Genomic DNA, 112378 nt, shown 5'->3' with positions numbered 1-112378 from the left:
GCGGACCGCCGGCGATCAGCTCGGCGCCGCCCCCACCGGCACCGGCCGCCCCGCCGCGCCGGCGGCCGCCGCGGGAACTGCCGTCGCCCGGACTGTGAGTTTGCTGACAACCCAGGCCCGCGCCCTGTTGCGCCCCGGCCAGACGCCGTCGGCCGCGCCGACAAGGTCGACTACTTCTGCCTCGGCTACTTCTGCGGCGGCTTCTGCAGCCCCGGTCGACGCCGCCGGGCTCGCCGCGGACCTCGCAAAGAGCGGACGGCGGCGGCTCAGCGATGCAGCCGCGGCCGACGGCGGAATGGCCCGGCTGCTGGCTGCCGTCGGGACCGCTCAGCTGCTTCAGTCCTCCGCCCTCGCCGCCGCGGCCGGCGCCCCCGACCCTGCGGCATCGGTGCCCGCGGCGGGGCCGGCCGCACCGGACGCCGCCCCTGCCGGATCCTGCCCCGCTGCCACGGCGTCGCCCTCGGCCGCTCCCGCCAGCAGCAGCCCCGGGGCCGCAGCCGGGAACGCCGAACTGCCGGGCGCCCTGGCGGCCCTGATCAGCACCGAGTTGGAGACCGTTTACGGCTACCAGGTGGCACTGACCCGCCTGGACGGCGCAGCGGCCAGGTCGGCCGCCGGGCAGCTCGCGCGGCACGAAGCGCTGGTCTCCGGGGCGGAATCCCTGAGCCGGTCGCAGTGCGCCCCAATCCCGCCACGGCAACCCGGCTACGCCCTGGACCCCTCATTCCTGGCTTCCCCAGGGCCCGGACTGGCCGCGCTGGAGGCCGCCACGCTGCCCGCCTACGGGGACCTCGTGGCCCTCAGCGACGGCGAGACCCGGAAGTGGGCCATCTCGGGGCTGCTGGGCGCCGCGCGCCGCGCCGCCCTCTGGGGCGCGAACCCGGGACCGGTGCCCGGGCTGGCCGCAGATCCGGCGTCGTTCCCCACCCTCCCCGCGGGCTGACTGCGGCTGACGGCCTGTCCGTGCCCAAGTGTCACCGGGCCGAGTCTCCCCCCGATGACCAAGGTCCGGCTTACCTTGCTTAGCCTTCCAATACTGGCCTGCCGCGCCCGCTGATGATTTGCTGTAGGCATGGAAACCAGCGGCGCAGCAGCCCTTCATGACAACGAGCCCCACCACAACGACATCGCGCACCGCCTCAACTGGCTCCGCGCCGGCGTTCTGGGCGCCAACGACGGCATCGTCTCGGTCGCCGCGATCGTGGTGGGCGTCGCCGGTGTGACCACGGATTCCGGGCCGATCCTCATCGCCGGCGCCGCGGGCGTCGTGGGCGGCGCCATCTCCATGGCCCTGGGCGAATACGTCTCGGTCAGCAGCCAGAAGGACAGCCAGCAGGCGCTGATCGAGAAGGAACGCCGCGAACTGGCCGAACAGCCCGAGGAGGAACTGGCCGAACTCGCCGCCATCTACCAGGGCAAGGGGCTCAGTCCGGAAACCGCCCATACGGTGGCCACTGAACTGACCGCGCACGATGCCCTCGGTGCGCACCTGTCCGCCGAACTGCACATTGACGAGACGGACATCGTCAGCCCCTGGCACGCGGCCTTCGCCTCCGCCACCGCCTTCCTGATCGGCGCCATCCTGCCGATGCTGGCCATCCTGCTGCCGCCGGAAAACATCCGCGTCCCGCTGACCTTCGCGGCCGTACTCGTGGCCCTCGCGGCGACCGGAGCCATCGGAGCCTGGATCGGCGGAGGCTCGAAGCTGAAAGCAGCCGTCCGGGTGGTCATCGGCGGCGCCGCGGCACTGGTGGCGACCTTCCTGATCGGCAGCTGGCTGGGCGCCAGCGGCATTACTACCTAAGCGCCAGCAACTACGCTGGAGGCGATGAGAACGCCAGCAGCCGTCCCGATCCCGCCTGGGCTCACCCGCCGCTACGGCAACAATGCCGAGGGCCGTGCCTGGCTGGCGTCACTCCCCCGGCTGATCGCACGCTGCCTGGAACAATGGCAGCTCGAGCCTGACCTTGCCCCCGGCGCGCTGCCCTGGCACGGCCACGGCGCCGTCGTGATCCCGGTGCACCGCCGCCTTAGCAACAACCGGATGGGACTCCAGCGGCACGGCACAGCTGCGGCCCTGAAGCTTGCCTATCCGCACCAGGAAGCACTGGTCGAACGCCACGCCCTGTCGCTGTGGGGCGGCCACGGCGCCGTCCTGGCCCTTGAATCCGACCCCGACGCAGGCGCGCTGCTACTTGAGCGGCTCGACGCCGAACGCTCGCTGCAGGACGTTCCCCTTGATGCCGCCGCGGACGTCTGGGGCGGCATCGTCCACCAGCTGAGCCTCCCGCCGGACGGCCGGCCGGAGTGGCGCGAGTTCGACCACGTGGCGGCCCGCGCCGAGCAATGGAGCGACGAACTCCCGGAGAGCTGGGAACGGCTGGGCCGGCCCTTCCCGCGCTGGCTGTTGGAGGCCGCCCTGGAGGTCTGCCAGACCCGCGGCGCCGTCGGCCGGCGGTCCGGCACGGATGTGCTGGTGCACACGGATCTGCACTTCCTGAACATCCTCGCCCGAACGGGTGCCCTGGCGGTGCCCGGGGACTTCAAACCCGGGGACTTCAAGGCGATCGACCCGCAGCCCATGATCGGCGAAGCGGAGTTCGCGGTGGCCCCGCTGCTCTGGAACCGCCTGGTCGAGCTGCCCCGGTCCGGCGCCGGCGAAGCCTTGCTGCAGCGTTGCCTGGACTTCAGCTCCGCCGCGGGCCTCGACGGCGAGACCGCCCGGCAATGGGCCCTGGCCCGCGAGGTGGACAACGCCTTGTGGTACGCAGCCAAACGCAACCACGACGGCGACCTGACCCGCTCGCTTTGGGTGGCCAGCACCCTCGCCGGGAACACCCTCGACGGCCTGCCGGGTCCGCAGGAGCTGCCGGCGCCCGGGGACCCCACCCACCAGCCGGGCCAGCCCTAGCGCTGCCCCCGGACCGCCGCCACAGCGTCCCGCACGGCGTCGACGGCGGCTGCCACGTCGTCCTCGTCCGTGCTCCAGTTGCTCACTGAAATCCGCAGGATGTCCCGGTCGTGCCAGCGTGAACCGGACATCCAGACCCGTCCCTCCGCAATGATCCGGGCCGTCACGGCGCGCGTGGTCGCGTCGTCGCCGAAGGCCAGCGAGACCTGGGTGTAGTCCACGTCGTTGAGCACCTCGACGCCGTCCAGCCCGGCGAGCCGCTCCGCCAGTTGGCGGGCATGGCCGACCAGCCCCCGCACCTGGGCGGCGACGCCGTTCCGGCCCAGCGATTTCAGCGCCGCCCAGACCGGCACCCCACGCGCACGGCGGGACAGCTCCGGCACCATTTCGAAGGGATCCGCCGCGCCGTCGGCGTCCTGGATCAGATAGCTAGTGTGCACGCCCATGGCCGCGCGGAGCGCCGCGGCATCCCGAACCACCGCGATGCCGCAGTCGTAGGGGACGTTGAGCGTCTTGTGCGCATCGGTACCCCAAGAATCGGCGTCCTGCAGGCCGTCGGTGAGGGCGGCCAGTTCGGGGACGGCGGCGGCCCACAGTCCGAAGGCTCCGTCCACGTGGACCCAGGCGCCGTGCGCTTTGGCAACGGCGATGGCCTCACGGAACGGGTCGAAGGCGCCCGAATGCAGGTTGCCGGCCTGCAGGCAGACCAGCAGCGGAACCGGCTGCGTGCCGTCCGCCGCGGCGCGGTCCAGGGCGCGGCCGAGTTCCGCCGGGTCGATGCGGCCCTGCCGGTCGGCGGGCACCACCGTGGGCCGACCCAGGCCCAGGTAGCGGAGTCCGAGGTCGATGGTGTCGTGCCGTTCCTGTCCAACGAAGCAGCGGATCCTGGGTGCGCCGGAGAGGCCGTCAGCGTCCAGATCCCAGCCGGCGTCGGCCATCAACCGCCACCGCGCCGCGGCCAGGCCGGTGAAATTGGCCATGGTGGCGCCGGTGGCGAAGCCGACGTCGGAGCCGGCCGGAAGGCCAAGCAGCTCCAGCAACCAGGCACCAGCGGCTTCCTCGATGGCCGCCGTCGCGGGGGTGGCGAAGCGGAGTCCGGCGTTCTGGTCCCAGGCGCTGACCAGCCAGTCCGCGGCCAGCGCGGCGGGCAGTGTCCCGCCGATGACCCAGCCGAAGAAGCGGCCTGAGGGCATCGCCATCAGCCCGGGTTCGGCTTTCGCAGCGAGGTAGTCCACCACCTCTGCGGCCGGTGTGCCGTCCCGGGGCAACGGGCCGCCAAAGTCAGCGGCGAGTCCAGCCGCCGTCGTCCTAGGGCCGACTGGCCGGGTGTCCTGGCTCTCCAGCCACGCGCGGGCATGCCGGGCGGCGGCCGCCAGGGCGTCGCGATAACGCTCTTCGGGTGCTGACATAGCTGCATGCTACGCCCGTGCCCGGGCCCGCGGCAGTCCTGCGCGCCGTTCGGCGCCGGGCCGTCCGGGGCCGGCCGGCCCTACCCGAAGGCGTCCTGCCAGACGTCGGAGCCGAGCTTGAGGATCAGCGCGCCCACGACCACGAGGAAGACGATCCGGATGAACTTGCTACCCCGACTGACGGCGGTCCGGGCGCCGAGGTAGCCGCCGGCCATGTTCGCGGCGCCCAGTACCAGCCCGAGGCCCCACAGCAGCGAACCGTGCGGCAGGAAGAACATCAGCGCACCGGCGTTGGTGGCCATGTTGACGATCTTGGCCTTGGCGCTGGCCTCCAGGAAGGCGTAGCCCATCGCGGACACCAGCGCGATGATCAGGAAGGAACCGGTGCCCGGGCCGATCATGCCGTCGTAGAAGCCGATCACGGCGCCGATCAGGCAGGCCACGACATAGTGCCGGTGGCCGTCGTGCCGCAGCTTGGTCAGCTCCCCCACGTTGGGACGGAACGCGGTGAACAGCGCGACGGCCACCAGCGCCGCCACGATGATCGGCTTGAAGACACTCGCCGGCAGGGTCGCCGCCAGCACCGCCCCGCCGAAGCTGCCGGCCAGGGCGATCACCGCCATCGGCACCGCGGTGCGCAGGTCCGGGCCGACGCGCCGGTAGAAGGTGACCGCGCTCGTAGTGGTGCCGAAGATGGAACCCATCTTGTTCGTCGCCAGTGCCTGCACCGGGCTGATCCCGGGGACCAGCAGCATGACCGGGAGCTGGATCAGCCCGCCGCCGCCCACCACCGCATCGACCCAGCCGGCGGCGAAACCGGCCACCACCACCAGGATGAGCGTGGCGAGCTGGATCGACTCAAGGCCGGAAACCATTCCCTGCAACGCCGGGGCGGGTCAGTTGCTGCGGACGGCGTTGACCACGTAATCAACGGCCTTGTCCACGGCCACGTTCTCGGCGTTGCCGCTGCGGCGGTCCTTGATCTCCACGACGCCGTCCACCAGTCCGCGCCCGACGGCCAGGATGGTCGGGACGCCGACGAGTTCGGCGTCGCCGAACTTGACGCCCGGGGACACCTTGGGCCGGTCGTCGTAGATGACCTCGAGGCCGGCGGCCTCCAGATCGAGGGACAGCTGCTCGGCAGCCGCGAAGATCTCCTCACCGCGGCCCACAGCGACGACGTGGACGTCCGCCGGGGCGACGGCGCGCGGCCAGACCAGGCCCTTGTCATCGTGATTGGACTCGGCCAGCGCGGCCACCGCACGCGTGACGCCGACGCCGTAGGAGCCCATGGTCACGACGACCTGCTTGCCGTTCTGGTCCAGGACCTTCAGGTCCAGCGCCTCGGCGTACTTGCGGCCCAGCTGGAAGATGTGTCCCATCTCGATGCCGCGGGCGGTTTCCAGCGGGCCGGAACCGTCCGGAGCCTCGTCGCCGGCACGCACCTCGGTGCACTCGATCACGCCGTCCCAGCCGAAGTCGCGGCCGGCGACCAGGCCGAAAACATGCTTGCCGGCCTCGTTGGCGCCGGTGACCCAGGCGGTCCCGCGGACCACGCGGGGATCGACGAGATAGAGCAGCTTCGAGGCGGCCTCGGCACCGAGCAGCGGCGCGTCCAGGGACAGGCCGGGGCCGATGTAGCCCTTGACCAGGAGGGCCTGCTTCTTGAGGTCTTCCTCGTTGGCTGCCTCGAGCGTGATCTCGCCGCCGATGGGCAGGAAGGCGCCGATGTTCGCTTCGACGCGCTTGAGGTCCACGCCACGGTCGCCCGGCACGCCGATGACGACGAGCTGGCGCTCACCGGTGGGCAGGGTCACGGCGAGGACCACGTTCTTGAGCGTGTCCGCGGCGGTCCAGGCGCCGCCGTCGGCCTCGCTGCGGGGAGCCAGGGCGTTGGCGGCGTCGACGAGCGTTTCGATCGTCGGCGTGTCCGGAGTGTCGCGGACCTCCGCGGCCGGGGCGTTGCTGAAGTCGATGTCCGCGGGGACCACCGTGGTGACGGCTTCGACATTGGCCGCGTAGCCGCCGGCCGAGCGCACGAAGGTGTCCTCGCCGATCTCGGTGGGGTGCAGGAATTCCTCGCTCTTGGATCCGCCCATGGCGCCGGCCGTGGCCGTGACCGGGACGACCTCCAGGCCGAGGCGCTTGAAGATCTTCAGGTAGGCGCCGCGGTGCGCGGCGTAGCTGGCGTCCAGGCCGGCGTCGTCGACGTCGAAGGAGTAGGAGTCTTTCATGATGAACTCGCGGCCGCGCAGCAGGCCGGCCCGGGGACGGGCCTCGTCGCGGTACTTGTTCTGGATCTGGTAGATGCTCAGCGGCAGGTCCTTGTACGAGGAGTACAGGTCCTTGACCAGCAGGGTGAACATTTCCTCGTGCGTGGGAGCCAGCAGGTAGTCGTTGCCCTTGCGGTCCTTGAGCCGGAAGATGCCCTCGCCGTACTCGGTCCAGCGGTTCGTCGCCTCGTAGGGCTCCTTGGGCAGCAGCGCGGGGAAATGGACTTCCTGGGCGCCGATGGCCGTCATTTCCTCACGGATGATCTGCTCCACCCGGCGCAGCACGCTCAGCCCCAGCGGCAGCCAGGTGTAGATGCCCGGTGCCGCGCGGCGGATGTAGCCGGCCCGGACCAGCAGCCGGTGGCTGGCCACTTCGGCGTCGGCGGGGTCTTCACGCAGGGTGCGCAGGAACAGCTTTGAGAGTCGAAGGACCACTGGGAGGTATCCGTTTCTGAGGAAGTGCGGGGCGGACTGGGTAGGTACGAAAAATGTCCAGAGACTAATCTACCGCCAAGCCGAGGCCCGGGTTCCCTTCCGGAAAGGGAAGAGCCACGCCATGACACGGAAGCCCCTGGCCGTTTCCGGCTGGTCATCCTGTGATGGCGTGGCCCCTGCGACCCCAGTGCCGCTAAGTCCAAGGCTGCCGGGTTGACTGATGCTCCCCTGCCGGGTGGCACCCGCAGCCCATGGTTGGTTTTCCCCTGAGACCGCACGCGCCTGCACGGCGCGGCTAGCTAGAACCTATGTGATCCAAGTCGCTAAAACAAGAGTCTCCAACCAGATTTCTGTCAAAAATGGCTGTCAAGAACGTGTCTAGAAGAGCACGGTCGCAAAAGTTCCCACCTGGTGGAAACCCACCCGCTCATAGCTGGCGCGGGCCCGGGTGTTGAAGTCGTTGACGTACAGGCTTGTGACGGGCGCCAGGGTCTGGGCGAGGACCACGACGGCGGCCATGTAGCCGGCGCTCAGGCCCAGCCCGCGGAATGCCGGATTCATCCAGACGCCCTGCACCTGTGTGACCTCCGGTGTCACCGCACCGAGTTCGGCCTTGAACACCACGTCGCCGTCCGGACCCAGATGGACCAGCGAGTGGCCGGCCCGGATCAGGCCCTTGACCCGGCGGCTGTAGTATTCGCGGCCGCCCAGGTAAGGCGAATAGCCCACTTCCTCCTCGAACATGGCCGCGCAGGCGGGCAGGATCCGGTCGAAGTCGGCGAGGTGGCCGAAGCCAAGCGCAGGGTTGGGCTCGACCACGGGCGGCCCGGCGATGGTCAGGAGTGGCTGCTCGCTGCGGATTTCCTGGGCGGAATGGCCCAACTGTTCCAACCCGGAGTACAGCGCCAGGACCGCCTCGGCCGGGCCGAAGATGGAGGCGTAGCGGCGGCCTGTCCGGTGCGCCACGGCTGCCACCGCACCGGCAAGCTCCGGATCCAGCTGCACCGGCACCAGGTTGGCGCCGGCCCAGCAGGCGCCGACCAGGACGCCGCCGTCGAACACACCGAAGATGCTGGCGCCGCCGGCGGTGGGCGACGCCGTCCCGGCGGTCTCGAGATGGGACAGGATAAAGACGTTGGCGACGGCGTCCTGCCGGGCCAGGTCCAGCAGGGCACGGGTGTCCGCACCCGCCAGGACCCTGACGGTGAGACCGGCAGCGGCGCCGGTTGCGGCGCCGTCCCTACGAGACGCTAACCACGGGGCTACCCTGGACAGCATCTTCGCCATCGGACTCCCCCATCTCTTCAGCGAGACGCATGGCCTCTTCGATCAGTGTCTCAACGATCTGGTCTTCGGGAACAGTCTTGATGACCTCGCCCTTCACGAAGATCTGGCCCTTGCCGTTGCCGGACGCGACGCCGAGGTCCGCCTCCCGGGCCTCGCCGGGACCGTTCACCACGCAGCCCATGACGGCGACGCGCAGCGGGACTTCCATGCCTTCCAGTCCGGCCGTGACCTGCTCGGCCAGCGTGTAGACGTCCACCTGGGCGCGGCCGCAGGAGGGGCAGGAAACAATCTCGAGCTTGCGCGGGCGCAGGTTCAGGGACTGCAGGATCTGGTTGCCCACCTTGATTTCCTCCACCGGCGGCGCGGAGAGGGAAACCCGGATGGTGTCGCCGATGCCGCGGGAGAGCAGCGCGCCGAAGGCCGTGGCGGACTTGATGGTGCCCTGGAACGCCGGACCCGCCTCGGTCACGCCGAGGTGCAGCGGCCAGTCGCCCTTTTCCGCCAGCATTTCGTAGGCGGCCACCATGATCACGGGGTCATTGTGCTTGACCGAGATCTTGAAGTCGTGGAAGCCGTGCTCTTCGAACAGCGAGGCTTCCCAGACGGCGGATTCGACGAGGGCTTCGGGGGTGGCCTTGCCGTACTTCTTCAGGATGCCCGGCTCCAGCGACCCGGCGTTGACGCCGATCCGGATCGAGGTGCCGTGGTCCTTGGCCGCGCGGGCAATTTCCTTGACCTGGTCGTCGAACTTGCGGATGTTGCCCGGGTTCACGCGGACGGCCGCGCAGCCGGCCTCAATCGCGGCGAACACGTACTTCGGTTGGAAGTGGATGTCCGCGATCACCGGAATCTGTGACTTCCTGGCAATGATCGGCAGGGCCTCGGCGTCGTCCGCGGACGGGCAGGCCACCCGGACAATGTCACAGCCGGAGGCCGTGAGTTCGGCGATCTGCTGCAGGGTGGCGTTGATGTCCGTGGTCGGAGTCGTCGTCATCGACTGCACGCTAATCGGCGAGTCGGAGCCGACGCCGACCGAGCCCACCTTGATCTGGCGGGTCTTCCGGCGCGGGGCAAGAACGGGGGGCGGTGCCGACGGCATTCCCAGGCTGACCGAGGTCACGTGGACTCCTCTGTGAATCGAATTCTAGGTCGATGGATCGATGGCGGGTTTGGCGCTGCGGGCTAGGCCGCGTGGCCGGCCAGCTGGCCGGTCACCGGAGCCCAGACCATCGTGCGGGTGCCGGAGATTGCACTGGCACCGGCGAAGGGGTCCTGCTTGAGGAGCTCGTTCAGTGCCTGTTCGTCCGCCGCCTTGAAGATGAGCAGGGCGCCGGCACCGTCCGAGTAGGGGCCGCTGGCGAGGATGATGCCCTCCTGCGCGAGTGCGGCGGTCCATTCGCGGTGCGCGGGACGGGCAGCGTCCCGGGCTTCGGCGGATTCAGCATCGTAAACGTACTCAACAGCAAAAACAGTCATACAGATACCCTAGCGCCCTGCCCGCCCGGTTCCCATCCGCCCGGGCCCCTTCCGCTTGAAGAGGATGCGCGACGGCGGCCCGGCTTCCGCTCGCATCGTCGGGCGCCGTTTCCGTCGGGACGGGCGTGTCAGCCGAGGAAAAGCACCTTGGCGAGGGCCGCGACTCCGGCCGCCCACAGCAGCGAGGTGAGGGTGCCGATGATGAACCGCTCGGCGGCCACCGGCGTTTCCTTCAGCTCCGCGAAGCGTCCGAGGCCCTTGATCGCGACGACGTAGGCGATCGCGACGGGCTGGCCGGTCAGGATGGCCAGGCAGACCGCTAACCGTTCGAGCACGCCGATGATCGCGCCGCCGCGCAGGATGCGGGTGCCGGCTCCCGGAACCGCTGGAGCCCCTCCGGTGCTGTCCGCAGCAGCCTCAGTGGCCGCGCCGCCCTCCACGGGCTGGGCGGGCGCCGCCGCAGGCCGGGTGATCTCGCCGTCGACCGTCCCGTCCGCGTCGGGGCCGTCTGCGGCGCGGGGACCGCCGGCGGCGTCGGCCCGGCTGTCCGAACGGTCATCGATGGTCCGGGCGAGCCGGAACACCAGGGCGGTGACCGGCCAGCCGGCGAACCCGGCAACCAGCAGGGCCAGCGTGATCCAGAGGGTGTTCACCGGTCTCCTTCGCTAGGGGCTTGGCGGGCGGCGTTCTGCCTGGCGGAGTTCTGCCTGGCGGCGTTGTCCGGCCCGGCGGTCAGGCCGTTGCCCAGGGCCAGCAGCATTTCCGCCGCAGGCCTCGCCGCCCATTCTTCCTGCCAGCCGGAGCGAAGCAGCGCGCGGCTCACCGATTGTTCCGTGATTCCGAGTTGCCGGGCAGCGATCTTCTGCGTCCCGTGGGCGCCTGCGTGTCCTTGCCGGATGCCACGCAGCACGTCGACCACCTTCCACTGCGCGGCGGTGCGGTCCTGGACAAGGCGCCCGATCAGCCGGAGCACGGCCTCCGCGTTGGCGCACTCAGGGGCGCCCGGCGAATCTTCCGCTGGGCGGGCGGCACTCCCCAGCCGTCGGCCGCCGGAGACGACGGCGAGCGGGACGTGGGAGGAGGCGGACTTGGCCCGCTCCACCGCGAGGCGGGCCGCGACGAAGGCCGGCCCCGAGCCTTCCCGCGGGCTCGCAGGCAGCGGGAGGTCCACGGGCCCGACGCCGATGCCCACGTACCAGCGCCCGCTGCGGAGCGCGTGCAGGGCGATCTCCACGACCTGGCCGGGGCGTTCCAGCACGCCCTGGACCTCGTCGCCGACGGAGCGCTCGAAGCGTGCGGCGGGGGAAAGCTGCGCAAGTTCGGCCAAGAGCCCCGGGACGCGGTCGACGTCGGTGCTGCTGCCGCGCTGATCGATGGTCATCACGTACATAGCCCAACCCTAGGCGGCTGATGCCAATGAATCAACCATTTAGAACTGATTATTCAGAATCAGCCGAAATAAGCTGACGGAAGATAAACAGTCTGTGACGGTTAACTGGTGATCGGTTCCGGCGTCGTCCTCGTGGGGGCGCGTGACCACAGGCGACGCTCCCACCGTCCCCGGCCGGCAGGGCGTGGCTGGCCTAGCCGAAGAGGTTGACCGGCTTGACGATGTCCGCGTAGATCAGCAGCGCGCCCATGCCCATCAGTAGCGCGGCCACGACGTACGTCACCGGCAGCAGCTTGGCGATGTCGAACGCACCGGGGTCCGGCCGGCCCAGCAGCCGGGCAATCTGGCGGCGGGCCCCCTCGTACAGCGCCCCGGCCACATGGCCGCCGTCGAGCGGCAGCAGCGGGACAAGGTTGAACACGGCCAGCGCGAAGTTGAGCCCGGCGAGCAGCCCCACCAGGGCGGCCAGCCGGCTCTGCAGCGGGACCTGTTCCATGGCGGCGACCTCGCCCGCCACACGGCCCACCCCGACGACGCTGATGGGACCGTTGGGGTCGCGCGGCTCCTCGCTGAACGCGGCCTGCGCCACGCCTGCTACGCGGGCCGGGAGGTTCACGACGACGCCGGCGATCTGCTTGATGTTCTCGCCGGCCAGCGGCAGCACGGCCGACGCCGGCTGCTGCATGAGCGCGGTCTGGGCGCCGATGCCCAGGAAGCCGACGTCCTGGTAGCGGAGCTTGCCGTCGGCGTCCTTGGCTTGCCGGCCGTCCTCGCCGACGACCGGACGCGAGGACAGCACCGGGGTGACAGTGGTGGCGACCGGGGCGCCGTCGCGCTCCACCGTGATGCTGACCTGCTTGCCCGCCGAAGCGCGGATCCAGCCGGTGAGCTCCTCCCAGTTGGTGACCGCCTTGCCGTCGAAGGACGTGATGCGGTCGCCCGGCTTGAGGCCCGCGGCGGCGGCGGGAGTGGGCTTGCAGTCGGCCGAGTTGGGATCCACGGTCTCGCCGGCCTTGACCTGGCATTTGGAGACGTCGGCGATGGTGGTGGTGGACGCGGACACGCCGAAGCCCATCAGCAGGACGGCGGTCAGCGCCACGCCGATTAGCAGGTTCATCGCGGGGCCGCCGAGCATGATGATGATCTTTTTCCAGACCGGCAGCCGGTAAAAGACCCGGTTCCCGTCGTCCGGGCCGATTTCCTCGTGCGCCAGGGACCGGGCGTCGGCGGCGAGGGACTGGAACATGCCGGTACTGGAGGGTCGGACGCTGCCGTCGGTCTTGTTCGGCGGGTACATGCCGATCATGGAGACAAAGCCGCCCAGCGGGATCGCCTTGAAGCCGTACTCGGTTTCGCCCCGGCGCCTGGACCAGATGGTGGGTCCGAAGCCGATCATGTACTTCGTGACCCGCACCTTGAAGAGCTTGGCCGGGACCAGGTGCCCCACCTCATGCAGGGCGATGGACACGGCGATGCCGATCACGACGAAGACGACGCCAAGGATAAAGAGGACAACGGGGCTCATGCTGGGCTTTGCTACTTCCTGGGCACTGGTCGGCTACTTCTTAGGCACTTCCCACGGACAAACGCTCAAGCGTCCGCGCGCGTGCCCACTGTTCAGCATCCAGCACGGATTCGACCGTCAGCCCGGAGGATCCTGAATGCTCACTGAGGACGGCTTCGATGGTATCGACAATATCGGTGAAGCGGATCCGGCCCGCGTGGAAGGCCGTCACGGCTTCCTCGTTGGCGGCGTTGAAGACCGCCGGGAAGGTGCTCCCCCGCCGGGCAGCGTCCTTGGCCAGGCCGACGGCGGGGAACGCCCCGGTGTCCAGCGGCTCGAAGGTCCAGCTGGTGGCCTTGCTCCAGTCGCAGGGCTGAGCGGCCCCGGCCACCCGGTCCGGCCAGCCCAGGCCCAGGGCGATGGGCAGCCGCATGTCCGGCGGCGAGGCCTGGGCAATGGTGGAGCCGTCCACGAACTGGACCATCGAGTGCACCACCGACTGCGGGTGGACCACGACGTCGATCCGCTCCAGCGGGATGTCGAAGAGCAGGTGGGCCTCGATGACTTCCAGGCCCTTATTGACCAGGCTCGCGGAGTTGGTGGTGACCATCAGGCCCATGTCCCAGGTGGGGTGCGCCAGGGCATCCCGGGGGGTGACGTCCTGCAGCTGTTCCCGCGTCATGCCGCGGAACGGGCCGCCGGAGGCCGTCAGCACCAGCCGGTCCACCTCTGCCGCCGCGCCGGACCGCAGGCACTGGGCAATGGCGGAGTGCTCGGAGTCGACCGGGACGATCTGGCCCTCGCGGGCGGCCGCCTTGACCAGGGCTCCGCCCACGATCAGGGATTCCTTGTTCGCCAGCGCCAGCGTGGCGCCGGACTTGAGCGCGGCCAGGGTGGGGGCGAGCCCGATCGAGCCGGTGATGCCGTTGAGCACGACGTCGGCGGGGATTTCCGCGATCCGGGTGGAGGCGTCGGGGCCGGTGATGATCTCCGGACGGTAGCCGGTGACGCCGGCCGCGCGGGCGGCGTCGTCGATCAGCTGTTGAAGCGCCGCGGCGTCCCCACTGGCGATTCCGACGGCCCTGGCCCGGGTATGCACGGCCTGCCGGGCGAGGAGGTCGGGGTTGCCGCCGCCGGCGCTGAGGGCCACGATCTCGAAGAGGTGCGGGGCGCCGTCGACGACGTCGATGGCCTGGGTGCCGATGGACCCCGTGGATCCGAGGAGGACGATTGTGCGCGGCTGCATGGCTTAAGTATCCCGTACCGGTTCGGTAGCCCGGGTCCACCCGGGCGATTACACGGACACTGGCGTCAGTTACGCCGGCTTCAGCTCGTAGCGGCGTTCGGGACGGCCCGCGCCGTACTTGAGGCGGACGCCCACCCTGGCCTCATCGTGCAGGTACTCCAGGTAGCGGCGGGCGCTGACGCGGGACGTGCCCAGCAGGTCCGCGACTTCGGCCGCTGACAGATCCGCCTCGGCCGCCTGGAGCACGTCGACTACCCGTCGGAGGGTCTCGGCGCTGCACCCTTTGGGGAGGCGGATTTCCGTCCGCTCCGTGTGCCCGGTGCGTTCCAGCCCGAAAACCCGGTTCACGTCCGCTTGTTCGGCCACGTCCTTGGCCTGGTCCAGTCCCTGGTAGGCGTTGCGATAGTGCTCCAGCCGCTCCTGCAGGTCCGACTGCGAAAACGGCTTGATCAGGTAATGCACGATTCCGCCCCGCAGTGCCCGGCGGACGGTCTCGACCTCGCGGGCCGCGCTGATCACCAGCACGTCCAGTTCCGGCGCCGTCTCCCGCAGCCTGGCCATCAGGTCCAGCCCATTGATGTCGGGGAGGTGAATGTCGAGAAGGACGAGGTCAGGCTGCAGCCGGGCGGTTTCCGCGAGCGCCTGGGCTCCGTTGTGCGCCAGGCCGACGACGGCGAAGCCCGGTGTGCGCTGAATAAATCCGGAATGGACTTTTGCCACCATGAAGTCATCGTCAACGATGAGGACATTGATCACGGCCTGCCCACCTTTCCTTTCCCCGGCGCCCGCTTGGCGGGCGTCCTTTTCAGCCGGGCCGTAAAGACCGCCCCGCCGTCGTTTGCCACTGCGAGGGTCCCGCCGCTGCGCCGGCAGACCACGCGCGAGAGTGCCAGGCCAAAGCCCCGGCTGCCGTCGGGCCCGGGTTGCTTGGTGCTGAACCCCTGGCGGAAGATCTCATCGGCCGCCGCGCCGTCGATGCCCGGGCCGGTGTCCCTTACGGTCACGATAATTTCCCCGTGACTGTCCTCGACAAGGACCCGGACAGAAGCCTCCGCTGCCCCTGTAACGGCGTCGAGTGCGTTGTCCACGAGGTTTCCGACGACGGTGGTCAGGTCCCGGGAAAGCTCGTCCCCCACCTGCGACAGTGACGACGCGGGGTCCAGTTGCAGCAGCACTCCGCGCTCCACGGCAAGGCTCGACTTGGCGATGAGCAAAGCGGCGAGCGCCGGGTCCTGGATGCGGCTGGTCACGTCGTCGCTGAGCCGCGTCCGGTCCACGGAAACGCCGTTGACGAACTGCACCACGGAGTCGTACTCGCCAATCTGGATCAGTCCCGAAATGACGTGCAGCTGGTTTGCGAACTCGTGGGCCTGCGCCCTGAGGGTGTCCGTGGCCGTTCGCGTTGCACCGAGCTCGCGTTCCAGTGACGAGAGCTCAGTCCGGTCACGCAAGGTAGCGACGGAACCCATAACGCGGCCCTTCGAACGAATCGGCACCCGGTTCAGCACCACCAGGCGCTCCCCCACCAAAACCATCTGGTCCTGCCCTGGTTGTTCGCCCGTCATCACTTCCTTGAGCGCCGGTTCAACCGGGAGCCCGGCCAGGTCCTTTCCCACGCAATCCGCCGGCAGGCCCAGCAGCGCCCGGGCACTGTTGTTCGCCACGGTAATCCGTCCGCGGAGGTCCAGCGCCACCACTCCCTCCTTGAGCCCGTAAAGCATCGCCTCGCGGTTCTCCACCAGGCCGGAGATTTCGCTCGGCTCCATGCCGAGGGTCTGCCGCTTCACCCTGCGGGACAGCAACAAGGAGCCGGCAACGCCGAGCACGCTGGCGACACCCAGGTAGGTCAGCAGGTTAGGGATGGCGTCGCCCAGCCGTTCCCACGCTGAAGGGTAGTTCCGGCCGATCGAGGCAATGCCGATCATGGTGCCGGAATCGTCCAGGACGGGAACGTGGGCCGAGAGCAGGGCGGTCCCCGGTCCTCCCACCACACCGGTCCAGGCCCGTCCCTCCATGACGCGGCTCTCCCCTAGTTGCAGCGAGCGGCCCAGCAAGGACGGGTCTGAGGAGGCCACAACCGTGCGGTCCAGCTTGGCGAGCGCGACCTGCGATGACCCGGAAACCGTTCGGACGGATTCCGCCACCGATGGCAGGGCCGAGCCTTTTGCCGGCTCTGCCGTGGGAAGCAACGCCCGGACGGCGGGGTTGCTGCCCAGCGCTTCGGCGGCTGACAACGCCCGGCGACCCTCGATCCGCTCGAAGGCGGCAGCAGACTGCGCCAGCGAAATGGCCACGACGCCCACCAACACGGCCATGACAATAAGCAACTGCAGAACCAGATACTGTCCTGCCAGGGACATTCCTCTTCGTCGAGTCACGAACTGTCTTTCCTCAGGGTGCTTGCCACGTCGCGGGAGCGGGGGAACGGCGCGTCTGTGCATCACAATCCGCGGCGGTGCCGTGAACTATACCCCACCCAACGGTGCCGCTTCCCTCCAGTGCGGGCCGTGTGAAGTGCCGGAAACGTGAACGAAATGAACTTAACTTTCTCTGCGTACACAAGAGTGGCCCCCGTCACATCGGCCCCTAACATCAAACCACTGGCCAGTCCGCTGGCCGATTATTGACTACCTAAATTTGAGAAGAGGAAACATGCGCCAAATCCGCGCATTGCGAATTGCCGCCGTCGCTGCCGGCATCGCCCTGATGGCCACCGGCTGCGGTGCCACCGGCAAGAGCTCCACCGGTACGGCTAGCTCCGGAGCCGCGGCGGGGCCCATCACGGGACTGCAGATTCTGGTGCCCAACACCCCGGGCGGAGGGTACGACACCACGGCCCGCGCCGCCGCGAAGGTCCTCGACGACGAGAAGATCGCCAGCAACACGGAGGTCTTCAACCTCGCCGGCGCCGGCGGTACGGTGGGCCTGGCCCGCGTGGTCAACGAGAAGGGCAACGGCGACCTCGCCATGCTGATGGGCCTCGGCGTCGTCGGCGCGAGCTACACCAACAAGTCAGGGTCGAAGCTGACGGACACCACTCCGCTGGCCCGGCTCATCGAAGAGCCCGGCGCGATCATGGTCGCCAAGGACTCCCCGTACAAAACCATCAAAGACCTGGTGGCGGCGTGGAAGGCCAATCCCGGATCGATCAGCGTAGGCGGCGGCTCCTCCCCCGGCGGACCCGACCACCTTCTCCCCATGCAGCTGGCCGGTGCAGTCGGCATCGACGCGACGAAGGTCAACTTCGTTTCCTACGACGGCGGCGGCGATCTCCTTCCGGCCATCCTCGGCAACAAGCTCGGCTTCGCCGCCTCCGGCGCCGGTGAGTACCTGAAGCAGATCGAATCCGGCGAAGTCCGGGTGCTGGCAACCAGCGGGGACAAGCGCCTCGAAGGCGTCGACGCCCCCACGCTCAAGGAATCCGGCATCGATTTGGTCTTCAGCAACTGGCGCGGTGTTGTTGCCCCTCCCGGCATCAGCGACGCGGACAAGGCTTCCCTGATCGCCGCCCTGGAGAAAATGCACGGCACCGCTTCGTGGAAAGAGGCCCTCAAGTCGCACAGCTGGTCCGACGCTTTCCTCACCGGTGACGAATTCAAGTCCTTCCTGACCGAGCAGGACAAGCGCGTGGCCGACGTCTTGACGAAGCTTGGACTGGCGTGACGTCCTTGACTTCCAGGCTCAAAGGCCGCTCCGAGCTGGGGGTAGCCCTCCTGCTCGGGGCGGCCGGCGGGCTGGTCCTCTGGGACGCCGTCGGCCTGGTGACCCCGTACTCCAAATCGGACCCGGTCGGCCCGAAGACGGTTCCCTACATCGTGGCCGGCCTGCTGCTTGTGTGCGCGGTGATGCTGGCCATCAACGTGCTGCGGGGCGGACACGGCGAGACTGAAGGCGGCGAGGACGTCGATTTGTCCCATCCCGCCGACTGGAAGACCGTGCTTCCCCTCGCGGGCGCGTTCATTGCCAACGTCCTGATTATTGATTGGGCGGGCTGGGTCATTTCCGGAACCGTTCTCTTCTGGGGCAGCGTCTGGGCCCTGGGCAGCCGGCACTACGTCCGCGACGGGCTGATCTCCGTTTCCCTGTCCCTGCTCACCTTCTATGGCTTCTACCTCGGCCTTGGTATTTCGCTGCCCGCCGGGCTGCTGGAAGGGATCCTCTAAATGGACGTCTTTAGTTCACTGATGGACGGCTTCGCCACCGCCCTGACCCCCATGAATTTCCTCTACGCCGTGATCGGAGTGGTCTTAGGCACCGCCGTCGGCGTCCTGCCGGGACTGGGCCCGGCGATGACCGTGGCGCTGCTGCTCCCCGTCACGTACGTGCTGGAACCCACCAGCGCCTTCATCATGTTCGCTGGCATCTACTACGGCGGCATGTACGGAGGATCCACCACCTCGATCCTGCTGAACACCCCCGGCGAGTCGTCGTCCGTGGTCACGGCCATTGAAGGCAACAAGATGGCCAAGGCCGGGCGGGCCGCGCAGGCGCTGGCCACCGCTGCCATCGGTTCCTTCGTGGCCGGGACAATCGGCACCGCCCTCCTCGCGGTCTGCGCACCCATTGTGGTCAAGTTCGCCGTCAGCCTTGGATCGCCGAGCTACTTCGCCATCATGGTCCTCGCGCTCCTGGCCGTCACCGCAGTGCTCGGTTCCTCCCGCCTCCGCGGTTTCGCCTCGCTGGGCCTGGGCCTGGCGATTGGGTTGGTCGGCATGGACTCGGTCACAGGGCAGGCGCGCCTCACGTTCGGCCAGCCGCTGCTCAGTGACGGGCTCGACATCGTGGTGGTAGCGGTGGCCATCTTCGCCGTGGGTGAAGCCCTGTGGGTGGCCGCCCACCTTCGCCGGACCCCGCTCCACATCATCCCGGTGGGGCAGCCCTGGATGGGCAAAGAGGACTGGAAGCGGTCCTGGAAGCCGTGGCTGCGTGGAACCGTGCTCGGCTTCCCGTTTGGTGCGCTGCCCGCCGGGGGCGCGGAAATCCCGACCTTCCTGTCCTACGTCACGGAAAAGCGGCTCACCAAGCACCCCGAGGAGTTCGGCAAGGGCGCCATCGAGGGTGTCGCCGGACCGGAAGCCGCCAACAACGCGGCGGCGGCCGGCACCTTGACCCCGATGCTGGCGCTGGGGCTGCCAACCAACGCCACCGCCGCCGTGATGCTGGCGGCCTTCACCTCGTACGGCATCCAGCCGGGGCCGCAGCTGTTCGAGAGCGAGGGACCGCTGGTGTGGGCCCTCATTGCCAGCCTTTTCATCGGAAACTTCCTGCTGTTGGTCATCAACCTGCCGCTGGCACCGCTCTGGGCAAAACTCCTGCAACTGCCGCGACCCTACCTCTACGCCGGGATCCTGTTCTTCGCCACCTTGGGCGCCTACTCCGTGAATCTGCAGGCGTTCGACCTGGTGATCCTGCTGGTCCTTGGCGCGCTCGGGTTCATGATGCGGCGGTTCGGCCTGCCGGTCCTGCCGCTCATCCTCGGCGTGATCCTGGGCCCGCGGGTCGAGGGCCAACTGCGCAAGACACTGCAGCTCAGCGCCGGGGACCCGGCCGGCCTGTGGAGTGAGCCGATCGCCGTCGGCATCTACGTCATCGTGGCGATCATCCTGGCCTGGCCGTTGCTGCTGAAGGCCTGGCGCAGGTCGCGGCCCCAGGCGGAGCCGGCGTTTGCCGGCATGCCCGCCACGTCGGAGGCTGACCCTGACCGGACAGACGCCGGTGGCGCGAACCCCCACCCCTTCGATGACCGCGACCTGGACACCACCAGGAACACAGCAGCAGGACGACAGGAGCGACCATGAGCATTATCGTTGGCTACCTTCCCTCTCCGGAGGGGACGGCGGCACTCGAAGCAGCCATCACCCAGGCCCGCAAGGACGCGAAACTCCTGGTGGTGATCAATTCCTCCCGTGGCGACGCCCTCGTGGACAAGCGCTACGCCGAGAATGAGGAAATCGCCGGGATCGAAGAGCGGCTGAAGAAGGAGGGCATCGAGCACCTCGTCCAGCAGCCGGTCCGTGGAAACGACGCAGCCAGCGAGGTCTTGCAGGCAGCGGAACAGCACCGGGCGGACCTGATCGTCATCGGCCTTCGGAGGCGCACCCCGGTGGGGAAACTCATCATGGGGAGCACGGCCCAGCAGATCCTCCTCGAGGCAGGCTGCCCGGTGCTTGCCGTAAAGGCTGCTCACCAGTCCTAACCGGACCCTAAGCGATGGGAGCCTACGGGCGCCGTCGGCATAAAGAAGCCGAAAACAAGAAGCACGGGCCGGGAGTCCTCAGACCCCCGGCCCGTGCTTTTGTGTCCAACAGGTACCTGTGGCGCCGCTAAGCCCGAGATGACAGTTCGCGGCAGTGCCAGGGTGCAACATTGCCGCGAAGTGTCATCTCGCGAAGTCCAGCGTCAGGGGCGTCCGGCCCGGCGGAGCGTGGCCTCGGCGTGCTTGAGGATGGGCCCGTCGATCATCTTGCCCTGGTACTGGAACACGCCCGTTCCGGCGGCAGCGGCGGCGTCGAGCAGTTCCGTGGCCGCGGCGACGTCGGACTCGGACGGGGCGTAGGCTTCCCGGACCACGGCCACCTGGTTCGGGTGGATGCAGGCTTTGGAGCCGAAGCCGGACGCGACGGCGTCGCGGGCCTCGGCGGCGAGACCGTCCAGGTCGGGGATGTTGACGTAGACGGAGTCGATCGCTTCCTTACCGGCGGCGCGGGCGGCCAGCAGGACAGTGGAGCGGGCGTGCACGGCCACGGCGCGGTAGCCGCCGTCGTCGGTCCGGCTGGAGGTGCCGCCGAGTGAGGCGAGCAGGTCCTCGGCGCCCCACATCAGGCCCACCACGTTGGGTTCCGCGGCGATAGCGGCGGCGTTGACGATGCCGGCCGCCGTTTCGCACAAGGCGATCACGCTGTAGCCGTCGAGCTCCTTGAGCTGGGCGGCGCTTTCGGCCTTGGCAAGCATCACGTGCCGGTAGGGAGTGTGCTTGAGGCAGTGCAGGTCTTTTTCGAACTCCTCCGTGCCGGCCGGGTTGATCCGAACGATTGTGCGGCTGGGGTCCAGTTCGGGGACGTCCCCGGCAGAGCCGAGCTGGGCGAGAATCGCGCCGCGGGCGCGCTGCTTATCCGCCGGCGCGACGGCGTCCTCAAGGTCCACAATCACGGCATCCGAGCGCTCGGCAGCCTTCTGGTAGCGCTCGGGTCGGTCGGCAGGGCAAAACAGCAGGGCGGGGCCCATCAGGAAGCTCATGCTTCGATTGTCCCCTTTTCCACCGGTTCCTGCTGCGAGGCATGCGCGTCCCGCGTCCACATCAGGCAACTGCGGGTCGCCAGCGCCACCACGACGCCGTCCTGGTTCCGGCCGGTGTGCTGCATGGTCACGATCCCCTGTCCTGGCCGGGAGGAGGAGAGCCGTTTGCCGGTGATCGCGGTCTCCGTGTAGAGCGTGTCCCCGTGATAGAGCGGGTGCGGGAAGGACACATCGGTCAGTCCCAGTTGCGCGATGATGGTGCCCTGGGTCAGCTGCGCCACGGACTGGCCCACCAGGGTGGCGAGGGTGAACATGGAGTTCATCAGCCGCTGGCCGAACGGCTGTCCGGCGCTCCAGGCCGCGTCGAGGTGCAGCGCCTGGGTGTTCATGGTCATGGTGGTGAACAGGACGTTGTCCGTCTCCGTCACGGTCCGGCCGGGCCGGTGCGCGTAGAGCACGCCTTCGTCGAGTTCGTCGAAGTAGAGGCCGCGCTGTTCGATCACCCGGCGGCCGGTTCCGGGCCCGGGCACTGCATTCGTTGTCATACGGTCAGTTCCTGGTCTTCCTCGAAAAGTTCGGCGCCGGTGGCCGCGGCAACGTCCTCGGCCGTGACGTCGGGCGCCAGCTCGCGCAGCACCAGCCGGGATTTGCCCCCTTCGCTCACGACGTCGATCACGGCAAGATCGGTGATGATCCGGTCGACGCAGCCCTTGCCGGTCAACGGCAGCGTGCACCGTTCCACGATTTTCGGGTTGCCGTTGCGGTCAACGTGCTCCATCATCACGATGACCTTCTTGGCACCGAAGACCAGGTCCATCGCCCCGCCCATGCCCTTGACCATCTTGCCGGGGATCATCCAGTTGGCGAGGTCACCGTTCTGCGCCACTTCCATGGCGCCGAGCACCGCCACGTCGACGTGGCCGCCGCGGATCATGCCGAAGGAGGCGGCGGAGTCGAAGAACGCAGCGCCCTTGTTGACGGTGACGGTTTCCTTGCCGGCGTTGATCAGGTCCGGATCCACTTGGTCCTCGGCGGGGTACGGCCCGACGCCGAGGATCCCGTTCTCCGAGTGCAGCACCACCTCGACGCCGGCCGGAATGTAGTTGGGGATCAGCGTGGGCATCCCGATGCCGAGGTTGACGTACTGGCCGTTGTGCAGCTCCTGGGCCACCCGGGCGGCCAGCTCGTTGCGGGTCCAGCCCTTGCCTTGCACACCGCCGGCGTGTTCCACAGTGGAGCGCCGGTATTCGTGGCGGACCGCTTCGGGCCTGGGCGGCGCGCCCTGCGCGTTGTTCGTCTGCACGGCTAGGCTCCTGACTGCTCTGTAGTGCTGGAGGTGGTGCTGGAGGTGGTGCGCTTTTCGATCCGTTTCTCCGCCTGCGGCGCGAGGACCACCCGCTGCACGAAGATCCCGGGGACGTGGACGTGCTCCGGGTCCAGCTCCCCCGGCTCCACGAGTTCCTCCACCTCGGCGATGGTGATCCGGCCGGCCATGGCGCAGAGCGGATTGAAGTTCATCGCGGTGGCGTGGAAGACGAGGTTCCCGTGCCGGTCGCCCTTCCAGGCATGGACCAGGCCGAAGTCCGGGGTCAGGGCCTCCTCCAGCACGTAGTCGGCGCCGTGGAAGCTGCGGACCTCCTTGGCCGCGGAGGCGACCGCGACGTTCCCGTCGGCGTCGTACTTCTGCGGCAGGCCGCCGTCGGAGACCTGGGTGCCGACGCCGGCTGGCGTGTAGAAGGCGGGAATGCCGGCCCCGCCGGCCCGCAGCTTCTCGGCCAGCGTGCCCTGCGGGGTCAGGACCACTTCGAGTTCCCCGGCCAGGTATTGCCGGGCGAACTCCTTGTTCTCCCCCACGTACGAGCTGATAGTGCGGCGGATCCGACCGTCCTTGAGCAGGATGCCGAGCCCCCAGTCGTCCACGCCGCAGTTGTTGCTCACAGTTTCCAGGTCCGTCGCGCCGCTCTCATGCAGGGCGTCGATCAGCGCCACCGGGATGCCGCACAGCCCGAAACCGCCGACGGCGAGGGAGGCGCCGTCGTGGATGTCCGCGACGGCCTCGGCGGCGCTGGCAACAACTTTGTTGATCATCAGTGACCCTTCCGGCCGGCTACAGTCCCAGTTCGCGGGCGATCAGCATCAGCTGGACCTCCGTGGTGCCTTCGCCGACTTCAAGGATCTTGGAGTCGCGGTAGTGGCGCGCCACGGTGAATTCGTTGATGAAGCCATAGCCGCCGAACACCTGGGTGGCGTCCCGCGCGTTGTCCATGGCTGCCTCGCCTGCGACCATCTTAGCGATGGCCGCCTGCGTCTTGAACGGCTTGCCGGCGAGCATCCGGGCGGCCGCGTCGTAGTAGGCCAGGCGGGCGGTGTGGGCGCGGGCTTCCATCCGGGCGATCTTGAACGCGATGGCCTGGTACTTGCCGATGTTCTGGCCGAAGGCGCTGCGCTCCTTGGCGTATTTCACCGACTGGTCCACGCAGCCCTGGGCGGCGCCGACGGCCAGCGCGGCGATCGCGATCCGGCCCTCGTCGAGGATTGAGAGGAAATTCGCGTAGCCGCGGCCCCGGGTGCCGAGCAGGTTTTGCTCGGGGACGCGGACGTTGTCGAGGGTAAGCGGGTGCGTGTCCGAGGCGTTCCAGCCGACCTTGTTGTAGGCCTTCTCCGCCGTGAACCCGGGCGTGCCGGCGGGCACCAGGATCGTGGAGATTTCCTTCTTGATGCTGCCGTCCGGGCGTTCCTCCTGGCCGGTCACCGCGGTGACGGTGACGAGCCTGGTGATGTCGGTGCCGGAGTTGGTGATGAACTCCTTGTTCCCGTTGATGACCCACTCCCCGCCCTCGAGGCGCGCGGTGGTCTTGGTGCCGCCCGCGTCGGAGCCGGCCTCGGGCTCGGTCAGGCCGAAGCCTGCGAGCGCCTTGCCGGAGGCCAGCAGCGGCAGCCATTCCTGCTTCTGCGCGTCGGTGCCGAAGCGGTGGATCGGCATGGCGCCGAGCGAGACGCCAGCCTCCAGGGTAATCGCGACGGACTGGTCCACGCGGCCGAGCTGCTCGAGGGCCAGGGCCAGGGCGAAGTAGTCCCCGCCCATGCCGCCGAACTCTTCCGGGAACGGCAGGCCGAACAGGCCCATGTCCGCCATCTGCGAGACGACCTCGTAGGGGAAGCTGTGCTCTTCGTCGTGCTTGGCGGAAACCGGCGCCACCACCTGGTCGGCGAATTCGCGGACGGTGTTGCTGAGGTCCTGGTAGTCCTCGCTGAGTTCAAAATCTGGCATGGGGGTGACTCCTGTGTCTGGTGTGGCTGTGGTGTGGTGCTGAAGCTGTGGCTTGCTAGTCCGCCGCGCCCATCGCGATGACGGCTTCTTCGATGGTGTCTTCGGCTGCGGAAGGTTCAGCTGGGGCGGGGTGGATGGTGGCCAGCACCTGGTCGGCCTTGACGAGGTCTCCGGTGCCGGCGCTGAGGTGGACGGTGCCGTCCAGCGGCGCCACGAGCTGGTGCTCCATCTTCATGGCCTCCACCGAGAGCAGGACCTGGCCGGCTGTCACGGTATCGCCGTTGCTGACCGAGACGGACACCACCGTGCCGGGCATCGGCGAGCGCACCGCCGGGTCGGCGGCGCCTTCCTCGCGTTCGACGGCGGCCAGCACCCGGGCGAGCCGCGCCTCGCGGCTGAGCACCTCAAGGCGGCAGGACCAGCCCCCGTTGCCGAGGAATATCTCGGTGGGCGCCGGGCTGTCCGGACCCGGGTGGTGGGGTCCCGTGGACACCTGTGCGAGTGAGAACCGTCGGGCTTCTCCGCCGAGGGTCACCTCTGCCTGGTGGCGCCGGGCGAAACCCAACGATGCTGTGCGTTGCGTGCCGCCATTGACGCTGACCGTCGCCGTCCCCCGCCCTACCGAGCCGGACACCTCAACGGTGGCGATTCCGCCGTCGGGCGTTCCGAGACTGATCCGGCGCGGGGCAGCTGCACCGAGCCTCCAGCCGTCACGGCGATGCCAAGGGCCTTCCCCGGCGTCAACTGAACCGGGTTCCTGCATCGCCGCGGCGAAGACTGCGGCAGCGGCCACCTCGAAGTCGCCCGCATGCCGGAACGTGAACTCGGGCATCCTGCGTTCGATCAAGCCGGTGTCGAGCCGTCCGGCGCGGACATCGGCGTCATTGATCAGCAGCCGCAGGTACTCCACGTTGGTGTCGATGCCCAGGGCGGTGTACCCGGCGAGCGCCCGGTCCAGGGTGTCCAGGGCCTTCGCTCGGTCCTCGCCCCACGCGATGACCTTGGAAATCATCGGGTCGTAGCTGCTAGAGATTTGGAGGCCCTCCAGCAGGGCCGAGTCGACACGGACGCGGCCCGCTGCGGCATCCGGTTCTTCGTCCAGCAGCACGACGCGTCCGATCGACGGCAGGAAGTTCTTCTCCGGTACCTCGGCGTACACCCGCGCCTCCACCGAGTGTCCGGTGAGCACGACGTCGTCCTGGCGGATGGTGAGTTCTTCGCCGGCGGCGATGCGGACCTGCCATTCGACCAGGTCCACGCCGGTGACCATCTCGGTGACGGGGTGTTCGACCTGCAGCCGGGTGTTCATCTCCATGAAGAAGAACTCGTCCGGGGCGTTGTCCGAGACCAGGAATTCCACGGTGCCGGCGCCGGAGTAGTTGACGCTGCGCGCGGCCTGGCAGGCGGCCTCGCCGATCCGGGCCCGGATCTCCGCGCCGTCGGGCAGGGATTCCAGCAGCGGGGAGGGTGCCTCCTCGATGACCTTCTGGTGGCGGCGCTGCAGCGAGCACTCACGCTCGCCGAGGTGGATGACGTTGCCGTGGTTGTCCGCGAGGACCTGGACCTCGATGTGCCGTGGCGTGGTGACGAGCCGTTCCAGGAACAGGGTGTCGTCGCCGAAGGCACTCGCCGCGACCCGGCGGGCGGTGGCCAGGGTGGCTTCCAGGTCCTCGGGCCGTTCGACGACGTGCATACCCTTCCCGCCGCCGCCGGCGGAGGGCTTGATCAGCAGCGGGAAGCCGACGCCGGCCGCTGCCTCGATCAGCTGCGCGTCGCTCATGCCGGGCTCCGCGATGCCCGGGACCACCGGGACGCCGTAGCCGGTGACGTGGTTCTTGGAGCGGATCTTGTCTCCCATGACGTTCAGGGATTCGACGCCGGGGCCAATGAACGTGATCCCGGCCTTTTCCAGGGCGCGGGCGAAGTCGACGTTCTCGCTCAGGAAGCCGTAGCCGGGGTGTACGGCGTCGGCGCCGGTGTCGCGGCAGGCCTGGATGATCGCCTCGATCTTGAGGTAGCTCTCGGTCGCTGCCGCGGGGCCGATCCGGACGGCGAGGTCCGCCTCGCGCACATGGCGGGCGTCGGCGTCGGCGTCGGAATAGACCGCCACCGAACGGATCCCGAGGGCGCGCAGGGTGCGGATCACGCGGCAGGCGATCTCGCCGCGGTTGGCGACGAGGACGGTGCCGAAGAGCGGTGTCGTGGGTGCGGAGGTATCAGTCATGGCTGGCTCACATCCGGAACAGGCCGAAGGAGGTCTCCGGCAGCGGGGTGCGGGAGACGACGTCGAGCGCCAGTCCCAGGACGGTGCGGGTGTCCGCCGGGTCGATCACGCCGTCGTCCCAGAGGCGTGCGGTGGAGTAGTAGGGGCTGCCCTGGTCCTCGTACTGGGCCTTGATCGGGGCCTTGAAGGCTTCCTCTTCCGCGGCGGACCATTCCTCGCCGCGGGCCTCGTACTGGTCCCGCTTGACGGTGGCGAGCACGCTGGAGGCCTGGTTGCCGCCCATCACCGAGATCCGCGAGGCCGGCCACATCCAGAGGAAGCGCGGCGAGTAGGCGCGGCCGCACATCGAGTAGTTGCCGGCGCCGAAGGAGCCGCCAATCACCACGGTCAGTTTCGGCACGCGGGCGGTGGCGACGGCGGTGACCATCTTGGCGCCGTTCTTGGCGATGCCGCCCTGCTCGTAGTCCTTGCCGACCATGAAGCCGGAGAGGTTCTGCAGGAAGATCAGCGGGATGCCGCGCTGGTCGCAGAGTTCGATGAAGTGCGCGCCCTTGAGCGAGGACTCGCTGAAGAGCACGCCGTTGTTCGCCACGATGCCCACCGGGTGGCCGTGCAGCTTCGCGAAGCCGGTGACCAGGGTGGTGCCGTAGTTCTTCTTGAATTCGTGGAAGCGGCTGCCGTCCACCAGCCGGGCGATGACCTCGCGGACGTCGTACTGCGCGTTGACATCGGTGGGCACCGCGCCGTACAGCTCGTCCGGGTCGGCAACGGGTTCGACGACGGTGTCCACGTCCCAGAGGGGGGCCGCCGGCTTCGGCAGGGTGGAGACGATGTCCCGGACAATCTGCAGGGCGTGTTCATCGTTCTCGGCGAGGTGGTCGGTAACGCCGGAGATCTTCGAGTGCACGTCGCCGCCGCCGAGTTCCTCGGCCGTGACGATCTCGCCGATCGCGGCCTTCACCAGCGGCGGGCCGCCCAGGAAGATGGTGCCCTGGTTGCGGACGATCACGGTCTCGTCGCTCATCGCGGGAACGTAGGCGCCGCCGGCGGTGCAGGACCCCATCACCGAGGCAATCTGCGGGATCTTGGCTGCGGACATCTTGGCCTGGTTGAAGAAGATCCGGCCGAAGTGCTCCTTGTCCGGGAAGACCTCGTCCTGCTTTGGCAGGAAGGCGCCGCCGGAGTCCACGAGGTAGATGCAGGGCAGCCGGTTCTCCAGCGCGATTTCCTGCGCCCGGAGGTGCTTCTTCACCGTCATCGGATAGTAGGTGCCGCCCTTGACGGTGGCGTCGTTGGAGATGACCAGGACCTGGCGGCCGTGGACCAGGCCGATCCCGGCAATCACCCCGGCGCCCGGCGAGTCGCCGTCGTACATGCCCTCGGCCGCCAGCGGGGCGATCTCCAGGAAGGGGCTGCCGTCGTCGAGCAGCCGGTCGATCCGTTCCCGCGGGAGCAGCTTGCCGCGTGCCACGTGCCGTTCCCGGGACTTCTCCGGCCCGCCCAGCGCGGCGGCGGCGAGGCGGTCCTTCAGCTCCCGGGCCAGGCCGAGCTGCGCCTCGCGGTTCGCGGCGTAGCCCGGGCTGCCCGCGTCCAGCTGGCTGGCGATTGTCTCCATTGACTGCTTTCCGTCCTCGGCCGTGCGTTGCCCGCCCCCGTGGGGCGTCGCGGCCATTTCGGTTAGTAACGCATAACTGAGATTTAGGTTAGTCTCTATTAACTGTGATGTCCAACACAGGACAGTTTCACGCAGGACAGTCGAGAAGGGGACGCGCCGGTGACCGAGTCCAGCCAGACCACCCAGCGGAGCCAGGCCAAGGAGAACCGCCGGAAGGCCCTGCTCACCGCAGCGGCCGCCCTCTTCGCCGCCGACGGCTTCAACCGCGTCTCGCTGGAGGACCTTGGCGCCGCGGCGGGGGTCAGCGGACCCGCCGTCTACCGCCACTTCGCCGGCAAGCAGGCGGTCCTCGGGGCCCTGCTGCTCAGCGTCAGCCAGGACCTGCTGGACGGCGGCCGCAGCGTGGTGGCAGGGTCCGACGGCGCCGCAGCGGCACTTGCCGGCCTGGTCGAGTTCCATGTGGACTTCGCCCTCAGCAACCCGGACGTCATCCGCGTCCAGGACCAGGACTTCAGCAACCTCGACGACGACGACGAGGCCGAGGTCCGCACCCTGCAACGCAACTACGTCGAGCTCTGGGTGGAGGTCCTGGCCGGGCTGCTTCCGGACACCGATCCGGCCGAGCTCCGGATGCGCGCGCACGCCACCTTCGGCCTAATCAACTCAACGCCGCACTCGGTGCGGAACCACGGACGCCGGATGGCCCTCAAACGGGCCAGGCCGCTGCTGGAAAGCATGGCCCTGGCCGCCCTGACGGCACCGGCCACGCCGCGCCCCCTCGGCTGACGGCCCCGGACAGCAAAAGGCCGGGCACCCATGACGTGGATGCCCGGCCCCGGAGTGCCTAGACCATCGCCAGGGCCATTCCGGGATCGGCCAGGATGGCGCCCAGGTCCTGCAGGAACCGGGAGCCCTGCTCGCCGTCGACAAGCCGGTGGTCAAAGGACAGGCTCAGCGTCATGACCTGGCGCAGCGCCACCTCATCCTGGTACTCCCACGGCATCTTCCGCACCGCGCCGAGCGCCAGGATGGCGGCCTCGCCCGGGTTGAGGATGGGCGTGCCGGCGTCGATGCCGAAGACGCCGATGTTCGTGATGGAGATGGTCCCGCCGGAGAGGTCCGCCGGGGCGGTCTTCCCCGCCCGCGCCGTATCCGTCAGCTCAGTCAGCGCGGTCGAAAGCTCCAGCAGGGACATCCGGTCCGCGTCCTTGATGTTCGGAACGGTCAGGCCCCGCGGGGTCGCGGCCGCGATGCCAAGGTTGACGTAGTTGAACTGGACGATCTCCTGGTTCGCTTCGTCCCACCGGGCGTTGAGCGTCGGGTGGTTGCGCAGCGCGATCAACACGGCCTTGGACACCAAGGTCAGCGGAGTCAGCTTGTAGCCCGCGAACGCACGGCTGGCCTTCAGCCGGCCCAGCAGTTCCATGGTGGGCGTGACGTCGAGGGTCAGGAACTCGGTGACGTGCGGTGCCGTGAAGGCGCTGGACACCATGGCCGCGGCGGTGAATTTACGCACGCCCTTGATCGGGGTCCGGGTTTCCCGCCCGCCCTGAACCGGCGACGGCGCAACGACCTCGCCGCCGGCGAGTTCCTGGGGCGCAACCGGAAGGTCGCCGCCGCCAACGAAGTTCCGGACGTCATCGCGGGTGATGAGCCCGCGCTCCCCCGTACCGGTGATAGCTGCGAGGTCGACGCCGAGATCCTTGGCCAGCTTGCGCACCGGCGGCGTGGAGCGCGGACGCTCTGCCGGAGTGGTGTCGGCGGCATGGGTGTCGGCTGCCACCGGCGCGGGCTCGGCAACCGTCTCCACGGCTGCCACGACCGGCGCGGCCGCCGGCGCGGCCACCGGGGTTTCAGCCGGGGTAACCACAGGAGCCGCCGGGGCTGCCTGGGCCGCCGCGGCGGCGAAGCTGCGGGCGCGGCGCGCCGGACGGCCGGAGCCTTCCAGCACGGCGCCGTAGCCGACCAGGTTCGGTTCACGCTTGGCGGGAGCTTCCCCGGCGTCACCGCCGCCGTCGTCGCCCTCGATCTCGAAGGAAACGATCGGCTTGCCGACCTCGACCACGGTGCCGGGCTGCTCATGCAGCGCCGTCACGACGCCGGCGAACGGCGAGGGCAGCTCGACGACGGCCTTGGCGGTTTCCACCTCGGCGATGATCTGGTTGAGCGTGACGGTGTCCCCGACGCCGACCTTCCACGCGACGATTTCTGATTCCGTCAGGCCTTCGCCGAGGTCCGGAAGCCGGAATTCCTTGATCATGGTGGCGGTCATCCTTCCAGCCCGCTAAGGGAGTTGGGGCGGCCCAGGGCCCGGTCGACGCCGTCGAGGATCCTGTCCAGGCCCGGCAGGTGGTGCATTTCAAGCTTTGAATACGGGTACGGGACATCGAAGCCGGTCACCCGGACGGGCGCCGCTTCGAGGTGGTAGAAGCAGCGTTCCGTGATGCTGGCGGCCACTTCCGCGCCGAGGCCGCCGGACTGGCTGGCCTCGTGCGTGATGACGAGACGTCCGGTCTTCCGGACCGAGGCCTCCAGGGTCGCGAAGTCCAGCGGGGCCAGCGAGCGCAGGTCGATGACCTCGATGGAGACGCCTTCATCCGCGGCAGCGAGCGCGGCGTCGCGGGCGGTCTTCACGAGCGGACCGTACGCGACCAGCGTCACGTCGGTGCCCTCGGTGACCACGCGTGCTTTCTCCATGGACAGGGCGGCGGCGAGGTCGAGCGACTCATCCACCTCACCCTTGTCGTGGTAGCGGCGCTTGGGTTCGAAGTAGAGCACCGGATCGTCCGAGGCGATGGCCTGCTGGATCATGGTGTGGGCGTCCTGCGGGTTGGAGACGCTGACCACGCGCAGGCCCGAGGTGTGGGTGAAGTAGGCCTCGGGCGATTCGGAGTGGTGTTCCGGTGAGCCGATGCCGCCGCCGAAAGGCACGCGGATGGTGATCGGCATCTTGACCGCGCCCTGGGTGCGGTAGTGCATCTTGGCGACCTGGCTGACAATCTGGTCGAACGCCGGGTAGATGAAGCCGTCGAACTGGATCTCCACCACCGGGCGGTAGCCGCGGTAGGCGAGGCCGACGGCGGTGCCGAGGATGCCGGATTCGGCCAGCGGCGTGTCCACCACGCGGTGCTTTCCGAAGTCTTTCTGCAGGCCGTCGGTGACGCGGAAGACACCGCCGAGGGTGCCGATGTCCTCGCCCATGAGGATCACCTTGGGATCGTTTTCGAGGGACTTGCGCAGGCCCGAATTAATGGCTCGGGCAAAGGTCATCTGCGTCATCAGCGTGCACCTTCTTCGGAAGCGGCCTCTGCGGGATCGCCGAAGGAAGCCAGGTAACGGGTGTAGTGGTCCTGCTGGCGCTCCAGCGAGGAGTTGGGCGTGCTGTACACGTGCTTGAAGATGTCCAGCGGCTCCGGTTCCGGCATGTTGATGGTGCCGGAGCGCAGTTCCTTGGCGACGGCGTCGGCCTTGGCGGCGACGGCGGTTTCCAGCTCTGCGGTCAGCAGGCCCTTGCGGTCGAGCAAGGTCTTAAGCCTGGCGATCGGGTCCTTCGCAGCCCAGTCCTCGAGCTCGTTGGCGTCCCGGTAGCGGGTGGGGTCATCCGCCGTCGTGTGCGGTCCCATCCGGTACGTGACGGCCTCAATGAAGGTGGGTCCCCCGCCGCGGCGGGCACGGTCGATGGCGATCCTCGTGGCGGCCATGACGGCCAGCACGTCGTTGCCGTCCACGCGCATGCTCGGGATGCCGAAGCCGGAGGCGCGGTCCGCGATCTGGATGTGGGACTGCAGCATCACGGGCTCGGAGATGGCCCAGTGGTTGTTCTGGCAGAAGAACACCACGGGGGCCTGGAAGCTCGCCGCGAAGACCATGGCCTCGTTGACGTCGCCTTCGCTGGTGGCGCCGTCGCCGAAGTAGGCCACGGCCACCGAATCGGCTCCGTCGTTCTGGATTCCCATGGCGTACCCGGTGGCGTGCAGCGACTGGGCGCCGATGATGATTTGCTGCGTCGCCACGTTCACCGTGTAGGGATCCCAGCCGGCCAGGGCGTTGCCGCGCCAAGCTTTCACGATGTCCGCCGGCTGCACCCCGCGGACGTAGGCGACGCCGTTGTCCCGGTAGCTGGGGAAGACGAAGTCGTCGTCGCGGAGCGCACGTGCCGAGCCGATCTGGGACGCCTCCTGGCCCAGCAGCGGGGGCCACAGGGCGAGCTCGCCCTGGCGCTGCAGGGCGGTGGCCTCGGCGTCGATCCGGCGGATGGCGACCATGTCCTCGTAGAGGGAGGCGAGCTGTTCGTCGCTGACGTCCTGGACCCAGGAGTCGAACTCCGGATGGCTTACGCGTTCACCCCCCGGGGTGATGAGCTGGACGAGATCGCCGCCCGAGCGCCTGTTTGATTCTGCACTGTTCCCGGGGCCGCCGGCGGCAATGCCGCCCTTGCCCGCGTCGTCGGTAAACACAGTTTGTCCGCAACCTTCTGACGTCGTCTGACCCTGCCCGCGGGACTCGTGATCCCTACGCGCGACGGCCACCCGGGCGCCGTTGCCCCGGATAATTGTGACCCTACTCACAACTGCCATTGGGTACAACCACCTTTGAATAAATTGAGCATTCTGCCCTGTCTGGCCGTTCAGGACCGTGCTAACCTTGCGCATTATGCAAGCTTTGGATGGCACCGACACCCGTCTGCTTTCGGCCATGGCGAGGGATCCCCGGCGCACCGTGGTGGCACTGGCGCAGAAGCTGGGGTTGTCGCGCAATACGGTGCAGGCCCGGATGGCCCAGCTGGAGAAAAAACACGTCTTCCTCTCCTTCGAACGCCGGATCAACCCGGCCGCCCTGGGCTATCCCCTGATGGCGTTTATCTCCGTCCACGTCCAGCAGCAGAAGCTGGGCCAACTGGCGGTGGAACTGGCCTGCATCCCGGAAATCCTGGAAGGCTATGGCCTCACCGGTTCGGCCGACCTGCTGCTCCGGGTGGTAGCTCTGGACGCCGAGGACCTCTTCCGGATCAACGGCAAGATCCTCGCCTGCGAAGGCGTGGACCGCACCGACACTGCCCTGGCCATGGGTGAACTGATTCCTTTCCGGATCCAGCCGCTGCTGGAGCGCGGCTCCGCGGAGGCCTGAGCGGCGCTCACCTAACTGCCGGGCAACCCCAACTAATGCGAAGGGGAGCCCCCGTGCAACTGCACGGGGGCTCCCCTTGATTGGTGTTGCCTGCCGAGGCCGACTGATTGTGGTTCGCGGCCCGGCCGGGCGGTTAGTGGTTGGTGGCCTTTTCGGCGCCCACCCCGGTCAGGGAGCGGACCTCCATTTCGGCCTGCTTCGTGGTGTCTTCGAGCTTCTTGTCCAGCACCGTGCCCAGCCAGCCCAGCAGGAACGCGAGCGGGATGGAGACGATGCCGGGGTTGCTCAGCGGGAAGATCGCGAAGTTGGCCCCCGGGATCATCGACGTTTTGGCACCGGAGACAACCGGGGAGAGCGCGATCAGGATGATGGCCGAGCCGAGACCGCCGTACATGCTCCAGATGGCGCCCTGGGTGGTGAACCGGCGCCAGAACAGCGAGTACACGATCGTGGGCAGGTTGGCCGAGGCCGCCACCGCGAAGGCGAGCGCTACGAGGAACGCGACGTTCTGGCCGTTGGCGAAAATTCCGCCGACGATGGCGAGCAACCCGATCACGACGACCGTGCGACGGGCGACCTTGACCTCGGTATTGGCGTCGGCCTTGCCCTTGGCGATGACGCTGGCATAGATGTCATGCGCGAAGGACGCTGCCGCGGTGATCGTGAGGCCGGCGACCACGGCCAGGATCGTGGCGAACGCCACCGCGGAGATGAAGCCGAGCAGCAGCGGTCCGCCCAGGTGGAAGGCCAGCAGCGGCGCTGCCGAGTTGACGCCGCCCGGCGCGCCCTTGATCGTGTCGGCACCCACCAGCGCGGCTGCGCCGTAGCCCAGGACCAGGGTGAACAGGTAGAAGATACCGATCAGCCAGATGGACCACACCACGGACTTGCGGGCTTCCTTGGCGGTCGGAACCGTGTAGAAGCGCATCAGCACGTGCGGCAGGGCCGCCGTGCCGAGGACGAGCGCCAGGCCAAGGGACATGAAATCAAGCTTGGAGGTCTCGGTCTTGCCGTACTGCAGGCCCGGGTTCAGAATGCTCGGGTTCTTCGAGGTTTCCACCGCGCCGCCGAGCAGGTCGGAGAGGTTGAAGCCGTAGATGGCCAGGACCCAGAAGGTCATGACGGCCGCGCCGGCAATGAGCAGCATGGCCTTGATGATCTGGACCCAGGTGGTGCCCTTCATGCCGCCGATCAGCACATACATGATCATCAAGGCGCCGACGACGATGATCACGAGCGCCTGCCCGCCCCAGTCGCTGATCCCCAGCAGCAGCGAGATCAGGCTGCCGGCTCCCGCCATCTGGGCCAGGAGGTAGAAGAAGCAAACGGCCAGAGTCGAGATGGCCGCGGCGATGCGGACCGGGCGCTGCTTGAGCCGGAACGAAAGGACGTCGGCCATGGTGAACTTGCCGGTGTTGCGCAGCAGTTCGGCCACCAGGAGCAGCGCGACGAGCCACGCCACGAGGAAGCCGATGGAGTACATGAAGCCGTCATAGCCGTTGATGGCGATAGCGCCGGTGATACCGAGGAACGAAGCCGCGGAGAGGTAGTCGCCGGCAATCGCGGTGCCGTTTTGCGGGCCCGTGAAGGAGCGGCCGGCAGCATAGTAGTCCGCCGCGGTCTTATTGTTTCGGCTGGCCCTGATGACGATGACCATGGTGATCGCGACGAACAGGGCGAAGATGCCCATGTTCAGCGCGGTGGTGTCCTTGAGATCCGCAACGTTGACCGCGGGAACCATAAACGTCATTTTGCTTCTCCGCTCACTCGGTTGCCGTGCTTGTCGAACTCGTGGCCTTCGATTTCGTGGCGGATCTCGGCGGCGATCGGGTCCAGTTTCCGGTTCGAGTAGCTGACGTACCAGCCGGTGATGGCGAACGTGGAGACGAACTGCAGCAGGCCCAGGATCAGGCCGATGTTGATGTTGCCCCAGACCTTGGTGGACATGAAGCCCACCGCGTAGTCGGCCAGCAGGACGTAGGCGAAGTACCACAGCAGGAATGCGATGGCCATCGGAAAGACAAAGCTGCGGTGCCGTTTGCGCAGTTCCTGGAACTGCTCCGTCGATTGGACTTCCTTGAAGTCCACGAACGCCGGTGCGTCCGTTTCTTGGGCTTCGTGACCCATCGTTCCTCCTCATTGAGACTGGCGAGCCACCCCCGGGTGCCCCGGGCTCCGGGAAACAGACTTCCGGCCTTGTGTGACTGCAATCACTGTGCCCCGTGATGCGTATTACATTCCAGCACCGCCGTGTTTCCTGTCGCTCAACGGTCGCGATGCTGCGCCCAACGGCGCCCTTCGACCGTTCCTCCGGTGCTCGCCCCCGGCCTGCGGGCCGCCGCGCTACGCTGGCAGCATGCCGGACTCTCCCCTCTTCACCGCCGCGGCGATCGCCGTGATCGCCCTGGCGATCGCCGTCGTCGTGGCCGTCGGACTCAAGGTCCTGCGCTCCTTCCGCGAGCTGGGTACCGACGCGGAACGCGCCACCTACAAGACGCTGCACGCGGCTTCCCGCGCAGGCCAGCACCTACGCACCGGACTGAACCCGGCCGGCGCCGCCAAGGCGAGCCGCCAGCTGCGCAGCCTGCTGGGCTGCGATGCCCTGGCGATCACCGACACGACCGGAGTGCTGGCCTGGGACGGTGCCGCCGAAGAGCTCAAGCCAGCCTTGATGGGCCTCGCCGCCAAGGTACTGGAGGGCGGCCACACCGCCGTGATCCCGGCGGGCGAACTGCAGCTGCTCGCCAACGGCAAGGCCGCCGCGCCGCTGGCCCCCGGGGTGGAACGCGCCGTCGTGATCGCCCCGATCAAGGCCGGCACCCGGGTGGTGGGCGTGGTGGCGGCGTTCGCCCCGGCAGCCGGCGCGGGGCTGGTGCGCGCCACCAGTGAGGTGGCCGACTGGGTGGCGACGCAGGTGGAACTGGCCGAGCTGGACGCGTCCCGGACGCTGCTGATGGAGGCCGAGGTCCGTGCGCTCCGGGCCCAGATCAGCCCGCACTTCATCTACAACTCGCTGAACGCGATCGCGTCCTTCATCAACACCGACCCGGTCCGCGCCCGCGAGCTGGTGGTGGAGTTCGCGGATTTCACCCGGTATTCCTTCCGCCGGCACGGCGACTTCACCACGCTGGCCGAGGAGCTGCGCTGCATTGACCGGTACCTGCTCCTGGAGCGCGCGCGCTTCGGCGACCGGGTGCAGGTGAGCCTGCGGATCGCGCCCGAGGTGCTCAGCACGGTCATCCCGTTCCTGAGCCTGCAGCCGCTGGTGGAGAACGCGGTCCGGCACGGGCTGGAGGCCAAGGAGGGCCCGGGCCACATCACCATCACGGCCAACGATTCCGGCGCCTTCGCCGAGGTGACCATCGAGGACGACGGCGTCGGCATGGATCCGGAGAAACTGCGTGCCGTCCTGGCCGGGCACAGCGACGGCGAACACGTCGGCCTGCACAACGTCGATGCCCGGCTGCGGCAGGTGTACGGCGAGGACAACGGCCTCGTGATCGAGACGGCGCCGGGCGAGGGCACCCTGATCACCATGCGGGTGCCCAAATCCCAGCCGCGGCACGACGCCTGAGCCCGGCGCGGTGCCCGGCGCCGTGCCCGTCGCCGATGATTCCGGCCACGGCAGTACCCTAGAACCATGATTAACGTCCTCGTCGCCGATGACGAGCTGCCCGCTGTCGAGGAGTTGGCCTTCCTGCTGGGCCGGGACGAGCGGATCGGGGCGATCCACCGTGCCTCCTCCGGCGCCGAGGCGCTGCGCGCCCTCGAGTCCCAGGAGGTCGACGCCGTGTTCCTGGACATCCATATGCCGGCCCTCTCCGGCCTGGACATTGCCCGTGTCATCGCCCGCAGCGCCAAGCCGCCCGCCGTCGTCTTCGTCACCGCCGACGAGGACTGCGCGCTGGAGGCGTTCGAGCTGGCCGCCGTCGACTACCTGCTCAAGCCGGTCCGCGCCGAGCGGCTGGCCAGGTCGATCGGCCGCATCAGTGAGCTGATCCGTGAGGGTGCACCGGCGCCGGAGATGATCACGGTGGATCTGGGCGGCACCACCAAGATGATCCGGCGCGAGGACGTCACCTACGTCCAGGCGCAGGGCGACTACGCCCGGCTGCACACCGCGGACGCCAGCTACCTCATCCGGGTGCCGCTGGCAGACCTCGAGCAGCAGTGGGCCGATGCCGGATTCCTGCGTATCCACCGCTCGTACCTGATCGCCCTGAACCACGTCGGGCACATGAAACTGGCCGCGGCCCGTCCCAGCGTGACCGTCGCCGGGGCCGAACTGCCGATCAGCCGCCGGCACCTGCCGCCGGTCCGGGAGAAACTCGAGGCGACCCGGATCCGGCCGCAGGCATGACCCGGGTCCGCGTCACCGCTCCGCGCAGCTTCACGGTGGGCAGCGCCGCGTCGGGCAGCATCGCCGCCGGGCGCTCGGCCGCCGACACGCGCGAGGCCGCCGAGGAATCCGACGCCGGGCAGGTGTTCGTCCGCTCACTGATCCGTTCCCAGCTCCGGCTCGGCGTGGTGGTGGCCGCCGGCTTCCTGCTCATCCTGCTCGCCTTCGCGCTGATGCTGGGGCTGGTGCCGGGCCTGGCCGAACTGCGGATCGCGGGGCTGCCCTTCGACTGGGTCCTGCTGGGCGCCGGGATCTACCCGGTGATCGGGCTCAGCGCCTGGCTGTACGTCCGCACGGCCGCGCGGAACGAGTCCCGCTACCGCGACCTGACCGGGGACAAGTGAGGCACGGGTGAACCCGGTCGTCGGCATCGCGGCCTTCGCCGCCGTCTCGCTGGCCACCGCCGTCATTGGTTTCTACGGCCTCCGGGTCTCGCGCACCACCGGGGACTTCTACGTCGCCTCCCGCACGGTGCGGCCCTGGTGGAACGCCTCGGCGATCGGCGGCGAGTACCTGTCCGCCGCCAGTTTCCTCGGCGTCGCCGGACTCATCCTGCTCTCCGGCACCGACGCCTTGTGGTACCCGGTCGGGTACACGGCCGGCTATCTGATGCTCCTGCTGTTCGTGGCCGCCCCGCTCCGCCGGTCCGGCGCGTACACGATTCCCGATTTCACCGAGGCCCGGCTGGATTCCCGGGCGGTCCGCCGGGTCACGAGCTTCGTGGTGGTGGTGGTCGGCTGGCTCTACATCGTCCCGCAACTCCACGGCGCGGCGCTGGCCATCAGGATCACCACCGGGCTGCCGGCCTGGGTGGGGCAGGTGGCCGTGGTCGCCGTCGTGTGCGTGACGGTGGTGTCCGGCGGGATGCGCTCCATCACCTTCGTCCAGGCGTTCCAGTACTGGCTGAAGCTGACTGCGCTGGCCGTCCCTGCGCTGTTCATCCTGCTGGTGCTGGCCGGCAACGGCTCCCGCGCGGTCGCCGAGGCGTCGGTGAACCCCACCGCGATGGCCCCGGCCGGACCGTACCAGAACATCTCGCTGCTGGTGGCGCTGCTGTTCGGGACCTTGGGGCTGCCGCACGTGCTGGTGCGCTTCTACACCAACCCGGACGGCCAGTCGGCGCGCCGGACCACCCTGATTGTGCTCGGCCTGCTCTCCGTCTTCTACCTGTTCCCGACGGCGTACGGCCTGATCGGGCGGACGTTCGCCCCGGGGCTGGCCAAGAGCGGCCAGGCCGATGCCCTGGTGCTGCTGCTCCCGGGGCGGATGATCGGCGGAACGGCAGGCGACCTGCTCTCAGCGCTGGTGGTGGCGGGCGCCTTCGCCGCCTTCCTATCCACCACCTCGGGGCTGGTGGTGTCGCTGGCGGGCGTCATCAGCCAGGACATCCTGGGCGGCAGCGTGCGCGGGTTCCGGCTCGCCGCCCTGATCTCGGCAGTGGTTCCGCTGGCGATCGCGACCATGACGGACTCCACAGCGCTGGCCGGGAGCGTGGGGCTGGTCTTTGCCTTCACGGCCTCGACCATCTGCCCGGTGCTGTTGCTGGGCATCTGGTGGCGCGGGCTGACAGACGCCGGCGCGATCGCCGGAATGCTGACCGGGGCGGTGTCCTGCGGCGGCTCCATGCTGGCCGGCGCCATGCTGGGCTCCGCCGGCACGCCGCCGTGGCTCGCGCAGCCGGCCGCGTGGACGGTCCCGGCTGCCTTCACGGTAATGGTCCTCGTCTCGCGCTCCACCCAGGGCCGGGTTCCGCGGACCATCACCCGGCTGATGACACGGCTGCACACCCCGGAACGGCCGCTCGCCACCGAACGGTGACCATTTGCTGGTGACGCGTCAGCCGGTGGCGTCAGTCGTTGACGTCAGTCGATCGCGGCCATGAGTTCGACGACGCGGTCCAGGAACGCGTCCACCTGGCTTTCCTCGTAGCCTTCGCGTCCGACGGCGGGGCGGAAGACGGCGCGGCGGATGTTGTCCACGCTGAGCGGCTGGTCTTCCTCGAGGTAGCCGATCAGCTCGTGGCAAAGGTCGTCGACGTCGGTGGTGTTGTAGCTGCGCACCTTGGCCTTGGCCGGGCGCCGGAAGCGCTGGCCGTCGGGGCGGTGCAGGCGGCCGCGGAGCAGGCCCGCGAGCCGGCCGATTTCACGCAGCCAGGCTTCCTCGCCGCGCTCCCCGATCAGTTCGTCGCGTTCCCGGCGGGCCAGGGCGTCCTCGAGGCGGTCCAGGGCAGCGTCCACCCCGGCGGCGGAGTAGCCGCCCTTGACCGGGTCGAAGGAGACGGCCCGGACGTCGGCGCTCTTGACCGCCCGTCCCGCGGCGTGGGGTGTTTCAAATGAGACCCGCGCGCGCTGCAGGAACTGGTCCACCTGCTTGGCGTTGTAGCCGTACTGGTTCCGCTGCACGCGGTCAAAGGAGGCCGGAATCTGCCGTTGAATGTCCACTGTAACTATGTTTCCTTCGATGCCGTTCGGCTCTGGTTGCGCCAACTTCAGGCGTGTTTGCCCGGCACCATTCTAGGCACCGGGAGGAGGCGGGATGCCGCCTTAGCCGCCGGCGCCGGCGGAGAAGATCATGAATGCCACCGGGGAGGCGAAAACGATGGAGTCGAGGCGGTCCATGACTCCCCCGTGGCCAGGCAGGATGCTGCTCATGTCCTTGATGCCGAGTTCACGTTTGACCATGGATTCGGCCAGGTCGCCGGCGGTCGCCGCGGCGACCATGCCCACGGCGAGGGCGGCGCCGAACCACCAGGGTTCGCCCAGCACGAACACGCTGGCGAGGATGCCGACCAGCACAGCGCCCGCGATCGACCCGCCGAAGCCCTCCCAGGACTTCTTCGGACTGATCTTCGGGGCCATCGGGTGCTTGCCCAGAGAGGCGCCGACGAGGTAGCCGAAGGTGTCGTTGGAGACCACCAGAAGCAGCAGGGTGCCGATCTGCCAGGCACCGATCGGCACCACGCCGCCGGGCCAGGGCCCGATCGGGGTGACGCCGCCGGAGGCATGCAGCGGCAGCACAGCAAAGCTGATCAGGAACGGCACCCACGTCATCGTGAAGACGCCGGCGAAGATGCTGCGCGCGGACCCGGCCGCCCCCTCGAGGGAGCGCCACAGGAGCACCGCGACGCTGCTCAGCAGCAGCGCGAACAGCAGGCTTTCGGGGCCGCCGAAGTAGGCTGCGAGCGGCATCGCCACGGTGCCCGTCATCGCCGGGATGATGGGCAGCCGGGTGCCGGAGGCCTCCAGCGCACGGAACACCTCCCAGACGCCGAAGACGGCGAAGGCGGTGACGATCAGCACGAAGGCCAGGGGCAGGAACAGCAGGCCGCCCAGCACGGCGAAGAGCATGGCAAGGCCAACCGCCGTGGCGGCAGGAAGGTTCCTGCCGGCCTTCGGCGTCGGATTCTTCCGCTCTTTCCCCCGCACCCGGACGCGCGGTCCGGGTGCCTGCTGTTCGTCCCCCATCAGACCTCGAGCAGCTCGGCTTCCTTGCGCTTGAGCAGCTCGTCGATGCCGTCGACGTGGGCCTTGGTCAGGGCGTCGAGTTCCTTCTCGCCACGGGTTCCCTCGTCCTCGCCGGCTTCGCCATCCTTGACCAGCTTGTCCAGGGTTTCCTTGGCCTTGCGGCGGATGTTGCGGATGGACACCTTGGCGTCCTCGCCCTTGGACTTGACGATCTTGACGTATTCCTTGCGGCGTTCCTTGGTCAGCTCCGGGATGGTGATCCGGATGACGTTGCCGTCGTTGGAGGGGTTGGCGCCCACCTCGGAGTCGCTCAGGGCCCGCTCGATGTCCCGCAGGGCGGTCTTGTCGAACGGGGTGATGAGGATGGTGCGGGCGTCCGGGACAGCGAAGGAGGCCAGCTGCTGCAGCGGCGTCGGCGAACCGTAGTAGTCCACCAGGACCTTGTTGTACAGGCCCGGGGTGGCACGTCCGGTGCGGATCGAGGCGAAGTCTTCCTTGGCTACCTCAACCGCCTTGTCCATCTTGTCCCCGGCTTCGAGCAAGGTTTCTTCGATCACGTTCTCTCCTCAGAAATTGGTGCGCACCCCTTTGCCCGGGGAGCGGAGCTGTCCTAAAAACATCCTAGCCGCAGCTAGGGGGTGACTACGGTGCCCAGGTCCTCGCCGCGGATGGCCCGGGTGACGTTGCCTTCGCCCTCCATGCCGAACACCACCATGGTCAGGTTGTTGTCCTTGCACATGGTCATCGCCGTCTGGTCCATGACCCGGATATCGCGGCGCAGGGCCTCGTCGTAGCTGAGCCGGTGCAGCTTCTCGGCAGAGGGGTCCTTCTTAGGATCGGCGGTGTAGACGCCGTCGACCCCGCTCTTGGCCATCAGGACGACGTCGGCGTGCACCTCCATGGCGCGCTGCGCGGCGACGGTGTCGGTGGAGAAGTACGGCAGGCCGGCGCCGGCACCGAAGATCACGACCCGGCCCTTCTCCATGTGGCGGATGGCGCGGCGCGGGATATAGGCCTCGGCCACCTGGCCCATGGTGATGGCGCTCTGCACGCGGGTCTCCACGCCGGCCTGTTCCAGGAAGTCCTGGAGGGCGAGGCAGTTCATCACGGTGCCGAGCATGCCCATGTAGTCGGCGCGGGAGCGGTCCATGCCGCTCTGCGAGAGTTCGGCGCCGCGGAAGAAGTTCCCGCCGCCGACGACGATAGCGACCTCGACGTCCGGGACAGCGGCCGCGATCTGCTTGGCGACTCCGCGGACGGTGTCCGGGTCAACGCCCAGTTTCCCGCCGCCGAAGACCTCGCCGGAAAGCTTCAGGAGCACGCGGCGCCTGGTCTTCTTCGGCTGGGCTGAATTGTTGACGGTATCCATGGTGCCTTCCCGTTGGTGAGCTCTGAAAAAGGTTATCGTGCCGGGGGCCAAAGGCTGCATTCCGCCCCGGGCCAGCGTTCGCGGGTGCATGCAAAAGGGGTGGCCACCGCAGTGACCACCCCCTCAGCGAGACTTACTTAGGAACCGACGCGGAAGCGCGTGAAAGCGGTTGCCTTGACGCCGGCCTCTTCGAGGACCTGCGCGACGGACTTCTTGGCATCCTTGGCGAATGCCTGGTCAATGAGGACCTCGCCCTTGTAGAAGCCGGTAACGCGGCCTTCCACAATCTTGGTCATGGCAGCCTCGGGCTTGCCCTCGGCCTTGGCGGTTTCCTCGGCGATGCGGCGCTCGGACTCGACCAGCTCGGACGGGACGTCCTCGCGGGTCAGGTAGTTCGGGGCCATCGCGGCGATGTGCACGGCGACGTCGTGGGCGGCGGTGGCAGCAGCGTCGCCTTCGCCGTCAACGGCGAACAGCACGCCGACCTGGGCCGGGAGGTCCTTGGAGGTCTTGTGCAGGTACGCGTCGACCGTCGGGGCCTCGATGCGGGCAATGCGGCGGACGACGACCTTCTCGCCCAGGATGGCGCCTTCTTCGACGACAACCTCGGAGAGCGGCTTGCCGTCGACGTCGGTGGCCAGCAGGGTGTCGAGGTCGGCAGCGCCGGACTCAACAGCAACAGCGAGCACCTTGTCGGCGAGCTGGATGAACTTGTCAGCCTTGGCGACGAAGTCGGTCTCGCAGTTGACCTCGATCATCACGCCGACGCCGCCGTCGACCTTGGCAGCAACCAGGCCTTCTGCGGTGGAGCGGCCTTCGCGCTTGGTAGCGCCCTTGAGGCCCTTGATGCGGATGATTTCGATGGCCTTCTCGGCGTCACCGTTGGCTTCGTCAAGAGCCTTCTTGACATCCATCATGCCGGCGCCGGTGCGCTCGCGCAGAGCCTTGATATCAGCGGCAGTGTAGTTCGCCATGTGAACCCCTCTGTCTAGAAATTTGTGTGGTGTACGGACTGACAGGACGGCTGCTCACCGAGTGAGCGGCCATCCTGTCAGTACCCCTTACGCAACAGGCAGCTGCATGCTGCGGTCGGGGAGATCCAGATTTACTTGTCTGACTACTTGGCTTCGTCGGCAGCCGGAGCAGCCTCGGCAGCGTCAGCGGCCGGAGCCTCTTCGGCGGCGGGAGCCTCGGCGGCTTCCGGAGCAGCAGCTTCAGCGGCGGCCGGAGCGGCAGCCTCTTCGGCCTTGCTGCCTTCGAGGAGCTCGCGCTCCCACTCGGCCAGCGGCTCTTCCGGAGCTTCCGTGGTGCCAGTGGCGCGCTGGTTGCGGGCGATCAGGCCCTCAGCAACGGCGTCGGCAACAACGCGGGTCAGCAGATTGACGGAGCGGATGGCGTCGTCGTTGCCCGGGATCGGGAAGTCTACTTCGTCCGGATCGCAGTTGGTGTCCAGGATGGCCACAACCGGGATGTTCAGCTTCTTGGCCTCGTCAACGGCGAGGTGTTCCTTCTTGGTGTCGACAACCCAGAGGAGCGAAGGCGCCTTGGTCAGGTTGCGGATACCGCCGAGGTTAGTCTCCAGCTTGGTCAGCTCGCGACGAAGGAGCAGCAGTTCCTTCTTGGTGTAAGCGGAACCGGCGACGTCGTCGAAGTCGATCTCTTCGAGTTCCTTCATGCGCTGGATGCGCTTGGAAACCGTCTGGAAGTTGGTCAGCATACCGCCGAGCCAACGCTGGTTCACGTACGGCTGGCCAACGCGCGTGGCCTGCTCGGCGATGGCTTCCTGCGCCTGCTTCTTGGTACCGACGAAGAGAACGGTGCCGCCGTGTGCAACGGTGGCCTTCACGAACTCGTAGGCACGGTCGATGTAGGACAGCGACTGCTGCAGGTCAATGATGTAGATGCCGTTGCGCTCCGTGAAGATGAAACGCTTCATCTTCGGGTTCCAACGACGGGTCTGGTGTCCAAAGTGGACGCCGCTGTCAAGCAGCTGGCGCATAGTTACGACGGGCATGCCGACGCTCCTTCCGGCAGGTCATTCATGAGAAAGCCCTGGGCTCTCTTACCCTGCCAATAGTTGACGGTTGTTTAGCAACACCCAGGCGGGTGTTCCTCCTGGCATCCACCGCACCCCTCATCCGGACCCTGGGGCCGGACCGTAAGAGGCGCAGTCCTCCGCACCCGGAAGCCGGGCTTCGGACAGGGAGGGCTGGATACGCGTAGTCAGCCACTGCTCCCGCACTCCTGAATGAGATGTGCTGCCGGTCCAAATAGCTGGAACAAAAAACGGAACCAACCAAATTGAACGAGGCATGAGGGCACAGCAAACTGCTCCACCAAGTGTACTACAGCAGACCTGCCCGGATGGACCGTTTCGGGGTGCTTGGGGAGCGGGCTCCGAGTGTGGCTCCGGCGGGAATCCACATAGCCCCCGATGGGACTTTCCGGGCCCGGGCCGTCCGCTGCAGGCTGGCGGCATGAAGGCTTCTCTCTTGATGGCGGCTGTGCTGCTCGTCCCGGCCCCGGCAGTGGGGCCGCCGGCGTCCCCGGCCGGTGGCTGGAGCTGGCCGCTCTCCCCCAGGCCCGCCGTGCTGCGCGTCTTCGACCCGCCGGCCCGGCCCTGGCTCAGCGGTCACCGCGGCGTGGACCTGGAGGCTGCGTACGACGGCGCTCCGGTGATCTCACCAGCGTCGGGCACGGTCGGCTTTGTGGGCTTCGTGGTGGACCGGCCCGTGGTCACCATCGACCACGGCAACGGCCTGCGGAGCAGTTTCGAACCCGTCGAAAGCACGCTGCGGCCCGGCGACGCCGTCGCCGAGGGGTCGGTGCTGGGACGGGCGCTGCCTGGCCACTGCGGCGGAACCGTGTGCATCCACTGGGGCGTGCGGCGCGGCGACGAGTACCTCAACCCGCTGGCATTCGTGATGGATCTGCGGCCCTCCATCCTGCTTCCGCCCATGAATCCCGGTTCGGGACAGGGCGGCTCCGGATGAAGGGCCGCGAGGGTGTTGCGCGGGACGGGCGGGCGTGCGGGGCCGGCCGGCGTGCAGGGCCGGACCGGCCGCGGAGCGACTAGACGATGGCCGAGATCCCCGTGATTGCCCGGCCGGTGACGAGGGTGTTGATCTCGTGGGTGCCCTCGTAGGAGTAGATCGCTTCGGCATCAGAGAAGACCTTGGCCATCTCGTAGTCCGTGACGATGCCGTTGCCGCCCAGGAGGCTGCGGCCCATGGCGACACTTTCGCGCATCCGCGCCGTGGTGAATGCCTTGGCCAGGGCCGACTGCTCGTCCTTGGCCTCGCCGGCATCCTCAAGCTGGGACAGGCGGACCATCATGCCCATCGAGCTGACGACGTTGCCGAGAATCTGCACGAGCTGGTGCTGGACCAGCTGGAAGGAGGCGATCGGGCGGCCGAACTGGCTGCGCTCGACGGCGTAGCGGCGGGCGACGTCGAACGCGGCGAGCTGCTGGCCGACGGCCTGCCAGGCGACGGAGAGGCGGGTGACCTTCAGGACCTTGTTGGTGTCCCGGAAGCTGTTGGCGTTGGCGAGCTTGAAGAAGTCCGGCACCACGACGTTCTCGAGGGTGATGTCGGCGTTCTGGACGGTGCGCAGCGAAATCTTGTTCTCGATCTTGGTGGCACTGTATCCCTCGGTCTTGGTGTCCACGAGGAAGCCCTTGACCTGGTTGTCGGCGAGGTCGCGGGCGTAGATGACCACCCAGTCGGAGAAGGTGGCGTTGCCGATCCAGCGCTTGGCGCCGTTGAGGATCCAGCTGTCGCCCTCGCGCCGGGCGGTGGTGCGCGTGCCGCCGGCGACGTCGGAGCCGCCCAGCGGCTCGGTCAGGCCGAAGGCACCGATTTTCTTCAGGGAGTAGATGTCCGGCAGCCAGGCGTCCTGCTGCTCCTGCGAGGCGAGCGCCTCGATCGAGCCGGTGAAGAGCCCGTCGTGCACGCCCATGAAGGTGGCGATCGAGGTGTCCGCGCGAGTTGCCTCGGCGTGCAGGATCCCGGCGAAGAGGTTCGAGTAGCCCTGGCGCTTGACCGGGCTGACCAGGTCGATCTCGGCCAGCTTCGGGATCAGGTCCATCGGGAACTCGCCGCGGTTCCAGCAGTCCACGGCGATCGGCTTCACCTCACGGGCCAGGAACTCGCGCACCTCCGCCAGCCGGTCCTTCTCCTTGCCGCTGAGCAGCTGCTCGAAAGCGAAGAAGTCGCCGTCGGCGTAGGGGAGGTTGTTGATGTCGATTGCAGCTTTGGACATGTTGTTCCTTCACTTGTGATCAGCAGCGATCAAAAGGGCGCGGGCGTCGCGCCGCGGGATGTTACTCGTGAGTAACATATCCCAGCTTTTGCTCGGGTGGCAAGTGACGGGGCACACGCCGGGCCTTGGATTCTCCCGGGCAGGGGCGTGGCGGCGGTCGGATACCGGGTCACAGCGAGACTGGCTGCAGGATGGCAGGCGGACGGCTGCGAGGTCGCTGCGCCGCGATGCAAAAGGGCCGCCGCTGACGAAAGACGCGCTGGACCGTCAGCGGTGGCTCACCAGGCGGGACCTACGGCTGGCAATCACGACCTGGATAGAACGGACCTCCCACCGCCGGCGAAGGCAAAGACGGCTGGGAAAACTCACGCCCGTCGGATACGAAACAATCAACTGGACCGCGCTCACGGCGGTCTAGGGCCCCAAGTCAACAAAAGCAGGGGCATTCCCAATGATCATCTTCATAATTGGGATCCGTCGTCGGGCTAGACCTGAGGCGGTTGCTCCAAACTTATGCAAGAAGCTTTCGAAGCCGACGCTGTTGCCAAGAGAGATGTGAAGCCGCACCTAGTTCTTGGCTGGCTCTGACTGCGCCCGTCTTCCACTCGTCTCGAAGGAATGGCCGGAGAAGTCAACGGGCCAAGGCGTTGGCCGCCCAGCATGTTGTCCTCCGACGCCCACGGAAGTCTCTAAGGACTCCTCCACTTCAGTCCTAGACAGAGCGGCATTGTTACGTCTGGCGCATCAGGACTACTATGACCTCATCCACCGTCCTTATGGATGACGATTAGCGGGCATCGTTCCCGTCGAAACGCGCTCAATTCTCTCGTCTGAGAGCAACAGACACCTGTGAGGGGCAGGCATCAGCCTAACCGGCTCCTGCAACGGTCCATCCGCAAATATTGGGGGACGCCTCTCCTGACCCGTTCACTGATTGATGCGCCAGTGCAAGTAGTCCTTGCGCACATTCCTGCAACGGCATGCAACTCGGACAGGTTGTATCAGGAGAGACGTGTGACTGAAGGCATTGTCCGAGCGAAACTCAGTGTTCTTGATCGTACGGGGACCTCACAAGCCCAAGAGTGATTCCCGCAGCATTGATATCGTTCCGCTCGGTCTATGGCCAGCCATCCGATGTAGCGCCGCAGGGGTTCGCCCCGCCGCGTCGACAGCAACGAAAGATGTGCCCAGTGGGATACAAAATCATGACAACACTGCTCTCCACAGTGACGCTCGTTTTAGGAACGGTCGCTTTGGCCTCGCCTGCACAGGCGTCCTCCGGAGGCACGTTTTGTTTCCGGCAGCAGAATGACGAACCCTTCATTAACAAACCCGTTTCCCTTGAGCTGAGTGCCGATGGAAACGACTGGTACAACGTGCTCACTCTCCAGACTGATGAGAACGGATGCGGCTGGTACGCCCTGACGGGCGACTACACGCAGTACTACGTCCGCGTAACAGCATACTGGTGGTGGAAGGGCACCAACGGGGAACTTCGTCAACACTGGACCGGGTTCACAATCGCCGGTTCTCCGGGAACTCAGTACGACTCGCTGGGGAGCAACGTTGTCATCTGCGCGAGCGTGGATAACGCATCCCAATGCTAATAACTGATGCCCTGGGTCGAGGAAGATAGGTCAGTGCCTCGGGAATGGACGGTGGATGCCAAGGCTTTCAGCCCCCGTTACTGAGTCGGGTCCGCAACCGGCTGCCAAGCAAGAAAGAAGGCATCATGTTCCGCAAAATCACTACGGCACTCGCAGCGATGGCATTGGTTCTTTTAGGGTCACTCGCCATCGTTCCGCCTGCAAACGCTTCAGCGGGCGGTACCTACTGTTTCCACTTTGAGGACCACACTCCTTATGACAAGAAGCCCGTCTACATTGATGTGAGCTATGACGGAAAATTCTGGTACGGCATCCTCCCCACGACCAGTAACGAGAAGGGCTGCGGCTACTTCGTACTTGGTTACGAATACAGAGGAATGTACGTCCGTGCGCTGGCGCAATGGGACTTGCTCAGTCCTGACGGACAAATATTGCAGCGCAATCGTGGACTGTCGCCAGTTGTCGGGCTTCCCGGACAATCCCTCGTCCATCTCGGTTCAGGACTTGTCCTTTGCGCAAGCTGGGTCAGATACGCGCCCTGCCGTTAGAGAGTCAGGTCGGCACCAGAAATCAATCCTCGATGAGAGAAGATCATCATGCTTCGCAAGATCACTACCGCGCTCTCCGCCCTGGCTTTAGTCATGGTTGGTTCAGTTGCTGTCGCCCCGTCAGCTAACGCGCTGTCCGGAGGCACTTATTGCTTCAAGTACGCCAAGATGGGGACCGCCTATGCGAGCCAACCTGTACTCATCCAGTTGAGTGATGACAACGCCAACTGGGTGAACGCCATGACAGCGGAAACCGATCCTAATGGATGCGGCGGGTTCACCCTCTGGGGGACTTGGACCCAAAAGTACGTCCGTGCAGTCGCGGAACGAAAAGTTGTTGGTCCGCTCAAGACCGGCATTGTGGCGGTCTGGAGCGGCACAACCCCCCTCGTCGGCAGTCCGGGAAGCTGGACCGCTGATCTTGGGACTGGCGGCGTCTACTGCACAACCAAGACGGTTTACGCCTGCGTGGGCTTCTAGCCTGGCAAGGTGTGGACGGGAGCTGCTGGGCAGTGCAGGTAAGCGGGCCCTAAGGCTTTTGCTCTTGTCCGAAGCCGCACGCCCACCTCCCTGCCTTCCCCAATAGGGACCCACGGTGCGCCCACCGCACGAGGCCCTCACGTTGGAGCCGGGGTTCGGGCAACCTCTGCCCCTGCCAGTGAGGCGACCTCGTCTGCAGCCATGGAGCCTCCACGGTTGATGACTGTTGCGGTACCCGGAGCAGCGAAGGAACAAGCGGAGGAATCGCTCTGATGCACCGAGTTCGCCAGCAGAAACACCCCGATGCCTAAATGATTCCGGGGTGTTCTGCGTTGAGCACTTTCCCTTCGTGGTGCCAGTGCTCCGCTCAATCATCTCCGTACGGAACGACATGGCGCGCTCCCTCAGCGCTGACAGATATGACGCCGACTCGGATACGATCCATCTCGTCAGCATGCACAACGGTGTTCAGACGCGAAAATCTTACCGGGCGCCCCACCTGCAATGGCTGCTGTACGGGCAGGCTCATCTCGTCGAGCAGGAACTGCGAGCACTCTATTGGGCGATCGCTCCCCTAACGGAGGAATGGCACGAGCACTAGGAAGCAGAAAGCACCCGCCGTGACGATGAGGCCACGACGAGTGCTTTGCCTGTGGATAACTAAACGTAATGCCAAGATAGTGCCACGGGCTTCTGCAGGAACCTTTCGGAACAGACAGACACCCGCAGAATCATCAGGTAGGGCTACTCGGACTTGAACCGAGGACCTTAGGATTATGAGTCCCGCGCTCTAACCAGCTGAGCTATAGCCCCGTGGGCCCGAACGGTCACGCCCTGACGGGCCGGACCGTTCCGGGCAAAAAACACTCTAGCAATAGTAGTCGCCCCGGCTCGGGCAACGACCGCCGACGGCGCTCCGGGCCGCCTAGACGACCAGGTCGTCGTAGCTGGCGCCGCGGTAGATGTCCTCGAAGGTCTGCAGCGTGCGTTCGATGCTGTGGCTTTCCACCATGCTTCGGCTCGCCTTGCCCATGGCCGCACGCTCATGCGCCGGCAATGACAGCACCCGTTCGATCTTGGCCGCCAGGTCGTTGCTGTCATTCGGGGTAAACAGATAGCCGTTCTCGCCGTCGTGCACCAGATGAGGCAACGCCATGGCGTCGGCCAGCACCACCGGGGTGGACGCGGACATCGCCTCCAGGGTAACGAGGGACTGCAGCTCGGCGGTGCCGGGCATGCAGAACAGGTCCGCGCTCAGGTAGGCCCGGCGCAACTCCTCGTCGCTGGCCAGGCCAAGAAACTTCACACGGTCCTGCAGGCCCAGCCGTTCGACCTGCGCCTCGAGCGCGGGCCGGACCTCGCCGCCGCCGACGACCTCCAGGTGGACGTCGAGCGCGGCGGGCGTCTTGGATACGGCGTCGATCAGCACGTCGATGTGCTTTTCCTCGGCGAGGCGGCCGACGAACAGCACGGTGGGGCTGGCGTGCGGCGTTGCCTCCTCGCCTGGCTTCAGTTCGTAGGCTGCGGCATCGATGCCGTTGGACAGCGGCAGTACCTTCCGCAGGAAGGCGTGCTGGTGCATGGCCTTGGCGGCGAGCGGCGTCGGCGTCGTGACGACGTCGGCCTGACCCATGACCTTGCCCATGTCGCGCCACGACACGCGGCCCACGATGTCCTTGAACCACTGCGGGAAGGGCAGGAATGGGTTCAGGTTCTCGGGCATGAAGTGGTTGGTCGCGACGATCCTGATGCCGCGCTTGACCGCCTCGTAGAGGACGTGCTCGCCGATCATGTAATGGCTTTGGATGTGCACGACGTCGGGCTGGATCCGGTCGAACAGCAGGCCGATTTCCTTCTTGATCTCCCACGGGAAGGTGATCCGGAAGTACTCGTGGGTCGGCACCGAGTGCGAGCGGAGCCGGTGCACGGTGGCCTCGTCGCGGAACTCGCTGAAGCTCTTGCCCTTGCTGGGCCGGCACGCGAGGACATGGACGTCGTGCCCCCGGCCGGTCATGCCCTTGGCCAGGCGGTAGCCGAACTGTGCGGCACCGTTGACATCCGGCGGGTAGGTGTCCGCCGCAATCAGGATGGTCAGCTTTTTGGCGGATTGGTCATTCTCGGGCATGGTCACGGGGATAGCTCCTGGTGGTCACGGTGCGGTCAGCGGGGCTGTAGGTGGCCGGCTGGCCGTCGGCGCAGGCGGCGGGCCTGCGCCAGAAGTCTGTGGCGCCGCCCTAGGACAGCCGTCCCGCGGCTTTCCGCGCGTCCTTCTTGCGCTTGGTGACCTCGGGGTGGTGCCGTGAAAGGGCGATCACTCCCACGATAGCAAGGAGTGCGGCCGCGCCCATGGCAATCGCCGTCACGGCGTGGACGTCGGGCCGCAGCTCCCCCAGGATCACGATGCCGATCGCGATGCCGATAATCGGGTCGATGACGGTCAGTCCGGCGATCACCAGGTCGGGCGGACCCCCGGAGTAGGCACTCTGCACAAACCAGGAGCCCAGCCCGCCGGCGGCAAGGATGGCCACCAGCGTGTACCACTGGACATTGAGCAGGAACAGCCCGTTCGGGTCGACCAGGTGCTTGCCGATAATGCGGGTCAGGACCGCTACGAAGCCGAACAACATGCCTGCGCCAAGGATGTACACGAACGCGCTCATCCGGTGCTTGAAGAGCAGCGCCAAGGTTCCGAAGAGGCTCACGACCAGGGCCAGCAGCAGCACGATGGTCAGCTCGTCCGAACCGCTGACGTGGTGGTTTTCCTGCGTGACGTTCACCGCGAGCACCACAAACAGGGCCGAGCCGGTGACGCAGGAGCTGATGGCCACGACGGTGGCCCGGTTCATGCTGAGCCCCTGGTCCTTGGCGTTGATGATGGTGGTGATGACGAGGGCGATCGCCCCGATCGGCTGGACCACGGTCAGCGGCGCCGAGACCAAGGCGACGGCATTCATCGCCGTCCCAATGCAGAGCAGCACCAGCCCCAGGACCCAGCGCGGGTTGCGGATCAGGCGGAGCAGCCCGTGGGAGCTGAGCGCCAGCCCTCCGGTGTCCGCCTTGACCGCACTCCCCTGCCGTTGGGCGCCGAAGGCCAGGAAGAAGGCGCCAAGTACCGCCAGCACAACTGCCAACCACACCATCAGCGGAGGCCGCCGTCGTCGATGTCGCCCTCGCTGGCGTGCTGTCCGCGGGGGTCCCCGGCGGCGTTGCCGGCTTTGAGGTCCCGGCCCTTGCGGATGATGGCCCAGAAGTAGTTGTAGGCCGCGATCCAGTGCCCGACGAGGCCCAGCCCCAGGAAGATCCAGGCTGACACAAAGTAGGCGCCGGTCCCGGGGATGGGGAGCTTGGAGAGCACCAGCAGCGGCGTGCCGACGAGCAGCAAGGCGGTGCGGATCTTGCCGATCCGGCTCACGGGCAGGTCCGGGTGGCTGTGGAAGTAGAACAGCGAGATGGAGAGCAACACGAGGTCCGGGACGAGCAGTGCGGTCAGGTACCACCACTCGACGACGCCGGCGATCACGAGGGTGACGGCCACCGCAATGAGGGCGAGCCGGTCCGCGATGGGATCCATGATGCGGCCCAGATTCGACATCTGGTTGAAGCGGCGGGCAATGTAGCCGTCCACCCAGTCGGTGCTGCCCATGACCGCCAGCACGAGGGCGGCGGTGCCGTATTCCTGCTTGGCCAGGACCAACCAGATGAAGAGCGGGACGCCGAGGAACCGGACCACGGTCAGCAGGTTGGGAACGGTGAAGACCAAGTCGTGATGGATCTGGGGCTGCCCGGGGCGTGTACCAGCGCCGATGAACTTCATCCGTTCCCCCTTTCCACAGCCGGCAACGAGTTAGTGTCGGAGTTCAGGGCGGAGCCTAGCCCTTGAGCAGTCGGCGCAGCAGGAACACGAGGGCCGTCGTCGAGGCGGCAAGGGCGGCCAGCGGCTTCCAGCGCTTGCCGAGCTCGGCAGCGGCTCCGGACTTGTTGGCGGTGGCACCGGGGGTGGCGGAGGCCTTGGCCTGGCTGCGGAACCCGGCGATCTTGTCGTCCACGAGCTCCTTGCCTTCCTCCAGTTTGTGCTGGGTGGCGGCGAGGAGGGCCTGGGCCTGGGTCTTGACGTCGAGTTCCTGCCCGAGCTCGTCGCGCACGCCGGTGAGGTGCCGGCGGCGCGTCTCGAGGCGGCGGCGCAGCTCGGCCTCGGTCGGGGCGGGGCCAAGATCGGGCTGTTCGGCGGCCTTCTTGGCTTCCTTCTCGGCCTTCGCCTTCGCGGCAGCCTCTTCCTTGGCGGCCTTGGCTGCCTTGGCCTGCGGGGAGTTGGGGTCAAGGACGGCGGCATCGAAGGAAGAGCCTTCCTTCGCGATGCCCAGGTCGTACTTGAGGCCGCGGATGGTCTCCTCCGGGAGCAGCGGCATGGCCTTCTTGAACCGGCCGTAGCCGATCAGGCCCACGATCAGGGCAATTACCAGGAAGGCGGCGCAGACCAGCAGGGCCGCGAGCCACGCCGGCATGACGGTGGCCAGGCCCATGATGGCCGCCACGATGAGCCCGATCACGAGGAAGGCGACAAAGACGAGGGCGACGCCGAAGAAAGCCGCAGCGACGCCGAGCTGGATGCCCTTGCGCTTGAGCTCGGCCTTGGCGAAGGCAATCTCGTCATTGAGCTGCCGGGGTGCCAGCTTGAAGATCAGCCTCAGGGTCTTGGGCAGCGCGGAAAGGCGCAGCCCCCCGTTTGTCCTGCCGGTGTGCCGTCCGCTCATCGGTTCCGCCTAACTGGTTCCATCTGTGATTCCGCTTCCGCTGGATTGCCGGGTCTGCGCGGCTTCACGCACTCCCAGGTGTCAAAACTACCATTCAGGGTCCGGCCGGCGTCCCGCCGGCCCCTGTGCGGACGGGCGTGGCGGGCTGCGCCGGCTTCCGGCGGCTTACGACGGCGTCCGACGAGCGCCGCGTCGGCGTCGTCGGGCTTCCTGGTGCGGGCGGCGTCGGGCTGGGCAGTGCGGACGACGACGTGCGGGGGCGCGGACTACGCCAAGCAGGCGCGGCGGGCTACGCCGAGCGGGCCTAGGATTGACCTCTGTGCATACACACAGCAATCCCGGGGACTCCCTGACCCGCCGTCGGAAGCTCCTCTACATCCTGATGCTCGGCGCCTTGACGGCCCTTGGGCCGTTCACGGTGGACCTCTACCTTCCGGCGTTTCCTGCCCTGGAGGCGAGCCTCGGTGTCACCGAGGCCGCGGTGCAGCTGACCCTGACCGGCACGACGGTAGGTTTCGCCCTGGGCCAGCTGGTGGTGGGGCCGCTGAGTGACAAGTTCGGACGGCGTCTTCCGCTGATCCTGGCCACCGGGGTGCATATCGGAGCCTCGCTCGGGGCCGCCCTTTCCACCGACATCGGCACGCTGGGCCTCTTCCGGGTCCTCATGGGCATCGGTGCCGCCGGCGGAGGCGTTGTCGCGATGGCGATGGTGCGGGACCTTTTCAGCGGCTACGCGATGGTCCGGATGTTCTCCAGGATGGCGCTCGTCAACGGCCTGGCCCCGATCCTGGCACCGGTCATCGGATCGCAACTGTTGCTGCTGATGCCGTGGCCGGGCATCTTCTTCTTCCTTGCCGGCTACGGGAGCTGCGTGATCATCGCGGCCGTGTTCGTGGTGCGCGAGACCCTGCCGCGTGAGCTGCGCGGCACCACAGGCCTGACGGTGCGCCAGCGCTATGGCGTCCTTTTCGCCGACCGGATCTTCGTGGGCCTGCTGCTGCTGGGCGGCATGAACTTTGGCGGGCTCTTCACGTACCTCTCGGCCTCGCCGTTCCTGTTCCAGGACGTTTACGGCTTCTCACCGCAGCAGTACGGCCTGCTGTTCGGCATCAACTCGCTGGGGATCGTCGCGGGGGTCCAGACCAGCTCCAGGCTCATCAAACGCGTCCCGCCGCAGTGGATCCTCGCCTGCTCGACGGCGTGGATGTTCCTCATGGCGGTGCTGATCGTGGTCTTCGACCAGCTGGGCTTTGGCCTGTGGGGCGTCATGGTGCCGCTCTGGTTCTACATCCTGGGCGCTGGATTCACCTTCCCCTGCGTCCAGGTGCTGGCCCTGGCCAAGCACGGCGCGCAGGCCGGAACCGCGGCCTCCCTGCTCGGTGCTGCGACCTTCCTGATGGCCGGCATCATCTCCCCCGTGGTCGGCTGGCTGGGCCTCGGCTCGGCGACGCCGATGGGCGCGGTCCAAGCCGGCTGCATCCTGCTGGCAGCCGCGTCCCTCTGGCTCGTGGTCCGGCCGCGGACTGTGCCTTCCATCCACTAGCACCGGCCGCCTTCCGGGACATGCCCAACGCACGGCAGGTGCGGTGGACATGTCCCCGGTGGACATGTTCAGTCCTTACAGCCAGGACTGGACAGAACAGGCATATGCCCACGCCCGGGCGCACCCGAGGGGCATGTCCCGTGGCTCGCACACGCATTGGACATGCTCTCCGGTGGACATGTCCAGTCCTTGCAGCCAGGACTGGACAGAACAGGCATATGCCCACTCCCGGGCGCACCCGAGGGGCATGTCCCGTGCTGCGTGGCAGCTGTGAGCATGTCCAGCGGCAGGGGTGCGGGCTGGGGCCATGCTGCCCTGTTCGCGGCCTGCGGCTGGCGATAAAGTTGTTGTGTGCCTGACTGGCAGGACCCTCCTCCCCTACCGGCCACGTGGCAGCGGTGCGACGACGGTATTCTGCCTCTGTGGTGGGATCGGCTGTGCTCGCAGACCAGCCCCCAGTCGGCGGCCCTTTATGCGGCCGGTCTGTTCACCGAGGACCGGCGCCGGCCGATCGCGCAGTGGTACAACCCCGCCTACGACTCAGCCCTGCTGGTAGCCCCCGAAACCTCTCCCGAATGGCCGGTGCAGCGCTTCGGCATCTTCTACGCGCCCCCGCGTGGCGGCTTCACCCGCGTCCATTCCTCAGCCCACGAGTGGCATCCGCGGGAGCCGCGGCAGTCCCCCACCGAGGATCAAGCCTTCCAGGCCGCCGTGGCCGAGGCGGAGCGCTTCCTGCAGGTCGAGATGTTCTTCGTCTGAGGTCTCGTACAGCGAAACCCGGAGTCTCACCGACGGCCCGCGCCCGCACCGGTGACCTGAACCGGACAGGAAACCAACGCAGGGTACCCAGGCAAGAAAAAAAGGCCCCGCAGCCGGTTATTCACCGGCCGCGGGACCTGTCCGCTCCTCCTGCTGGACTTGAACCAGCAACCCTTCGATTAACAGTCGAATGCTCTGCCAATTGAGCTAAGGAGGAATGAAGCAGGTATGACATTAGCAAAGGTTTTACCGCTAGGGAAATCGGCGGCGCGGGAGACGGAAGGCGCGCGCTCCACCCCGGCCGCATACCCCCACCGGGTATACAAAAGTCCCCGTCCCGGTGACCCGGAACGGGGACTGTGCGCTCCTCCTGCTGGACTTGAACCAGCAACCCTTCGATTAACAGTCGAATGCTCTGCCAATTGAGCTAAGGAGGAATGAAGCGGATATAAGCCTAGCAAACACCGTGCCGGGAAGCGAAATTGGCCCCCGGTAGGGCTCCAGCCAGGACATCCTGCGCGGACAATCAGGAGTCCATGCGGAGCGAGCGCCGCTGCATCTCCAGCTCCATGAGTTCACGGTTCAGCCGCTGGAATGCCTCCGGGTCCGCCGTGGCATCGAGGCGCTGCAGCTGACCCATCTTGTCGGCCTTGACCCGGGTGATCTGCAGCTCGAACAGCCGCGCCAGAATATCGCGGCAGTAGCGTTGGACTGCTTCGGCGGTGCTTGCAGGCAACGGCACGACGGCGAGTTCGGACACGAGCGGCCGGAGCGGCTCCGGGACCTCCTGCAGTAACTGCTCCACCCACCGTGCAGGGTCTCCGATGGAACCCTGGCCGGAGGCCCGGATCGCTTCGTGGATCGCGAGGTAGGCCGGCGTTGAGAACCGCGCCTCGGAGAAACGCAGCCACGTCGCCCCCTCAAGGATCGCAGGCTGCTGGAGGACCACTTCGAGTGCCTGGCGTTCCATCGCGGCCACCGGATCGCGCGGGTCGGGCCGGTTAAAGGCCGGCAGCGTGGCCGACGGCGGCAGGGGCGCCACGCCCGGGGCGGCCCCGTGGGCCGGTCCGGCGGACCTCGTCTGGTTCTGGCCATGGCCCTGGCCGTAGCCCTGCCCGGCGCCTCCGGACGTCCCCTGGGCGTTGCGTTTAGCCGCGGCGCCAACGGCCCGGCTGACTTCCTCGACCGGCATGCCCAGCCAGCCTGCCAGTTCGCGGGCGTAGGCGGGCCGGATGCCGGCATCACGGATTTGGGCGACCACGGGAGCCGATTCGCGCAGGGCCGCGATCCGTCCCTCGACGGTGTCCAGGTTGTGCCGCCTCAGGCTGGCGCGGATCGCGAATTCGAACAGCGGCCGGCGGGTGCCAATCAGGTCCCGGACGGCGGAGTCGCCCTTGGCCTGGCGCAGCTCGCAGGGGTCGGAACCGCCGGGTTCCACGGCGACGTAGGTCTGCGCCACGAAGCGCTGGTCCTCCTCGAAGGCGCGCAGTGCCGCCTTCTGACCCGCGGCGTCGCCGTCGAAGGTGAAGATGACTTCTCCCCCGCTGCCGTCGTCGGAGAGCAGCCGGCGGGCGATCTTGATGTGCTCGGTGCCGAAAGCCGTGCCGCAGGTGGCAACCGCCGTCGTGATCCCGGCCAGGTGGCAGGCCATGACGTCGGTGTAGCCCTCAACCACCACCAGTTGGCGTTCCTTGGCGATGTTCCGTTTGGCGAGGTCGATCCCGTAGAGAACCTGCGACTTCTTGTAAAGCGCGGTTTCGGGGGTGTTGAGGTACTTGGGGCCCTGGTCGTCCTCGTAGAGCTTGCGGGCGCCGAAGCCGATGGTGTCGCCGGCGATGTCGCGGATCGGCCAGATCAGCCGGCCGCGGAAACGGTCGTAGATCCCCCGACCGCCCTCGGAAAACATGCCCGTGAGCTTGAGTTCCGCGTCGGTGTAGCCGCGCCCGCGGAGGTGCTTGAGCAGCGAGTCCCAGCCCTGCGGGGCGTAGCCGACGCCGAACTGTTCCGCCGCGGCGCGGTCGAAGCCGCGGCCGTAGAGGAAGTTCCGGCCTTCGGTGGCGCCCGGGGTCAGCAGCTGTGCGCGGAAGAATTCGTCGGCGATCTTATGCGCGTCGAGCAGGCGCTGGCGGCGGCCGATTTCTTCGCGGTTGGGTCCGGAGCCGCCGTCCTCGTAGCGCAGTTCGTAGCCGATCCTGGCGGCGAGCTTTTCCACGGCCTCATGAAAGGTGGTGTGGTCGAGTTTCTGCACGAAGGAGATGACGTCGCCGTCTTCGCCGCAGCCGAAGCAGTGGTAGCGGCCCACCTGGGGGCGCACGGTGAACGAGGGCGAGCGCTCGTCGTGGAAGGGACACAGGCCCTTGAAGGACCCCAGCCCGGCACCCTTGAGGGTCACGTAGCCGTCGACGACTTCCTTGATGTCGGTGCGCTGGCGTACCTCGTCGATGTCTTCACGTTTGATCAGGCCGGCCACAGTGCCATCCTAGTACCCGGGTACGACGCCGATCGGCGGCGTATGGCTCCGGTCACCACAGCGACGGCAGGCTGCCGACGAGTCGTTCGTACATGGCCAGCGCGGAGCCGTCGGTCAGCGAAGCGACCTGGTCGATGACGACGCGCAGCCGGGCGCCGTCGTCCTCCGCGGCGCGCCAGTCGGCGGCGAACATCGGCTCCAGGTGGCGGTCGCCGCTGGCGCTGAGCGCGGTCACCAGCGCATGCAGGACCTCGCGCTGGCGTTCGTAGATGGGTTGCCGGTGTTCGGTGGTCATCACGAAGGTGGTGGCCAGGCCCTTCATCACGGCGATCTCCATCACGGTTTCGTCCGGGACGATGAGTTCGGCGTTGTAGCGGGTGAGGTTTTCCGGGCCGTAGACGGCACGGGTGGTCTCGAGCGCGCTCTGGCAGAACCGGCCGATCAGCTGGCTGGTCATGTCTTTCAGGGCCGCCATGGACTTGCGGCTGCCGTCGGCCTCGCGGACCCAGACACTCGTGGCCTCCAGCCGGGCCAGGGCGGCGTCGATGGCGGCTGGATCGTTGTGCGGCAGGTACCACTGCTTCGCGTAGCCCACTACCCGGGCGCGGTGGTCGGGATTGTCCATCCAGCGCAGCTGGAAGTGCCCGGCGACGATCGCGTCCTCGACGTCGTGCACTGAGTAGGAGATGTCGTCCGCGAGGTCCATGACCTGGGCCTCCAGGCAGGAGCGGCGCTCGGGTGCGCCCTCGCGGATCCAGTCGAAGATCGGCAGGTCGTCCTCGTAGGCGCCGAACTTGCTGGTGCGCTGGCCGTGGATCACCGGGGCGTTCTCGGCCGACCAAGGGTATTTCGCGGCGGCGTCGAGGCTGGCGCGGGTCAGGTTGAGGCCGGCGGGGCGGCCGTCCGGGGCCAGCACCTTGGGCTCCAGCCGGGTCAGCAGGCGCAGGGTCTGGGCGTTGCCTTCGAAGCCGCCGATCGCGTGCGCGACCTCGTTCAGGGCCGATTCGCCGTTGTGGCCGAACGGCGGGTGGCCCAGGTCGTGGCTGAGGCAGGCGGTGTCGACGACGTCGGGGTCGCAGCCCAGGGCGCGGCCGAGTTCACGGCCCACCTGCGCCACCTCGAGGCTGTGGGTCAGCCGCGTGCGGACGAAGTCATCCGTGTCCGGGGCGACCACCTGGGTCTTCGCCCCGAGCCGGCGCAGCGCCGAGGAGTGCAGCACGCGGGCGCGGTCGCGCTCGAAGTCGGACCGGTAGGTGCTCTTGGGCGGTTCCTCGACCCAGCGGGCGCAGTCGCGGTCCACGTAGCCGTCCAGCACGGGCGCGCTCGTCCTGGTTTCAGCCACCGGAAACATCCAGTTCGGCGAAGGAGATGTCGCGGGTCTGTTCGGAGTCCAGGCTGCGGTTGAGCAGCCAGTCCTTGGGCAGGGCGGGCTTCTTGGGTGAACCGGCGCGGCCGCGCGGGCCCTCGGCGTCGGCGCCCGGGTAGGGCGAATCGAGGTCCAGTTCGTCGAGGGTGCCGCGGAGCACCTCGAGGCTTGTTACCAGCGCCAGCCGGTTCCGCAGCTCGCTGCCCACCACGTAGCCCTTGAGGTACCAGGCCATGTGTTTGCGGATCTCCCGCAGCGCCTTGCCTTCGTCACCGAAGGTCTCGACCATCAGTTCGGCGTGGCGGTAGATGCTTTCGGCCACCTGGCGCAGCGCCGGGGTGTGGCGGACGTCGCTGCCCTCGAAGGCAGCCATGAGATCGCCGAACAACCAGGGCCGGCCCTGGCAGCCGCGGCCCACCACGACGCCGTCCACGCCGGTCTCGCGGACCATCCGCACCGCGTCTTCGGCGGACCAGATGTCGCCGTTGCCGAGGACCGGGATGTCCGGGAGCGCCTCGCGCAGCCGTGCAATGGCGGACCAGTCGGCCTTGCCGGAGTAGAACTGCGCGGCGGTGCGGCCATGCAGGGCGACGGCGGCGACGCCGGAGTCGCGGGCAATGCGGCCGGCGTCAAGGTACGTGAGGTGGTCATCGTCGATGCCCTTGCGCATCTTGATGGTCAGCGGGATGTTGCCCTTGGACGCTTCCTTGACCGCGGTCTGGACGATCGAGGTGAAGAGGTCCGTCTTCCAGGGCAGCGCCGAGCCGCCGCCGCGCCGGGTCACCTTGGGCACCGGGCAGCCGAAGTTGAGGTCGATGTGGTCCGCGCGGTCCTCCTCGACCAGCATCCGGACGGCCTGGCCGACGGTCACCGGGTCCACGCCGTAGAGCTGGACGGAGCGGACTTTCTCGTCCTCGTCGTGCGAAATGATGCGCAGCGATTCGGGCGTGCGCTCCACCAGGGCGCGGGAAGTGACCATCTCCGCCACATACAGGCCTCCGCCGTATTCACGGCAGAGCCTGCGGAAGGCGGAGTTGGTGATACCCGCCATCGGAGCCAGGATCACGGGGGTGTCCACCGTGAGGGGGCCCAGCTTCAGGGGCGGCAGTTCCAGCTTGGGGGCGGGAGGCGTTGCTACAACAGTCACCCGTCCATTGTCTCAAAGCCGGGCAAATCGGCGGGATCCAGGCCGGCTATGTGGAAATCGCGGCGTGTACCGGGCGACTCGCAGCGGCCCGGTCAGCCGGGCACGGCGGCGCGTCGGCCACGGCGGCTCGCCGGCGCCGAGCCCCCGTCGAATGAGCCCCCGTCGGCCGAGTCCCCATCGCCTGAGCCCCCATCGGACGAGCCGCCGTCGGGCGAACCCCCGGCGGGAGCAACGGCGGGAGCAACGGCGCGGCGGCCGCCGTCGTCCGCCGCGATCCCGCCCTTCAGCCCGGTGGCCTTGACGACGAGCACCGCGATCAGCGTGGTCACCGGGATCGCCAGGACCAGACCGATGGAGCCGACGAGCGTGCGGATCACTTCCTCGGACAGTTCGGCGCTGGTGAGCGCGTCGCCCAGCGGGCGCTCGTAGAGCATCACGATGATCAGGATCGGCAGGGCCGCCCCGGCGTAGGCGAAGGCGATGGTGTAGACGGTGGAGGCGATGTGGTCCCGGCCGATCCGCATGGCCGCGGCGAACAGCTTCCGCGCGGACGTCCCGGGCGCGAGTTCCCAGAGCTCCCAGACCGCGGAGGATTGGGTGATCGTCACGTCGTTGAGCACGCCGAGCCCGGAAATGATGAGCCCGCACAGGATGATCCCGGAGATCGAGATGTGGTCCGAGACGTTGGCGAGTGTGGCGGCGTCGTGGTTCCCCACCCCTGCGAGGTTCGCCGCGTCGGTGGCCCAGGCCGCGAGCGCGGCGGTGATGCCCAGGCCGAACATCGTCCCCAACAGCGCCGTCGAGGTCCGCGCGGTGAAGCCGTGCGCGAAGTAGAGCACGCCGATCATGATCACCGTGGATCCGACCAGCGCCAGCAGCAGCGGCGGTTTGCCTTCCACCAGGCCCGGAAGCAGGAAAGAGACCAGCACCGCATAGGCGCCAATGAGGCCGATGAGGGCGCGCAGCCCGCGCCAGCGCGCCACCGCGATCACGACGACGGCGTAGAGGACGGCGAGCAGGATGATCGGCAGCGTCCGGACGAAGTCGACGAACACGTACGCGGGCGCGCCTCCCGCGGCGGCACCCTGGGCCTTCGATAGGTTCAGGTAGCGGATGTTGTCGCCGACCTTGACGCCGTGGGACTTGGCGACGTCGGGGTTGATCACCACCTTGACCGGGTTGCCGCCCTTGTCCGGGTCCGTGTAGGCGAAGGTGCACTGCGAACCTTCCCCGGGCGCGGCTCCGGCCGGGGCGCCCGGCTGTGCGGCGCCGTCCATGCAGCCGGCCACGACGACGCGCTGGATCTTGCCGGTGTCGAAGCTGACGCCCGGCGCGGCCGCGTAAGGACTGGACAGCTTGATGCCTTCCTTGCTGCCCGAGGGCCACAGCAACACCATGGCAACGATGGTCAGCAGGGTCAGCGGCACCAGGACGGCGGCCAGGATCCAGTTAGCCTTCTTCCGCGCGGCGAGCGCCCGGGGAGTCGGGTCGAGGTGCCTCTGGGTCGTGTGTGAATGTCCGGCGCCCATCAGCAGTTCAACCTCATGCCGAAAACTCTACGGTGTCCGCGGCCGTGTCGGCTGCGTATGCGCCCTCCGGAGAGGCAGGCGGCGCCGGGTCAGGCAGGCGCGATGTTTTGGTTGACGTGGAACAGGTTCTGCGGATCGTACTTGGCCTTGACCTCCCTCAGCCTGGCGTAGTTCGGGCCGTAGTTGTCCGGGACCCGGCCCAGATCATCGCCGTCCATGAAATTGATGTAGCCCGCGGTCTCGGAGAAGGGCTGCAGCGCCGCTGCGTAGTCCCGCACCCAGGCGATGTTCGCCTCGCTGTCCGCCGGATCCTCCCAGTGGCAGGCGATGACCGGGGAGAACTTGGCGTTCCGGTTGGGAAACGCCGTGTCCGTGACGCCCACCCGGTGCACTGCCCCGTCGATCGGGTAGATGTGCACGGCCGTCTGCACACTGGGTACCCGGCGGCCGTACTCGAGGTGGGCCTCGATGGCGCCGTCGTTGAGTTCGGTCAGAAAGGCCGCTTTCCAGTAGGCCAGGAGCCCCTTGGGATACATGCCGTCGAAGGCCGAGTTCAAGGCCGGGTAAGGCATGGGGCCCACCATGGATCCGGCCACTGGCGCCGCGTCGAGGAACGGCTGCCACCGGGCCGGCCCCTCGGCGGGGTCACCGGTCCACATGCCGACCACAATGCAGACGGGTTTCCCGTGCCACTGCTCGGGGAGGAACGGGACGGGCGGGCCCTGGTGGAAGGCGAGGAAGGCGCCGAACTCTTCCGGCGCTGACGCCATGTGCTCACGGTAGAACTTCGCCACCGTTTCGGCGTGCTCCGCCGGGAAAATGATGATGCCGGCGTGGACCATGTCCACGGGATGCACGCGGAACTCCAGCGAGGTCACGACGCCGAAGTTCCCACCGCCGCCGCGCAACGCCCAGAAGAGATCGTCATTCTCGGTTTCGCTCGCCGTGACGAATTTTCCTTCCGCGGTGACGACGTCGGCCGAGAGGAGGTTGTCGCAACTGAGCCCGTATTTCCGGTCGAGGTACCCAATGCCTCCGCCGAGGGTCAGCCCTGACACGCCGGTGGAACCGACGACGCCGCCGGTGGTCGCCAGCCCGAAGGCGTGGGTGGCGTGGTTGAAGTCCGCCCAGGTGGCGCCGGCCTCCGTCCGGGCCGTTTTGGCTGCAGGATCAACCCGGACCCCGCGGGTGCGGGCGAAGTCGATCACGAGCGCGTCGTCCGCCGTGCCGAAACCCGGGCCGCTGTGGCCTCCGCCGCGGACAGCCAGGGCCAGGCCGTTGTCCCGGGCGAAGTTGACGGATGCGATCACATCCGCCACCTGGGACACGCGGACCACCGCCGCGGGTCGCTTGTCTATCATGCCGTTCTGCACCGCCCGCGCCTCGTCATAGTCCGCGTCGCCGCGCGTGATGACTTGCCCGCGGACCTGGCCGCGCAGGCTCTCGAAGTCGGTTCCATCCATTTTTTGTACCGTCGATTTCGTCGTGGTTTCCGACCCGGACGGTGTTCTGTGCTCCCAGCCGGCATGGCGCCCGGAGGTTTACGAGCACAGGAATACTCCTTCGGCCGGACCGCGTCAAGGGGTCCGGGCCGGTGCCCCCGGGTTCGCGGCAGGAGGCCCGGCCACGTCCGCCGTTGCCGGGCCCATCCCCCGGCCACCCGGCCGCGAATGACCTGTGGGAATACGCGTGCAAACCGGCGGGGAAACGCTGACGGGAACGCCGCAGCGCAACTTATTGTTGGTAATTGCAGGGACCAAACGAGGTGGAGGACACAAACGTGGCCAGACGCATGACAGACGACCGGGAGCACCAGGCGGCCGGGGCAGGCCCGGCGGCCCGCGCCGAGCTCAGCATCGCGGACGCCGCCGGGGAGACCCGCGGCGTCGCCCTGGTGCTGCACGGCGGCCGAGCGGACAGCTTCGAGGCAGTCCGCGCCCGGCACCTCAGCCCGGCCAGGATGCTGCCCTTCGCCCAGGCGCTCCGGAACGAGGGCGCCCCGCACGGCCTGGCCGTCTGGACCCTCCGGAACCGGTACCGGGGCTGGAACGGGCCGGACATGTCCCCGGTCCAGGACGCCCGCTGGGCACTCGCCCAGATCAGCCGCGAACATCCCGGCGTGCCCGTGTACCTGCTGGGCCACTCGATGGGCGGCCTCACCGCGCTCTGCGTCGCGGACAACCCGCAGGTGGAAGCCGTCGTCGCGCTGGCCCCGTGGCTGGACCGGTCCACCCCGGTGGAACCCGTCGCCGGGCGCCGTGTCCTGATCGTGCACGGCAGCGAGGACCGCTGGACGAGTCCCAAGAACTCGCTGGCCTATGCCCGGCGCGCAGAGGGCGTGGCGGCGTCGATCGACTACGTCTCGCTCAAGGGCGCCGGCCACTTCATGTTCCGCCGGGTCCGGCTCTGGAACTCGCTCGCCAACGGCTTCATCCTTGACGCCTTCGGCAACAGCGCCGGCACTGAGCTCCCCGGCACGGACGCGCTCCGCCAGGTCCTCCCCGCCGCGGCCAGCCTCCCGGTGGTGCTCTGATGCCGGCCTTCCCGTTGGACGCGTTCCTGGCCAGCCTGCCCTGGGTAGCGCTGGGACTGGTGGCCCTGCTGGCCGTGACTTTCGCCATCGCCGTGCGCCAGAGCCGACACTCGGTCATCGACACCGTCTGGGGCCTCGGCTTTGTGGTGGCAGCCGCGGTCTCCTTTGCGCTGTCCGCAGGCCACGGCGACGGCGGCCGCCGCCTCTTGCTGCTCGCCCTCGTGACGGTCTGGGGCATCCGGCTGGCCGTCCACATCGGTCTCCGGGCCCGCGGCGGCCATGAGGATCCGCGCTACGTGGACATGCTCTCCTCCGCCCCCGGCTCCCGCAACACCTACGCGCTGCGCCGGGTGTACCTGCCGCAGGGCGTCGTGATGTTCTTCGTCTCGCTCACCATCCAGGTCGGCATGTTCAGTACCGGCGCCCTGGGCTGGCTGGCGCTGCTGGGTGTCCTGCTGTGGATTGTCGGCTTCGTCTTCGAGACTGTCGGCGACTGGCAGCTGGCACAGTTCAAGGCCGATCCGGCCAGACGCGGCACCGTCCTGGACACAGGTCTCTGGCGCTACACCCGGCACCCGAACTACTTCGGCGACGCCGCGGTCTGGGCCGGGCTGTTCCTCGTCGCCGCGGACTCCTGGCCCGGCGTGCTGACCATCCTCTCCCCCGCGCTGATGATCTGGACGCTGGCCGGCAAGACCGGGAAGCCCCTGACCGAGAAGGCCATGTCCGCCCGGCCCGGCTACAAGGAATACGTCGAATCGACCTCCGGTTTCCTGCCCTGGCCGCCGCGCCGGCCGGCGGACCGCTGAGATGCGCGGTTCGACGTGAGCTGGCGGCCCGCGCCCAGTGACCGCTTCTACCGCGTCATCGTCCGGACCGGCCAGGCGCTGCGCTGGCTGTTCCGGATCCGGGTCGTTGTCACCGGACGGGAGCACCTGCCTCCGGCGCTGCCGGACAATGCACGCGACGGCGCCCCGCAAGGCGCCTCGCGGCACCCCGCCCCGGGGACGGGCGCCGTCGTCGCGATCACCCATTTCGGCTACCTCGACTTCGCGTTCGCCGAGTTGCTGCTGTGGCAGCACAACGGGGCCCAGATGCGCTTCCTGATCACCCAGGGCGCGGCCGACCACTGGTTCGCCGGGCCGGCCGTCAGCGCCGCCGGGCACGTCGTCGTCGGCTATGACACCGGAGCGCACGCCTACGACGCCGCCGTGCAGAAGCTCCGCGAGGGTGAATACATCGCGATCCTGCCCGAAGCCGGGGTGAGCCGCAGCTTCCAGGTCCGCGAGTGCAAGACCGGCGCTGTGCGGATGGCCGCCGAGGCCGGGGTGCCCATCATCCCGGTCTCGGTCTGGGGCGCGCACCGGATCATGACCCGGCACCACGGATTCTCGCCACTCCGCGCCTGGCGGGCACCCGTGCGCGTGCACGTGGGTGAACCCTTCACTCCGGGCCCCGGGCTGGACGTTCCGGCGGCTACCGAGGCGCTACGCGAAGCCCTCCAGGCGGGGATCGACGTCGGCATCGCGGAATTCCCCCTGAAACCGGCGCCCGGCGCGTGGTGGATGCCGGCCGCGCTCGGCGGCGGGGCCCCTCCCGAGGAGGAGCGGCAGCGGCTGGACGAGGCCGAGGGACCGCGGCGCGCGCGCAGCCGGCGCCGATAAGCCCGGTTCACCCCAGCGACTTGACTAAACTCCATCGGGTACAAAATCGCACTCAATGGAGAGGTACCCCTCTGTGGCAAACACAGTCCTGACGAAAAGCGGAATCGGCGAAGAACGCGGTCTCGCCCGAATAGCCCAACGGATGGCCGCGTGGACCGAGAAATGGTTCCCGGACGCCTACATCTTCGCCCTGGCCGGCGTGATCATCATCGCCCTGGCCGCACTGGCCATCGGCGCCTCACCCCAGTCCATCGCGGATTCCTTCGGCAACGGTTTTTGGGACCTGACCGCCTTCACCCTGCAGATGGCCATGGTGGTCCTCACCGGCTACGTCGTGGCGACGTCCCCGCCGGTTGCGCGGCTGATCAACCGCCTGGCCCTGGTCCCGGCCACCGCCCGCACCGCCGTGAGCTTCGTGGCCCTGATGTCGATGTCCGTCTCCTTCCTGAACTGGGGGTTGAGCCTGATTTTCGGCGGCCTGCTGGCCCGCGCCATTGCCCGCCGCAAAGACCTCACCGTGGATTACCGGGCCCTCGGCGCGGCCGCCTTCATGGGCCTGGGTGCCGTCTGGGCGCTCGGCCTGTCCTCCTCCGCCGCGCAGCTGCAGGCGACGGCGGCTTCGCTGCCGCCGGCCCTGCTGAAGATCACCGGCATCCTGGACTTCGGCACCACGATCTTCACCTGGCAGTCACTGCTGACCCTGGCCATCCTGATGGCGCTGACCACGGTGATCGCGCACTTCTCGGCGCCGCAGGGCGGCGCGATCCGCACCGCCGAGGATCTCGGCGTCGACCTCGACGACGAACCGAGCGAACCGGCGCCGCGGTCCCGTCCGGGCGAGTGGCTCGAATACAGCAAGATCCTGCCGGTCCTCGCCGGCATCCTGACCCTGGGCTGGCTGGTCTCGCAGTTCCTCACCAAGCCGTTCCTGAGCGTGGTCAGCAGCCTCAACGGCTACCTGCTGGTCTTCCTCATTCTGGGGCTGGTGCTGCACGGCACGCCGCGCAACTTCCTGCAGGCCGTCACCAAGGCGGTCCCGGCGACCGCCGGCATCCTGGTGCAGTTCCCGCTCTACGCGGCGATGGCGGCGATCCTTACCAAGGCCACCGGCCACGGCGGGATGTCCATCTCGGCGCACCTCGCCGGATTCTTCTCGGAGATCGGCAGCGGCGGCGGGTTCGCCGTCGTCATTGCGCTGTACACCGCCGTGCTGGGCCTGCTGGTCCCCTCCGGCGGCGGCAAGTGGCTGGTCGAGGCGCCCTATGTGATGCAATCCGCCACCGATGTGCAGATGAACCTCGGCTGGACCGTGCAGATCTACAACATCGCCGAGGCATTGCCGAACCTGGTGAACCCCTTCTTCATGCTGCCGTTGCTCGCGGTGCTGAAGCTGCGCGCCCGGGACCTGGTCGGCTTCACTTTCCTGCAGTTCGTCTTCCACCTGCCGGTGGTGCTGCTGCTGGTCTGGCTGCTCGGGATGACGTTCCAGTTCGTCCCGCCGGTGATCCCCTAGACGCCGGTTAAACCGAACTGACCCGCTGTTGTTGTCGCGTCAACGCGACAACAACTGCGGGTCAGTTGCGATCTAGGGGCTAGGCGGGGTCGGAGACGATCAGGGTGTCCGCGCCGGACTGCCGGGCCTTGCCGCTGTCCAGCAGCGGCTCGACGACGGCGCGCAGGGCCGTCATCGAATCGTCCAGTTCCAGCAGCACCGGGTACTGGTACGCGATAAGCGCCAGCAGGTCCCGGACCGCGGCGCGGGCATCGTCGTCGGACAGCTCCGGGTCATGGCCCAGGAACACGTCGGAGGGTTCGCCGGCCTTCGTCGCGTGCCCCTCTTCGGGGCCGCCCATTTCCGGGGCGCCCTGTGCGTAGCTGACCGCGAACGCCTGGAGCCGGCCCTTCTTGCTGGCCGGCACGCCCGCGCCGAAGGCACTTGCCTTGGGCGCCCGCAGCACAATCGCGCCGTGCGCACCGCTGAGATCGTCCAGGAAGAGCCGCTGCACGGTGGCGATGCTGAGCTCGCCGGGGCTGTCCCAGTGGTGCACGGCGGTGTAATACCGGCCCACGACGTCGCTCAGCTCCACCGAGCCGGTGGCCAGGTCCTCCACCTGCTCGGAGGCCGCAGCCTCCGAGCCGTCGCCGAAGACCGGGAGCTTCAGGGCCCCGGGCTCCACGACCACCAGGCGCGAACGCTGGATCGGGGCGAGGCCGGCCGCCTCGGCGAAGGCGGCGCCGGGCGTGCCCGGCTCCACCTTGGTCCGCAGCCGGGAGATGCCCGACGGCGAACGTTCAGCCTCGTGCCGGAGCATGCCCAGCAGTGTGGAGCCGATGCCGGTCCGGCGGTGGTCGCGGGCTACCTCGACGTACACCCAGAGGCGTTCCGGGTGCAGCGAGGCCTCGTGGACCACGCCGGCTGCGACGGGGATGGCGACGCCGTCGACGACGTCCTCGGCCACGATGCAGCGGCGCCACGGGGCGTTGCCCGAGGGCGCCAGGGTGCCGCGGAACTGCCGGGCCTGGTCCGTCTCCGGCCCGCCCCACACTTCCAGCAGCGCGAGGTCGTCGCCCTCGCGCCATTCACGGTATTCGATCGCCATGCTCAGGCGCCGATCAGCCGTGCGGCCAGGTAGCCCTCCACCTTGTCCAGGGAGACGCGTTCCTGGCTCATGGTGTCGCGTTCACGGATGGTGACGGCCTGGTCCTCGAGCGTGTCGAAGTCCACCGTGATGCAGAACGGGGTGCCGATCTCGTCCTGCCGGCGGTAGCGGCGGCCGATCGCGCCGGCGTCGTCGAACTCGATGTTCCAGTTCTTGCGCAGCTGCGCGGCGAGGTCCTTGGCCTTCGGGGACAGGTCCTCGTTGCGGCTCAGCGGGAGGACCGCCGCCTTGACCGGGGCCAGGCGCGGATCGAGCTTGAGCACGGTGCGGACGTCGACGCCGCCCTTGGCATTGGGTGCCTCATCCTCGGTGTACGCGTCGATCATGAACGCCATGAAGGAGCGCGTGAGGCCCGCGGCGGGTTCGATCACGTACGGGGTGTAGCGCTCGTTCGTGGCCTGGTTGAAGTAGCTCAGGTCCTGGCCGGATGCCTTCGAGTGCGTGGAGAGGTCGAAGTCGGTGCGGTTGGCGATGCCCTCGAGCTCGCCCCATTCGGAGCCGTGGAAGCCGAAGCGGTATTCGATGTCCGTGGTGCCCTTGGAGTAGTGGCTGAGCTTCTCCAGCGGGTGCTCGAAGAAGCGCAGGTTCTCCTCGCGGATGCCCAGGCCGGTGTACCAGGCCATGCGCTCCTTCATCCAGTACTGGTGCCACTGCTCGTCGGTGCCAGGCTCGACGAAGAATTCCATCTCCATCTGCTCGAACTCGCGGGTGCGGAAGATGAAGTTGCCCGGCGTGATCTCGTTACGGAAGGACTTGCCGATCTGGCCGATGCCGAACGGCGGCTTCTTGCGCGAGGTGGTGAGCACGTTGTTGAAGTTCACGAAGATGCCCTGCGCGGTCTCGGGGCGCAGGTAATGCAGGCCCTCTTCGCTGGCCACCGGGCCGAGGTAGGTCTTGAGCAGGCCGGAGAATTCCTGGGGCTCGGTCCACTCGCCGCGGGTTCCGCAGTTGGCGCAGGCGATGTCCTTGAGGCCGTTCTCGGCGGGGCGGCCCTTCTTTTCCTCGTACTCTTCCTCGAGGTGGTCCGCGCGGTAGCGCTTGTGGCAGGAGAGGCACTCCACCAGCGGGTCGGAGAAGACCTCGACGTGGCCGGAGGCTTCCCAGACCTGGCGGGGCAGGATCACCGAGGAGTCCAGGCCGACGACGTCCTCACGGCCGCGGACCACGGACTGCCACCACTGGCGCTTGATGTTTTCCTTCAGCTCGGCACCGAGGGGACCGTAATCCCAGGCAGAACGGGAGCCACCGTAGATTTCACCGGCCTGGAAGACGAAACCCCGTCGCTTGGCGAGGGAAATGATCTGGTCGAGTACGGATTTTGCTGCCATGGGAACTCCAATTTCTACAGGGCCGCTGGGTGCGGTCCGTGCTGTCAGCCCCGGGTCACCGGCTGGTTGCCGGGCGGGGTGTTGCGAACGGTGTGATGCAAACTCCTAGCCTACCCGCGCTGCTACCTCTTGAGGGCTCCGCGGGACCAGGGCAGGCTGGCCAGGATAATGGCGGCCAGCGTCAGCAGCGTGCCGAGCACGGTGGGCAGCGCGACGACGGTGCCGGGTGCGGGCAGCACCAGGTCGAGGCCGAGCGAGCCCAGCAGCTGCCCCGCGATCATGCCCAGCCCGGTGACCAGAACGCCCAGGCCGCGGACCAGGAAGGCGGCGACGCCGATGAAGATGCAGCCCATCGGCCCGCCGAGGTAGTACCACCATTCGCCGGGCAGGGCGTGGCCGGGCCCGGCGACCGCCAGTTTGATCAACCAGGCGAGCCAGAGGACGATGCTGCCGGCGATGAAGTTCACCAGGGTGGCGGTGATGGGCGTGCGGTAGTGCACGGTGGCCGTGCCGTTCATTGCCTGCTGGAAACTCATCAGGAACCCGGCGAGCACCGGCAGCAGCACCGGAACCAGCAGCTGCAGCGGGCCGGCCTCCGCCCCCGAAGGAGCGCCTGCGCCACCCGCCGCGCTGCCGTCGAAGCGCGGCGATACGGCCCAGGCGACGGCGGCGACGGTCAGTATGCTGCCGAGCACGCGGATGCCGGTGACGGGTTTCTTGCCCGCCGGGACGATCCCTATCCGGTCCACCAGCAGTCCGCTGAGGGTCTGCCCGGTGACGGCCGCGACCGTAAACAGGGCGACGCCGAGCAGCCCGACCGTGAAGGACTGGGCGAAAACGAAGAACGCGCCGATGCCGCCGGCGAGCACGTAGTAGCGCGGGAAGCGGCGTTCCCGCAGCGCCGGCAGGACTTGAGCCAATCCGGCGCGTCCCTTCGGCAGGACCAGGGAGACGACGATCATCAGCGCCAGGCCGACACTGAAGCTGACCACCGCGGCGGCGAGTCCGTCGGCGAGGACGGTCCCCAGGGCGCCGTTGATCCGGCCCTGGACGGGGACGAAGAGTCCGGCCGAAACGGCGAGGAGCAGTCCGACGGGCAGTGGAAGCCGCGGTGCGTGGGTCATTGGTGCCACCTTTGGTCAGGCATTATTGCTTGTATGAGCAACCCGGAAATCAAAGACATTCCCATCCGCGACGACATGATCCGGCTGGGCCAGCTGCTGAAGCTGGCCAACCTGGTCGAGGACGGGGTGGAGGCTGCCGAGCTGATCAAGAACGGCCTGGTCAAGGTCAACGGCGAGATCGACGACCGCCGCGGACGCCAGCTCCACCACGGCGACACCGTCACCGTGAACGGGCAGACCGTCCGGATCGTCACCCCCAACGGAGTTTAACAGCGCCTAGCAGCGCGTAACCCGCCGTCGGGGCTTATTTGTTGAGGACCTCGTGGGTGAGGAACTCGCCGACGTGGCCGATCTCCTGCTGGTTGATGCCGTGCCACATGCCGGTGTAGAGCACCTTGGTGAGCTTCACGTGTTTGCGCACCCAGCCCATGGTGAACTCGATCTTGTCCGGGGTGATCACGGGGTCCTGCTGGTCGCGGCCCCAGAACATCGGCACGGTTCCGTCCAGTTCCGCGTCGCGGAAGCTGGGGTCCGCGCCGGCGTCGACGGCAAAACCGGAGAGTCCGACGACGGCGGCGTAGCCGTCCGGGCGCTGCCGCAGCAGGGTCGTGGCCATGGCCATGCCCATCGAGAAGCCGAGCAGGGTCACCGAGGGGTGGCTGTCCCTGACCGAGTCGATCCAGTCCTGCGCGTAGGCAGCGGCGTGCTTGACGGCGTCGAGCGAATATTCGATTGACGCCGTGAGCGGGAACCAGGTGAAGCCCGGGCCGGAGACGAGCGGAGCGCGGAGCGAGGCCACCACAAATTCCTCCGGCAGCATGTCCGCCAGGCTGAGCAGGTCCTGCTCGTTGGCGCCGTAGCCGTGCAGCAGCACCAGCAGGGGCCTGCCGGCGCGGTCCTCCTCGGGCCGGGACCACAGGACAACGGGGGCAGGAAAGGCAGCGGGATAGGCAGCGGCTTCAGTCATGGCTCCATTCTTACAGTTACCTAGGAGTAACAAGCTACGCTGGCGCCGCTTTGCGGGAAGGGGGCAGGATATGAAGGTGAGCGAAACAGAAGCGTTGGAGAATTTCCCGGACCGGACCGTCAACCACCCCTGGACCCGCTACGTGGCGATGGGTGACTCCTTCACCGAAGGCATCGGCGATCCCGAGCCGGCGAGCCCGGGCGGGCACCGCGGCTGGGCGGACCGGGTGGCTGAGGAATTGAGCCGCGGCCAAGAGGATTTCGCCTATGCCAACCTCGCGGTGCGGGGCCGGCTCCTGCAGCAGATCGTGGACCAGCAGCTGGCCCATTGCCTGTCGCTGAAGCCGGACCTGGTGACCCTGTCCGCGGGCGGGAACGACCTGATCCGGCCCGGCGGGGACCCGGATGTCCTCGCCGAGCGGCTTGATTCCGTGGTGCAGATCCTGAGCCTGGGCGGTGCCACCGTGGTCCTGTTCAACGGGCCGGACACGGGCTCGTCGGTGCTGGGCCGGATCCGCAGCAAGGTGGCGATCTACAACGAGAACCTGCGCACCGTGGCGGCCCGGCACGACGCCGTCATTGCCGACATGTGGTCGCTGCGACAGCTCAACGACCCGCAGATGTGGGATGCGGACCGGCTGCATTTTTCCCCGCTGGGCCACCATACGATCGCGGCCATGGTGCTGGATTCGCTGAATGTCCAGCACACCCTGGAGCCGCTGTCCCCGAAGCCGCTGCCGCAGCGCAGCTGGCGTGAGGCCCGCACCGGGGACCTCATCTGGGCCCGCGAGCACTTTGTCCCGTGGGTGGTCCGCCGGCTCCGGCACCGCTCCTCCGGCGACGGCATCACCGCCAAGCGCCCGCTGGCCGGACCGGTCTTCGGCCCCGGGGTTCCGCTCGGCTCGGGCGAGGGACCGCCCGGTTCGGGCGAGGGCCTAGCCGGCGCCGAGGATGCCCTGCGGTCCTGAACTCCCGATACCGGGGGCCGGGGCGGCCCGGCACCCTGGGCGCAGCGTGCGCGTTAAGCTGGAAAGACATCTTTTGAGAGGCGCGGTACCGTGAGCATTTTCCTTTGGATCATCATCTTGTCCTTCCTGGTCCCGGCGGCCATTCGCATGTACCGCAAATCAGTCCGCGGACGCGGACAGGACCAGGGCATGCCCGGCGGGTTCCCGGGCCAGTTCCCCGGCCAGCAGAGCAACCAGCCGCGGGACGGCTTCACCCAGCGGGACTACTACGGCGGATTCGGCCAGCTGGGCGCCCCGCAGCCCCCGGCCAACCAGCCGCCCGCGAACCAGCAGTACCCCGTCCCGTACGAGGACAGCCCGGAGTACCTGAACAACCCGCCGCGGCCCGCCCCACCGCAGCAGTGGCAGCCCCAGGCGCCGGTCCCGACGCCGGCCGCCCCGGAGGTGCCGCCGGTGCCGCCGGTGCCGTCAGGGCCGCAGGGCTACCGCGCGCGCAAGCTCGCCGAGCTGGACCAGAAGTACAGCAACGGCGAGCTCGCCATGGAGGACTACATGGCCCAGCGCGCGGAGATCATGAAGGGCTGACCCTAGACGCTAGTCGACCTGCGGGAAACCGAGGTCGATCACCGAGGTGGACGGATCCGGCCAGCGCGTCGTGACCACCTTCCCGCGGGTGTAGAAGCGGATGCTCTCCGGGCCGTACATGTGGGTGTCGCCGAAGAGCGAGTTCTTCCAGCCACCGAAGGAGAAGGTCCCCACCGGCACCGGGATCGGCACGTTGACGCCCACCATGCCGGCCTCGACGTCGAACTCAAACTGCCGGGCGGCGCCGCCGTCGCGGGTGAAGATGGCCACGCCGTTGCCGAACTCATTGTCATTGACGAGCTTGACGGCGTCGGCGTAGCTCTCGACGCGGACCACCGAGAGGACGGGGCCGAAGATCTCGTCGTCGTAGACCTTCATGCCGGGCTTGACGTGGTCGATCAGGCTCACGCCGATGAAGAAGCCGTTGGAGTCGAACTCCTGCTCCCGGCCGTCCACCACCACGGAGGCGCCCTCGTCCGCGGCGCCCGCCACGTAGGAGGCCACCTTGTCGCGGTGCTCGGCGGTGATCAGCGGACCCATCTGGGAGGCCGGATCTGTGCCGGGGCCGATCTTGAGCGTTGCCATCCGGGTCTTGATCGCGTCCACGAGTTCATCCGCGATGTTCCCGACCGCGACTAGGACGCTGACAGCCATGCAGCGCTCCCCCGCGGAGCCGTAGGCGGCGGAGACGGCGGCGTCGGCGGCCATGTCCAGGTCCGCATCCGGAAGCACCACCATGTGGTTCTTGGCCCCGCCGAGTGCCTGGACGCGCTTGCCGTGGTCCGCGGCGCGCTTGTAGATGGACTGGGCGATCGGCGTCGAGCCCACAAAGCTGACGGCCTTGACGTCCGGGTGCTCGAGCAGCACGTCGACGGCTTCCTTGTCCCCGTGCACGACGTTGAGGACGCCCGCGGGCAGGCCGGCCTCGGCGAAGACCTGGGCGATGAAGGTAGCGGAGGACGGGTCCTTTTCGCTCGGCTTGAGCAGCACGGTGTTGCCGCAGGCCAGGGCGCTGCCGATCATCCAGAGCGGCACCATGGCCGGGAAGTTGAACGGCGTAATGCAGGCGACGACGCCGACCGGCTGCCGGACGGAGTGGACGTCGACGCCGCCGGACACCTGCTCGGAGCGTTCGCCCTTGAGCGCGTGGGACAGGCCGGTGGCGAACTCGATGTTCTCCAGGCCGCGCGTGATCTCGCCCTCCGCGTCGGAGAGGACCTTGCCGTGTTCGCTGGTCAGCAGGGCGGCCAGTTCGGGACGGCGCTGCATGAGCAGCTCGCGGACCTTGAAGAAGATGGTGGTGCGCTTGGCCAGGCTCGTGGCGCGCCAGCCGGGCAGGGCGGCCCGGGCGGCGGCGATGGCTTCCTCGACCCGGGCGGCGGAGGCGAGCGCCACTTCCTTTTCCTGTTCGCCGGTGGCGGGGTTGAAGACGGGGCCGTAGCGCTCGGCGTCGGACACCAGGGCGCCGTTGATGAAGTGCGGAATGCGTTCCATGGGGAGGATCTCTTTCTAAAAGGTTTGGGGGCTACTTGGCGGACTCGAACGAGCCGTCGACCAGCTTGACGATGGCGGAGCAGTCCGTGCCGGACTGGCCGCCGTCGATGAGCCGCTGGAAAAGCTGCTGGACGTGCTCGCCGATCTCCAGCGGCGTCCCGGTGTCGCGGGCGGCGCTGATGGCCAGGCCGATGTCCTTGTTGGCGAGCTCGGCGGTGAACGTCGGCGCGAAGTCGTTGTTCGAGGCGGCGGTGGGCACGACGCCGGCCACCGGGTACCAGGTGCGCAGCGCCCAGCTGTCGCCGGAGGAGACGGAGGCGATGTCCCAGAAGACCTGCTTGTCCAGTCCCAGGCGGTCCGCGAGCACCGCGCCCTCCGCCGTGGAGGCGAGGTTGATGAAGAGCATCAGGTTGTTGCAAATCTTGGCGGCCTGGCCGGTGGTGGCGCCGCCGGTGGGGATGATGTTGGCGGCCATCGGGCGGATGTACTCGGTGGCGTCGGCGACGGCGCCGGCCTCGCCGCCGATCATGAAGGTGAGCGTGGCGGCCTTGGCGCCGCTCATCCCGCCGGAGACGGGCGCGTCGACGAAGCGGAAGCCTGCCTCCGCGGCGGCGTCGTGCAGGGCCTGGGCCGAGGCGATGTCGATCGTGGAGGAGTCCACCAGCAGGGTCCTGGTGTCGGCGTGGGCCAGTACGCCGTCCTCGCCCAGGTAGACGGCCCGGGCGTGCTCGCCCTTGGGGAGCATCGTGAAGACGACGTCGGCGCCCTCCACGGCCTCGGCGATGCTGCCGGCGGGCTTGACTCCCCCGGCCTCGGCGGCCGCGAGGGCCTCCGGGTTGAGGTCGAATCCGCGGACCTCGTTTCCGGCCTTGGCCAGGTTCACCGACATGAACCCGCCCATGTTTCCCAGTCCGATCCAGGCGACAACTGCCATGGCATAAGCTCCTTTGCTTTGCATTGCGTCCGGCGCAACCGCGGGACGTTCAGTGTCAACCATCACACCCTGTTACAGTGCAATCAAGGTAAAAAACTACAGATGGTATGTGCATAGATGCACATATCATCATCCCGAGGAGTCATGGTGGACTTGAAGCGGCTTCCCAGTCCGGACGACCTGCTGATCCTGCTGACCGTGGCCCGGCTGGGCCGGTTCAACGCGGTCGCGGAGACCCTGGGCACCACGCACACCACCATCTCGCGCCGGATCCTCGCCCTGGACAAGCAGCTGGGCGGCCGGACGCTGGAGCGCAGCCCGCACGGCTGGGAACTCACCGAGCTTGGGTCCCAGGCCGTGGCGGCCGCCGAGGCCATCGAAGCCACCCTGGGCGCGCTGTCCGGCCGGATCGCCCGGACCGAGGACGTGCTCTCCGGCCTGGTCCGGATCAGCACCCCGGACGGCTTCGGCGCGGAATTCGTCGCCCCGGCCCTGGTCCGGCTGCAGCAGGAACATCCTTTGCTGAACGTGGAAATGCTCAGCGCCACCCGCAAGGTCAGCCAAAACCGCTCCGGGGTGGACCTCGAGGTGGTGGTCGGCAACATGGAGGTCAGCAACGCGCAGACCATCTTCCTGTCCAACTACTTCCTGCGGCTGTACGCCAGCCCCGAGTACGCGCGCGAGCACGGGCTGCCCGAGACGCTCGACGACGTCCGGCAGCACGGCTTCGTCTCCTACGTCGAGTCGGCGCTGCAGGTCGCCGAGCTCGGCCACCGCTCCACCCAGCTGCCGATGCCGCGCTCCAGTTTCCAGGCCACCAGCATCTTCGCCCAGCTGGAGGCCGTCCATCGCGCCGCCGGGATCGGGCTGCTGCCCAACTTCCTCGTCGTCGGCAAGCCCGGGTTCGTACCGGTCCTGCCGGATGACTTCCAGCGGCAGCTGCCGATCTGGGCCGTGGCCAGGGCCGAGTCACTGCGTTCGGCGCCGGTGCAGGCCGTGGTGGCGGCCGTCCGGGCCGAGATCGCCGAACGCCAGGACGTGCTCGCCGGCTGAGCAGGGCATGCTGCGCCGGCGGCCTACGGCCGGGCGCCTCAGCGGTAGTCAGCGGTAACTGTTTGGGCGATTCCGTCGAGCCGGATCAGTCCGCCGTGGGGAAGAATCCATTGGGGTCGGGTGTGGCCGAAGGGAACTCCGACACAGACGACGGCGTTCGGGTTGTACACGCCGACCTGTTCGATGATCGCCTCCCGCTGTTCTGCCCTGAGCCGGGCTCGTTCTCCCGCCGCCGGAACTGGTTCCCCGAGGCAGCTGACGGGCGGACGGGCGACCAGCACGCCAGCGGCGGCTTCGAGGATTCCTCTCTCGCCCAGCGCCCGCACCCATCTCCGCACTTCGTCTGCGGCTGGCAGCTCCTCGCTGGTTTCGAAGAGCAGGATCGCGCCTTCGAGATCGGCCACAGCCGGCATCCGGTCAGCCATCGCAATCTGGTCAATGACCTCCAGGCAACCGCCCCACGATCGCCCTTCCACAACCTTCTTCGGACCGGACCAGACCCACGGCTCCGTCGCTTCACGGTCACCGAACTGGGTCAGAGCGCGGGGGTCCGTCCAAGGGATGCCGAAGTCTTCCGACTCGCCAGGATCGGCTAACGCCATGGTTCCGCCGTCGATCAGTGCGGCGCGAAGCGAGGCCAGGTGCACGTCATCCACGCGTGGACCTGCCCCCAGGTGCACCTGCGTGGAACCGCCGTAGAAGCTCGAAATCCCGAGGCCCCACAAGAAGTTGTGCAGGTTCGTATTGTCGCTGTAGCCGAGGAACGGCTTCGGGTTGTCGGCGATGACGGCGGCGTCGAGGTGCTTGATGACGGTGATCTGGTCGTCGCCGCCGATGGTCGCAAGGACTGCACGGACCCTTGGATCGGCGAACGCCGCAGTGATGTCAGCGGCCCGCGCCTGGGCGCTTGCACCCAGTTGCCGGGTAGTCGGGTACTCGACTGGGATCAAACCGGTCATCTCCGTCAAGCGTTTCATCGCCTGTTCATGAACGGCTGCTGAGACAGCTGGTGCGGCAAACGCCGGGGAAAGTATCGCAACGCGATCGCCCGGGCTTACCTTCGCTGGCGCAGTGAGGTTCTGTGGCGTCATCTGATCATTAGAGCAGTCGCCCCTCGGATCCGGTCGCTTCCACGCCGGTCCGAACGCGGCGCTGCCAGCGTTTGTCGCGTGGATGCATTCACCTGGCACGTGCCCGCTCCGTCCGACGGGGGCAGTTGAACCCCAAGACCTGCCGCTCGCCCCGGCTCTCCACGACTTTGAGGCCGTGTCCAGCCGCGCGTCTGCCATGCCTGCGGGATTCCCTTGGCTCGAGTGAAGAGTCGTTGACGCTGGTAGTGAAGAAGCGATCGGCTAGGATCGGCGTCGAACGAGTCGGCGGGGGTGCCCGGCGATCCACCCGAGTCATGCGACGGACCTAGTCCGGGAAATGGAAGGGGCGCCTCCCGATGATTGCGCTGCTGATCGCCGCTGCTTTGGCCTTGGTTCTGTCGTTGAGCGGCACGCCTGTCCTCGCCCGCTATCTGGTGAGGAAGAGGTACGGCCAGTTCATCCGCGACGACGGCCCCACCACCCACCACACCAAACGTGGCACTCCCACCATGGGCGGGGCGTGGATCATTGGTTCGGTGGTGATCGCTTACTTCGCCACGCACTGGATCATGGCGATGCTTGGTCCGTCGTCTGGCCCAACAGCCTCAGGCCTGCTGCTCCTCATGGTCACCGTCGGCATGGGCCTCGTGGGATTTTTCGATGACTGCATCAAGGTCTCCAGGCAGCGCAGCCTCGGGCTCACGGCGCCGGCGAAGATCGTCGGCCAGACAGCCGTCGGGGTGACGTTCGGCGTACTCGCGCTCAATTTTCCGGATGGGAGCGGTCGCACTCCAGCCTCCACCGCAATCTCGTTCGTTCGGGACACGTCCTTGGACTTGGCCTTTGCCGGGCCGCTGGTCGGCGCGGTCCTGTTCATCCTCTGGTCCATCCTGATCCTCACGGCGACATCCAACGGGGTAAACATCACCGACGGACTGGATGGTCTGGCCGCGGGAGCGTCGATCCTTGTCTTCGGCGCTTACATGCTGATGGGTATCTGGCAGTTCAACCAACGGTGCGCTGATCCCAGCGTCCCGGTCAATATTTGCTACCAGGTGCGGGATCCGCTCGACCTGGCCCTGATCGCGGCTGCGCTGTGCGGCTCCCTCGTGGGATTCCTCTGGTGGAACACCACCCCGGCGAAGATCATCATGGGTGACACCGGATCACTCGCCCTCGGGGGCGCAATCGCGGGCTTCGCGATCCTCTCGCGCACCGAGCTGCTCCTGGTCATCATGGCCGGCCTGTTCGTCATGATCACCCTCTCCGTCATCATCCAGGTGGGCTTCTTCAAACTCTCGGGCGGCAGGCGCGTCTTCCTCATGACGCCGCTGCATCACCACTTTGAATTGAAGGGCTGGGAACAGGTCACCGTGGTGGCCCGCTTCTGGATCATTGCGGGTCTCTTCGTCGCCGTCGCACTTGGAATCTTTTATGCCGAATGGGTTGTGCTCCTGTAAGCCTGCGCTGTCCGTCGAACCCGGGTGGGCAGAGGCGTCCCATGGCGGGCAAGCAGAGACGTTTGACTCAGACCGGCTGGTCGAGGCGGACCGGCATGAGGATCGACAGTGTGCCGTCTCGGTCCGGGTTACGGATGGCCAGCGGCGCGATCGGATCGTCCAGACCGAGGGTGAGCTGGTCGCCGGTGCCGAGTGCGTCCAAGAGAAACGCGCGGTTCACCCCGATGACCAGCGCGTCCGGGTCGTCGGATGAGCCGACCTCCACTCCACGTGAAGTGATGCTGAGTCGACTGACGTCGTAAGCGACGCCGTCGTTGTCTCGGGTGAAGGTCTCGGTGGTACCTGCGTTGAGTGCGGCAGTCAACGCAGAGGCATCGACGGGGACTTCGCGGTTGCCGAGGCCGAGCCAGCTGCGATAGGAAGGGAAGTCGACATCGACGAGCTCCGGTATGAAAGTTTGGTCAGGCAACGGCACCCCAAAGGTGAGTCAGCCAGCGGCCCGGACCCTGGCCACGTATGGTTCGAGTGCTTCCGTCATGACCTCCCCTAGCCTGGCGTGGCCGAGATCGTTCGGGTGGATCTGGTCCGGTTCCGGGTAGAAGAACGGGGTGGGATCGTCGGCGAAGACGCCGTACTGGCCCAACAGGAACGGCAGGCCTGTTTCCTCGGCGCACTCTGCATGGAGATCGAAGACTCGGCGGATTCGAGGCGGCTCCTCCCGGAAGGGCCAATAGGGTTCGACAACGAGCACTTGGGAGTCCGGGAGTGCATCGCGCAGCCGGGACATGTCCTGAATCATGGTCCGGCGGAGCTTGTCTTCGTGCTCGGGAAGATGCGGGTAGTCATTGGCACCGAGAGCAATCAGCGCGATTTGCGGATCCGCGTCGATCACCATATCCAGAGGATGCTTTTCAAACGCGTCGGTGTCGCGCTTGGCAAGAAATCCCAGGCCATTCACCGCGAAATTGTGCTCCTCCAAACCAAGGTTCCGGCTCACGATGGATGTCCACCGCTTGTCGACGTGGGAAATCCCCCGCCACCCCGTGGAAATGCTGTCTCCGTACACCCCAAGTCGCAAAGTCATTTCAGGACCCTAACACTGCTCGCGTCCTCCGTCTTGCCAACATTGCCGGCGTGGAATCGACAGGGAACACAAAATCCTCAGCGGCCATTAGGCAGCTTTGATCTAAGTTTTTCTGCCTCGGCAGCAAGGGCCTGACGCTGGTCTCGTGTGAGCCTTCTGAACTGCAGGTCGAGGATTACCCGGCTGCCGAATTCGTCCACACCCAACAGCTGGCCGACCCGACGGATTGCTTCGTCAACGTCCTCTGAATCGTCAATGACCTGTAACACCTCGTGTCGGCGATCCATCGCCTGTACAAGGGCATCGACGACCATCAAGTGATCCCTGATCCGCTGCTCATCCTCATCCATGCGGCGATTCTTGCACGACGGCGGTCCTATGGCATCCCGGGGTCGCGCCAGCTTCAATCCGGCTGCGCATCGCAACCGATCCCGGGGGTTGCCCCGCGCCGACTATTAGGCTGGCCGCATGGAATCGTTGCCCACTGCTGCGCCCGGTGAATGGCTGAAGCCTCTGATGGATCCCGTGTGGCACGACATGCACGCTGTGGTGCCACGGGGCTTCCCCGCCTACGCCAGAATCTTCCATCCGGTAGTGCGGGACCGCCCCAAGGACACCGGTTCCTGGCATGGGCATTCCCGAACAGGCGTCTTCCCCCTCGACGAGCAACAGGTCCGCTGGTCTGACGTGGCGGGTGCTTTCGGAACCAAGATGCACCCATTGGCCCAATTCCACCGACTTATTGGGCAGCCACCGAACCGGCAGGAAATCTTCGACAGTGAGGGCTGGCGTTATTCTGAACCCCTGACCGGCAACCTCGCACCGAACATACTGGCAGCACTGGCTGCCCGCCTCTGTGAACATACCTCCACGCCAAACAAGGGTGTGACCGCCATTTGGGAAGGATGGGGCGGACTTACAAGCTCCATCGGCTACGCCCAGCTCACTTTTTCGGACGACTCGACGCCCGTGGAGAATACTTCCGCTGCCGCCGCGCTGGGCACGGATCTTGATCGCGGCCTGCTGCCGGCGGAGGTGATCAAAGGCGAAACACTGACCCTGCCGGGCCGCACCTATTACCTGTTCGATGCCGCGCCAAAGTTTTACCGTCACACCGGGTGGGTGCATCACGTGCCTTGGCATCATTCCCCACAATTCCCGCAGTCACCGAACATCCTATGGCCGGCGGACAGAACTTGGGTCATGGTGACCGAAATAGACTTCGACTCCACGGTGGTCGCCGGCAGTCATGAACTCGTATCGGCACTAGTGCGGGACCCCGCCGTCGAAGCGCTTCCACTGAATGCGGGAGCAGATCTGACGTGGGACGCCGACTTTCCCAACCGTCCCGGGCAATAGCCCAGCCTTCGCTTCAAGGCTCCGCAATCTCAGACGGCGGCAGCGGTCTCTTCTTGGCCGACGATCATGGCCAGAAGGTCATCAAGGTTTCCATGACACTTCTCCAGTTCAGGCAGATGGTAGAACGTGCTGGTGGCCTCAAGATTGTTGATGACGTCGTCCGGCAAATGCAGGATTGTCCGCCTGCCGCGGGCAATCGCGATGCCAAGCTCAACGTGGGTACTCTTGCCGCCTGGAAGTAAGACCACGACGACGTCGGCCCCTGTCACTGCATCTCTCTCACGCTCCCCGATGGAGCGCAGGGCACCGATAGTAATCGCGGCCGCGTCGCCACCGAGGCGTTCATGGGTCCAGTCGTACATGTTGACGTAGCCCATGCTTTCCAACGTTTGCGCGACGTACCGGACGTTGGCGATGTTCCTGAAGCTCGACGCGACATAGAAACTTTTCACGGACTCTGTCTCCTAACCGAAACTGGGACCACTGTTCCTTACTGAGGTTGCTCCGTGCGTCCCGATCACGTGCAGGTTCATAATCGTGGCATGAGGATGACTGGAATTCTCCCTGAGGACGCGCCCGATCCCCGGGCCGAGCAGGTTGAGCGACTGAAACTCATGCCCATCCTGGTGATGGGGCTCGTGTCCCAGCCCTCACTGGAGGACACAGATGCCGTAAGTCTGGTATCCGGCGAGGACGATCGTGGATACAGTGAAATGTCCGCGAGTGTCAGCTACACACTCTGGCGAAACCCAGCTGACCGCTCGGACCCGATAAATCTCGCCGACCTCACCGATCAGGCTCGCGCTGCGATAGACGTCGTTCCACCATGGCCCCGACCCGCATGGCTAGTCGAGCAGGTGGAGCGAATGCGATACCCGCACCTGTGGGAGGCCGTGCGAACTACCTGGCACCGCAACCCATCCCCCGGCACCTCGCTCCGCAGCGTGCTGGTCGAACACGTCAACCACATCCTCAGGAACCGGTACCAGCAGGAGCTCGGACTGAGCGACGGTTCCTGGGACCAACCCGCAGCGGCGGTGATGGACCGGATGGTCAACGATCAGGTCGGTGTCATAGTGAATGGGGCCGAAGTACCCGGTGCCGAGGTCGATACGGATCCGTTTGTATACGGCATTGGCACGGAACTAGCGGGCGGCGGCGTCGTCACCGCCGTGCTTCCTCGCGCCGAGCTCATGCTCATCCAGGTGCAGTTCGCTACACGGGCGTAGCACCCCGCGGGCTGGGTGGCGGCCTTCCTTCCACTCGGGATCCCAACGACAGCAGCCCCCGTCCCCGCGGAGCGGGAACGGGGGCTGCTTGTTTTGAGCCCGTGCAGCTGCGTGCCGGTTACCGCTTAACGGCGGCGAGCAGGTCCGCAGTGCCCTGGGCGTCGGCGGCGTCGACGTCGTGCAGCGAGATGCCGCGGGTTTCCTTCAGGAAGAAGACCGCGACGGCGGTGACGGCGCAGGCGAGCAGCAGGTAGATGGCCACCGGGACGGAGGACTTGTACTGGCTCAGCAGCGCGACGGCGATGATCGGGGCGAGCGAACCGGCCACGATCGAGGTCACCTGGTAGCCGAGCGATACGCCGGAGTAGCGCATCCGGGTCGGGAACATCTCGGCCATGATGGCCGGCTGGCCGGCGTACATCAGGGCGTGGAAGAGCAGGCCGATGATGACGGCGGCGAGGATCATGAAGTCGTTACCGGTGTCCATCATCGGGAAGGCAAAGAAGCCCCAGGTGGCACCCAGGACGGCACCGGCCATGTAGACGGGCTTGCGGCCGAAGCGGTCCGAGAGCCTGCCGACCACCGGCACCACGGAGAAGTGGATGAAGTGCGCCACGAGCAGGAGCAGCAGGATCCGGGCGGTGTCCGCGTGGACAACGGTCTTGAGGTAGGTGATCGAGAAGGTGACCACGAGGTAATAGAGGATGTTCTCCGCGAAGCGCAGGCCCATGGCGGTGAAGACGCCGCGGGGGTAGCGGCGGAAGACCTCGGCGACGCCGTAGCCCTTGTTCTCCGTGACAACTTCCTTTTGTGCCTCGAGGAAGATCGGGGCGTCGCTGACCTTGGTGCGGATGTAGTAGCCGACGACGACGATCACGGCGGAGAGCCAGAACGCGACCCGCCAGCCCCAGCCAAGGAAGTCCGCGGAGGACAGCACGGAGGACAGGATGAACAGCACGGCAGTGGCGAGCAGGTTGCCCAGCGGGACGGCGGACTGCGGCCAGCTGGCCCAGAAGCCGCGGGACTTGCTGGGGCTGTGCTCGGCGACGAGGAGGACGGCGCCGCCCCATTCACCGCCGACGGCGAAGCCCTGGGCGAAGCGCAGGAAGACCAGCAGGGCCGGGGCCCAGTAGCCGATCTGCGCGAAGCCCGGGAGGCAGCCCATCAGGAAGGTCGATACGCCGACCAGGATGATGCTGAGCTGCAGCAGCTTCTTGCGGCCGAACTTGTCACCGAAGTGGCCAAAGACGATGCCGCCGATCGGGCGGGCCACGAAGCCAACCGCGTAGGTCAGGAACGCGGCGAGGATGCCGTCCAGTTCCGTTCCGGAGTTGGGGAAGAACATCTTGCCAAACACCAGGGTGGCGGCGGAGGCGTAGAGGAAGAACTCGTACCACTCCACTACCGTGCCGGCCATGGAGGCCGTTACTACCTTCTTCAGGCCGGACGTCTTGACGTCGGGCTCCTCTGTGCGCCTTGCGGCGACGTTTTCCGTGCTCATGCGAACTCCTTCGGTGTCGTCTTCGACACCCTGTGGACCATTAGGTTGACTACGTGTATGTGAGTTGGAACACACGGCGTCATTCTCCACGAGTATGGACTTCGATCGCGGCAGGCTCAACGACTAATCGCGCAGAGTGCGTCTGCAAAAATGCACACTCGGAGGTGCCGTCTAGGCGAAGAAGTTGCCCCGGAGCTGTTCGCTGAGCTGGCCGATTTCGGTCAGGAAGCCGTCGTGGCCGATCGGGGCCTCGATGACGTGCACCGGGACCTCCCCCGGCAGGGCGTCGGCGAGCTCTCGGGACTGGGCCGGAAAGTAGAGCCGGTCCGAGTCCACGGCCGCCACGAAGAACTCCGCGGTGGCGAGGGAGACGGCCTGCGCCAGGCTTCCCCGGCCGCGGCTGACGTCGTGGCTCATGAGCGCCTCGGTGATGGCGATGTAGCTGTTGGCGTCGAAGCGTCGCACCAGCTTGTTGCCCTGGTGGTCCAGGTAGCTCTCCACCTGGTAGCGCCCGCGGCCGGCCAGCGACCCGGCCTCCAGCGGGGCCTCGGCCGCCTGGGCGTTCCGTCCGAAGCGCCCGTCCAGCTCGGCTGCGGAACGGTAGGTGATGTGGGCGATCCGGCGCGCCAGGGCCAGTCCGGCGTGCGGTTCGGGGCCGCCGTAGTAGTCGCCGCCGTTGAAGTGGGGGTCCTGGCGGATTGCCAGGGTCTGGGCCTGGGCGAAGGCGATCTGCTCGGCGGTGCTGTGTGCGCCCACCGAGATCACGGCGCAGCGCTGCACCCGCGCCGGGTAGCTGACCGCCCACTCCAGCGCGCGTGCTCCCCCGAGCGAGCCGCCGAGCACGGCATACCAGCTGCTGATCCCCAGCGCGTCGGCGAGCCGGGCTTCCGCTGCGGTGCTGTCCCGGAGGGTGACCAGCGGGAAGCGCGAGCCCCAGGGCCGGCCGTCCGGGGCCGGCGTCGAGGGCCCGGTGGAGCCGTAGCAACCGCCGAGGATGTTGATGGAGACCACGAAGTACTTGTCCGTGTCCACCGGGGCGCCGGGGCCGGCCAGTTGCTCCCACCAGCCCGGTTCCTCGCCGGCGCCGCGGGTGACGTGGGTGTCTCCGGTCAGGGCGTGCTCGATCAGCACCGCATTGGAGGCATCGGCGTTCAGCGTCCCCCAGGTCTCGAAGGCGAGGGTGACCTCAGGCAGGGTGGCACCGGATTCAAGCGTCAGGGAACCGATTGGGAGGTACTGCACCGTCCCATCGGGAACAGCACCGTCGGGAACTGCCGCCGCCATGGTCGTTCCGGCGTTGGCAGTGGAGGATTTGCTTTCGGGTACACCCGTGCGGGTGACGGCAATCGTCATGTGAGGACCTAACTTCGCGCTTGCCCGCCGTCAGCTGACCGGCAGGCCAGGTCTTCACCCGGGGCACCCCGCCGCAAAATGGAGGGTTGCCGGCCAGCAAGCCGGGGCTGTCACTGGCACTCATGACCTGCGTCGATTCTACGAAACACGGCGGCGCAAGCGCGAAGAATGTGACGGCTGTGTGACCTCAGGCGTTCTTGGCCGCCCGGAAGCCGGCGTCGAGGTCCGCGATGATGTCGTCGATGTGCTCGAGGCCCACCGAGAGCCGGACCAGGCCGGGATTGACGCCGGCGACCGCCTGCTGCTCCGGCGAGAGCTGGCTGTGCGTGGTCGACGCCGGGTGGATGACCAGCGAGCGCACGTCACCGATGTTCGCCACATGGGAGTGCAGTTCGAGAGCGTCGACGAAGCGTTTGCCGGCCTCCGCTCCCCCGGCGAGGTTGAACGCGACGACGGCGCCGGTGCCTTTCGGGCCGTACTTACGGCCGCGCTCATACCAGGGGCTGGACGGCAGCCCCGCGTAGGCGACGGATTCGACGTCGTCCCTGGCTTCCAGCCATTCGGCCACCCGCAGGGCGTTGGCGACGTGCCGTTCCACCCGCAGGCTCAGCGTCTCAATCCCCTGGGCGATGAGGAAGGCGTTGAACGGCGAGACGGCCGAACCGAGGTCGCGCAGCAGCTGGACCCGGGCCTTGAGGATGAAGGAAAGGTTCGCTCCCAACGCCCCGTCCGCCCCGAGGTCCCGGGCGTAGACCAGGCCGTTGTACGTGGGATCCGGGGTGTTGAAGCCGGGGAAGCGCTCCGGGTCCTTGCCGAAGTCGAAGTTGCCGGAGTCGACGATCACGCCGGCGATCGCGGCACCGTGGCCGCCGAGGTACTTGGTGGCCGAGTGGACCACGATGTCGGCGCCCCACTCGATCGGGCGGATCAGGTAGGGGGTGGAGAGGGTGTTGTCCACGATCAGCGGCACCCCGGCCCGGTGGGCGACGTCCGCGACGCCTTCGATGTCCAGCACGTCCTGGCGGGGGTTGGAGACCACCTCGCCGAAGAACAGCTTGGTGTTCGGCTGCACGGCATCGCGCCACTGCTCAAGGTTGTCCGGGTCCTCCACAAACGTCACGGAGATGCCGAACTTCTTCAGGGTGTGGGCCAGCAGGTTGTAGGTCCCGCCGTAGAGGCTGGGGCTGGCGACGACGTGGTCCCCCGCCTCGGCAATGTTGAGGATCGCGAAGGTTTCGGCGGCCTGGCCGGAACTGAGCAGGAGCGCCCCAAGGCCGCCCTCGAGGCTCGCGACCCGCTGTTCCACCGCGTCCTGGGTGGGGTTGCCGATCCGGGTGTAGATGGGGGCGAGCTCGGCGAGGGCGAAGCGGTTGGCGGCGCTTTCCGCACTGGGGAAGACGAACGACGTCGTCTGGTAGATCGGTAGCGACCTCGCGCCAGTGGCGGAGTCCGGCTCCTGGCCGGCGTGGATCTGGCGGGTTTCAAAGGACCAGGCGTTGGACATCGGAGAGCTCCCTAGGACTGGGCACAGGCCGCCCCTGGCCTCCTAGGGGGCCGGAACGGCGCTGGCGCCGCGCTTGCCTGCCGGCGGACGCCGGCGGGCCAGGTCTTCACCCGGGGCACCCCACCGCGCAAGGAGGGTTGCCGGCCAGCAAGCCGGGGCTTGGTGCTGGCGCTCATGACCTGGCTTCAGTCTAGGAACGCGTCCCGTCGGCTGGGTAGCTTTGTGACGAAAATGAAGAACGGTCCCACGGCAGCCCGCGCACGCCGCGGGAGCCGGAAAGTGCCGCGGTCCGGGCCGGAATATCCGCCCGGCCAGCCCCGGAAAATGACATCCCATCACGGTTAGGACAGCCTAAGCTGAGAGCTCCATCACAAAGTGCCAAGATGAGGGCATGCGCATGGATCACGTCTCTTACGCCTGTGAACAAGATGGCCTGGCTGCCACCACCGAACGTATTGCGACCGCCCTCGGGGTAGAAGCCGTCAAGGGCGGAGTACACCCCCGGTTCGGGACCCGCAACATGATTATCCCGCTTGCCGGGCATAAGTACCTCGAGGTCGTGGAGGTCCTGGATCACCCGGCCTCGGACAAGGCGCCGTTCGGGCAGGCAGTCCGCGCCCGCTCGGCCGCCGGCGGCGGCTGGATGGGCTGGTGCGTCGAGGTTGACGACCTGGCCCCCTTCGAGGAGCGCTTGGGCCGCTCCGCCGTCAACGGCAACCGCAAGTTCCCCGACGGCCGCGAACTGGTCTGGAAGCAGATCGGCATCCTGGGCCTCATCGCGGACCCGCAGGTCCCCTACATGCTGAAGTGGGAAGGCGACCCCGCGCTGCACCCGTCCAACGCCTACGAGAGCAACGTGAAGATGTCTGCCCTCACCATCGCCGGCTCGGCCGAGCGGGTCACCGAGTGGCTGGGTGAACCGGTCGAGAAGCCGCTGGAGGATGTGGACGTGAACTGGCTTGCCCCGCACGGGACGCCGGGAATCCTGTCCGTCACCTTCGAAACCGATTCCGGAGCCGTCACGATCTGACGCTTCCTGCCCGAAAAGCTTCGGCCGCCAGCAGCGGGTGCCAATGATGCCACCCACCGCTGGCGGCCGAATTCCTTTAAGCCGTCCTTTGCGCCGTCGCGCCCCGGTGCGGCGGGACGGCCGCCGTCAGCCCGCGAGCAGGTCCGGGTGGTGGGCTTCGACGACGTTGGGGTGGGCGCGGAGCCGGTAGCGCAGGGCGTTGTCCCCGTAGGTCTCCAGGATCGGGCTGTTGGTGGGGTCGACCGACAGCCCGCGGGCCTTGGCCTGGAACTCCGGGCTCACCGCGAGCCGAGGCATGGTCGCATCCAGCGCCGGGTTGTAGAAGAACGGAAGGGAGATCCGGTCCGTTCCGCGCAGGGGTGAGATCACCCGGTGCAGGGTCGCCTTCAGGTAGCCGTTGGTGGCCAGCTCGAGCATTTCGCCGATGTTGACCACGAAGGTCCCGGGCACCTGGGGCGCGTCGATCCATTTGCCCTGATACTCGACCTGGAGTCCGCCCTTGCCGGGTTCGACAAGGAGGAGGGTCAGGACCCCGCCGTCGCGGTGGGATCCGACGCCCTGCTTGGGCTCCGGATCGGACTCCCCCGGATACCGCACAATCTTAAGCAGCGGGAAGGCCCGGGCAGCGAACGCGGCATCGAAAGTATCCTCGGGCGCCCCGAGGGACACCGCGAGGGCCCGCAGCAGGTCCAGGGAGATGGCGCTGAGCCGCTCGGTCCATTCGGAGACGATCCCCCGCATCTCGGGCAGCGCCTCCGGCCAGAGGTTGGGCCCTTCCAGCCGCCAGTAGTCGGCGACGCCGGGGCCGGGCTCCACGGCGTCGCGCTCGACGCCGATGTCGATCTGTTCGCGCCAGTCCACCGCGCCGTCCGTAATTTCGCCGCCTACGCGGGTGTAGCCGCGGAACTGCGGGCTGTGGACGTTCTCGATCGCGAGCTTCTGGTCTTCGGGCAGTTCGAAGAAGCGGCGGGAGATGTCAAGCATGGCGTCGGTGAGTTCCTGCGGGATGCCGTGGCCGGCCAGGTAGATGAAGCCGACCTCCCGCATGGCGTCGCGCAACTCGTTCCGGAACCGGGAGGCCTCTTCAGGGCCTGCGTCCAGGCGGGAGAAATCCAACACGGGCAATGATTCGAGCGTCAACTTTGCATAGTCCTTTGCAGCGGGTTTGGCAAGCCGAAGCCTGTAACAGCTCCAATGTTACGGACCCGGCCGCCGCAGGGAGAGTCCCGTGTCGAAATAAGACATTCGGCTTGCAGCACCCCGTCGGGGCCCTCGGCGCTAGCCCAGGCCGATTGCCTTGCCGAACAGGCTGAAGCCGACGAACGCAACGATGTCCAGCAACGCATGCGCAATCACCAGCGGCATCACCCGGCGCGTCTTGGTGTAGATAAGCGCGAAGATGACGCCCATGACGGCGTTGCCGATGAAGGGCCCGAAGCCCTGGTAGAGGTGGTAGCTGCCGCGCAGCATCGAACTGGCGAAGATCGCCAGCGGCATGCGCCAGCCGAACTTGCCGAGCCGGTCGAGCAGGTAGCCCACCACGATCACCTCCTCCACGATCCCGTGCCGGATCGCGGAGAGAATGAGGACCGGCACCGTCCACCAGTAGGAGTCCAGCGCGCTGGGGATGATCGCCGTCGTGATTCCCAGCGCCCGGCCGGCCGCGTAGAGGCCCAGCGACGGGACGCCGATCAGGGCGAAGAGACCCAGACCCTGCAGCAGGTCTTTGCCGGGGCGGGCAAAGTTGAAGCCAAGTTTCCGGAAGGCCGAAGTGGCGGTGCCCCCGGACAGGCCCGCGGGCCGGTGCTCGGTCAGGAAGTAGATCACCAGCACCACCGGAACCAGGGCGAAGATGATGTCCAGCAACTGGTAGGTAAGGTCGAAATACTCGCGGCTGCTCTGCGACCGGTTCAGGGTCGAGGTGCCCTGCGCCAGCGGCGCCCGGGTCAGCTTGTCGAGCAGTTGCACCACCGAATACACCGCCGACTGCCCCAGGGACAGGCCCAGGATGATCCAGACTTCTAGCCGCAGCCGACGGCGGGAGGGAACCAACATGGTTCTATCTTGCCTGCCTTTGCCGGGAGTTGACTCCAAGTGCCTATGCTTGGGCTGTGAGTGCGCCCGGGAAAATTTTTCTGATCCGGCACGGCCAGTCCGCCGCCAACGCCGACACCTCGATCTACAACCGGGTGCCCGATTACCGGATCCCGTTGACCCCGCTCGGCGTCGAGCAGGCCACGGCCGCCGGCGAGCAGCTGCGGCGGGAGCTGGACGGGCAAAAGGTCTGCGTCTACGTCTCCCCCTACCTCCGGGCCTACCAGACCCTCGAGGCGCTCCGGCTGGGGTCCCTCACCGAACGCGTGATCGAAGAACCGCGGCTGCGCGAGCAGGACTGGGCGAACTTCCAGATCGCGGGCGACATCGAGGACCAGAAGGAGCTCCGCAACGCCTACGGCCACTTCTTCTACCGGTTCCGGGAAGGCGAATCCGGCTCCGACGTCTACGACCGGATCTCCTCGTTCATGGAGACCCTTTACCGGCACTGGTCCAAGCCGAACTATGCGCCGAACGCCTTGTTCGTGACGCACGGCCTGACCATGCGGCTGTTCTGCATGCGCTGGTTCCACTGGTCGGTGGAGTACTTCGAGTCGCTGAACAACCCGGACAATGCCGAGATCCGCACCCTGTTGCGCACCCGGCAAGGCAAGTACGAGCTGGACAAGCCGTTCAGCCAGTGGGAGGACCGCCGGGTGGACGAAACCGTGCTGGACGCCCCGCCGATGTTCTTCTAAGGGCTGTTCTTCTAGACGCTGCCCGGGGGCGGCTTCAACGCGATGACCTGGTGGAACTTCCCGCTCGCGCCGGTCTGGTCCGGCGCCTCCTCCGCCCGGACCAGGTCGACGTTCGCCAAGCCCTGGCCGGCCAGGAACCCGGCCAGCTTGGCGGTCACGTCCTGCCACACCGTCTCCCCCGCGGCGCCGGGCTCCAGCTGAAGCCGGACCCGCAATTCCGCCGGACCGGACTGGACCAGCTGGCAGCGGTGGACGCCCGGCGCGTCGTCGATCGGGGCGGTGATGGCGAGCGGCAGGACACTCACCGTGCCGCCGCCCGCCTTTTGCAGGTGCAGGACGTCGTCGTGCCTGCCGGCCACCCGGATCGCGGGCAGCGGGTTGCCGCATTCGCAGGGACCGGGCTTGGCGATCACGGAGTCGCCGAGGTCGTAGCGGATCAGCGGCTGCACGCGGTTGGCGAGGTTGGTCAGCAGCACCGTGTGCGAGGGCTGGCCCGCGGGCGTGGGCCGGTAGTCTTCCTCGACCGGCTCCAGGATGACCCAGTCGCTGTTCACATGCAGCCAGCCGCGGGGACAGTCCAAGGCGATGGGACTGAACTCCGAGGCGGCGTAGACGTTGTGGACCTCGGCGCCCAGCGCCGCTGCCAGGCGCGCCCGGTCGCCAAGGGACTCGCCGCTGGACTCCACCACCACGGGCCGGATGTGCAGCCGGCCCGCGTCCTGCTCTGCGGCCAGGAGTTCGAGTGCGCTGGGGTAGCCGATCAGGAGGGCCGGGTCGAAGTCGTTGAGCTCCTGCACCAGCCGGGGCAGCGGCTGCTGCACTGAGATCAGCCGGTAGGCGCGGCGCCGTCCCCGGCTGCGGCGCCGTTCGGACTCGAGCCACACGACGCCGGCGAAATGCCCGCCCGTGCCCACCACGACGGCGGTACGGCCTCGCCGGCGAAGCATGGCCGGCAGCCGGCCGGCGTCGAGGGCGGCCCCGAAGGCCCGGACGGCCTGTGCCCGGTAGGTCGCGACGGCGCCGGGGTCATGAACGAACAGCCCGGGATGGCCCGTCGTTCCGGAGCTGGTGCAGACGAAGTACCGGCCGCGGTAGCGGCTGCCGACCAGGGAGCGATCGGCGACGAAGGCCTCCAGGTCCGCGCGGGTGACGGCGGGGTCGGTGACCCAGTCGTCAAAGTGCGCCATCAGCTCCGGTTTGGTGACCGGAGGCAACTCCCGGAGCAGGACGCTCTCCGGAAGGCCGCGGTAGAGCTCCCGGTAGAACGGGGAGCTGGTGCGGGCGTGGGCCACGAGGGCGGCCAGCCGGGCGTCCCGGCGCCGGGCCAGGGCACGCGGGCCGCCGCGCTTGGCCCGCACCAGATCGATCATGATGGCGAGTTCCCTGGCGAAGTCGGCCATGTCATTCCTCCTTGGCCTCCGGTGCGGCTGCTCAGCGGGCGCGGACCCCGGCGCGCCAGACGGCGTGGGTGAGCGGCATGCCCGGCCGGTAGGCCAAATGGGTGGCGGACGGGGCGTTGAGCAGGTGCAGGTCCGCCCGGTGCCCGACGTCGATCGAACCGACCGCCCGCTGGCCGTCGACGTCGTTCCCGGACTCCCGGCCCAGCGCCAGCGCACCGCCGTACGTCGCCGCGCGGACAGCCTCGTGCACGCTGAGCCGCATCTGCAGCACGGCGGTGGTGACGCAGAACGCCATCGAGCTCGTGTAGGAGGTGCCGGGGTTGCAGTTGGATGCGAGCGCAAGCTGGACGCCGGCGTCGAGCAGTTCCCGGGCCGGGGCCAGCGGCTGCCGGGTGGACAGGTCGCAGGCCGGCAGGCAGGTCGCGACCGTGCCCCGCTCGCCCGCGCCGGCCGCTGCCTCCCAGCCGGACCAGCTGTCCGCGAGGGCATGCACGTCGGCCCGGGACAGGTAGTTCACGTGGTCCACGCTCGCGGCCCCGAATTCAACCGCCAGCCGCACGCCGGGGCCTTCCCCCAGCTGGTTGCCGTGCACGCGCAGGCCCAGTCCGGCGTCCCGGCAGGCCTGGAGCACCCGGCGGGACTGGTCCTCGTTGAACGCGCCGCGTTCGCAAAACACGTCGGCCCAGCGGACGTAGGGCCGGACGGCGGCGAGCATCGGTCCGCAGACCAGGTCCGTGTACTCCTCCGCGTCCATGCCGTCCGGTACCAGGTGCGCGCCGAGGTAGGTCACCTCGTCCGCGACGGTGGACGCGATCCTCGCGCTGCGGGCCTCGTTTTCCACGTCCAGGCCGTAGCCGGTCTTCGTCTCCAGGCAGGTGGTCCCCTGGGCGACGGCCTCCGCCACGCGGCCCAGCGCGAGCCGGGTGAGGTCGAAGTCGCCCGTGGCGCGGGTGGCGCCGGTGGTGACGGCGATGCCTCCGGCGCTGTAGCTCTCCCCCGACATCCGCGCCTCGAACTCCGCGGTCCGGTCGCCGGCGAAGATCAGGTGCGTGTGGGAATCCACCCAGCCCGGCAGGAGGGCGCGGCCGGCGGCGTCGACGGCGTCGTCCGCCGCCGGGGCGTCCGCGGCGGCACCCAGCCAGGCGATGCGTTCGCCCTCGATCACGATGGCCGCATCCTTCAGGACCCGGTGGTCCGCGTCCTGGGTCATCAGTTCGGCGATGTTGGTGATGAGGGTGCTCATGGGTCCATTCTTCAGCCCCGGATGGACATCCGGGTCGCTGCCAGTGCCGCGGCTGTCCGGGATGCCGGACTGTCGGCAGGGAGCGGCTGTGCCGATCCCTGGCCGGCGAGGATCAGCTCCGCGGCCAGCTCCGCGATGCCGGAGGAGGTCTGGAAGCCGTAGCCGCCCTGGCCGGCGAGCCAGAAGAAGCCGGTGGCCTCGGCGTCGAACCCCACCACGGGGATACCGTCGGAGGCCTCGGTCCGCAGCCCGGTCCACGCGCGGCGGACGCTGCCGATCCCCATCGTGGTAACCGTGTTGAGCCGGTCGATCAGCGCCTCGATGTCGCCCGGATACGGCTGGGCGTCCTCGGGGCCGCTGGGCACGGTTTCGGACGGCGAGATCAGCACCTGGCGCCGTCCGTCCGGGCGGAAGTAGAAGCTGCCGGCCGACGCCACCATCGGGCAGCCCTGCGGGAGGGGGTGTTCGACGTCGACGATCGCCGCGGTGCGGCGGTAGGGCTGGAGTCCGAGCTTCTCGACGCCGCTGAGCACCGCGAATTCGTCAGCCCAGGCGCCGGCGGCATTGACCACGACGGCGGCCTCGAAGCCTTCCTGCCCGGCGCCGAGCTCCCAGCCGGAACCGAGGCGCTGCGCCGAGTGGACCCTGGCGCCGGTGATGATGTCCACGCCGGCCTCGACGGCCCGCTCGCGGTGGTCCTCCAGCAGCAGGGACGCGTTGCAGGCGAAGGATCCGGAGTCCAGGCCGGCGGCCGCGAAGGAGTCGGGCTTGAGCGCGGGGCAGATTTCCAGGGCCTCGGCGTGGCTGATCCGGTGCATGAAGCCACTGGCCTGCTGCTGGACGGCGTCCTCGTCACCGATCAGCATGAAGCGGCGCGGCGAGAGCACGGGTTCGGGCCGCGTGCCCTCCTTGGTGCCGATGAGCTCGAGCGTGCGCATGGTGAGCTCCTGGACCACGGGCGGCCCGTAGCTGGGGATCAGCTGCCGGGCCGAGCGTGCGGAGGTGTGGTAGCCCAGCGACTGCTCGGCTTCGACCAGGGCCACGCTGCATTTGCCGGCGAGGGCGGAGGCCAGGGACAGGCCGGCAATGCCGCCGCCCACGATCACGACATCGTATTTAGCTGACATGCCTCCATCCTTGCACCCGGCAGGAGGTCACGTCTGTAGTTTCCGGCGGCGGCTCCGCCGCTACGAGCTCGCAGCCACCGTCTCGCGGCTGCGGACGAACGCCTGGACGCAGCTCTCGACGTCGTCCGCGCTGTGCGCGGCGGAGAGCTGGACGCGGATCCGGGCGGCGCCCTTGGGCACGACGGGGTAGCTGAAGGCGGTGACGAAGACGCCGTTGGCGAGCATCGCGTCCGCGACCTTGGCCGCCATCACGGCGTCGCCGAACATGACCGGGACGATCGCGTGTTCGCCGTCGAGCAGCTCAAAGCCTTCCTCACCCATCCGGCGGCGGAAGAGTTCCGCGTTGGCGAAGAGCTTGCTGCGCAGTTCGCCGGAGTTCTCCACCAGGTCCAGGGCCTTGAGCGTGGCGGCGACGATGGCCGGTGCCAGCGAGTTGGAGAACAGGTAGGGGCGTGCCTTCTGGCGGAGCATGGCGATGACTTCGCGCCGGCCCGAGACGTAGCCGCCGGACGCGCCGCCAAGGGCCTTGCCGAAGGTGCCGGTGTAGATGTCCACCCGGTCCGAGACGCCGGCGTGCTCCGGGGTGCCGGCACCGGTGGCGCCCATGAATCCCACGGCGTGCGAGTCGTCCACCATGACCATGGCGTCATACTTTTCGGCGAGGTCGCAAATCGCCTCGAGCGGTGCGAGGAAGCCGTCCATCGAGAACACGCCGTCGGTGACGATAATCTTGCGGCGGGCCGGGTTCTCCTGCGTGCTGGCCTCGATCAGCCGGGCCTCGAGGTCCGCCATGTCCTGGTTGGCGTAGCGGAAGCGCTGGGCCTTGCACAGCCGGATCCCGTCGATGATCGAGGCGTGGTTCAGCGCGTCGGAGATGACGGCGTCCTCCGGGCCGAAGAGCGACTCGAAGACGCCGCCGTTGGCGTCGAAGCAGCTCGAGAACAGGATGGTGTCCTCGGTGCCAAGGAACTTCGACACCCGCGCCTCGAGGGCCAGGTGCAGGTCCTGGGTGCCGCAGATGAAGCGCACGCTGGCCATGCCGAAGCCGCGGGAGTCCATGGCCTCCTTGGCGGCCGCGATGATCTCCGGGTGGTCCGCAAGGCCGAGGTAGTTGTTGGCGCAGAAGTTCAGCACCTCCGAGCTGCCCTGGCCGAGCTGGCCCGCCTTGATGTGGCTGGCCTGCGGGGAATCGATGTGCCGTTCGGTCTTGAACAGGCCGGCACCGCGGATCTCGTCGAGTTCGTGCTGCAGCTGGTCCTTGATGGCTGAATACATGGGTTGCGCTCCTGTGCAGGGGTGAATTTTTGTACGGTACCGGAAACGGGCGGGGGCTAGAAGCCAGTCCAGTCGAGGACGACCTTGCCGCCGACGCCGGCGCGGGCGATCTCGAAGCCCTTTTCCCAGTCCGAGGCGGGCAGCGTATCGGTGACCACGGCGGAGATGTTGGCGTGCAGCACCGGGTTGGAGGACAGCATGGCGCTCATGGCATACCAGGTCTCGAACATCTCGCGGCCGTAGATGCCTTTCATGGTCAGCATGTGCGTGACCACTTTGCCCCAGTCGATGTCGATGGACTGGCTGGGCAGCCCCAGCATCGCGATCCGGCCGCCGTGGTTCATGTTGTCGATCATCTCAGGCAGCGCGGTGGGGTGCCCGGACATTTCCATGCCGATGTCGAAGCCTTCGCGCATGCCCAGTTCGCGCTGGGCGTCCTTGACGCGCATCTTGGAAACGTCGATCGCGAGGTCGACGCCGAGCCGGCGGGCCAGTTCCAGGCGCGGGGCGGAGACGTCGGTGATGGCGATCTTGCGGGCCCCGGCGTGGCGGGCGACGGCGATCGCCATCAGGCCGATGGGTCCGGCGCCGGTGATGAGCACGTCTTCGCCCACCAGCGGGAAGCTCAGCGCGGTGTGCACGGCGTTGCCGAACGGGTCGAAGATGGCACCGAGCTCCGGGGTCACGGACGGATCGTGGTGGACCCAGACGTTGGTTTCCGGGATGACGACGTATTCGGCGAACGCGCCGTCGCGCTGGACGCCGACGCTGACGGTGTTGATGCACATCTGCTTGCGGCCGGCGCGGCAGTTGCGGCAGATTCCGCAGACGATGTGGCCCTCGCCGGAGACCCGGTCGCCGACCTTGACGTCCATGACGTCCTCGCCGATCTCCACGACTTCACCGTAGAACTCGTGGCCGGCGATCAGCGGTGCGTTGATGATGCCCTGCGCCCAGGCGTCCCACGACTGGATGTGCAGGTCCGTGCCGCAGATTCCGGTGGTCATGACGCGGATCTTGACGTCCCCGGCCCCGGTTTCCGGCTCCGGGCGGTCGACCAGTTCGAATCCCGCGTGGGCGCCGGACTTGTAGAGAGCCTTCATGGGCCTGCCTTACTGTGCTGGCCGCTCCGGGATGGGAGCGGTGGTGTGGGACAACTCACCTCATTAGACCCGGCGGAAAGCATTAGCACAACCGGATTTTTCTCAATCGACGATTTAGCTGTTGCTTACCTCTAGGATGGTGGCCATGGAGATCCACCAGCTCGAAATGCTCCGCGAACTCGGCGCCCTGGGCAGCGTCAAGGCGGTCGCGGAAACGCTCCTGGTCACGCCCTCGGCCGTGTCCCAGCAACTGGCCGCCCTGCAGAAGTCCGTGGACGTGCCGCTGACCCGGAAGGAGGGCCGGAACCTGGTCCTCACCGAGGCCGGCCAGGTGCTCGCGGACGCCGGGGCCGCCGTCGTGAGCGCGATGGCGGACGCGAGGACGGCGATCGGCGCGTACCACGGCTCGCCGGTGGCGCCGGTGACCCTGAGCGGGTTCCACAGCGCCGGCCAGGCCTTGTTCGCGCCGCTGGCCCGGCTGCTGGCCGAACCCGGGCAGCCGAGGATCCAGCTCTCCGACGAGGATGTCGCCCAGCAGGATTTCCCGGCGCTGACCGCCCGGTATGACCTGGTCCTCGCGCACCGGATGGACCACAGCCCGCGATGGCCCCAGGAGCGGGTGGCGGTGATCCCGCTCGCGCACGAGCCGCTGGACGTGGCGCTACCGGCCGGGCACCGGCTCGCCGGGCAGCGGGCGGTGACGGCGGACGACGTCGTCGGCGAACCCTGGGTGACCAGCCACACCGGCTACTCCCCCGCCGACGTGCTCTCCGCCGTCGCGGCCGTGTCCAGCCGCGAGCTGAACATCGTGCACCGGATCAACGACTACTCCACGGTGGCGGCGCTGGTGGCGACCGGGAGCGTGATCGGGCTGCTGCCCCGGCACACCGCGCGGCCTGTGCTCAACCCGGAGATCGTGCTCAAGCCGCTGGAGGGGATCAGCACCAGGCGCCGGATCGACATCCTGGCCCGGCCGGAGAACCTTAAACGCAAATCGGTCATGATGGTCTGCGAAGCGCTGCAGACCATCATGACCGATCTAGTGGGTGGCTAGGGGCTAGCCTTCGACGCCGAGGCGCTCCAGGATCAGCTCCTTGACGCGGCCGGCGTCGGCCTGCCCGCGGGTGGCCTTCATAACGCCGCCGACGATCGCGCCGATCGCCTGGAGCTTGCCGGCGCGGATCTTGTCCGCGACGCCGGGCTGCGCGGCGAGGACCGCGTCGATGGCTTCGAGCAGCGGGCCGTCGTCGGAGACTACGGCGAGGCCGCGCTTCTCGACGATTTCCGCCGGGGTGCCCTCGCCGGCGAGGACGCCGTCCAGGACCTCGGAAGCCATCTTGTTGTTGATCTTGCCGTCCTCGACCATCTGGTTCAGTTCCACGATGGTGGCCGGGGCGACGCCGAGCTGGCCGGGGTCGACGTCGGCGTTCTTGGCGCGTCCGACGATCTCGCCCATCCACCACTTGCGAGCCACCGTGGCGGTGGCGCCGGCGGCGATGGTCTCCTCGATCTCATCCATCACGCCGGCGTTGACGACGTCGCGGAACTCCAGGTCGGAGTAGCCCCAGTCGGCCTGCAGGCGCTTGCGGCGGGCGGCCGGCGGCTCGGGCAGCGTGGCCCGGAGCTCCTCGACCCACTCGCGCGATGCGACGATCGGCACCAGGTCCGGTTCCGGGAAGTAGCGGTAGTCGTCGGCGTCGGACTTCGGCCGGCCCGAGGTGGTGGAGCGGGTGTCCTCGTGCCAGTGCCGGGTCTCCTGGATGACCGGCTGGCCGGACTCCAGCACGGCGGCGTGCCGCTGGATCTCGTAACGGACGGCGTGTTCGACGGCGCGCAGCGAGTTGACGTTCTTGGTCTCGGAACGGATGCCGAAACGTTCGCGGCCGTGCGGGCGGAGCGAGACGTTCGCGTCGCAGCGGACGTTGCCGCGTTCCATCTTGGCGTCCGAGACGCCGAGGTTCTTGACGATCTCGCGGACCGCGGCGACGTACGCCTTGGCAAGCTCGGGGGCACGGCTGCCCGCGCCCTCGATCGGCTTGGTGACGATCTCGACCAGCGGCACGCCGGAGCGGTTGTAGTCCACGAGCGAGTAGTCCGCACCCTGGATGCGGCCGGCGGCGCCGCCCATGTGGGTGAGCTTTCCGGCGTCCTCCTCCATGTGGGCGCGTTCGATCTCGACCCGGAACACGGTGCCGTCGGAGAGCTCGATGTCCAGGTAGCCGTCGTACGCGATCGGCTCGTCGTACTGGGACGTCTGGAAGTTCTTCGGAGTGTCCGGGTAAAAGTAGTTCTTCCGGGCGAAGCGGCAGGTCTCCGCGATCTTGCAGTTCAGCGCCAGGCCGATCTTGATCGAGGATTCGATCGCGGTCTTGTTCACCACGGGCAGCACGCCGGGCATGCCAAGGTCCACCTCGTTGACGTTGGTGTTCGGCTCGTCACCGAAGACGTTCGGCGCGGAGGAGAACATCTTGGTCTTGGTGTTGAGCTCCACGTGGACCTCGAAGCCCAGGACGGGATCGTACTTCTCCATCGCCTCTTCGAAGCTGAGGGTTGCGTCAGTCATTAGTGTGAACCTCCGTGGCTCGCGACGGTGTCGTTAAGGGAAGGGGCCGTCAAAGAAGGAGCCTTGTCCAGCAGCGGGCCGCCCCACTGCGCCTCGAGCAGCGACTCGAGCACGGCACCGACACGGTACAGCCGAGCGTCCTGGCGCGCCGGGGCGAGCAGCTGGACGCCCACCGGCAGTCCGTCCTCGTCGGCGAGGCCGCCCGGCAGGGACAGACCCGGTACGCCCGCCATGTTGGCCGGGATCGTGGCGACGTCGTTGAGGTACATCGCGAGCGGGTCGTTCAGCTTCTCGCCGAGCTTGAATGCCGTGGTCGGCGCCGTCGGGGAGATCAGCACGTCGGCCTGGGCGAACGCGGCGTCGAAGTCGCGCTGGATCAGGGTGCGCACCTTCTGGGCCGAGCCGTAGTAGGCGTCGTAGTAGCCGGCGCTGAGCGCGTAGGTGCCCAGGATGATGCGGCGCTTGACCTCGTCGCCGAAGCCGGCCGCGCGGGTGGCTCCCATGACGCGCTCGATCGTGAGCGGGCCCTCTTCGGGCAGCACCCGCAGGCCGAACCGGACGCCGTCGAACTTGGCCAGGTTGGAGGAGGCTTCGGAGGGCATGATCAGGTAGTAGGCGCCCAGGGCGTACTTGAAGTTGGGGCAGGAGACCTCGACGATCTCGGCGCCGGCGCCCTTGAGCAGCTCCAGAGCCTCGTTGAAGCGGTTCTCGACGCCGGCCTGGTAACCCTCGCCGTGGAGCTCCTTGATGATGCCGATCTTCATGCCCTCGACGTTGCCGGTCCGGGCCGCGGCCACGAGGTCCTCCAGCGGGTCCGGCAGTGAGGTGGAGTCGCGCGGGTCGTGGCCGCCGATCACCTGGTGCAGCAGGGCCGAGTCCAGCACGGTGCGGGAGACCGGGCCGATCTGGTCCAGCGAGGAGGCCATCGCGATGGCGCCGTAGCGGGAGACGCCGCCATAGGTGGGCTTCACGCCGACGGTGCCGGTGACGGCGCCGGGCTGGCGGATGGACCCGCCGGTGTCCGTGCCGAGCGCGAGCGGGGCTTCGAAGGCAGCGACGGCGGCAGCAGAACCGCCGCCGGAGCCGCCCGGGATGCGGTCCAGGTCCCAGGGGTTGTGGGTGGGGCCGAACGCGGAGTGCTCGGTGGAGGAGCCCATGGCGAACTCGTCCAGGTTGGTCTTGCCCAGAATCGGCATCTTGGCGGCGCGGAGGCGCTCCACCACGGTGGCGTCGTACGGGCTGTGCCAGCCTTCGAGGATCTTGGAGCCGGCGGTGGTGGGCTGGCCGATCGTGACGATCAGGTCCTTGACCGCGATCGGGACGCCGGCGAGCACGTGCAACTCTTCGGCAGCGGCGCCGCCGGCGGCGCGGATCGCGTCCACCTCGGCGGCGACGGCGAGGGCTTCTTCGGCGTTGACGTGCAGGAAGGCGTGGACCTTGCCGTCGACGGCGGCGATCCGGTCCAGGTGCGCCTGGGTGACCTCGACGGCGGTGACCTCGCGCGCGGCGAGCTTCTCGGCGAGCGCGGCCGCGGAGAGGCGGAACAGCTCGGGGGTGGTTTCAGTCATGGTCTTAGTCCTCATCCAGGATTGCCGGGACCTTGAAGCGGCCCTCATACGCGTCGGGGGCTCCGGAAAGTGCCTGCTCGGCCGTGAAGGTGTGGCCCACAACGTCCTCGCGGAACACGTTGGTCAGCGGGATCGGGTGGGACGTGGCCGGGACGTCATCACCGGCGGCTTCACTGACGGACTTAACCGAATCGACGATGACGGCGAGTTCGCCGGCCATCCTGTCCAGCTCTTCAGCACTCATCTCGATGTGCGCGAGACGCGCGAGATGCGCGACGTCGTCGCGGTTGATCGCAGCCATGGATCTCCCCTGCAAGTTCGGATTATTTTCCGTCCCAGTCTACGTGTCCCTGCGTGTTGTTACTGTCCGGCGCCAGGCCGGACGATCCTTTGGCTGCTCGCTCGTCCTCCCCACCGTCCCCCTCCCCTCGCAAGCTCGGGCAGGGAACCCTGACGGCGTGGGCCCTCGCTTAGACGCAGCCGGCAGGATGTCCGTCCCGTCGCCGTCGTGCCCCTCTCACCAAACGAGACTGTCGAGTCCGGAAAACTCGGACTCGACAGTCTCGCGGGTTCACCGAGGCTGCCGGTGGCGACGGCAGGGCACGGGGATTCGGAAGCGTGCGTCTAAGCGAGGAACGAGCGAGCACGCGGAGAATGTCCGTGTCCTGCCGGCCCGGGGTTAGCCGATGCCGATGGCTCCGGTGAGGACTCCTACTCCCAGCATGACCAGGGAGATGACGGCGGTGCGCCAGAGGACCTTCTTGTGGTGGTCGCCCAGGTCCACCTTGGCCAGGGAGACCAGGAGCAGGATGGCCGGCACCAGCGGGCTCTGCAGGTGGAAGGGCTGGCCGGTGATCGAGGCGCGGGCCATGTCCGCGGCTCCGACGCCGTAGTGGGCTGCGGTTTCGCTGAGGACCGGCAGGACGCCGAAGTAGAAGGCGTCGTTGCTCATGAAGAACGTCATCGGGATGCTCAGGACGCCGGTGATGACGGCCATGAACGGGCCCATGTCGGCCGGGATGATCTGGACGAGCCATTCGGACATGGCCTTGACCATGCCGGTGCCGTTGAGGACACCGGTCAGGACCGCGGCGGCCATGACCATGCTGACGACGGCGACGATCGAGGGTGCGTGGGCGATCAGCTGGGCGCTCTGGTCCTTGACCTTGGGGAAGTTGACCAGCAGGGCGATGGCGGCGCCCACCATGAAGACGAACGGGAGCGGAATGATGTTGGCGACGAGCGTCACCATGACTGCGACCGTCAGGCCGAGGTTGAACCAGAACAGCTTGGGACGCAGGGTCTTGCGGTTGGGATCCAGCGCGGTGTCCGCCATGGCGGAATCGTGCTCGTCGACGAGGTCTTCGGTGCGCTCCAGCACGGCGACGGCGGACCCTCCGCCGGCGGCGCTCCCGCCGCCAGTGCGGCCGGTCACCTTGCGTCCGAAGCCGAAGCCGAAGCGGCCGGTGCCGCCGGCTGCAGCAGCGCCGGCTCCGCCGTCGAACTCAACGCCCTCGGCCCAGATCTCCGGGGCCACGGTGCGCAGCCGGTTGCGTTCCTGCAGGCCCAGCAGCCAGGCGAAGACAAACACGATGACGAGGCCGGCGACCAGCGCGGGGACCATCGGGACGAAGACGTCGGAGACGCTGATCTTCAGCGCGGAGGCGGCGCGGGCGGTGGGGCCGCCCCAGGGCAGGATGTTCATGGTGCCGTTGGCCAGGCCGGCCACGCAGGTGAGGACCACGGGGCTCATCTTCAGCCGCAGGTAGACCGGGAGCATGGCAGCGGTGGTGAGGATGAAGGTGGTGGAGCCGTCGCCGTCGAGCGAAACCGCCGCGGCGAGGATCGCGGTGCCGAGGACCACCTTGGCCGGGTCGTTGCCGAGCTTGCGCAGGATGAACCGGACCAGCGGGTCGAAGAGCCCGACGTCGATCATCAGGCCGAAGTAGATGATGGCGAACATCAGCAGCGCGGCCGTGGACGTCATCGACTTCATCGAGTCGAGCACCATGGGGCCGATGCCCAGGCCGGCGCCGGCGAAAAGTCCAAAAACGGTGGGGACGATGATGAGCGCCAGTACCGGCGTCAGCTTCTTCGTCATGATCAGCACCATGAAGACCGCAATCATGGCGAATCCAAGTAATACCAGCACGGCCGGCTCCTTCTTCTGTGTTCCGCACCACTCCGCTGTGATGCGCACTACAGACGTTAGGGTGGCGTGCGTCACGGGAGTGCCTTTGCCTCAATTGATTGGCATACTGCTTGTTGGACGCATTTTGCGCATTTTGCTCACAGCTGTTGAAACCACCGGATCACCGAAGGAGGGCCGCCGTGGGAGCCCCCAAAGGCCGCACTCCCTTGCGGTTCACGACCCAGACGCTGCTGCTGCAGCTCGGGGTGGTGGCACTCGTGGTGCTGCTCAGCAGCGCCGTGCACGCCTGGCTGACGTACGAGCGGCTGGGCCGCGAGGCGGAGAACCAGGCACTGACCCTGGCCCGCACGGTGGCGTCGGACCCGGCGGTCCGGGCCGAGGTGCAGCAGATCAGCGCACGGCCCGGCACTCCCCCGCCCGCCGAGTTGCTCGCCGGCCCGCTGATGGCCGCCGCGGAGGGCGCCCGGGCGCGCACCGGCGCGCTGTTCGTCGTCGTCACCGACGAGACCGGACTGCGGCTGGCGCACCCCGACGCCGACCGCCTGGGCCAACGGGTCAGCACCGATCCCTCCGAGGCGCTCTCCGGCAAGGAGGTCACCACCCGGAACACCGGCACCCTGGGCCCCTCGGCCGGCGCCAAGGTCCCGGTCTTCGCGCCGGGCTCGTCCACCGTGGTGGGCGAGGTCAGCGTGGGCTACTCCACCGAGACCATCGGCCAGAGCCTCGCCCGCGACATCGTCCCGATCGCACTGACCGCGGCCGGTGCGCTGCTGGCCGGAGTCCTCGTCTCGTTCCTGTTGCGGCACCGGCTCCGCCGGCTGACCCTGGGACTGGAACCTGAGGAAATCAGCACCCTGGTCCACGACCAGGTGGCGGTCCTGCAGGGCGTGGACGACGGCGTGATCGGCGTCTCCGCCGACGGCCGGATCAGCGTCTTCAACGCCGCGGCCCGGCGGATGCTGGACCAGCCGGACCTGGCCGGAACCAGCTGGGCGGCGGCGCCGGTGCCGGTCCCGCTCAAGGCCCTGACCAGGCCGGACGCCACCGAAGGGGACGCCGTGGAGTTCCTGGCCGGCGGCCGGGTGCTGGTGGCGAGTGCCCGCAAGGCCCTGCACGGCCGGGAAGATCTGGGCTGGGTGGTCATGCTCCGGGACCGGACCGAGCTCCAGCAGCTCACCCGCCAGCTCGATGCCGTGGGCACCATGTCCACCGCGCTGCGCGCCCAACGCCACGAGTTCGCCAACCAGCTGCACACGATCGCCGGCTTCATGAGCATCGGGCAGCACCAGCAGGCCCGCGACTACCTGGCCCGACTGGCGGCCACCGGGCCGTTGAAGTTCCCGGTGGAGCAGGCCGAGTTGCTGCAGGACCCCTATCTGCAGGCGTTCCTGGGCGCCAAGGGCGTGGAAGCCGACGAGCGCGGTGTCAGCCTGCGGCTCGGCCCCGAAACCCTGGTCCGCGGCCACGTCATCGAGCCGCAGGAGGTCACCACCGTACTGGGCAACCTGATCGACAACGCCGTGAACGCCGCGGTCGCCGGCGCCGCGGCCGACCGCTGGGTGGAAGTCGAGGTGCTGGACGCACCCGGCGACGGCGGTGCCGCCGGCACCCTGCACATCATCGTGGGCGACTCCGGCGACGGCCTGCCCGGCGGCGGCGACGGTTTCACTTCTGCCGGCGGCGGTGCCGGCGACCGCGCAGACGACGTCTTTGCCGAGGGTTTCACCACCTCGGGGCAACCCGCCCGGGCCGGTGCCGGGCAGGGCCTGGGGCTGGCCTTGGCCCGGCAGCTGGCCCGGCGCCGCGGGGGTGACGTGACGGTGCTGGAGCGGGGAGCTCCCGGCGGCCCGGGCGCCGTGTTCATGGCGACCCTCCCGGGGACCATCGCCGACTTGACCGAAGGAGACAACGATGTCTGACGATTTCCGGGTGCTGATCGTGGACGACGACTTCCATGTCGCCAAGCTCCACGCGGCCTATGTGGATTCCGTGGCGGGCTTCCTGGCGCTGGCGCCGGCCGGTTCGGCGTCCCAGGCCCTGCAGTCCATCCACAGCCTCCGCCCGGACCTGGTCCTGCTGGATGTCTACCTGCCGGACGCCTCCGGGCTGGACCTGCTGCACCAACTGGATGTGGACACCATGATCCTCAGCGCCGCCTCGGATGCGGCGTCAATCCGGGTCGCTTTCCGGCGCGGCGCCCTCGGTTACCTGCTCAAGCCGTTCACGGCCGAGTCGCTCTCCCAGCAATTGCGCTCCTACGCGCGCTACCGACGGATCCTGGCCCAGCCGGGGAACCTCACGCAGGAGACGGTGGAACGGGCCAAGCGCGCCCTCATCCCGGGTGACGTCACGGCCTCCGCCCGGCCGCGGTCCGCCACGGAGGCGGCGGTGCTGGAATCGCTGGAACCGGGGGAACAGTACTCGGCGGCGGAAGTGGCCGCCCGGGTGGGCGTCTCCCGGGCCACCGCGCAGCGCTACCTCTCCTCGCTGGCGGACGACGGCGCCGTCGACATCCAGCTGCGCTACGGCACGACCGGCCGACCGGAACACCGCTACGGGGTGCCCGCGGACTCCGGCCGCTAGGAACTCCCTCGACCGGCCGCTCAGCCGGTGATGCTGCGTCCCCTGCGGAAGGCGTTGCGGCGGGCGTGGTCGTGGACGCGGCCCAGGGTTTCGATCTGCGCCTGCCCTTCGGTGCTGAGGCCGGCGAATCTGGACGGCTCGAGGCCGAGGTCCGGCGCCAGTTCCTCCAGCGTCTGCCAGCCGCCGATCTTGGCCAGGATGGCGGCGCGCATCAGTTCGGATTCCAGCACCAGGGTCATCGGCGAACGGCTCAGCAGCCGGCCATTGAGCTTGAGCCGGCCGGCGTGTTCCGCCAGCCAGGCGGCGGCCTGGCGGTGCGGGCGCTGGCGGATGCCCAGCTCATGGATCAGCTTGCGGAGCAGTTCGCGCTCCCGGCCGATCGCCGCGGCGAGGGTGGCGAGCTCGGCGTGGACCGGGGTGTCGGTGAAGTCCTTGGCCATCCGCTCGATCCTGCCCAGTCCGGCGGTGGCGCCGGTCAGGTGGTCCGACAGATAGAGTCCGAGCAGCTTCTCGTCGATAGTGTCGGGGATGTGCGGTGCCATGGATCCTCCAGCCGTACTCGTGCTGTTGCCAGCGTGCGTTAGGGGTGGTGCTCTGGCTGCAACCCTACCCGGAACGGTCCGAAGCTAGGGGCCGGTTCTAGAGGTCGTTTCTAGAGGTCGAGGCGGTAGACGAGCAGTTTGATGTCCGTGCCCGGGACGAACCAGTCGCGCTCGGGGACACGCTGGAAACCGGTCTTCCGGTACAGGCCGTGGGCGCTCTCCCAGGTCAGGCCGGTGGTCAGTGCCACGCCGGTGATGCCCGGCAGGGACCTGGCGTGCTCGATGATGGCCTGCACCATGGCCTTGCCGGCGCCGCTGCGCTGCACCGCCGGATCCACCACGAGCATCCGGAATTCCAACTCGTCCGCCCGGGCGATGTCCGCGTAGGGCTCCCCCGCGACGGCGAGCGTCACCGAACCCACAATCCGGCCGGCGCGCTCCGCCACCCAGATGGTCGCGTTCCCGTGCCGCTGGGCAACCTTTTGGATTTCCTGCATGTACGGGTGGTCCGCGTCCTCAAAGTGGCCCGCGGCCAGGTAGGCGTCCCGGGTGATGCGGGCGACGGCGTCGTAATCGGCCGGGACGGCGGGGCGAATGAGGATCTGCGAATGCACCTGTCCATGTTACGGGTGCCCGCGCCGGGCCAGGGACCAACGGGCAGTTTCCGTGACTGAACTATCAGGCGCCGGGCGGCAGGGCAGGCCCGGCAGCGCCCGCTCGGAAGCGCCGTGTCAGAGCGGGAATTTGCCGGAGAGCTCCAGGGGTCCCGCGCAGGTCCACGCCGCGAGCCGCTCGTCGTCGGAGGGGCCGCCGTCGAGCACGCTGGTGAGCCGGGGGCGGCGCACCCAGCAGCCGGCCTCCTCGGCGATCAGCGCGCCGGCGGCGAAGTCGTGTTCGTTGAGTCCGCGTTCGCCGTAAGCATCGTGCGTGCCGTCGGCCACGAGGCAGAGATCCAGCGCCGCGGATCCCAGCCGGCGGACGTCCGCGAAGCCGTCCATGAGGCCGGCCAGCGCGGCGGCCTGCTCGGCCCGGACGCCCCTGTCGTAGCTGAAGCCCGTGGCCAGGATCTGGCCGGTCCGGCCGGGGACCGGTCCGTAGAGCTGCGTGCGCTGCCCGTTCTCCTCGAGCCAGGCGCCGCGGCCGCGGGCGGCGTAGTAGACGCGCCCCAGCGCGGGGGCGTGGACGACGCCGGCCAGCCAGGCGCCGTCGGGGCCGGCCACCGCCACCGAGGTTCCGTAGTAGACGATGTTGCGGATGAAGTTGGTGGTGCCGTCGAGCGGGTCGATCGACCAGCGGAAACCGCTGGAGCTTTCGGGCAGCACGGTGCCGCCCTCCTCGCCGGTGATCGCGTCCTCCGGCCGGGCCCGGGCGATGACCTCGCGGACGGCGGCCTCGGACGCGAGGTCGAAGGAGGTCACCCAGTCCCCCGAGTCGCCCTTGTTGCTCACGCCCAGCGCGGCGGCACTGCGGCCGGCCAGCACCGCGGCGCCCGCGGCGGCCGCCTCCCGCGCCAGTTCCAGGAACGCGGCCGGCGCGGGAAATTCTTCCGGGCCGGATCTCACTCGGCCGCCTCCTGGTGGTCTTCGCTGTCAGTCCCGGCGCCGGCGTCGCCGCCGAGCCCGGCCGGGCCGTTGGCGAGCAGCACGCGGAAGCCGTCCTCATCCAGGACCGGCAGGCCCAGCTGTTCCGCCTTGTCCAGCTTGGTGCCGGCGTTCTCGCCGGCCACCACGTAGCTGGTGTTCTTGGAGACCGAGCCGGCCGCCTTGCCGCCGCGGACCAGGATCGCCTCCTTGGCCTCGTCCCGGCTGAAGCCCTCCAGGCTGCCGGTGACCACGACGGTCAGGCCCTCCAGGGTGCGCGGGGTCGACTCGTCGCGCTCGTCCTCCATCCGGACGCCGTCGGCGGCCCAGGTGTCCACGATTTCACGGTGCCAGTCCTCGGCGAACCATTCCTTGAGCGCGACGGCAATCACCGGGCCCACGCCGTCGACGTTGGCCAGTTCCTCTTCGGAGGCCTGCCGGATGGCATCCATGGTTCCGAAGGCGGTGGCCAGTGCACGCGACGCCCGCGGCCCCACGTGGCGGATGGACAGCGCCACCAGGACGCGCCAGAGCGGCTGGGTCTTGGCCTTTTCGAGTTCGTTGAAGAGCTTCTCGGTGGTGGCGGTCGGCTTGGACGGGACCTTGGCCGTGCCCTTGGTGTAGAAGTACGGCACCAGCTCGAACTCGCCGGTCGCCACGCCCTTGGACCGCTTCTCGCGGCGGATCCGGACGCCGGCGAGGTCCTCGGGCGTGAGCCGGAACAGGTTCGCCTCGGTGGTGAGCGGTGCGACGTCGGGCTCGGCCGGCTGGGTCAGGGCGATGGCCGCTTCCCAGCCGAGGGCTTCGATGTCGAAGGCGCCGCGGCCGGCGAGGTGGAACACGCGTTCGCGCAGCTGCGCCGGGCAGGAGCGGGCGTTGGGGCAGCGGATGTCGACGTCGCCTTCCTTGGCCGGCGCGAGCGGCGTGCCGCAGGCGGGGCATTCGGTGGGCATAACGAAGTCGCGCACCGGCGGGTCCTGCTGATCGCGGAGCGCCAGCACCGGCCCGACGATTTCCGGGATGACGTCCCCGGCCTTGCGCAGCACCACGATGTCGCCGATCTTGACGCCCTTGGCCTTGACGACCTCCTGGTTGTGCAGGGTGGCCATTTCCACCGTGGAGCCGGCCACCTTGACCGGCACCATCACGCCATAGGGGGTGACCCGGCCGGTGCGGCCCACGTTGACGGCGATATCCAGCAGCTTGGTGTTGACCTCTTCCGGCGGGTACTTGTAGGCCACAGCCCAGCGCGGGACCCGGGAGGTGTAGCCGAGGGCGCGCTGGGTGGCGAAGTCATCGACTTTGACCACGATGCCGTCGATCTCATGGCTGAGGCTGTGCCGTTTGTCTCCGTAGCGCCGGATGAAGTCCAGCACTTCCTTCAGGCCGGGCAGCACCTCGAAGTACGGGCTGGTGGGCAGCCCCCAGTCGGCGAGCTGGCGGTAGGTGTCCGACTGGCTGACGGTTTCCAGGCCTTCGCGGGCGCCGATGCCGTGCACGTACATCTTGAGCGGCCGCTTGGCGGTCTCCGCCGGGTCCTTCTGGCGCAGCGAGCCGGCGGCGGCGTTGCGGGGGTTGGCCAGTGGCGCCTTGCCGGCCTCGATCAGCGCCTCGTTGAATTCCGCGAACGCCTTGGACGGGATGAAGACCTCGCCGCGGATCTCCATCTCGGCCGGGAAGTTCCCGCCCTTGAGCTGCTGCGGGATTTCCTTGATGGTCAGGACGTTGTGGGTGATGTCTTCCCCGGTGAAGCCGTCGCCGCGGGTGGCCGCCCGGACAAGGACGCCGTCGCGGTAGAGCAGGTTTACGGCGAGGCCGTCGATCTTGAGTTCGGTGAGCCACGACGGCGGGTTGCCGCCGTTGCCGAGCTTGGCGACGCCGGCCTCGGCCTTGGCGATCCAGGCCTCCAGCTCCTCGAGCGAGAACACGTCTTCGAGGCTGTACATCCGGGTCAGGTGTTCGACGGCGGCGAAGGCGGCGGAGACTTCGCCGCCCACCTCCTGGGTGGGCGAATCATTGGCGACCAGTTCCGGGTGCATGGCCTCGATGGTCTCCAGCCGCCGGAAGAGCTCGTCGAACTCGGCGTCGGAGATGATCGGGGCGTCCTCCTGGTAGTACGCAAAGCGGTGCCTGCGGACCTCCTCGACCAGTTCCTCGTACTCGGCGCGGATGGCCTCCGAGGGGACCAGTTCCCCGGCCCGGCTGAGGGTTTCGGTATCTGCTGCTGTCTTCCCTGTGCTCACAGACCTATCCTGCCCTAGATCCCCGACATTGTCCGGTCAGGGGCGGGTCCGGGCGACGCAGCATGCCGGTGCCCGGCCGCCTTAGGACAGCCCCTTAAAACGACCAGCCCGGACGCGGCTGCGTCCGGGCTGGTCGGGAAACTGTTCCGCCTAGCGCGAGGAGGCGCTCTCCTGCTCGGTGGCGTTGC

Annotated in this window: 104 protein-coding genes, 3 tRNA genes, 1 pseudogene and 2 riboswitches (1 of these 110 cut by a window edge); of the genes and pseudogenes, 36 read left to right on the top strand and 72 right to left on the bottom strand. The window is 67.9% G+C overall.

Annotated features, from left to right (window positions below; genetic code table 11):
• The 3 genes from HNO80_RS18095 to HNO80_RS12520 form a co-directional block, all read left to right on the top strand.
• On the top strand, positions 1-943 hold the 3' portion of the coding sequence (locus HNO80_RS18095; protein WP_349627347.1) for a ferritin-like domain-containing protein. Its footprint begins 197 nt before the window's first position; only the last 943 of its 1140 coding nucleotides appear in the window; its start codon lies beyond the left edge, outside the window; its stop codon occupies positions 941-943.
• Positions 944-1072: 129 nt separating this feature from the next.
• The gene (locus tag HNO80_RS12525) at positions 1073-1804 is read left to right on the top strand and encodes a VIT1/CCC1 transporter family protein (protein ID WP_175323178.1); all 732 of its coding nucleotides are present in this window, start codon (positions 1073-1075) and stop codon (positions 1802-1804) included.
• 24 nt (positions 1805-1828) lie between these two features.
• Positions 1829-2911, top strand: a complete 1083-nt coding sequence (locus tag HNO80_RS12520) for an aminoglycoside phosphotransferase family protein (RefSeq protein ID WP_175323177.1) — start codon at positions 1829-1831, stop codon at positions 2909-2911.
• Here the strand turns inward: HNO80_RS12520 and HNO80_RS12515 are convergent.
• The 12 genes from HNO80_RS12515 to HNO80_RS12460 all read right to left on the bottom strand — a co-directional run bounded on the left by HNO80_RS12515 (position 2908) and on the right by HNO80_RS12460 (position 16291).
• Positions 2908-4320: a pyridoxal phosphate-dependent decarboxylase family protein gene (locus HNO80_RS12515; protein ID WP_175323176.1), complete on the bottom strand. Its 1413-nt coding sequence runs from the start codon at positions 4318-4320 to the stop codon at positions 2908-2910. The two genes, HNO80_RS12520 and HNO80_RS12515, sit on opposite strands and share 4 nt — an antisense overlap.
• A gap of 80 nt (positions 4321-4400) precedes the next feature.
• Entirely contained in the window at positions 4401-5195 is a 795-nt protein-coding gene (locus HNO80_RS12510; RefSeq protein WP_175323175.1) for a sulfite exporter TauE/SafE family protein, read from the bottom strand.
• Positions 5196-5216: 21 nt separating this feature from the next.
• Positions 5217-7028 (bottom strand): proline--tRNA ligase, encoded by a 1812-nt coding sequence (locus HNO80_RS12505; RefSeq protein WP_175323174.1) that lies wholly within the window; start codon positions 7026-7028, stop codon positions 5217-5219.
• Positions 7029-7406: 378 nt separating this feature from the next.
• Positions 7407-8306, bottom strand: coding sequence for a GNAT family N-acetyltransferase (locus HNO80_RS12500; protein WP_175323199.1), 900 nt, complete (start codon positions 8304-8306; stop codon positions 7407-7409).
• Entirely contained in the window at positions 8269-9435 is a 1167-nt protein-coding gene (gene ispG / locus HNO80_RS12495; protein WP_138769799.1) for a flavodoxin-dependent (E)-4-hydroxy-3-methylbut-2-enyl-diphosphate synthase, read from the bottom strand. Before ispG ends, HNO80_RS12500 begins: the two co-directional genes overlap by 38 nt.
• A 62-nt stretch (positions 9436-9497) precedes the next feature.
• Positions 9498-9791 (bottom strand): YciI family protein, encoded by a 294-nt coding sequence (locus HNO80_RS12490; protein WP_175323173.1) that lies wholly within the window; start codon positions 9789-9791, stop codon positions 9498-9500.
• A 128-nt stretch (positions 9792-9919) separates the two neighbouring features.
• A complete protein-coding gene (locus tag HNO80_RS12485) occupies positions 9920-10444 on the bottom strand; it encodes a hypothetical protein (RefSeq protein ID WP_175323172.1) in 525 nt (174 codons plus the stop codon).
• Positions 10441-11181 (bottom strand): MarR family transcriptional regulator, encoded by a 741-nt coding sequence (locus tag HNO80_RS12480; protein WP_249777320.1) that lies wholly within the window; start codon positions 11179-11181, stop codon positions 10441-10443. The genes HNO80_RS12485 and HNO80_RS12480 overlap by 4 nt, the downstream gene beginning before the upstream one ends.
• Before the next feature lie 193 nt (positions 11182-11374).
• Entirely contained in the window at positions 11375-12706 is a 1332-nt protein-coding gene (locus HNO80_RS12475; RefSeq protein ID WP_175323171.1) for a M50 family metallopeptidase, read from the bottom strand.
• Between the two features lie 40 nt (positions 12707-12746).
• Entirely contained in the window at positions 12747-13931 is a 1185-nt protein-coding gene (gene dxr, locus HNO80_RS12470; RefSeq protein ID WP_175323170.1) for a 1-deoxy-D-xylulose-5-phosphate reductoisomerase, read from the bottom strand.
• Between the two features lie 69 nt (positions 13932-14000).
• The gene (locus HNO80_RS12465) at positions 14001-14687 is read right to left on the bottom strand and encodes a response regulator (RefSeq protein WP_175323169.1); all 687 of its coding nucleotides are present in this window, start codon (positions 14685-14687) and stop codon (positions 14001-14003) included.
• Positions 14684-16291 (bottom strand): sensor histidine kinase, encoded by a 1608-nt coding sequence (locus HNO80_RS12460; RefSeq protein WP_175323168.1) that lies wholly within the window; start codon positions 16289-16291, stop codon positions 14684-14686. The genes HNO80_RS12465 and HNO80_RS12460 overlap by 4 nt, the downstream gene beginning before the upstream one ends.
• Positions 16292-16583: 292 nt before the next feature.
• Here HNO80_RS12460 and HNO80_RS12455 point away from each other — a divergent pair, with 292 nt between their 5' ends.
• From HNO80_RS12455 to HNO80_RS12440, 4 genes are read left to right on the top strand one after another with little or no spacing between them, the layout of a single operon-like run.
• Positions 16584-17594 carry a Bug family tripartite tricarboxylate transporter substrate binding protein gene (locus tag HNO80_RS12455; RefSeq protein ID WP_175323167.1) on the top strand — a complete coding sequence of 337 codons (1011 nt, stop codon included), beginning with the start codon at positions 16584-16586 and terminating at the stop codon, positions 17592-17594.
• Complete coding sequence (locus HNO80_RS12450; RefSeq protein ID WP_175323166.1) at positions 17591-18094, top strand: tripartite tricarboxylate transporter TctB family protein; 504 nt, start codon at positions 17591-17593, stop codon at positions 18092-18094. Before HNO80_RS12455 ends, HNO80_RS12450 begins: the two co-directional genes overlap by 4 nt.
• Positions 18095-19729 carry a tripartite tricarboxylate transporter permease gene (locus HNO80_RS12445; RefSeq protein WP_249777319.1) on the top strand — a complete coding sequence of 545 codons (1635 nt, stop codon included), beginning with the start codon at positions 18095-18097 and terminating at the stop codon, positions 19727-19729.
• Positions 19726-20127: a universal stress protein gene (locus HNO80_RS12440; protein WP_175323165.1), complete on the top strand. Its 402-nt coding sequence runs from the start codon at positions 19726-19728 to the stop codon at positions 20125-20127. The genes HNO80_RS12445 and HNO80_RS12440 overlap by 4 nt, the downstream gene beginning before the upstream one ends.
• Positions 20128-20330: 203 nt before the next feature.
• Here HNO80_RS12440 and HNO80_RS12435 read toward each other — a convergent pair whose 3' ends face one another.
• Genes HNO80_RS12435 through HNO80_RS12405 form a run of 7 tightly spaced genes read right to left on the bottom strand, consistent with a single transcriptional unit; the run spans position 20331 to position 28277 of the window.
• Positions 20331-21167 carry an HpcH/HpaI aldolase/citrate lyase family protein gene (locus tag HNO80_RS12435; protein ID WP_175323164.1) on the bottom strand — a complete coding sequence of 279 codons (837 nt, stop codon included), beginning with the start codon at positions 21165-21167 and terminating at the stop codon, positions 20331-20333.
• Entirely contained in the window at positions 21164-21712 is a 549-nt protein-coding gene (locus HNO80_RS12430) for a MaoC family dehydratase (RefSeq protein ID WP_175323163.1), read from the bottom strand. The genes HNO80_RS12435 and HNO80_RS12430 overlap by 4 nt, the downstream gene beginning before the upstream one ends.
• Positions 21709-22470 (bottom strand): CoA transferase subunit B, encoded by a 762-nt coding sequence (locus tag HNO80_RS12425; protein ID WP_175323162.1) that lies wholly within the window; start codon positions 22468-22470, stop codon positions 21709-21711. The genes HNO80_RS12430 and HNO80_RS12425 overlap by 4 nt, the downstream gene beginning before the upstream one ends.
• 2 nt (positions 22471-22472) lie before the next feature.
• Positions 22473-23255: a CoA transferase subunit A gene (locus HNO80_RS12420; protein WP_175323161.1), complete on the bottom strand. Its 783-nt coding sequence runs from the start codon at positions 23253-23255 to the stop codon at positions 22473-22475.
• 19 nt (positions 23256-23274) lie between these two features.
• On the bottom strand, positions 23275-24438 hold the full coding sequence (locus HNO80_RS12415; protein ID WP_175323160.1) for an acyl-CoA dehydrogenase family protein: 1164 nt from the start codon (positions 24436-24438) through the stop codon (positions 23275-23277).
• A 55-nt stretch (positions 24439-24493) separates the two neighbouring features.
• Complete coding sequence (locus HNO80_RS12410) at positions 24494-26662, bottom strand: acetyl/propionyl/methylcrotonyl-CoA carboxylase subunit alpha (protein WP_175323159.1); 2169 nt, start codon at positions 26660-26662, stop codon at positions 24494-24496.
• A gap of 7 nt (positions 26663-26669) precedes the next feature.
• Positions 26670-28277 carry a carboxyl transferase domain-containing protein gene (locus HNO80_RS12405; protein ID WP_175323158.1) on the bottom strand — a complete coding sequence of 536 codons (1608 nt, stop codon included), beginning with the start codon at positions 28275-28277 and terminating at the stop codon, positions 26670-26672.
• Positions 28278-28436: 159 nt separating this feature from the next.
• Between HNO80_RS12405 and HNO80_RS12400 the strand changes: the two genes are divergently transcribed.
• Complete coding sequence (locus HNO80_RS12400) at positions 28437-29063, top strand: SACE_7040 family transcriptional regulator (protein WP_175323157.1); 627 nt, start codon at positions 28437-28439, stop codon at positions 29061-29063.
• A gap of 58 nt (positions 29064-29121) precedes the next feature.
• On the opposite strand, the gene HNO80_RS12395 is transcribed toward HNO80_RS12400, so the two are convergent.
• From HNO80_RS12395 to pdhA, 3 genes are read right to left on the bottom strand one after another with little or no spacing between them, the layout of a single operon-like run.
• Entirely contained in the window at positions 29122-30549 is a 1428-nt protein-coding gene (locus HNO80_RS12395; RefSeq protein WP_175323156.1) for a dihydrolipoamide acetyltransferase family protein, read from the bottom strand.
• The gene (locus tag HNO80_RS12390; RefSeq protein WP_175323155.1) at positions 30546-31556 is read right to left on the bottom strand and encodes an alpha-ketoacid dehydrogenase subunit beta; all 1011 of its coding nucleotides are present in this window, start codon (positions 31554-31556) and stop codon (positions 30546-30548) included. The genes HNO80_RS12395 and HNO80_RS12390 overlap by 4 nt, the downstream gene beginning before the upstream one ends.
• Positions 31556-32734 (bottom strand): pyruvate dehydrogenase (acetyl-transferring) E1 component subunit alpha, encoded by a 1179-nt coding sequence (pdhA, locus tag HNO80_RS12385; protein WP_175323154.1) that lies wholly within the window; start codon positions 32732-32734, stop codon positions 31556-31558. The genes HNO80_RS12390 and pdhA overlap by 1 nt, the downstream gene beginning before the upstream one ends.
• 196 nt (positions 32735-32930) lie before the next feature.
• Here pdhA and HNO80_RS12380 point away from each other — a divergent pair, with 196 nt between their 5' ends.
• A complete protein-coding gene (locus HNO80_RS12380) occupies positions 32931-33404 on the top strand; it encodes an Lrp/AsnC family transcriptional regulator (RefSeq protein ID WP_175323153.1) in 474 nt (157 codons plus the stop codon).
• 133 nt (positions 33405-33537) lie between these two features.
• Here HNO80_RS12380 and HNO80_RS12375 read toward each other — a convergent pair whose 3' ends face one another.
• The gene (locus tag HNO80_RS12375) at positions 33538-35154 is read right to left on the bottom strand and encodes a monocarboxylic acid transporter (RefSeq protein ID WP_175323152.1); all 1617 of its coding nucleotides are present in this window, start codon (positions 35152-35154) and stop codon (positions 33538-33540) included.
• The gene (locus tag HNO80_RS12370) at positions 35151-35531 is read right to left on the bottom strand and encodes a DUF485 domain-containing protein (RefSeq protein ID WP_175323151.1); all 381 of its coding nucleotides are present in this window, start codon (positions 35529-35531) and stop codon (positions 35151-35153) included. The genes HNO80_RS12375 and HNO80_RS12370 overlap by 4 nt, the downstream gene beginning before the upstream one ends.
• 229 nt (positions 35532-35760) lie before the next feature.
• Here HNO80_RS12370 and HNO80_RS12365 point away from each other — a divergent pair, with 229 nt between their 5' ends.
• The 4 genes from HNO80_RS12365 to HNO80_RS12350 all read left to right on the top strand — a co-directional run bounded on the left by HNO80_RS12365 (position 35761) and on the right by HNO80_RS12350 (position 39621).
• Positions 35761-36978 (top strand): sensor histidine kinase, encoded by a 1218-nt coding sequence (locus HNO80_RS12365; RefSeq protein WP_175323150.1) that lies wholly within the window; start codon positions 35761-35763, stop codon positions 36976-36978.
• Positions 36979-37044: 66 nt separating this feature from the next.
• Positions 37045-37764: a LytR/AlgR family response regulator transcription factor gene (locus HNO80_RS12360; RefSeq protein WP_175323149.1), complete on the top strand. Its 720-nt coding sequence runs from the start codon at positions 37045-37047 to the stop codon at positions 37762-37764.
• Positions 37761-38147: a hypothetical protein gene (locus tag HNO80_RS12355; RefSeq protein WP_175323148.1), complete on the top strand. Its 387-nt coding sequence runs from the start codon at positions 37761-37763 to the stop codon at positions 38145-38147. Before HNO80_RS12360 ends, HNO80_RS12355 begins: the two co-directional genes overlap by 4 nt.
• A gap of 7 nt (positions 38148-38154) precedes the next feature.
• Positions 38155-39621, top strand: coding sequence for a sodium/solute symporter (locus HNO80_RS12350; RefSeq protein WP_175323147.1), 1467 nt, complete (start codon positions 38155-38157; stop codon positions 39619-39621).
• A gap of 44 nt (positions 39622-39665) precedes the next feature.
• Here HNO80_RS12350 and HNO80_RS12345 read toward each other — a convergent pair whose 3' ends face one another.
• The 6 genes from HNO80_RS12345 to rpsB all read right to left on the bottom strand — a co-directional run bounded on the left by HNO80_RS12345 (position 39666) and on the right by rpsB (position 44650).
• Positions 39666-40244, bottom strand: coding sequence for a DivIVA domain-containing protein (locus HNO80_RS12345; RefSeq protein WP_175323146.1), 579 nt, complete (start codon positions 40242-40244; stop codon positions 39666-39668).
• A gap of 102 nt (positions 40245-40346) precedes the next feature.
• Positions 40347-41267 (bottom strand): phosphatidate cytidylyltransferase, encoded by a 921-nt coding sequence (locus tag HNO80_RS12340; protein WP_175323145.1) that lies wholly within the window; start codon positions 41265-41267, stop codon positions 40347-40349.
• Positions 41267-41824, bottom strand: a complete 558-nt coding sequence (frr, locus tag HNO80_RS12335; RefSeq protein ID WP_138769830.1) for a ribosome recycling factor — start codon at positions 41822-41824, stop codon at positions 41267-41269. The genes HNO80_RS12340 and frr overlap by 1 nt, the downstream gene beginning before the upstream one ends.
• Positions 41825-41898: 74 nt before the next feature.
• Positions 41899-42636, bottom strand: a complete 738-nt coding sequence (gene pyrH, locus HNO80_RS12330; protein ID WP_146335261.1) for a UMP kinase — start codon at positions 42634-42636, stop codon at positions 41899-41901.
• Between the two features lie 137 nt (positions 42637-42773).
• Positions 42774-43610: a translation elongation factor Ts gene (tsf, locus tag HNO80_RS12325; protein WP_175323144.1), complete on the bottom strand. Its 837-nt coding sequence runs from the start codon at positions 43608-43610 to the stop codon at positions 42774-42776.
• A 143-nt stretch (positions 43611-43753) separates the two neighbouring features.
• Positions 43754-44650, bottom strand: a complete 897-nt coding sequence (gene rpsB / locus HNO80_RS12320) for a 30S ribosomal protein S2 (protein WP_175323143.1) — start codon at positions 44648-44650, stop codon at positions 43754-43756.
• Between the two features lie 463 nt (positions 44651-45113).
• On the opposite strand from rpsB, the gene HNO80_RS12315 reads away from it, so the two are divergent.
• The gene (locus tag HNO80_RS12315) at positions 45114-45629 is read left to right on the top strand and encodes a murein hydrolase activator EnvC family protein (RefSeq protein ID WP_175323142.1); all 516 of its coding nucleotides are present in this window, start codon (positions 45114-45116) and stop codon (positions 45627-45629) included.
• Positions 45630-45708: 79 nt separating this feature from the next.
• Here the strand turns inward: HNO80_RS12315 and HNO80_RS12310 are convergent, their stop codons facing one another.
• Complete coding sequence (locus HNO80_RS12310; RefSeq protein ID WP_175323141.1) at positions 45709-46899, bottom strand: acyl-CoA dehydrogenase family protein; 1191 nt, start codon at positions 46897-46899, stop codon at positions 45709-45711.
• A 244-nt stretch (positions 46900-47143) separates the two neighbouring features.
• On the opposite strand from HNO80_RS12310, the pseudogene HNO80_RS17965 reads away from it, so the two are divergent.
• The 4 genes and pseudogenes from HNO80_RS17965 to HNO80_RS12295 form a co-directional block, all read left to right on the top strand.
• Positions 47144-47317 (top strand): annotated as a pseudogene (locus HNO80_RS17965) (IS3 family transposase); the annotation flags it as partial.
• Between the two features lie 787 nt (positions 47318-48104).
• Positions 48105-48506 (top strand): hypothetical protein, encoded by a 402-nt coding sequence (locus tag HNO80_RS12305; RefSeq protein WP_175323140.1) that lies wholly within the window; start codon positions 48105-48107, stop codon positions 48504-48506.
• Positions 48507-48631: 125 nt separating this feature from the next.
• Positions 48632-49054 carry a hypothetical protein gene (locus HNO80_RS12300; RefSeq protein WP_175323139.1) on the top strand — a complete coding sequence of 141 codons (423 nt, stop codon included), beginning with the start codon at positions 48632-48634 and terminating at the stop codon, positions 49052-49054.
• Positions 49055-49102: 48 nt separating this feature from the next.
• Positions 49103-49534 (top strand): hypothetical protein, encoded by a 432-nt coding sequence (locus HNO80_RS12295; RefSeq protein WP_175323138.1) that lies wholly within the window; start codon positions 49103-49105, stop codon positions 49532-49534.
• A 739-nt stretch (positions 49535-50273) separates the two neighbouring features.
• On the opposite strand, the gene HNO80_RS12290 is transcribed toward HNO80_RS12295, so the two are convergent.
• The 5 genes from HNO80_RS12290 to HNO80_RS12270 form a co-directional block, all read right to left on the bottom strand.
• Positions 50274-50347, bottom strand: a tRNA-Ile gene (locus tag HNO80_RS12290).
• A 112-nt stretch (positions 50348-50459) separates the two neighbouring features.
• Positions 50460-51659: a glycosyltransferase gene (locus HNO80_RS12285; protein ID WP_175323198.1), complete on the bottom strand. Its 1200-nt coding sequence runs from the start codon at positions 51657-51659 to the stop codon at positions 50460-50462.
• Positions 51660-51768: 109 nt separating this feature from the next.
• The gene (locus HNO80_RS12280) at positions 51769-52674 is read right to left on the bottom strand and encodes a DMT family transporter (protein ID WP_175323137.1); all 906 of its coding nucleotides are present in this window, start codon (positions 52672-52674) and stop codon (positions 51769-51771) included.
• The gene (locus tag HNO80_RS12275; protein ID WP_175323136.1) at positions 52674-53348 is read right to left on the bottom strand and encodes a CDP-alcohol phosphatidyltransferase family protein; all 675 of its coding nucleotides are present in this window, start codon (positions 53346-53348) and stop codon (positions 52674-52676) included. Before HNO80_RS12275 ends, HNO80_RS12280 begins: the two co-directional genes overlap by 1 nt.
• A 55-nt stretch (positions 53349-53403) precedes the next feature.
• Positions 53404-54285, bottom strand: a complete 882-nt coding sequence (locus tag HNO80_RS12270; protein WP_175323135.1) for a phage holin family protein — start codon at positions 54283-54285, stop codon at positions 53404-53406.
• Positions 54286-54667: 382 nt separating this feature from the next.
• On the opposite strand from HNO80_RS12270, the gene HNO80_RS12265 reads away from it, so the two are divergent.
• Positions 54668-55828 carry a multidrug effflux MFS transporter gene (locus HNO80_RS12265; protein WP_249777324.1) on the top strand — a complete coding sequence of 387 codons (1161 nt, stop codon included), beginning with the start codon at positions 54668-54670 and terminating at the stop codon, positions 55826-55828.
• A 351-nt stretch (positions 55829-56179) separates the two neighbouring features.
• Entirely contained in the window at positions 56180-56587 is a 408-nt protein-coding gene (locus HNO80_RS12260; protein ID WP_175323133.1) for a hypothetical protein, read from the top strand.
• A 144-nt stretch (positions 56588-56731) separates the two neighbouring features.
• On the opposite strand, the gene HNO80_RS12255 is transcribed toward HNO80_RS12260, so the two are convergent.
• The 7 genes from HNO80_RS12255 to HNO80_RS12225 form a co-directional block, all read right to left on the bottom strand.
• Positions 56732-56804, bottom strand: a tRNA-Asn gene (locus HNO80_RS12255).
• A gap of 147 nt (positions 56805-56951) precedes the next feature.
• Positions 56952-57024 (bottom strand) — tRNA-Asn (locus tag HNO80_RS12250).
• A gap of 89 nt (positions 57025-57113) precedes the next feature.
• Positions 57114-59057, bottom strand: a complete 1944-nt coding sequence (dnaG, locus tag HNO80_RS12245) for a DNA primase (RefSeq protein ID WP_175323132.1) — start codon at positions 59055-59057, stop codon at positions 57114-57116.
• Positions 59058-59109: 52 nt separating this feature from the next.
• Positions 59110-60408: a deoxyguanosinetriphosphate triphosphohydrolase gene (locus HNO80_RS12240; protein ID WP_175323131.1), complete on the bottom strand. Its 1299-nt coding sequence runs from the start codon at positions 60406-60408 to the stop codon at positions 59110-59112.
• Complete coding sequence (dusB, locus tag HNO80_RS12235) at positions 60392-61570, bottom strand: tRNA dihydrouridine synthase DusB (protein WP_175323130.1); 1179 nt, start codon at positions 61568-61570, stop codon at positions 60392-60394. The genes HNO80_RS12240 and dusB overlap by 17 nt, the downstream gene beginning before the upstream one ends.
• 92 nt (positions 61571-61662) lie before the next feature.
• Complete coding sequence (locus HNO80_RS12230) at positions 61663-63099, bottom strand: YibE/F family protein (RefSeq protein ID WP_175323129.1); 1437 nt, start codon at positions 63097-63099, stop codon at positions 61663-61665.
• Positions 63100-63188: 89 nt separating this feature from the next.
• Positions 63189-64562, bottom strand: a complete 1374-nt coding sequence (locus HNO80_RS12225; RefSeq protein ID WP_175323128.1) for an FAD-binding oxidoreductase — start codon at positions 64560-64562, stop codon at positions 63189-63191.
• A 329-nt stretch (positions 64563-64891) separates the two neighbouring features.
• Between HNO80_RS12225 and HNO80_RS12220 the strand changes: the two genes are divergently transcribed.
• The 4 genes from HNO80_RS12220 (at position 64892) to HNO80_RS12205 (ending at position 68809) form a co-directional block, all read left to right on the top strand.
• Positions 64892-65632 carry an alpha/beta hydrolase gene (locus tag HNO80_RS12220; RefSeq protein WP_175323127.1) on the top strand — a complete coding sequence of 247 codons (741 nt, stop codon included), beginning with the start codon at positions 64892-64894 and terminating at the stop codon, positions 65630-65632.
• Positions 65632-66441: a DUF1295 domain-containing protein gene (locus tag HNO80_RS12215; protein WP_175323126.1), complete on the top strand. Its 810-nt coding sequence runs from the start codon at positions 65632-65634 to the stop codon at positions 66439-66441. The genes HNO80_RS12220 and HNO80_RS12215 overlap by 1 nt, the downstream gene beginning before the upstream one ends.
• A gap of 15 nt (positions 66442-66456) precedes the next feature.
• Positions 66457-67296 carry a lysophospholipid acyltransferase family protein gene (locus HNO80_RS12210; RefSeq protein WP_175323125.1) on the top strand — a complete coding sequence of 280 codons (840 nt, stop codon included), beginning with the start codon at positions 66457-66459 and terminating at the stop codon, positions 67294-67296.
• 73 nt (positions 67297-67369) lie between these two features.
• Positions 67370-68809 (top strand): short-chain fatty acid transporter, encoded by a 1440-nt coding sequence (locus HNO80_RS12205; RefSeq protein ID WP_349627346.1) that lies wholly within the window; start codon positions 67370-67372, stop codon positions 68807-68809.
• Positions 68810-68888: 79 nt separating this feature from the next.
• Here HNO80_RS12205 and HNO80_RS12200 read toward each other — a convergent pair whose 3' ends face one another.
• From HNO80_RS12200 to HNO80_RS12190, 3 genes are all read right to left on the bottom strand, one after another.
• Positions 68889-69896 carry a GNAT family N-acetyltransferase gene (locus HNO80_RS12200; protein WP_175323123.1) on the bottom strand — a complete coding sequence of 336 codons (1008 nt, stop codon included), beginning with the start codon at positions 69894-69896 and terminating at the stop codon, positions 68889-68891.
• A gap of 2 nt (positions 69897-69898) precedes the next feature.
• The gene (locus tag HNO80_RS12195; protein WP_175323122.1) at positions 69899-71284 is read right to left on the bottom strand and encodes a glycine--tRNA ligase; all 1386 of its coding nucleotides are present in this window, start codon (positions 71282-71284) and stop codon (positions 69899-69901) included.
• 122 nt (positions 71285-71406) lie between these two features.
• On the bottom strand, positions 71407-72408 hold the full coding sequence (locus HNO80_RS12190) for a DMT family transporter (protein WP_175323121.1): 1002 nt from the start codon (positions 72406-72408) through the stop codon (positions 71407-71409).
• Between the two features lie 33 nt (positions 72409-72441).
• Here HNO80_RS12190 and HNO80_RS12185 point away from each other — a divergent pair, with 33 nt between their 5' ends.
• Positions 72442-72678, top strand: a complete 237-nt coding sequence (locus HNO80_RS12185; protein ID WP_175323120.1) for an RNA-binding S4 domain-containing protein — start codon at positions 72442-72444, stop codon at positions 72676-72678.
• 34 nt (positions 72679-72712) lie between these two features.
• Here the strand turns inward: HNO80_RS12185 and HNO80_RS12180 are convergent, their stop codons facing one another.
• A complete protein-coding gene (locus HNO80_RS12180; RefSeq protein ID WP_175323119.1) occupies positions 72713-73375 on the bottom strand; it encodes an alpha/beta hydrolase in 663 nt (220 codons plus the stop codon).
• A gap of 70 nt (positions 73376-73445) precedes the next feature.
• Here HNO80_RS12180 and HNO80_RS12175 point away from each other — a divergent pair, with 70 nt between their 5' ends.
• Positions 73446-74342 carry an SGNH/GDSL hydrolase family protein gene (locus tag HNO80_RS12175; RefSeq protein WP_175323118.1) on the top strand — a complete coding sequence of 299 codons (897 nt, stop codon included), beginning with the start codon at positions 73446-73448 and terminating at the stop codon, positions 74340-74342.
• 90 nt (positions 74343-74432) lie between these two features.
• Positions 74433-74927, top strand: a complete 495-nt coding sequence (locus tag HNO80_RS12170) for a hypothetical protein (protein WP_349627345.1) — start codon at positions 74433-74435, stop codon at positions 74925-74927.
• Between the two features lie 9 nt (positions 74928-74936).
• Here HNO80_RS12170 and HNO80_RS12165 read toward each other — a convergent pair whose 3' ends face one another.
• Together HNO80_RS12165 and mmsB are read right to left on the bottom strand one after the other, a co-directional pair.
• Positions 74937-76421: a CoA-acylating methylmalonate-semialdehyde dehydrogenase gene (locus HNO80_RS12165; RefSeq protein ID WP_175323117.1), complete on the bottom strand. Its 1485-nt coding sequence runs from the start codon at positions 76419-76421 to the stop codon at positions 74937-74939.
• 31 nt (positions 76422-76452) lie between these two features.
• Positions 76453-77355: a 3-hydroxyisobutyrate dehydrogenase gene (gene mmsB, locus HNO80_RS12160; RefSeq protein WP_175323116.1), complete on the bottom strand. Its 903-nt coding sequence runs from the start codon at positions 77353-77355 to the stop codon at positions 76453-76455.
• 153 nt (positions 77356-77508) lie between these two features.
• Between mmsB and HNO80_RS12155 the strand changes: the two genes are divergently transcribed.
• The gene (locus HNO80_RS12155) at positions 77509-78408 is read left to right on the top strand and encodes a LysR family transcriptional regulator (protein WP_175323196.1); all 900 of its coding nucleotides are present in this window, start codon (positions 77509-77511) and stop codon (positions 78406-78408) included.
• 38 nt (positions 78409-78446) lie between these two features.
• Here the strand turns inward: HNO80_RS12155 and HNO80_RS12150 are convergent, their stop codons facing one another.
• Positions 78447-79499: a S66 family peptidase gene (locus tag HNO80_RS12150; protein WP_175323115.1), complete on the bottom strand. Its 1053-nt coding sequence runs from the start codon at positions 79497-79499 to the stop codon at positions 78447-78449.
• Between the two features lie 356 nt (positions 79500-79855).
• On the opposite strand from HNO80_RS12150, the gene mraY reads away from it, so the two are divergent.
• Positions 79856-80959 (top strand): phospho-N-acetylmuramoyl-pentapeptide-transferase, encoded by a 1104-nt coding sequence (gene mraY / locus HNO80_RS12145; RefSeq protein WP_175323114.1) that lies wholly within the window; start codon positions 79856-79858, stop codon positions 80957-80959.
• A 67-nt stretch (positions 80960-81026) separates the two neighbouring features.
• Here mraY and HNO80_RS12140 read toward each other — a convergent pair whose 3' ends face one another.
• The 3 genes from HNO80_RS12140 to HNO80_RS12130 form a co-directional block, all read right to left on the bottom strand.
• Positions 81027-81428, bottom strand: a complete 402-nt coding sequence (locus HNO80_RS12140; RefSeq protein ID WP_175323113.1) for a hypothetical protein — start codon at positions 81426-81428, stop codon at positions 81027-81029.
• Positions 81429-81446: 18 nt separating this feature from the next.
• Positions 81447-82043, bottom strand: a complete 597-nt coding sequence (locus HNO80_RS12135) for an SGNH/GDSL hydrolase family protein (RefSeq protein WP_175323112.1) — start codon at positions 82041-82043, stop codon at positions 81447-81449.
• A gap of 77 nt (positions 82044-82120) precedes the next feature.
• Complete coding sequence (locus HNO80_RS12130; protein ID WP_175323111.1) at positions 82121-82393, bottom strand: DNA gyrase subunit A; 273 nt, start codon at positions 82391-82393, stop codon at positions 82121-82123.
• 118 nt (positions 82394-82511) lie between these two features.
• Here HNO80_RS12130 and HNO80_RS12125 point away from each other — a divergent pair, with 118 nt between their 5' ends.
• A complete protein-coding gene (locus tag HNO80_RS12125) occupies positions 82512-83402 on the top strand; it encodes a hypothetical protein (protein ID WP_175323110.1) in 891 nt (296 codons plus the stop codon).
• A 29-nt stretch (positions 83403-83431) separates the two neighbouring features.
• Here HNO80_RS12125 and HNO80_RS12120 read toward each other — a convergent pair whose 3' ends face one another.
• The gene (locus tag HNO80_RS12120; RefSeq protein ID WP_175323109.1) at positions 83432-83854 is read right to left on the bottom strand and encodes a group-specific protein; all 423 of its coding nucleotides are present in this window, start codon (positions 83852-83854) and stop codon (positions 83432-83434) included.
• A gap of 441 nt (positions 83855-84295) precedes the next feature.
• Between HNO80_RS12120 and HNO80_RS17960 the strand changes: the two genes are divergently transcribed.
• Positions 84296-84631, top strand: a complete 336-nt coding sequence (locus HNO80_RS17960) for a hypothetical protein (RefSeq protein ID WP_249777318.1) — start codon at positions 84296-84298, stop codon at positions 84629-84631.
• A gap of 118 nt (positions 84632-84749) precedes the next feature.
• On the opposite strand, the gene HNO80_RS12110 is transcribed toward HNO80_RS17960, so the two are convergent.
• The 3 genes from HNO80_RS12110 to HNO80_RS12100 all read right to left on the bottom strand — a co-directional run bounded on the left by HNO80_RS12110 (position 84750) and on the right by HNO80_RS12100 (position 88989).
• Positions 84750-86132 (bottom strand): MFS transporter, encoded by a 1383-nt coding sequence (locus HNO80_RS12110; RefSeq protein WP_175323107.1) that lies wholly within the window; start codon positions 86130-86132, stop codon positions 84750-84752.
• 171 nt (positions 86133-86303) lie between these two features.
• Entirely contained in the window at positions 86304-87485 is a 1182-nt protein-coding gene (gene metX, locus HNO80_RS12105; protein WP_175323106.1) for a homoserine O-acetyltransferase MetX, read from the bottom strand.
• 11 nt (positions 87486-87496) lie between these two features.
• Positions 87497-87613: riboswitch (SAM riboswitch) on the bottom strand.
• 59 nt (positions 87614-87672) lie between these two features.
• Positions 87673-88989: a bifunctional o-acetylhomoserine/o-acetylserine sulfhydrylase gene (locus tag HNO80_RS12100; protein ID WP_175323105.1), complete on the bottom strand. Its 1317-nt coding sequence runs from the start codon at positions 88987-88989 to the stop codon at positions 87673-87675.
• Positions 88990-89053: 64 nt separating this feature from the next.
• Positions 89054-89169, bottom strand: a riboswitch (SAM riboswitch).
• A gap of 211 nt (positions 89170-89380) precedes the next feature.
• Here HNO80_RS12100 and HNO80_RS12095 point away from each other — a divergent pair.
• Positions 89381-90019: a VOC family protein gene (locus HNO80_RS12095; RefSeq protein ID WP_175323104.1), complete on the top strand. Its 639-nt coding sequence runs from the start codon at positions 89381-89383 to the stop codon at positions 90017-90019.
• Positions 90020-90145: 126 nt separating this feature from the next.
• Here the strand turns inward: HNO80_RS12095 and HNO80_RS12090 are convergent, their stop codons facing one another.
• Together HNO80_RS12090 and HNO80_RS12085 are read right to left on the bottom strand one after the other, a co-directional pair.
• Positions 90146-91159 (bottom strand): isopenicillin N synthase family dioxygenase, encoded by a 1014-nt coding sequence (locus HNO80_RS12090; RefSeq protein ID WP_175323103.1) that lies wholly within the window; start codon positions 91157-91159, stop codon positions 90146-90148.
• Between the two features lie 138 nt (positions 91160-91297).
• A complete protein-coding gene (locus HNO80_RS12085) occupies positions 91298-92074 on the bottom strand; it encodes a CPBP family intramembrane glutamic endopeptidase (protein ID WP_175323102.1) in 777 nt (258 codons plus the stop codon).
• Positions 92075-92130: 56 nt separating this feature from the next.
• Here HNO80_RS12085 and HNO80_RS12080 point away from each other — a divergent pair, with 56 nt between their 5' ends.
• Entirely contained in the window at positions 92131-92811 is a 681-nt protein-coding gene (locus tag HNO80_RS12080; protein WP_349627344.1) for a histidine phosphatase family protein, read from the top strand.
• Positions 92812-92822: 11 nt separating this feature from the next.
• Here HNO80_RS12080 and HNO80_RS12075 read toward each other — a convergent pair whose 3' ends face one another.
• Genes HNO80_RS12075 through tdh form a run of 5 tightly spaced genes read right to left on the bottom strand, consistent with a single transcriptional unit; the run spans position 92823 to position 98959 of the window.
• The gene (locus tag HNO80_RS12075; protein ID WP_175323101.1) at positions 92823-94211 is read right to left on the bottom strand and encodes a phenylacetate--CoA ligase family protein; all 1389 of its coding nucleotides are present in this window, start codon (positions 94209-94211) and stop codon (positions 92823-92825) included.
• Positions 94212-94242: 31 nt separating this feature from the next.
• Positions 94243-95454, bottom strand: a complete 1212-nt coding sequence (gene hutI, locus HNO80_RS12070) for an imidazolonepropionase (protein WP_175323100.1) — start codon at positions 95452-95454, stop codon at positions 94243-94245.
• A gap of 11 nt (positions 95455-95465) precedes the next feature.
• A complete protein-coding gene (locus HNO80_RS12065) occupies positions 95466-96581 on the bottom strand; it encodes an NAD(P)/FAD-dependent oxidoreductase (RefSeq protein WP_175323099.1) in 1116 nt (371 codons plus the stop codon).
• Positions 96582-96641: 60 nt separating this feature from the next.
• On the bottom strand, positions 96642-97856 hold the full coding sequence (locus HNO80_RS12060; RefSeq protein ID WP_175323098.1) for a glycine C-acetyltransferase: 1215 nt from the start codon (positions 97854-97856) through the stop codon (positions 96642-96644).
• A 56-nt stretch (positions 97857-97912) separates the two neighbouring features.
• Entirely contained in the window at positions 97913-98959 is a 1047-nt protein-coding gene (gene tdh, locus HNO80_RS12055; RefSeq protein WP_175323097.1) for an L-threonine 3-dehydrogenase, read from the bottom strand.
• 145 nt (positions 98960-99104) lie between these two features.
• On the opposite strand from tdh, the gene HNO80_RS12050 reads away from it, so the two are divergent.
• Positions 99105-100013, top strand: a complete 909-nt coding sequence (locus HNO80_RS12050) for a LysR family transcriptional regulator (RefSeq protein WP_175323096.1) — start codon at positions 99105-99107, stop codon at positions 100011-100013.
• Between the two features lie 3 nt (positions 100014-100016).
• Here HNO80_RS12050 and gatB read toward each other — a convergent pair whose 3' ends face one another.
• From gatB to HNO80_RS12030, 4 genes are all read right to left on the bottom strand, one after another.
• Positions 100017-101522 carry an Asp-tRNA(Asn)/Glu-tRNA(Gln) amidotransferase subunit GatB gene (gatB, locus tag HNO80_RS12045; protein WP_175323095.1) on the bottom strand — a complete coding sequence of 502 codons (1506 nt, stop codon included), beginning with the start codon at positions 101520-101522 and terminating at the stop codon, positions 100017-100019.
• Positions 101522-103090, bottom strand: coding sequence for an Asp-tRNA(Asn)/Glu-tRNA(Gln) amidotransferase subunit GatA (gene gatA / locus HNO80_RS12040; RefSeq protein WP_175323094.1), 1569 nt, complete (start codon positions 103088-103090; stop codon positions 101522-101524). Before gatA ends, gatB begins: the two co-directional genes overlap by 1 nt.
• 4 nt (positions 103091-103094) lie before the next feature.
• Positions 103095-103391, bottom strand: a complete 297-nt coding sequence (gene gatC, locus HNO80_RS12035; protein ID WP_175323093.1) for an Asp-tRNA(Asn)/Glu-tRNA(Gln) amidotransferase subunit GatC — start codon at positions 103389-103391, stop codon at positions 103095-103097.
• Between the two features lie 378 nt (positions 103392-103769).
• Positions 103770-105242 (bottom strand): CitMHS family transporter, encoded by a 1473-nt coding sequence (locus HNO80_RS12030; RefSeq protein WP_175323092.1) that lies wholly within the window; start codon positions 105240-105242, stop codon positions 103770-103772.
• Positions 105243-105421: 179 nt separating this feature from the next.
• On the opposite strand from HNO80_RS12030, the gene HNO80_RS12025 reads away from it, so the two are divergent.
• On the top strand, positions 105422-107161 hold the full coding sequence (locus HNO80_RS12025) for a sensor histidine kinase (RefSeq protein ID WP_349627343.1): 1740 nt from the start codon (positions 105422-105424) through the stop codon (positions 107159-107161).
• Positions 107154-107825, top strand: coding sequence for a response regulator (locus HNO80_RS12020; protein WP_175323091.1), 672 nt, complete (start codon positions 107154-107156; stop codon positions 107823-107825). The genes HNO80_RS12025 and HNO80_RS12020 overlap by 8 nt, the downstream gene beginning before the upstream one ends.
• A gap of 20 nt (positions 107826-107845) precedes the next feature.
• Here the strand turns inward: HNO80_RS12020 and HNO80_RS12015 are convergent, their stop codons facing one another.
• From HNO80_RS12015 to ligA, 4 genes are all read right to left on the bottom strand, one after another.
• Entirely contained in the window at positions 107846-108367 is a 522-nt protein-coding gene (locus tag HNO80_RS12015) for a hypothetical protein (RefSeq protein WP_175323090.1), read from the bottom strand.
• 110 nt (positions 108368-108477) lie between these two features.
• Complete coding sequence (locus HNO80_RS12010; protein ID WP_175323089.1) at positions 108478-108981, bottom strand: GNAT family N-acetyltransferase; 504 nt, start codon at positions 108979-108981, stop codon at positions 108478-108480.
• 117 nt (positions 108982-109098) lie between these two features.
• Positions 109099-109929: an inositol monophosphatase family protein gene (locus tag HNO80_RS12005; protein ID WP_175323088.1), complete on the bottom strand. Its 831-nt coding sequence runs from the start codon at positions 109927-109929 to the stop codon at positions 109099-109101.
• Positions 109926-112190, bottom strand: coding sequence for an NAD-dependent DNA ligase LigA (gene ligA, locus HNO80_RS12000; RefSeq protein WP_175323087.1), 2265 nt, complete (start codon positions 112188-112190; stop codon positions 109926-109928). Before ligA ends, HNO80_RS12005 begins: the two co-directional genes overlap by 4 nt.
• Positions 112191-112378: the final 188 nt, after the last annotated feature.

Origin of the sequence: Arthrobacter sp. C9C5 (assembly GCF_013359735.1) — a bacterium.
In the GTDB taxonomy this organism is placed as follows: Bacteria; Actinomycetota; Actinomycetes; order Actinomycetales; family Micrococcaceae; genus Arthrobacter.
The sequence above is the reverse complement of the archived record's forward strand: the minus strand, read 5'-3'. Positions and strand labels throughout refer to the sequence as shown.

Coding starts and splice junctions, on each gene's coding strand:
- HNO80_RS12525 (WP_175323178.1), top strand. CDS start 1,073: ATGGAAACCAGCGGCGCAGCAGCCCTTCATGACAACGAGCCCCACCAC.
- HNO80_RS12520 (WP_175323177.1), top strand. CDS start 1,829: ATGAGAACGCCAGCAGCCGTCCCGATCCCGCCTGGGCTCACCCGCCGC.
- HNO80_RS12515 (WP_175323176.1), bottom strand. CDS start 4,320: ATGTCAGCACCCGAAGAGCGTTATCGCGACGCCCTGGCGGCCGCCGCC.
- HNO80_RS12510 (WP_175323175.1), bottom strand. CDS start 5,195: ATGGTTTCCGGCCTTGAGTCGATCCAGCTCGCCACGCTCATCCTGGTG.
- HNO80_RS12500 (WP_175323199.1), bottom strand. CDS start 8,306: ATGCTGTCCAGGGTAGCCCCGTGGTTAGCGTCTCGTAGGGACGGCGCC.
- HNO80_RS12490 (WP_175323173.1), bottom strand. CDS start 9,791: ATGACTGTTTTTGCTGTTGAGTACGTTTACGATGCTGAATCCGCCGAA.
- HNO80_RS12480 (WP_249777320.1), bottom strand. CDS start 11,181: ATGTACGTGATGACCATCGATCAGCGCGGCAGCAGCACCGACGTCGAC.
- HNO80_RS12475 (WP_175323171.1), bottom strand. CDS start 12,706: ATGAGCCCCGTTGTCCTCTTTATCCTTGGCGTCGTCTTCGTCGTGATC.
- dxr (WP_175323170.1), bottom strand. CDS start 13,931: ATGCAGCCGCGCACAATCGTCCTCCTCGGATCCACGGGGTCCATCGGC.
- HNO80_RS12460 (WP_175323168.1), bottom strand. CDS start 16,291: ATGTCCCTGGCAGGACAGTATCTGGTTCTGCAGTTGCTTATTGTCATG.
- HNO80_RS12455 (WP_175323167.1), top strand. CDS start 16,584: ATGCGCCAAATCCGCGCATTGCGAATTGCCGCCGTCGCTGCCGGCATC.
- HNO80_RS12445 (WP_249777319.1), top strand. CDS start 18,095: ATGGACGTCTTTAGTTCACTGATGGACGGCTTCGCCACCGCCCTGACC.
- HNO80_RS12440 (WP_175323165.1), top strand. CDS start 19,726: ATGAGCATTATCGTTGGCTACCTTCCCTCTCCGGAGGGGACGGCGGCA.
- HNO80_RS12435 (WP_175323164.1), bottom strand. CDS start 21,167: ATGAGCTTCCTGATGGGCCCCGCCCTGCTGTTTTGCCCTGCCGACCGA.
- HNO80_RS12430 (WP_175323163.1), bottom strand. CDS start 21,712: ATGACAACGAATGCAGTGCCCGGGCCCGGAACCGGCCGCCGGGTGATC.
- HNO80_RS12420 (WP_175323161.1), bottom strand. CDS start 23,255: ATGATCAACAAAGTTGTTGCCAGCGCCGCCGAGGCCGTCGCGGACATC.
- HNO80_RS12415 (WP_175323160.1), bottom strand. CDS start 24,438: ATGCCAGATTTTGAACTCAGCGAGGACTACCAGGACCTCAGCAACACC.
- HNO80_RS12410 (WP_175323159.1), bottom strand. CDS start 26,662: ATGACTGATACCTCCGCACCCACGACACCGCTCTTCGGCACCGTCCTC.
- HNO80_RS12405 (WP_175323158.1), bottom strand. CDS start 28,277: ATGGAGACAATCGCCAGCCAGCTGGACGCGGGCAGCCCGGGCTACGCC.
- HNO80_RS12395 (WP_175323156.1), bottom strand. CDS start 30,549: ATGACCGCCACCATGATCAAGGAATTCCGGCTTCCGGACCTCGGCGAA.
- HNO80_RS12390 (WP_175323155.1), bottom strand. CDS start 31,556: ATGACGCAGATGACCTTTGCCCGAGCCATTAATTCGGGCCTGCGCAAG.
- HNO80_RS12380 (WP_175323153.1), top strand. CDS start 32,931: ATGCAAGCTTTGGATGGCACCGACACCCGTCTGCTTTCGGCCATGGCG.
- HNO80_RS12375 (WP_175323152.1), bottom strand. CDS start 35,154: ATGACGTTTATGGTTCCCGCGGTCAACGTTGCGGATCTCAAGGACACC.
- HNO80_RS12370 (WP_175323151.1), bottom strand. CDS start 35,531: ATGGGTCACGAAGCCCAAGAAACGGACGCACCGGCGTTCGTGGACTTC.
- HNO80_RS12365 (WP_175323150.1), top strand. CDS start 35,761: ATGCCGGACTCTCCCCTCTTCACCGCCGCGGCGATCGCCGTGATCGCC.
- HNO80_RS12360 (WP_175323149.1), top strand. CDS start 37,045: ATGATTAACGTCCTCGTCGCCGATGACGAGCTGCCCGCTGTCGAGGAG.
- HNO80_RS12355 (WP_175323148.1), top strand. CDS start 37,761: ATGACCCGGGTCCGCGTCACCGCTCCGCGCAGCTTCACGGTGGGCAGC.
- HNO80_RS12340 (WP_175323145.1), bottom strand. CDS start 41,267: ATGGGGGACGAACAGCAGGCACCCGGACCGCGCGTCCGGGTGCGGGGG.
- pyrH (WP_146335261.1), bottom strand. CDS start 42,636: ATGGATACCGTCAACAATTCAGCCCAGCCGAAGAAGACCAGGCGCCGC.
- tsf (WP_175323144.1), bottom strand. CDS start 43,610: ATGGCGAACTACACTGCCGCTGATATCAAGGCTCTGCGCGAGCGCACC.
- rpsB (WP_175323143.1), bottom strand. CDS start 44,650: ATGCCCGTCGTAACTATGCGCCAGCTGCTTGACAGCGGCGTCCACTTT.
- HNO80_RS12315 (WP_175323142.1), top strand. CDS start 45,114: ATGAAGGCTTCTCTCTTGATGGCGGCTGTGCTGCTCGTCCCGGCCCCG.
- HNO80_RS12310 (WP_175323141.1), bottom strand. CDS start 46,899: ATGTCCAAAGCTGCAATCGACATCAACAACCTCCCCTACGCCGACGGC.
- HNO80_RS12305 (WP_175323140.1), top strand. CDS start 48,105: ATGACAACACTGCTCTCCACAGTGACGCTCGTTTTAGGAACGGTCGCT.
- HNO80_RS12300 (WP_175323139.1), top strand. CDS start 48,632: ATGTTCCGCAAAATCACTACGGCACTCGCAGCGATGGCATTGGTTCTT.
- HNO80_RS12295 (WP_175323138.1), top strand. CDS start 49,103: ATGCTTCGCAAGATCACTACCGCGCTCTCCGCCCTGGCTTTAGTCATG.
- HNO80_RS12285 (WP_175323198.1), bottom strand. CDS start 51,659: ATGCCCGAGAATGACCAATCCGCCAAAAAGCTGACCATCCTGATTGCG.
- HNO80_RS12280 (WP_175323137.1), bottom strand. CDS start 52,674: ATGGTGTGGTTGGCAGTTGTGCTGGCGGTACTTGGCGCCTTCTTCCTG.
- HNO80_RS12275 (WP_175323136.1), bottom strand. CDS start 53,348: ATGAAGTTCATCGGCGCTGGTACACGCCCCGGGCAGCCCCAGATCCAT.
- HNO80_RS12270 (WP_175323135.1), bottom strand. CDS start 54,285: ATGAGCGGACGGCACACCGGCAGGACAAACGGGGGGCTGCGCCTTTCC.
- HNO80_RS12265 (WP_249777324.1), top strand. CDS start 54,668: ATGCTCGGCGCCTTGACGGCCCTTGGGCCGTTCACGGTGGACCTCTAC.
- HNO80_RS12240 (WP_175323131.1), bottom strand. CDS start 60,408: ATGTTTCCGGTGGCTGAAACCAGGACGAGCGCGCCCGTGCTGGACGGC.
- HNO80_RS12230 (WP_175323129.1), bottom strand. CDS start 63,099: ATGGGCGCCGGACATTCACACACGACCCAGAGGCACCTCGACCCGACT.
- HNO80_RS12225 (WP_175323128.1), bottom strand. CDS start 64,562: ATGGATGGAACCGACTTCGAGAGCCTGCGCGGCCAGGTCCGCGGGCAA.
- HNO80_RS12220 (WP_175323127.1), top strand. CDS start 64,892: ATGACAGACGACCGGGAGCACCAGGCGGCCGGGGCAGGCCCGGCGGCC.
- HNO80_RS12215 (WP_175323126.1), top strand. CDS start 65,632: ATGCCGGCCTTCCCGTTGGACGCGTTCCTGGCCAGCCTGCCCTGGGTA.
- HNO80_RS12200 (WP_175323123.1), bottom strand. CDS start 69,896: ATGGCGATCGAATACCGTGAATGGCGCGAGGGCGACGACCTCGCGCTG.
- HNO80_RS12195 (WP_175323122.1), bottom strand. CDS start 71,284: ATGGCAGCAAAATCCGTACTCGACCAGATCATTTCCCTCGCCAAGCGA.
- HNO80_RS12190 (WP_175323121.1), bottom strand. CDS start 72,408: ATGACCCACGCACCGCGGCTTCCACTGCCCGTCGGACTGCTCCTCGCC.
- HNO80_RS12185 (WP_175323120.1), top strand. CDS start 72,442: ATGAGCAACCCGGAAATCAAAGACATTCCCATCCGCGACGACATGATC.
- HNO80_RS12180 (WP_175323119.1), bottom strand. CDS start 73,375: ATGACTGAAGCCGCTGCCTATCCCGCTGCCTTTCCTGCCCCCGTTGTC.
- HNO80_RS12175 (WP_175323118.1), top strand. CDS start 73,446: ATGAAGGTGAGCGAAACAGAAGCGTTGGAGAATTTCCCGGACCGGACC.
- HNO80_RS12165 (WP_175323117.1), bottom strand. CDS start 76,421: ATGGAACGCATTCCGCACTTCATCAACGGCGCCCTGGTGTCCGACGCC.
- mmsB (WP_175323116.1), bottom strand. CDS start 77,355: ATGGCAGTTGTCGCCTGGATCGGACTGGGAAACATGGGCGGGTTCATG.
- HNO80_RS12150 (WP_175323115.1), bottom strand. CDS start 79,499: ATGACGCCACAGAACCTCACTGCGCCAGCGAAGGTAAGCCCGGGCGAT.
- mraY (WP_175323114.1), top strand. CDS start 79,856: ATGATTGCGCTGCTGATCGCCGCTGCTTTGGCCTTGGTTCTGTCGTTG.
- HNO80_RS12135 (WP_175323112.1), bottom strand. CDS start 82,043: ATGACTTTGCGACTTGGGGTGTACGGAGACAGCATTTCCACGGGGTGG.
- HNO80_RS12130 (WP_175323111.1), bottom strand. CDS start 82,393: ATGGATGAGGATGAGCAGCGGATCAGGGATCACTTGATGGTCGTCGAT.
- HNO80_RS12125 (WP_175323110.1), top strand. CDS start 82,512: ATGGAATCGTTGCCCACTGCTGCGCCCGGTGAATGGCTGAAGCCTCTG.
- HNO80_RS12110 (WP_175323107.1), bottom strand. CDS start 86,132: ATGAGCACGGAAAACGTCGCCGCAAGGCGCACAGAGGAGCCCGACGTC.
- metX (WP_175323106.1), bottom strand. CDS start 87,485: ATGACGATTGCCGTCACCCGCACGGGTGTACCCGAAAGCAAATCCTCC.
- HNO80_RS12100 (WP_175323105.1), bottom strand. CDS start 88,989: ATGTCCAACGCCTGGTCCTTTGAAACCCGCCAGATCCACGCCGGCCAG.
- HNO80_RS12095 (WP_175323104.1), top strand. CDS start 89,381: ATGCGCATGGATCACGTCTCTTACGCCTGTGAACAAGATGGCCTGGCT.
- HNO80_RS12085 (WP_175323102.1), bottom strand. CDS start 92,074: ATGTTGGTTCCCTCCCGCCGTCGGCTGCGGCTAGAAGTCTGGATCATC.
- HNO80_RS12075 (WP_175323101.1), bottom strand. CDS start 94,211: ATGGCCGACTTCGCCAGGGAACTCGCCATCATGATCGATCTGGTGCGG.
- hutI (WP_175323100.1), bottom strand. CDS start 95,454: ATGAGCACCCTCATCACCAACATCGCCGAACTGATGACCCAGGACGCG.
- HNO80_RS12065 (WP_175323099.1), bottom strand. CDS start 96,581: ATGTCAGCTAAATACGATGTCGTGATCGTGGGCGGCGGCATTGCCGGC.
- HNO80_RS12060 (WP_175323098.1), bottom strand. CDS start 97,856: ATGTATTCAGCCATCAAGGACCAGCTGCAGCACGAACTCGACGAGATC.
- tdh (WP_175323097.1), bottom strand. CDS start 98,959: ATGAAGGCTCTCTACAAGTCCGGCGCCCACGCGGGATTCGAACTGGTC.
- HNO80_RS12050 (WP_175323096.1), top strand. CDS start 99,105: ATGGAGATCCACCAGCTCGAAATGCTCCGCGAACTCGGCGCCCTGGGC.
- gatB (WP_175323095.1), bottom strand. CDS start 101,522: ATGACTGACGCAACCCTCAGCTTCGAAGAGGCGATGGAGAAGTACGAT.
- gatA (WP_175323094.1), bottom strand. CDS start 103,090: ATGACTGAAACCACCCCCGAGCTGTTCCGCCTCTCCGCGGCCGCGCTC.
- gatC (WP_175323093.1), bottom strand. CDS start 103,391: ATGGCTGCGATCAACCGCGACGACGTCGCGCATCTCGCGCGTCTCGCG.
- HNO80_RS12020 (WP_175323091.1), top strand. CDS start 107,154: ATGTCTGACGATTTCCGGGTGCTGATCGTGGACGACGACTTCCATGTC.
- HNO80_RS12015 (WP_175323090.1), bottom strand. CDS start 108,367: ATGGCACCGCACATCCCCGACACTATCGACGAGAAGCTGCTCGGACTC.